Annotated in this window: 107 protein-coding genes, 2 tRNA genes and 4 pseudogenes (2 of these 113 cut by a window edge); 67 read left to right on the top strand and 46 right to left on the bottom strand. The window is 63.8% G+C overall.

Features of this window, described 5'->3' with window-relative positions; genetic code table 11:
• Positions 1-984, top strand: partial view of a F0F1 ATP synthase subunit beta gene (gene atpD / locus K2U94_RS01115; RefSeq protein ID WP_243065452.1) — the 3' portion only. The gene continues 459 nt to the left of window position 1, outside the view; 984 of the gene's 1443 nt are visible here — the last part of the coding sequence; its start codon lies beyond the left edge, outside the window; its stop codon occupies positions 982-984.
• 92 nt (positions 985-1076) lie between these two features.
• Positions 1077-1478, top strand: coding sequence for a F0F1 ATP synthase subunit epsilon (locus K2U94_RS01110; protein ID WP_243065451.1), 402 nt, complete (start codon positions 1077-1079; stop codon positions 1476-1478).
• A gap of 77 nt (positions 1479-1555) precedes the next feature.
• Here the strand turns inward: K2U94_RS01110 and K2U94_RS01105 are convergent, their stop codons facing one another.
• On the bottom strand, positions 1556-1867 hold the full coding sequence (locus K2U94_RS01105; protein WP_243065450.1) for a hypothetical protein: 312 nt from the start codon (positions 1865-1867) through the stop codon (positions 1556-1558).
• Positions 1868-1896: 29 nt separating this feature from the next.
• Complete coding sequence (gene ubiG / locus K2U94_RS01100) at positions 1897-2670, bottom strand: bifunctional 2-polyprenyl-6-hydroxyphenol methylase/3-demethylubiquinol 3-O-methyltransferase UbiG (RefSeq protein ID WP_243065449.1); 774 nt, start codon at positions 2668-2670, stop codon at positions 1897-1899.
• Between the two features lie 158 nt (positions 2671-2828).
• On the opposite strand from ubiG, the gene K2U94_RS01095 reads away from it, so the two are divergent.
• The 8 genes from K2U94_RS01095 to K2U94_RS01060 all read left to right on the top strand — a co-directional run bounded on the left by K2U94_RS01095 (position 2829) and on the right by K2U94_RS01060 (position 13934).
• Complete coding sequence (locus K2U94_RS01095) at positions 2829-4064, top strand: aspartate kinase (protein WP_243065448.1); 1236 nt, start codon at positions 2829-2831, stop codon at positions 4062-4064.
• A 203-nt stretch (positions 4065-4267) separates the two neighbouring features.
• Positions 4268-6532 carry a phosphoenolpyruvate--protein phosphotransferase gene (ptsP, locus tag K2U94_RS01090; protein WP_243065447.1) on the top strand — a complete coding sequence of 755 codons (2265 nt, stop codon included), beginning with the start codon at positions 4268-4270 and terminating at the stop codon, positions 6530-6532.
• A 65-nt stretch (positions 6533-6597) separates the two neighbouring features.
• Entirely contained in the window at positions 6598-7683 is a 1086-nt protein-coding gene (gene prfA, locus K2U94_RS01085) for a peptide chain release factor 1 (RefSeq protein WP_243065446.1), read from the top strand.
• 8 nt (positions 7684-7691) lie between these two features.
• Entirely contained in the window at positions 7692-8123 is a 432-nt protein-coding gene (locus K2U94_RS01080) for an EamA family transporter (protein WP_243065445.1), read from the top strand.
• Positions 8124-8223: 100 nt separating this feature from the next.
• On the top strand, positions 8224-9636 hold the full coding sequence (locus K2U94_RS01075) for a mannose-1-phosphate guanylyltransferase/mannose-6-phosphate isomerase (RefSeq protein WP_243065444.1): 1413 nt from the start codon (positions 8224-8226) through the stop codon (positions 9634-9636).
• 177 nt (positions 9637-9813) lie between these two features.
• Positions 9814-11313 (top strand): phosphomannomutase/phosphoglucomutase, encoded by a 1500-nt coding sequence (locus tag K2U94_RS01070; protein WP_243065443.1) that lies wholly within the window; start codon positions 9814-9816, stop codon positions 11311-11313.
• Between the two features lie 9 nt (positions 11314-11322).
• Positions 11323-12090, top strand: a complete 768-nt coding sequence (locus K2U94_RS01065) for a TIGR00266 family protein (protein ID WP_243065442.1) — start codon at positions 11323-11325, stop codon at positions 12088-12090.
• An 86-nt stretch (positions 12091-12176) separates the two neighbouring features.
• Complete coding sequence (locus K2U94_RS01060) at positions 12177-13934, top strand: glucan ABC transporter ATP-binding protein/ permease (RefSeq protein WP_243065441.1); 1758 nt, start codon at positions 12177-12179, stop codon at positions 13932-13934.
• A 7-nt stretch (positions 13935-13941) separates the two neighbouring features.
• Here K2U94_RS01060 and K2U94_RS01055 read toward each other — a convergent pair whose 3' ends face one another.
• Together K2U94_RS01055 and aroB are read right to left on the bottom strand one after the other, a co-directional pair.
• On the bottom strand, positions 13942-15240 hold the full coding sequence (locus tag K2U94_RS01055) for an HlyC/CorC family transporter (RefSeq protein ID WP_243065440.1): 1299 nt from the start codon (positions 15238-15240) through the stop codon (positions 13942-13944).
• 5 nt (positions 15241-15245) lie between these two features.
• Positions 15246-17018 carry a 3-dehydroquinate synthase gene (aroB, locus tag K2U94_RS01050; protein ID WP_336606140.1) on the bottom strand — a complete coding sequence of 591 codons (1773 nt, stop codon included), beginning with the start codon at positions 17016-17018 and terminating at the stop codon, positions 15246-15248.
• 85 nt (positions 17019-17103) lie between these two features.
• Between aroB and K2U94_RS01045 the strand changes: the two genes are divergently transcribed.
• Together K2U94_RS01045 and K2U94_RS01040 are read left to right on the top strand one after the other, a co-directional pair.
• Complete coding sequence (locus K2U94_RS01045) at positions 17104-17247, top strand: histidine kinase (protein WP_243065439.1); 144 nt, start codon at positions 17104-17106, stop codon at positions 17245-17247.
• On the top strand, positions 17244-18218 hold the full coding sequence (locus K2U94_RS01040) for a site-specific tyrosine recombinase XerD (RefSeq protein WP_243065438.1): 975 nt from the start codon (positions 17244-17246) through the stop codon (positions 18216-18218). The genes K2U94_RS01045 and K2U94_RS01040 overlap by 4 nt, the downstream gene beginning before the upstream one ends.
• A 27-nt stretch (positions 18219-18245) precedes the next feature.
• Here K2U94_RS01040 and metW read toward each other — a convergent pair whose 3' ends face one another.
• Both metW and metX read right to left on the bottom strand, forming a co-directional pair.
• Complete coding sequence (gene metW, locus K2U94_RS01035; protein ID WP_243065437.1) at positions 18246-18899, bottom strand: methionine biosynthesis protein MetW; 654 nt, start codon at positions 18897-18899, stop codon at positions 18246-18248.
• Complete coding sequence (metX, locus tag K2U94_RS01030; RefSeq protein WP_243068772.1) at positions 18896-19993, bottom strand: homoserine O-acetyltransferase MetX; 1098 nt, start codon at positions 19991-19993, stop codon at positions 18896-18898. Before metX ends, metW begins: the two co-directional genes overlap by 4 nt.
• A gap of 258 nt (positions 19994-20251) precedes the next feature.
• Between metX and K2U94_RS01025 the strand changes: the two genes are divergently transcribed.
• Positions 20252-21088: a chorismate mutase gene (locus K2U94_RS01025; RefSeq protein ID WP_243065436.1), complete on the top strand. Its 837-nt coding sequence runs from the start codon at positions 20252-20254 to the stop codon at positions 21086-21088.
• Between the two features lie 6 nt (positions 21089-21094).
• Here K2U94_RS01025 and K2U94_RS01020 read toward each other — a convergent pair whose 3' ends face one another.
• The 5 genes from K2U94_RS01020 to ftsE all read right to left on the bottom strand — a co-directional run bounded on the left by K2U94_RS01020 (position 21095) and on the right by ftsE (position 25204).
• Complete coding sequence (locus K2U94_RS01020; RefSeq protein WP_243065435.1) at positions 21095-22105, bottom strand: DUF2125 domain-containing protein; 1011 nt, start codon at positions 22103-22105, stop codon at positions 21095-21097.
• 128 nt (positions 22106-22233) lie between these two features.
• Entirely contained in the window at positions 22234-22626 is a 393-nt protein-coding gene (locus K2U94_RS01015) for a hypothetical protein (RefSeq protein WP_243065434.1), read from the bottom strand.
• Positions 22627-22698: 72 nt separating this feature from the next.
• Complete coding sequence (locus K2U94_RS01010) at positions 22699-23475, bottom strand: lysophospholipid acyltransferase family protein (protein ID WP_243065433.1); 777 nt, start codon at positions 23473-23475, stop codon at positions 22699-22701.
• A gap of 84 nt (positions 23476-23559) precedes the next feature.
• The gene (locus tag K2U94_RS01005) at positions 23560-24534 is read right to left on the bottom strand and encodes a cell division protein FtsX (RefSeq protein ID WP_243065432.1); all 975 of its coding nucleotides are present in this window, start codon (positions 24532-24534) and stop codon (positions 23560-23562) included.
• Positions 24535-24541: 7 nt separating this feature from the next.
• Positions 24542-25204: a cell division ATP-binding protein FtsE gene (gene ftsE, locus K2U94_RS01000; RefSeq protein ID WP_243065431.1), complete on the bottom strand. Its 663-nt coding sequence runs from the start codon at positions 25202-25204 to the stop codon at positions 24542-24544.
• Between the two features lie 122 nt (positions 25205-25326).
• Between ftsE and K2U94_RS00995 the strand changes: the two genes are divergently transcribed.
• Positions 25327-25995, top strand: coding sequence for a DUF3426 domain-containing protein (locus K2U94_RS00995; protein WP_243065430.1), 669 nt, complete (start codon positions 25327-25329; stop codon positions 25993-25995).
• On the top strand, positions 25992-26540 hold the full coding sequence (hpt, locus tag K2U94_RS00990) for a hypoxanthine phosphoribosyltransferase (protein ID WP_243065429.1): 549 nt from the start codon (positions 25992-25994) through the stop codon (positions 26538-26540). Before K2U94_RS00995 ends, hpt begins: the two co-directional genes overlap by 4 nt.
• On the opposite strand, the gene thpR is transcribed toward hpt, so the two are convergent.
• Complete coding sequence (thpR, locus tag K2U94_RS00985; RefSeq protein ID WP_243065428.1) at positions 26525-27070, bottom strand: RNA 2',3'-cyclic phosphodiesterase; 546 nt, start codon at positions 27068-27070, stop codon at positions 26525-26527. The two genes, hpt and thpR, sit on opposite strands and share 16 nt — an antisense overlap.
• 11 nt (positions 27071-27081) lie before the next feature.
• Positions 27082-27774, bottom strand: a complete 693-nt coding sequence (locus K2U94_RS00980) for an arylesterase (RefSeq protein WP_243065427.1) — start codon at positions 27772-27774, stop codon at positions 27082-27084.
• A 24-nt stretch (positions 27775-27798) separates the two neighbouring features.
• Between K2U94_RS00980 and K2U94_RS00975 the strand changes: the two genes are divergently transcribed.
• The 3 genes from K2U94_RS00975 to K2U94_RS00965 all read left to right on the top strand — a co-directional run bounded on the left by K2U94_RS00975 (position 27799) and on the right by K2U94_RS00965 (position 31996).
• The gene (locus K2U94_RS00975) at positions 27799-28509 is read left to right on the top strand and encodes an ABC transporter ATP-binding protein (RefSeq protein ID WP_243065426.1); all 711 of its coding nucleotides are present in this window, start codon (positions 27799-27801) and stop codon (positions 28507-28509) included.
• A complete protein-coding gene (locus K2U94_RS00970) occupies positions 28496-31081 on the top strand; it encodes an ABC transporter permease (protein ID WP_243065425.1) in 2586 nt (861 codons plus the stop codon). Before K2U94_RS00975 ends, K2U94_RS00970 begins: the two co-directional genes overlap by 14 nt.
• 138 nt (positions 31082-31219) lie before the next feature.
• Positions 31220-31996 carry a Bax inhibitor-1/YccA family protein gene (locus K2U94_RS00965; protein WP_243065424.1) on the top strand — a complete coding sequence of 259 codons (777 nt, stop codon included), beginning with the start codon at positions 31220-31222 and terminating at the stop codon, positions 31994-31996.
• A gap of 322 nt (positions 31997-32318) precedes the next feature.
• Here the strand turns inward: K2U94_RS00965 and K2U94_RS00960 are convergent, their stop codons facing one another.
• A complete protein-coding gene (locus K2U94_RS00960; protein ID WP_243065423.1) occupies positions 32319-33539 on the bottom strand; it encodes an acyltransferase family protein in 1221 nt (406 codons plus the stop codon).
• 427 nt (positions 33540-33966) lie between these two features.
• Between K2U94_RS00960 and K2U94_RS00955 the strand changes: the two genes are divergently transcribed.
• The 5 genes from K2U94_RS00955 (at position 33967) to K2U94_RS00935 (ending at position 40089) form a co-directional block, all read left to right on the top strand.
• The gene (locus K2U94_RS00955; RefSeq protein WP_243068771.1) at positions 33967-36153 is read left to right on the top strand and encodes an RNA degradosome polyphosphate kinase; all 2187 of its coding nucleotides are present in this window, start codon (positions 33967-33969) and stop codon (positions 36151-36153) included.
• 81 nt (positions 36154-36234) lie between these two features.
• Entirely contained in the window at positions 36235-37401 is a 1167-nt protein-coding gene (locus K2U94_RS00950; protein WP_243065422.1) for a PQQ-dependent sugar dehydrogenase, read from the top strand.
• A 473-nt stretch (positions 37402-37874) separates the two neighbouring features.
• Positions 37875-38807 (top strand): ABC transporter ATP-binding protein, encoded by a 933-nt coding sequence (locus tag K2U94_RS00945; protein ID WP_243065421.1) that lies wholly within the window; start codon positions 37875-37877, stop codon positions 38805-38807.
• The gene (locus tag K2U94_RS00940) at positions 38804-39565 is read left to right on the top strand and encodes an ABC transporter permease (protein ID WP_243065420.1); all 762 of its coding nucleotides are present in this window, start codon (positions 38804-38806) and stop codon (positions 39563-39565) included. Before K2U94_RS00945 ends, K2U94_RS00940 begins: the two co-directional genes overlap by 4 nt.
• Positions 39566-39630: 65 nt before the next feature.
• Positions 39631-40089, top strand: coding sequence for a J domain-containing protein (locus K2U94_RS00935; protein ID WP_243065419.1), 459 nt, complete (start codon positions 39631-39633; stop codon positions 40087-40089).
• Between the two features lie 36 nt (positions 40090-40125).
• Here the strand turns inward: K2U94_RS00935 and K2U94_RS00930 are convergent, their stop codons facing one another.
• Positions 40126-40440, bottom strand: a complete 315-nt coding sequence (locus tag K2U94_RS00930) for a hypothetical protein (protein WP_243065418.1) — start codon at positions 40438-40440, stop codon at positions 40126-40128.
• A gap of 59 nt (positions 40441-40499) precedes the next feature.
• A complete protein-coding gene (hemW, locus tag K2U94_RS00925; protein WP_243065417.1) occupies positions 40500-41672 on the bottom strand; it encodes a radical SAM family heme chaperone HemW in 1173 nt (390 codons plus the stop codon).
• Between the two features lie 265 nt (positions 41673-41937).
• On the opposite strand from hemW, the pseudogene K2U94_RS20695 reads away from it, so the two are divergent.
• A pseudogene (locus K2U94_RS20695) lies at positions 41938-42048 on the top strand (glycosyltransferase family A protein); the annotation flags it as partial.
• A 364-nt stretch (positions 42049-42412) separates the two neighbouring features.
• On the opposite strand, the gene rdgB reads toward K2U94_RS20695, so the two are convergent.
• Together rdgB and rph are read right to left on the bottom strand one after the other, a co-directional pair.
• Complete coding sequence (gene rdgB, locus K2U94_RS00920; protein ID WP_243065416.1) at positions 42413-43051, bottom strand: RdgB/HAM1 family non-canonical purine NTP pyrophosphatase; 639 nt, start codon at positions 43049-43051, stop codon at positions 42413-42415.
• Complete coding sequence (gene rph, locus K2U94_RS00915; protein WP_243065415.1) at positions 43048-43758, bottom strand: ribonuclease PH; 711 nt, start codon at positions 43756-43758, stop codon at positions 43048-43050. The genes rdgB and rph overlap by 4 nt, the downstream gene beginning before the upstream one ends.
• A 1067-nt stretch (positions 43759-44825) precedes the next feature.
• On the opposite strand from rph, the gene K2U94_RS00910 reads away from it, so the two are divergent.
• From K2U94_RS00910 to K2U94_RS00870, 9 genes are all read left to right on the top strand, one after another.
• A complete protein-coding gene (locus K2U94_RS00910; protein WP_243065414.1) occupies positions 44826-45512 on the top strand; it encodes a hypothetical protein in 687 nt (228 codons plus the stop codon).
• Positions 45513-45572: 60 nt separating this feature from the next.
• Complete coding sequence (locus tag K2U94_RS00905) at positions 45573-46553, top strand: calcium-binding protein (protein WP_243065413.1); 981 nt, start codon at positions 45573-45575, stop codon at positions 46551-46553.
• Between the two features lie 217 nt (positions 46554-46770).
• Entirely contained in the window at positions 46771-48033 is a 1263-nt protein-coding gene (locus K2U94_RS00900; RefSeq protein ID WP_243065412.1) for a glycosyltransferase, read from the top strand.
• A 64-nt stretch (positions 48034-48097) separates the two neighbouring features.
• The gene (locus tag K2U94_RS00895; RefSeq protein WP_243065411.1) at positions 48098-48784 is read left to right on the top strand and encodes a class I SAM-dependent methyltransferase; all 687 of its coding nucleotides are present in this window, start codon (positions 48098-48100) and stop codon (positions 48782-48784) included.
• Positions 48777-51368 (top strand): glycosyltransferase family 2 protein, encoded by a 2592-nt coding sequence (locus K2U94_RS00890; RefSeq protein WP_243065410.1) that lies wholly within the window; start codon positions 48777-48779, stop codon positions 51366-51368. Before K2U94_RS00895 ends, K2U94_RS00890 begins: the two co-directional genes overlap by 8 nt.
• The gene (locus K2U94_RS00885; protein WP_243065409.1) at positions 51362-53743 is read left to right on the top strand and encodes a glycosyltransferase family 2 protein; all 2382 of its coding nucleotides are present in this window, start codon (positions 51362-51364) and stop codon (positions 53741-53743) included. The genes K2U94_RS00890 and K2U94_RS00885 overlap by 7 nt, the downstream gene beginning before the upstream one ends.
• Before the next feature lie 55 nt (positions 53744-53798).
• Positions 53799-55271, top strand: a complete 1473-nt coding sequence (locus tag K2U94_RS00880) for a pyruvate kinase (protein ID WP_243065408.1) — start codon at positions 53799-53801, stop codon at positions 55269-55271.
• Positions 55272-55446: 175 nt separating this feature from the next.
• Positions 55447-56502, top strand: a complete 1056-nt coding sequence (locus K2U94_RS00875) for an NAD(P)-dependent alcohol dehydrogenase (RefSeq protein WP_243065407.1) — start codon at positions 55447-55449, stop codon at positions 56500-56502.
• A gap of 23 nt (positions 56503-56525) precedes the next feature.
• Entirely contained in the window at positions 56526-57059 is a 534-nt protein-coding gene (locus K2U94_RS00870) for an isochorismatase family protein (RefSeq protein ID WP_243065406.1), read from the top strand.
• A gap of 37 nt (positions 57060-57096) precedes the next feature.
• Here K2U94_RS00870 and K2U94_RS00865 read toward each other — a convergent pair whose 3' ends face one another.
• From K2U94_RS00865 to K2U94_RS00855, 3 genes are all read right to left on the bottom strand, one after another.
• Complete coding sequence (locus tag K2U94_RS00865) at positions 57097-57531, bottom strand: hypothetical protein (protein ID WP_243065405.1); 435 nt, start codon at positions 57529-57531, stop codon at positions 57097-57099.
• Positions 57532-57673: 142 nt separating this feature from the next.
• Positions 57674-58633 (bottom strand): YihY/virulence factor BrkB family protein, encoded by a 960-nt coding sequence (locus K2U94_RS00860; RefSeq protein WP_243065404.1) that lies wholly within the window; start codon positions 58631-58633, stop codon positions 57674-57676.
• A 264-nt stretch (positions 58634-58897) separates the two neighbouring features.
• Complete coding sequence (locus tag K2U94_RS00855) at positions 58898-59602, bottom strand: TetR/AcrR family transcriptional regulator (protein WP_243065403.1); 705 nt, start codon at positions 59600-59602, stop codon at positions 58898-58900.
• Between the two features lie 220 nt (positions 59603-59822).
• Here K2U94_RS00855 and K2U94_RS00850 point away from each other — a divergent pair, with 220 nt between their 5' ends.
• On the top strand, positions 59823-61115 hold the full coding sequence (locus K2U94_RS00850) for an HlyD family secretion protein (protein ID WP_243065402.1): 1293 nt from the start codon (positions 59823-59825) through the stop codon (positions 61113-61115).
• A complete protein-coding gene (locus K2U94_RS00845) occupies positions 61112-62695 on the top strand; it encodes a DHA2 family efflux MFS transporter permease subunit (protein WP_243065401.1) in 1584 nt (527 codons plus the stop codon). Before K2U94_RS00850 ends, K2U94_RS00845 begins: the two co-directional genes overlap by 4 nt.
• A 157-nt stretch (positions 62696-62852) precedes the next feature.
• Here K2U94_RS00845 and K2U94_RS00840 read toward each other — a convergent pair whose 3' ends face one another.
• On the bottom strand, positions 62853-63203 hold the full coding sequence (locus K2U94_RS00840) for a hypothetical protein (protein WP_243065400.1): 351 nt from the start codon (positions 63201-63203) through the stop codon (positions 62853-62855).
• Positions 63204-63576: 373 nt separating this feature from the next.
• Here K2U94_RS00840 and K2U94_RS00835 point away from each other — a divergent pair, with 373 nt between their 5' ends.
• The 3 genes from K2U94_RS00835 to K2U94_RS00825 all read left to right on the top strand — a co-directional run bounded on the left by K2U94_RS00835 (position 63577) and on the right by K2U94_RS00825 (position 67377).
• Entirely contained in the window at positions 63577-65070 is a 1494-nt protein-coding gene (locus K2U94_RS00835) for an exopolysaccharide biosynthesis polyprenyl glycosylphosphotransferase (RefSeq protein ID WP_243065399.1), read from the top strand.
• A 258-nt stretch (positions 65071-65328) separates the two neighbouring features.
• Positions 65329-66587, top strand: a protein-coding gene (locus K2U94_RS00830) for an IS3 family transposase (RefSeq protein WP_243065398.1) whose coding sequence is annotated in 2 segments (ribosomal slippage) — positions 65329-65668 and positions 65668-66587 — 1260 coding nt in all. Because the reading frame shifts where the segments join, the coding sequence is not laid out codon by codon here.
• Positions 66588-66619: 32 nt separating this feature from the next.
• A protein-coding gene (locus tag K2U94_RS00825) for an IS5 family transposase (protein ID WP_243065397.1) occupies positions 66620-67377 on the top strand; the annotation gives its coding sequence in 2 pieces (ribosomal slippage) (positions 66620-66959 and positions 66959-67377; 759 coding nt in all).
• Positions 67378-67661: 284 nt separating this feature from the next.
• Here K2U94_RS00825 and K2U94_RS00820 read toward each other — a convergent pair.
• A pseudogene (locus K2U94_RS00820) lies at positions 67662-68024 on the bottom strand (transposase); the annotation flags it as partial.
• Between the two features lie 75 nt (positions 68025-68099).
• On the opposite strand from K2U94_RS00820, the gene K2U94_RS00815 reads away from it, so the two are divergent.
• Both K2U94_RS00815 and K2U94_RS00810 read left to right on the top strand, forming a co-directional pair.
• Complete coding sequence (locus K2U94_RS00815; protein ID WP_243065396.1) at positions 68100-68717, top strand: hypothetical protein; 618 nt, start codon at positions 68100-68102, stop codon at positions 68715-68717.
• 410 nt (positions 68718-69127) lie between these two features.
• A complete protein-coding gene (locus K2U94_RS00810; protein WP_243065395.1) occupies positions 69128-70207 on the top strand; it encodes a catalase family protein in 1080 nt (359 codons plus the stop codon).
• Positions 70208-70229: 22 nt separating this feature from the next.
• Here K2U94_RS00810 and K2U94_RS00805 read toward each other — a convergent pair whose 3' ends face one another.
• Complete coding sequence (locus K2U94_RS00805) at positions 70230-73277, bottom strand: ATP-binding protein (protein ID WP_243065394.1); 3048 nt, start codon at positions 73275-73277, stop codon at positions 70230-70232.
• Between the two features lie 172 nt (positions 73278-73449).
• Between K2U94_RS00805 and K2U94_RS00800 the strand changes: the two genes are divergently transcribed.
• A complete protein-coding gene (locus K2U94_RS00800; RefSeq protein ID WP_243065393.1) occupies positions 73450-73749 on the top strand; it encodes a hypothetical protein in 300 nt (99 codons plus the stop codon).
• A 255-nt stretch (positions 73750-74004) separates the two neighbouring features.
• Positions 74005-74517: a c-type cytochrome gene (locus K2U94_RS00795; RefSeq protein ID WP_243065392.1), complete on the top strand. Its 513-nt coding sequence runs from the start codon at positions 74005-74007 to the stop codon at positions 74515-74517.
• A 178-nt stretch (positions 74518-74695) separates the two neighbouring features.
• Here K2U94_RS00795 and K2U94_RS20690 read toward each other — a convergent pair whose 3' ends face one another.
• Entirely contained in the window at positions 74696-75028 is a 333-nt protein-coding gene (locus K2U94_RS20690; protein WP_369334847.1) for an alpha/beta hydrolase family protein, read from the bottom strand.
• 14 nt (positions 75029-75042) lie between these two features.
• On the bottom strand, positions 75043-75705 hold the full coding sequence (locus tag K2U94_RS00790; RefSeq protein ID WP_243065391.1) for a lipase family protein: 663 nt from the start codon (positions 75703-75705) through the stop codon (positions 75043-75045).
• A gap of 34 nt (positions 75706-75739) precedes the next feature.
• Here K2U94_RS00790 and K2U94_RS20685 point away from each other — a divergent pair, with 34 nt between their 5' ends.
• The 3 genes from K2U94_RS20685 to K2U94_RS00780 all read left to right on the top strand — a co-directional run bounded on the left by K2U94_RS20685 (position 75740) and on the right by K2U94_RS00780 (position 78052).
• Positions 75740-75826, top strand: coding sequence for a hypothetical protein (locus K2U94_RS20685; protein ID WP_369334848.1), 87 nt, complete (start codon positions 75740-75742; stop codon positions 75824-75826).
• A gap of 500 nt (positions 75827-76326) precedes the next feature.
• Positions 76327-76746, top strand: a complete 420-nt coding sequence (locus K2U94_RS00785; protein ID WP_243065390.1) for a CopG family transcriptional regulator — start codon at positions 76327-76329, stop codon at positions 76744-76746.
• 112 nt (positions 76747-76858) lie between these two features.
• On the top strand, positions 76859-78052 hold the full coding sequence (locus tag K2U94_RS00780; protein ID WP_243065389.1) for an extracellular catalytic domain type 1 short-chain-length polyhydroxyalkanoate depolymerase: 1194 nt from the start codon (positions 76859-76861) through the stop codon (positions 78050-78052).
• A gap of 135 nt (positions 78053-78187) precedes the next feature.
• Here K2U94_RS00780 and K2U94_RS00775 read toward each other — a convergent pair whose 3' ends face one another.
• Both K2U94_RS00775 and K2U94_RS00770 read right to left on the bottom strand, forming a co-directional pair.
• Positions 78188-78754 carry a c-type cytochrome gene (locus K2U94_RS00775; RefSeq protein ID WP_243065388.1) on the bottom strand — a complete coding sequence of 189 codons (567 nt, stop codon included), beginning with the start codon at positions 78752-78754 and terminating at the stop codon, positions 78188-78190.
• 675 nt (positions 78755-79429) lie between these two features.
• A pseudogene (locus K2U94_RS00770) lies at positions 79430-79876 on the bottom strand (transposase); the annotation flags it as partial.
• On the opposite strand from K2U94_RS00770, the pseudogene K2U94_RS00765 reads away from it, so the two are divergent.
• Positions 79869-80160 (top strand): annotated as a pseudogene (locus K2U94_RS00765) (IS30 family transposase); the annotation flags it as partial. The pseudogenes K2U94_RS00770 and K2U94_RS00765 overlap by 8 nt on opposite strands.
• A gap of 52 nt (positions 80161-80212) precedes the next feature.
• On the opposite strand, the gene K2U94_RS00760 reads toward K2U94_RS00765, so the two are convergent.
• A complete protein-coding gene (locus K2U94_RS00760) occupies positions 80213-81406 on the bottom strand; it encodes an IS256 family transposase (protein WP_243065387.1) in 1194 nt (397 codons plus the stop codon).
• Between the two features lie 519 nt (positions 81407-81925).
• Here K2U94_RS00760 and K2U94_RS00755 point away from each other — a divergent pair.
• From K2U94_RS00755 to K2U94_RS00745, 3 genes are read left to right on the top strand one after another with little or no spacing between them, the layout of a single operon-like run.
• Positions 81926-82483 carry a DUF3489 domain-containing protein gene (locus tag K2U94_RS00755; RefSeq protein ID WP_243065386.1) on the top strand — a complete coding sequence of 186 codons (558 nt, stop codon included), beginning with the start codon at positions 81926-81928 and terminating at the stop codon, positions 82481-82483.
• Positions 82484-82485: 2 nt separating this feature from the next.
• Positions 82486-83085 (top strand): DUF2924 domain-containing protein, encoded by a 600-nt coding sequence (locus K2U94_RS00750; RefSeq protein WP_272884830.1) that lies wholly within the window; start codon positions 82486-82488, stop codon positions 83083-83085.
• On the top strand, positions 83082-84653 hold the full coding sequence (locus K2U94_RS00745; RefSeq protein ID WP_243065384.1) for a recombinase family protein: 1572 nt from the start codon (positions 83082-83084) through the stop codon (positions 84651-84653). Before K2U94_RS00750 ends, K2U94_RS00745 begins: the two co-directional genes overlap by 4 nt.
• A 299-nt stretch (positions 84654-84952) precedes the next feature.
• Here K2U94_RS00745 and K2U94_RS00740 read toward each other — a convergent pair.
• Positions 84953-85027, bottom strand: a tRNA-Gln gene (locus tag K2U94_RS00740).
• A gap of 176 nt (positions 85028-85203) precedes the next feature.
• Between K2U94_RS00740 and K2U94_RS00735 the strand changes: the two genes are divergently transcribed.
• Complete coding sequence (locus K2U94_RS00735) at positions 85204-85506, top strand: ComEA family DNA-binding protein (protein ID WP_243065383.1); 303 nt, start codon at positions 85204-85206, stop codon at positions 85504-85506.
• Positions 85507-85654: 148 nt separating this feature from the next.
• Here the strand turns inward: K2U94_RS00735 and serA are convergent, their stop codons facing one another.
• From serA to msrB, 3 genes are all read right to left on the bottom strand, one after another.
• A complete protein-coding gene (gene serA / locus K2U94_RS00730) occupies positions 85655-86914 on the bottom strand; it encodes a phosphoglycerate dehydrogenase (RefSeq protein WP_243065382.1) in 1260 nt (419 codons plus the stop codon).
• 131 nt (positions 86915-87045) lie between these two features.
• Entirely contained in the window at positions 87046-87498 is a 453-nt protein-coding gene (panD, locus tag K2U94_RS00725; protein WP_243065381.1) for an aspartate 1-decarboxylase, read from the bottom strand.
• Between the two features lie 90 nt (positions 87499-87588).
• Positions 87589-87990: a peptide-methionine (R)-S-oxide reductase MsrB gene (gene msrB, locus K2U94_RS00720; RefSeq protein WP_243065380.1), complete on the bottom strand. Its 402-nt coding sequence runs from the start codon at positions 87988-87990 to the stop codon at positions 87589-87591.
• 154 nt (positions 87991-88144) lie between these two features.
• Between msrB and K2U94_RS00715 the strand changes: the two genes are divergently transcribed.
• The 6 genes from K2U94_RS00715 to K2U94_RS00690 all read left to right on the top strand — a co-directional run bounded on the left by K2U94_RS00715 (position 88145) and on the right by K2U94_RS00690 (position 93591).
• Positions 88145-88220 (top strand) — tRNA-Ile (locus K2U94_RS00715).
• A gap of 237 nt (positions 88221-88457) precedes the next feature.
• Positions 88458-88658, top strand: a complete 201-nt coding sequence (rpmI, locus tag K2U94_RS00710) for a 50S ribosomal protein L35 (RefSeq protein WP_243065379.1) — start codon at positions 88458-88460, stop codon at positions 88656-88658.
• A gap of 40 nt (positions 88659-88698) precedes the next feature.
• Entirely contained in the window at positions 88699-89064 is a 366-nt protein-coding gene (gene rplT / locus K2U94_RS00705) for a 50S ribosomal protein L20 (RefSeq protein WP_243065378.1), read from the top strand.
• Between the two features lie 106 nt (positions 89065-89170).
• A complete protein-coding gene (gene pheS, locus K2U94_RS00700; protein WP_243065377.1) occupies positions 89171-90253 on the top strand; it encodes a phenylalanine--tRNA ligase subunit alpha in 1083 nt (360 codons plus the stop codon).
• A 116-nt stretch (positions 90254-90369) separates the two neighbouring features.
• Positions 90370-92799, top strand: a complete 2430-nt coding sequence (gene pheT, locus K2U94_RS00695) for a phenylalanine--tRNA ligase subunit beta (RefSeq protein WP_243065376.1) — start codon at positions 90370-90372, stop codon at positions 92797-92799.
• A gap of 27 nt (positions 92800-92826) precedes the next feature.
• Positions 92827-93591, top strand: a complete 765-nt coding sequence (locus K2U94_RS00690; protein ID WP_243065375.1) for a VOC family protein — start codon at positions 92827-92829, stop codon at positions 93589-93591.
• A gap of 43 nt (positions 93592-93634) precedes the next feature.
• Here the strand turns inward: K2U94_RS00690 and K2U94_RS00685 are convergent, their stop codons facing one another.
• Positions 93635-93928 carry a GYD domain-containing protein gene (locus K2U94_RS00685; protein WP_243065374.1) on the bottom strand — a complete coding sequence of 98 codons (294 nt, stop codon included), beginning with the start codon at positions 93926-93928 and terminating at the stop codon, positions 93635-93637.
• A 141-nt stretch (positions 93929-94069) separates the two neighbouring features.
• Between K2U94_RS00685 and K2U94_RS00680 the strand changes: the two genes are divergently transcribed.
• A complete protein-coding gene (locus K2U94_RS00680; RefSeq protein WP_243065373.1) occupies positions 94070-94414 on the top strand; it encodes a hypothetical protein in 345 nt (114 codons plus the stop codon).
• 102 nt (positions 94415-94516) lie between these two features.
• Here the strand turns inward: K2U94_RS00680 and K2U94_RS00675 are convergent, their stop codons facing one another.
• The 4 genes from K2U94_RS00675 to K2U94_RS00660 form a co-directional block, all read right to left on the bottom strand.
• Positions 94517-96133, bottom strand: a complete 1617-nt coding sequence (locus K2U94_RS00675; protein ID WP_243065372.1) for a fumarate hydratase — start codon at positions 96131-96133, stop codon at positions 94517-94519.
• A 75-nt stretch (positions 96134-96208) separates the two neighbouring features.
• Positions 96209-96604, bottom strand: a complete 396-nt coding sequence (locus K2U94_RS00670) for a very short patch repair endonuclease (protein ID WP_243065371.1) — start codon at positions 96602-96604, stop codon at positions 96209-96211.
• Between the two features lie 132 nt (positions 96605-96736).
• Entirely contained in the window at positions 96737-97372 is a 636-nt protein-coding gene (locus tag K2U94_RS00665) for a peroxiredoxin (protein ID WP_243065370.1), read from the bottom strand.
• Positions 97373-97540: 168 nt separating this feature from the next.
• On the bottom strand, positions 97541-97864 hold the full coding sequence (locus K2U94_RS00660; protein ID WP_243065369.1) for a polyhydroxyalkanoic acid system family protein: 324 nt from the start codon (positions 97862-97864) through the stop codon (positions 97541-97543).
• Between the two features lie 339 nt (positions 97865-98203).
• Between K2U94_RS00660 and scpC the strand changes: the two genes are divergently transcribed.
• The gene (scpC, locus tag K2U94_RS00655; RefSeq protein ID WP_243068770.1) at positions 98204-99763 is read left to right on the top strand and encodes a succinyl-CoA:acetate CoA-transferase ScpC; all 1560 of its coding nucleotides are present in this window, start codon (positions 98204-98206) and stop codon (positions 99761-99763) included.
• 10 nt (positions 99764-99773) lie between these two features.
• Here scpC and K2U94_RS00650 read toward each other — a convergent pair whose 3' ends face one another.
• On the bottom strand, positions 99774-100994 hold the full coding sequence (locus K2U94_RS00650; RefSeq protein ID WP_243065368.1) for a polyhydroxyalkanoate depolymerase: 1221 nt from the start codon (positions 100992-100994) through the stop codon (positions 99774-99776).
• A gap of 254 nt (positions 100995-101248) precedes the next feature.
• Between K2U94_RS00650 and K2U94_RS00645 the strand changes: the two genes are divergently transcribed.
• Positions 101249-101905 carry a glutathione S-transferase family protein gene (locus tag K2U94_RS00645; RefSeq protein ID WP_243065367.1) on the top strand — a complete coding sequence of 219 codons (657 nt, stop codon included), beginning with the start codon at positions 101249-101251 and terminating at the stop codon, positions 101903-101905.
• Here K2U94_RS00645 and K2U94_RS00640 read toward each other — a convergent pair.
• Both K2U94_RS00640 and K2U94_RS00635 read right to left on the bottom strand, forming a co-directional pair.
• Complete coding sequence (locus K2U94_RS00640) at positions 101902-103104, bottom strand: urate hydroxylase PuuD (protein WP_243065366.1); 1203 nt, start codon at positions 103102-103104, stop codon at positions 101902-101904. The genes K2U94_RS00645 and K2U94_RS00640 overlap by 4 nt on opposite strands.
• 6 nt (positions 103105-103110) lie before the next feature.
• Entirely contained in the window at positions 103111-103773 is a 663-nt protein-coding gene (locus K2U94_RS00635) for a phosphatase PAP2 family protein (protein ID WP_243065365.1), read from the bottom strand.
• A gap of 143 nt (positions 103774-103916) precedes the next feature.
• On the opposite strand from K2U94_RS00635, the gene K2U94_RS00630 reads away from it, so the two are divergent.
• Together K2U94_RS00630 and K2U94_RS00625 are read left to right on the top strand one after the other, a co-directional pair.
• The gene (locus K2U94_RS00630) at positions 103917-104456 is read left to right on the top strand and encodes a 2-hydroxychromene-2-carboxylate isomerase (protein ID WP_243068769.1); all 540 of its coding nucleotides are present in this window, start codon (positions 103917-103919) and stop codon (positions 104454-104456) included.
• An 8-nt stretch (positions 104457-104464) separates the two neighbouring features.
• Complete coding sequence (locus K2U94_RS00625) at positions 104465-105262, top strand: HesA/MoeB/ThiF family protein (protein WP_243068768.1); 798 nt, start codon at positions 104465-104467, stop codon at positions 105260-105262.
• Positions 105263-105306: 44 nt separating this feature from the next.
• Here K2U94_RS00625 and K2U94_RS00620 read toward each other — a convergent pair whose 3' ends face one another.
• Genes K2U94_RS00620 through msrA form a run of 3 tightly spaced genes read right to left on the bottom strand, consistent with a single transcriptional unit; the run spans position 105307 to position 106921 of the window.
• Positions 105307-105660 carry a RidA family protein gene (locus tag K2U94_RS00620; protein WP_243065364.1) on the bottom strand — a complete coding sequence of 118 codons (354 nt, stop codon included), beginning with the start codon at positions 105658-105660 and terminating at the stop codon, positions 105307-105309.
• Between the two features lie 46 nt (positions 105661-105706).
• Positions 105707-106243 (bottom strand): TIGR00645 family protein, encoded by a 537-nt coding sequence (locus K2U94_RS00615; RefSeq protein WP_243065363.1) that lies wholly within the window; start codon positions 106241-106243, stop codon positions 105707-105709.
• Positions 106244-106273: 30 nt separating this feature from the next.
• A complete protein-coding gene (gene msrA, locus K2U94_RS00610) occupies positions 106274-106921 on the bottom strand; it encodes a peptide-methionine (S)-S-oxide reductase MsrA (protein ID WP_243065362.1) in 648 nt (215 codons plus the stop codon).
• Between the two features lie 105 nt (positions 106922-107026).
• Between msrA and K2U94_RS00605 the strand changes: the two genes are divergently transcribed.
• From K2U94_RS00605 to K2U94_RS00590, 4 genes are all read left to right on the top strand, one after another.
• Positions 107027-107917 carry a LysR family transcriptional regulator gene (locus K2U94_RS00605; protein WP_243065361.1) on the top strand — a complete coding sequence of 297 codons (891 nt, stop codon included), beginning with the start codon at positions 107027-107029 and terminating at the stop codon, positions 107915-107917.
• Positions 107918-107928: 11 nt separating this feature from the next.
• On the top strand, positions 107929-108186 hold the full coding sequence (locus tag K2U94_RS00600) for a GDCCVxC domain-containing (seleno)protein (protein WP_243068767.1): 258 nt from the start codon (positions 107929-107931) through the stop codon (positions 108184-108186).
• A 20-nt stretch (positions 108187-108206) separates the two neighbouring features.
• Positions 108207-108854 carry a Crp/Fnr family transcriptional regulator gene (locus K2U94_RS00595; protein WP_243065360.1) on the top strand — a complete coding sequence of 216 codons (648 nt, stop codon included), beginning with the start codon at positions 108207-108209 and terminating at the stop codon, positions 108852-108854.
• A gap of 80 nt (positions 108855-108934) precedes the next feature.
• The gene (locus tag K2U94_RS00590) at positions 108935-109123 is read left to right on the top strand and encodes a YgaP family membrane protein (RefSeq protein ID WP_243065359.1); all 189 of its coding nucleotides are present in this window, start codon (positions 108935-108937) and stop codon (positions 109121-109123) included.
• Between the two features lie 2 nt (positions 109124-109125).
• On the opposite strand, the gene K2U94_RS00585 is transcribed toward K2U94_RS00590, so the two are convergent.
• Positions 109126-110133 (bottom strand): cation diffusion facilitator family transporter, encoded by a 1008-nt coding sequence (locus K2U94_RS00585; RefSeq protein WP_243065358.1) that lies wholly within the window; start codon positions 110131-110133, stop codon positions 109126-109128.
• Between the two features lie 38 nt (positions 110134-110171).
• Positions 110172-111269, bottom strand: a complete 1098-nt coding sequence (gene ychF / locus K2U94_RS00580) for a redox-regulated ATPase YchF (protein ID WP_243065357.1) — start codon at positions 111267-111269, stop codon at positions 110172-110174.
• 153 nt (positions 111270-111422) lie between these two features.
• Here ychF and K2U94_RS00575 point away from each other — a divergent pair, with 153 nt between their 5' ends.
• Together K2U94_RS00575 and K2U94_RS00570 are read left to right on the top strand one after the other, a co-directional pair.
• Positions 111423-111848, top strand: coding sequence for a hypothetical protein (locus tag K2U94_RS00575; protein WP_243065356.1), 426 nt, complete (start codon positions 111423-111425; stop codon positions 111846-111848).
• A gap of 53 nt (positions 111849-111901) precedes the next feature.
• Positions 111902-112266: the 5' portion of a YchJ family protein gene (locus K2U94_RS00570; protein ID WP_243065355.1), read on the top strand. The gene runs 160 nt beyond the window's last position; only the first 365 of its 525 coding nucleotides appear in the window; its start codon is at positions 111902-111904; its stop codon lies beyond the right edge, outside the window.

The raw sequence follows: 112266 nt of genomic DNA, 5'->3' as shown, positions 1-112266 counted from the left end.
GGCGCGGGCGTCGGCAAGACCGTTCTGATCATGGAATTGATCAACAATATCGCCAAGGCGCACGGCGGTTATTCGGTGTTCGCCGGCGTCGGCGAGCGCACCCGCGAAGGCAACGACCTTTATCATGAAATGATCGAAGGCGGCGTCAACAAGGACCCGAAGGAACATGGCGGCTCGACCGCCGGCTCCAAATGCGCGCTGGTCTATGGCCAGATGAACGAGCCTCCGGGCGCCCGCGCCCGCGTCGCGCTGACCGGCCTGACGGTGGCCGAACATTTCCGCGACAAGGGCCAGGACGTGCTGTTCTTCGTGGACAACATCTTCCGCTTCACCCAGGCGGGCTCGGAAGTGTCGGCGCTGCTCGGCCGCATTCCTTCCGCGGTGGGCTATCAGCCGACGCTCGCCACCGACATGGGCGCGCTGCAGGAGCGCATCACCACCACCACTAAGGGCTCGATCACCTCGGTGCAGGCGATCTATGTCCCGGCGGACGACTTGACCGACCCGGCGCCGGCGACCTCCTTCGCCCATCTCGACGCCACCACCGTTCTGTCGCGCTCCATCGCCGAAAAGGGGATCTATCCGGCGGTCGACCCGCTCGACTCGACCTCGCGCATGCTGTCGCCGGCGATCGTCGGCGAAGAGCATTACGACATCGCCCGTAAGGTGCAGTCCACGTTGCAGCGCTACAAGTCGCTGCAGGACATCATCGCCATTCTCGGCATGGACGAACTGTCCGAAGAGGACAAGCTCGTCGTCGCCCGCGCCCGCAAGATCGAGCGCTTCCTGTCGCAGCCCTTCCATGTCGCGGAAGTTTTCACCGGCTCGCCGGGCAAGCTCGTCGCGCTCGCCGACACCATCAAGGGTTTCAAGGGTCTGGTCGAGGGTCAGTACGACCACCTGCCGGAAGCCGCCTTTTATATGGTCGGCTCGATCGAGGAAGCGATCGAGAAGGCGCAGAAGCTGGCCGCCCAGGCGGCCTGATCGAGAGGACATCGGCCGGCGGCGTCTCGCCGCCGACGCCCTGACCGCACAGTTTCGGGGCGGGCGGCGCAAGCCCAGGTTTGGAGAAACTCATGGCGACTTTTCACTTCGAGCTGGTCTCGCCCGAAAAACTGTTGTTTTCGGGAGAGGTCGAGGCGGTGCTCGTGCCGGGCCTCGAAGGTCAGTTCACGGTCATGAAGGATCACGCGCCGGTCATGACCGTCCTCAAGGCGGGCGTGGTCGAAGTCCAGGAAGCGGCCAACAAGGTCAACAAGCTTTTCGTGCGCGGCGGTTTTGCTGATGTCGCGGCGGGCGCCCTGACGCTGCTGGCCGAACACGCGACCCCTCTGGAACAATTCGACGCCGCGCAACTGGCGCAGGAAATCAAGGACGCCGAGGAAGACCTCGCCGACGCCAAGACCGAAGAATCCCTGAAACTCGCCGCTGAAAAGCTCGACCAGCTCAATGAGCTGAAATCGGCGATCGCGATGTAAAATTCAGGTCAGCGCTATTTGAAGGCGTCTGCCTGGCGGCAGACGCCTTTTTTGCGCGCCGGACGCCGTGTGCGCGATCAGAGCTTGTAGAAAGGACCGGCCGAAGTTTCCCAGCCGAGCGCGCGCATGCAGGCGACATGGGCCGGGGTTCCGCCACGAATATAAATGTAAAGCTCGGGTTCCGGCATCGTCGAGAGTTTGTCGACATAGGCGCCGCGGAACGGATCGTACATGGCGCAATCCATCAGGGCCATGCGAAGCGAGGGCTGCGGCGTGATCGCGCCCCTGGGCAGGAGGACCGCCGCGGGTTCCGGTTGGGACTGATAAGAGCTGCAGCCGCTCAAGGCGGCGCTTGACAGGAGGAGCGGCGCCAGGAAAGAAATTTTCATTCGCGCGCTTCTCCCGTCGTTGCCCCTGATCAGCCGGGCGGGCGCTCCATCGCGATCATGTAGTTCACGTCGGTGTCGCCCGAGAGGCGCCATTCATCGTCAATTGGATGATAGACGATTCCGGCGCGGTCGATTTCCCTGAGCCCTGCGTCCTGCAAAGGCTTCGACATCTCATATGGCCTGAGAAACTTGCGCCAGTCGTGCGTCCCCGGTTCGACCCAGCGCAGAACATATTCGGCGCCGACAATCGCCAGGGCGTAGCTCTTCAGTGTGCGGTTCAATGTCGCGCCGACAAAAAGCCCGCCCGGCCGCACGAGCGCCGCAGCCGAGGCCAGAAAACCCTTCACATCCGCGACATGCTCCAGAACTTCCATGGCGAGCGCGATGTCATAGGTTTCGCCCGCGCTTGCGAGCGCTTCAACCGTCGCGGGCCGGTAGTCGATCTCGAATCCCTTGAACGCGGCATGGCGGCGGGCGGCGGCGATATTTTCCTCGGAAGGGTCGACGCCCGTCACGGTCGCGCCCAGGGCGGCGAGCGACTCGGACAGCAAGCCGCCGCCGCAGCCGAGGTCCACGATTCGCAGTCCCTTGAGCGGTTTGTCGGCGCCGCGGTGACGCGGATGGGACCCATCCGCGAAATGTCCGCAGCAAAGATTGCGCAAATAGCGGACCCGCGTCGGGTTGAGCTTGTGGAGCGCGCGTTGCGGCCCCTTCGGATCCCACCAGGCGTCGCCGAGCTTGGCGAATCGCGCCAGTTCGTCGCGATCGACGCTGCCGGCCGCCTCGCCATGAAATTCCGTCATGCCGCGCTCCAAACGTTGGTGAACAAGTTGACACAATCCATGCGCGCCGTCATGTATAGCCGCCCCGCGCCGACGGCGCGAGTTTTCAGTCCTTTTCGCGCGAGATCGACGAAAAAGGCCAGATCGAACGATAAATTTCAGAGCAATTTCAGGTTGACATGGCGCGTCTGGTGATGAAATTCGGCGGCACTTCCGTCGCCAATGTCGAACGCATCCGAAATGTGGCGCGTCATGTGAAGCGCGAGATCGACGAGGGTCATGAGGTCGCGGTCGTCGTCTCGGCCATGTCCGGCAAGACCAATGAACTGGTCTCCTGGGTCAATGAGGCCAACAAACATTACGACCCCCGCGAATATGACGCGGTCGTTGCTTCGGGCGAGCAGGTGACCTCGGGCCTTCTGGCCATTATCCTTCAACAAATGGGCGTGCCGGCGCGCTCTTGGCAGGGCTGGCAGATCCCGATCGAAACCGATGGCGCCCATGGCGCGGCGCGAATCGCGCGAATCGACGGCGGCGGGCTGATCGAAGGCTTCGGGCGCAAGGAAGTCGCGGTGATCGCCGGCTTTCAGGGGGTCGAGCCGGCAACCGGCCGGGTGGCGACCCTCGGGCGCGGCGGTTCGGACACCAGCGCCGTGGCGGTCGCGGCGGCGATCCATGCGGATCGCTGCGACATTTATACCGATGTCGACGGCGTCTATACGACCGACCCCCGCATCGTTTCCAAGGCGCGCCGCCTGGACAGAATCGCGTTCGAGGAAATGCTTGAAATGGCCTCTCTGGGGGCCAAGGTGCTACAGGTCCGCTCGGTCGAAATGGCCATGATTCACGGAGTGAAGACCTTCGTTCGGTCATCCTTCGACGATCCCGCCGATCCGCAGCCCGGCACGCTGATTTGCAACGAGGAGGATATTGTGGAAGAGCAGGTCGTCACCGGAATCGCCTTTTCCAAGGACGAGGCGCAAATCACCTTGCGCAAGGTGGCGGACAAGCCGGGCGTCGCGGCGGCGATCTTCCAGCCCCTCGCCCAGGCCAATGTCAATGTCGACATGATCATTCAGGTCGTTTCCGACGACGCCAAGACCACCGACATCACCTTCACCGTTCCCACCGCCGAATTCGAGCGCGCCCGCGCGATTCTCGAAAAAGCGAAGGATGCGATCGGCTTTTCGACGCTTCAGGCTTCCACAGATGTGGTCAAGGTCTCGGCGATTGGCGTCGGAATGCGCAGCCATGCCGGCGTCGCGGCGGACGCATTCCGCGCGCTTGCCGAGAAGGGGGTCAATATTCGCGCGATCACGACCTCCGAAATCAAATTTTCGGTTCTGATCGACGCCGCCTACACCGAGCTTGCGGTTCGCACGCTTCATTCGCTTTACGGTCTCGACAAGGCCTGAAAAAGTGAAAATGACTGCGGCGCTTGACGGAATTTCGTCGCCAACGGCACTATCGCCGCCGACGACTCGTCCGGGAGCCGAATCAGCCATGCTCGCGGTCTGCTCCTTGCATCATCTCCGGGGTGCGAGCGGCGAACGGCGGGCGAATCGTTAAATTCAGCAGGGGCGGGCGCGGCGCGCGCCGGCTCGGTCAGGGAAAAATTATGCGCGGCGCTTTGGGCGGCCCCCGTCTGCTTCTCCGCCGGCTTCGCGAGGTCATGGCGGAGCCGGTGAACGCGCAGGCGCGGCTCGACCGGATCGTCATCCACATCGCCGCCAATATGGTCGCCGAAGTCTGTTCGGTCTATGTGGCGCGCTCCGACGGCAAGCTGGAGCTTTACGCGACTGAGGGTCTCAATCGCGAGGCGGTTCACCTCACCACCATGACCACCGGCGAGGGTCTCGTCGGCCTCATCGCCGAAAAAGCCGAGCCATTGGCGCTCGCGGACGCCCAGGCCCATCCGGCCTTCTCCTACCGGCCGGAAACCGGCGAGGAAATCTATCAATCCTTCCTCGGCGTCCCGATTCTGCGCGGCGGCAACATGCTCGGCGTCCTCGTCGTCCAGAACCGCGCCCGCCGCACCTATTCCGAGGAAGAGGTCGAGGCGCTGCAGACGACGGCCATGTTGCTGGCCGAGATGATCGCCTCCGGCGAATTGCAGTCGCTCGCCCAGCCCGGCCAGGGCTTCACCCTGCAAAAGGCGATGGCGCTTTGCGGCGCGCCTTTGTGTGAAGGGGTCGGCCTCGGCCATGTCGTGCTGCATGAGCCGCGCATCGTCGTCAAACAGCTCGTCGCCGAGGACCCGCAGGCGGAATTGCGTCGGCTGGAACAGGCCATCCAGGCCATGCGCGAGCAGATCGACCAATTGATCGCCCGCGGCGACCGCTATGGCGTCGGCGAACATCGCGATGTTCTGGAGACCGTGCGCATGTTCGCCAATGACCGCGGCTGGCTGCGCCGGTTGCGCGAGGCGCTGGAATCGGGCCTGACCGCCGAGGCGGCGGTCGAGCGGGTGCAGAACGACGCGCGCGCGAAATTGCAGCGCCAGACCGACCCCTATCTGCGCGAGCGCCTCCACGACCTCGACGATATCGCCAACCGCCTGCTCCGACAGCTGACTGGCCAGGGACCGGCCCATGGCGGCGCGCTGCCGCCCAATTCCATACTGGTCGCGCGCAATATGGGGCCGGCGGCCCTGCTCGAATATGACCGCGCCAATCTCCGGGGTCTGGTGCTCGAGGACGGCGGCCCGACCAGCCATGTCGCGATCATCGCCCGCGCCCTTGGCCTGCCGGCGATCGGCGAGGCGCCGAACATCACCGACCTGGTCGAGACGGGCGACGCGATCATCGTCGACGGCGGCTCGGGCGAGGTCCATCTGCGCCCGCCTCCGGACGTCGAGGCGGCCTATGGCGAGAAGGCGCGTCTGCGCGCGCGGCGGCAGGAGCAATATCACAGGCTGCGCGACACGCCGACGGTGACGCGCGACGGTGTCGAGATCAGCCTGCATATGAACGCCGGTCTGCTGATCGACTGCGAGCACGCTTCCGAGGTCGGCGCCAAGTCGATCGGCCTGTTCCGCACAGAACTCCAGTTCATGGTGGCGCCGAGCTTTCCGCGCCTTTCCGAGCAATATGCCCTTTACCGCAAGGTCATCGAGGCCACGGAGGGGCGGCCGGTGACCTTCCGCACCCTGGACATAGGCTCGGACAAGGTTCTGCCCTATATGGCCAAGGTCGAGGAGGAAAATCCGGCTTTGGGCTGGCGGGCCATCCGCATCGGGCTGGATCGTCCCGGCTTGCTTCGCATGCAGCTGCGCGCCATGTTGCGCGCCGGCGCGGGCCGCGAAATGCGCATCATGTTTCCAATGGTCGCGACGACATGCGAATTTGCGCAGGCCAAGGCGCTTGCCGAGCGCGAACTCGAATTTTTGCGCCGCCACAACTATATATTGCCGGTCTCGCTGGATTTGGGCGTGATGGTCGAAGTCCCGTCGTTGCTGTGGCAGCTCGATGAAATTTGCGCCGCCGCCGATTTCCTTTCGGTCGGCTCCAATGACCTCACGCAATATATTTTCGCCGCGGATCGCGACAATAAACGCGTTTCGTCGCGTTTCGACACATTGTCGCCGCCCAGTCTTCGCGCCTTGAAGGCAATCGTCGATGCGGGCGATCGCCACGGCAAGCCGGTGAGCCTCTGCGGCGAGATGGGCGGCAAGCCGCTGGAGGCGATCGCTCTGGCGGCGATCGGCTATCGCCACCTTTCGATGACGCCCTCGGCGATCGGGCCGGTGCGGGCGGCTGTTCTGGCGGTCGATGTCGGCGCGGCGCGCGACTTCCTCATGCCGATGATCGACAGGCCCGACGACTGCCGTTCGATCCGGCAGGAACTTCACGCCTTCGCGGAAAGAAGCGGCGTTCCGCTTTAGCGCGGCGGCGTCTCTCGCATTCCTCGCCGCAAGGCGCGCTGCCCTTTAAGCCGTCCGACAGAGCCATGTTTCCCGCCGAAAAACTCGATCTCATTCTGCGCCGCCATGAAGAAATCGGCCATCGCTTGGCCGAAGGCGTCGATTCATCGGCCTTTTCCGCCCTTTCCCGCGAACTGGCCGAACTCGAGCCGGTCGCCGTCGCGATTCGCGCCTTTCGGGACTTGGAACATGAAATCGCCGATCTCGAACAACTGGCGGCGGACCCCCAGACCGACGCCGAAATGCGCGCGCTGGCCGAGGAAGAACTGCCTGGGCTGAAAGGCCGTCTGGCCGGCGCCGAGCATGACCTGAAACTTGCTCTGCTGCCGCGCGACGCGGCGGACGAAAAAGGCGCGATCCTCGAAATTCGCGCCGGGACCGGGGGCGACGAGGCGGCGCTTTTCGCCGGTGACCTGTTCCGCATGTATCAGCGTTACGCCGAGCACCGCGGCTGGACGATGGAGCTGATCTCGGCGAGTGAGGGAACGGCCGGCGGTTTCAAGGAAATCATCGCCCAGGTGCGAGGCAAGGGCGTATTCGCGCGGCTGAAGTTCGAGCGTGGAGCCCATCGCGTCCAGCGCGTGCCCGTCACCGAGACGCAAGGGCGCATCCACACTTCGGCTGCGACCGTCGCCGTACTGCCCGAGGCGGCGGAAGTCGATCTCGCCATCAACGACGCCGATCTGCGCATCGACACCATGCGCGCCGGCGGCGCCGGCGGCCAGCATGTCAACAAGACGGAATCGGCGATCCGCATCACCCATATTCCATCGGGATTGGTCGTCATGATGCAGGAGGAGCGGTCGCAACACCGCAACAAGGCCAAGGCCATGGACGTGTTGCGCTCGCGCCTGTTCGACATGGAGCGGCAAAAACTGGCCGACGCGCGGGCGGCTGACCGCAAGCAGCAGGTTGGCTCCGGCGACCGCTCCGAGCGCATCCGCACCTATAATTTCCCGCAGGGGCGGGTGAGCGACCATCGTATCAATCTGACTCTCTATAAGATCGACAAGGTGATGGAAGGCGAGGCGCTGGACGAAATTCTCGATCCGCTCATCGCCGACCATCAGGCTCGGCTTCTCGCCGAGACGGAAGAAGGCGCGGCTGCATGAGAGGGCTCATGAATGTTTACGAGGGATCGTGGATCGTCTGGGCGCTCCTTGCGGCCATTTTCGCCGCTTTGACCGCGATTTTCGCCAAAATCGGCGTCGAAGGCGTGGATTCCGATCTGGCGACATTGGCGCGGACTGTCGTGGTCGTCTTAAGCCTCACCCTGCTCCTTGCCGCGACGGGACGCCTGCAACCCGCGACGCTCTCGCCCAAGTCGGTGGTCTTTCTTGTCCTTTCCGGACTTGCGACCGGGGCGTCATGGCTCTGTTATTTCCGCGCTCTAAAGCTCGGCGAAGCGAGCCAGGTCGCGCCGATCGACAAGCTCAGCGTCGTGCTGGTGGCCCTGTTTGGCGCGGCTTTCCTCGGCGAAAGGCTCGCCTTGGTCAATTGGCTCGGAATCGCCTTCATTGCGACCGGCGCATTGCTGGTGGCCTTTCGTTAGACAATTTTGATGAAGGCGCGTTCGCTCGCCGGTATATTCCGTTGACATACTGGCGGGCGTCATCCATCGCCAATCGATTGCGCAAGAGCTTGGGGGTCTGATGAACAAAATTATTCCGGTGATCATGTGCGGCGGGGCAGGCACGCGGGTTTGGCCCGCGTCGCGCGAAACGATGCCGAAACAGTTCATCCCCCTTCTCGGGAAATTATCGACCTTCCAGGAAACCTTGCTTCGCCTCGATCGGGAAATTTTCGCCGAGCCGGCGATCGTGACCAATCACGATTACCGTTTTCTCGTTCAGGAGCAGATGAAGGAAATCGGGGTTTCCGGCGACATCGTGCTGGAGCCGGAGCGCCGCGACTCCGCCGCCGCCGTGGCGGTCGGCTGCGAACTGGCGAGCCAGCGCGCGACCGACGCCATCGTCGCGGTCTTCGCCGCCGATCATGCCGTGCGCAATGTCGAGGCGTTCCGCGATTTGTGCCGCAAGGCTGGCGCGGCGGCGGCCCAGGGCTATGTCGTCACGCTCGGGATCAAGCCCACGCATCCAGCCACGGGCTATGGCTATATCCGCCCGGGCGCGCTGGTGGTTCCCGAGGCGGGCGTGGCCAAGGTCGAGGCCTTTGTCGAAAAGCCCGATCTGGAGACCGCCGAACGTTATATCGCCGAAGGCTATTTATGGAACTCGGGCAATTTTTTCTTCCGCGCCGACGTCATGCGCAGCGAATTGCAGGAATATCAGCCGGAAATCGCGGCCGCGGCGGAAGAGGCCTTTGCCAGGGCCGAGCGGGATCTTGGATTTCTCGCGCTTGACAGGGAGGCGTTCAGCCGCGCGCCAAAAATTTCGATCGATTACGCCGTCATGGAGCGCACGCGCCACGCCGCCGTCATTCCCGCCGATATCGGCTGGTCGGACGTCGGCAACTGGCATGCGGTTTGGGAATTGTCGGAGCGCGACCAGCGCGGCAATTCGGTGCGCGGCCAGGGCGTCGTCATGGACGGTCAAAATGTCCATATCCGCTCGGACGATTGCCTGACCACCGTGCTTGGCGTCGACGACGTGATCGTGGTGACCACCGACGACGCGGTTCTCGTGCTCGGGGCGCAGCACGGCGACAAGGTCAAGCAACTGGTGGACGACCTCAAACGCCGCAAGCTCAAGGAGGCGCAGGAACATCGCCGCGTCTATCGTCCCTGGGGCCATTACCAGTCGATCGACAATGGCGAGCGCCATCAGGTCAAAAGGATCGTCGTCAAGCCCGGCCATAAATTGTCGTTGCAGAAACATTATCATCGGGCCGAGCACTGGATCGTGGTTCGCGGCGCGGCGGAAGTGACGCGAGACAATGAAGTGCTCATGATTCACGAGAACGAATCGATCTATCTGCCGATGGGCTCGGTCCATCGCCTCGTCAATCCCGGCAAGATCGACCTCGAACTGATTGAGGTCCAGACTGGCTCCTATCTCGGCGAGGACGACATCGTCCGGATCGAGGACCTCTATCACCGCGCCTGAACCCACCCTTTCCCCGTCATTGCCAGGAGCAGGACGACGAAGCCAGCCATACTGCGGTCTGGCGCAAACTGGACTGCTTCGGCATGGCTCGGCGCAAGCGCCGAGCGTCGTAAAAGAACGGACGCGCGTCGCGCGCCCTATGGCTCGCAATGACGCCTTCATCCAGCGAGAGGCCTTATGTTCCCGAAACCCGTCGCCGCCCTCACGCCGAACACTTTCGAATATGAACGCCTACCTTTGGTGAAGCCGACCGGCTTCCGCGAATATGACGCGCGCTGGCTGTTCGGCTCGGAGCTCAATCTGATGGGCGTGCAGGCGCTTGGCCTCGGCCTCGCGACCTTGCTCCACGAAATGGGGGTCAAGCCGCGCCTCGCGACCGGGCACGATTTCCGCTCCTATTCGGCCTCGATCAAACAGGCGCTGATCTGCGGCCTGATGGCGGGCGGCGTCGAGGTCGTGGACATCGGCCTCGCCCTGTCGCCCATGGCCTATTTCGCGCAATTCGCGCTCGATTGCCCGGCGGTGGCCATGGTCACCGCCTCGCACAACGATAATGGCTGGACCGGGGTGAAAATGGGCGCCCAGCGCCCGGTGACTTTCGGCCCGGACGAAATGGCGCGGCTGCGCGCCATCGTGCTGGGCGGCAAGTTCCAGTCCCGCGCCGGCGGCGCCTACGAATATGTCCAGGATTTCGACAAGACCTATCTCGACGATCTCGCCAGCCACACCAAGCTGACGCGCAAGCTCAAGGTGGTCGCGGCCTGCGGCAACGGCACCGCCGGCGCCTTCGCCCCCGCGCTGCTGGAGCGGCTGGGCTGCGATGTCGTCCCGCTCGATGTCGCGCCGGACTATAATTTCCCGCGCTACAATCCCAATCCCGAAGATCTGGAAATGCTGCACGCCATGGCCGATAAGGTGCTCGAGACCGGCGCCGACCTTGGCCTCGGCTTCGATGGCGACGGCGACCGCTGTGGCGTGGTGGACAATCACGGCGAGGAAATTTTCGCCGACAAGATCGGCGTCATGCTGGCGCGCGACCTGTCGAAACTCCATCCCGGCGCGACCTTCGTGGTCGATGTCAAATCGACCGGCCTGTTCGCCAGCGATCCCGTCCTGAAAGAACGGGGCGTCAAGGCCGATTATTGGAAGACCGGCCATTCCTACATCAAACGGCGGGTCACAGACCTCAAGGCCCTGGCGGGTTTCGAGAAATCCGGCCATTTCTTCTTCAACGCGCCCGTGGGGCGCGGTTATGACGACGGCTTGCTGACGGCGGTTCATGTGCTGGAAATGCTCGACCGCAACCCGGGCAGGTCCATGGCCGAGCTTTACGCCGACCTGCCGAAGACCTGGGGCTCGCCGACCATGTCGCCGCATTGCGCCGACGAGGTGAAATATGGCGTGGTCGAAAAGGTCGTCGCGCGTTTCAAGGCGATGCAGGACCAGGGCGAGAAGATCATTGGCCAGAACATCCAAAGCCTCGTCACCGTCAATGGCGTGCGGGTAACGGTGGAAGACGGCACCTGGGGGCTGGTGCGCGCCTCGTCCAACAAGCCGGAGCTGGTGGTGGTGGTCGAAAGCCCGGCGTCCAAGGAAAATCTCCACGCCATGTTCAAGGCGGTGGACGCCATCTTGCGCGAGAATCCTGAAGTCGGCGCCTATAACCAGACAATCTGAGGATCGCCCATGCAATATCGCTTGTCCGGCACGCTGTTGCAGACTCTGGAGATTGATCTTGGCGTCGGCGAGACGGTCTATAGCCAGACCAACGCCATGTGCTGGATGAACGACGCGATCGAAATGGACACCAATACCGGCGGCGGTTTCCTCGCCGGGATCAAGCGCACTTTCGGCGGCGGCTCCTTTTTCGTCACCGAATTCCGTTCGCGCGGTCAGGGCCATGTCGCCTTCGCGCCGCGCTTTCCGGGCGCGATTCTACCTGTGCCGCTGCGCGACGGCCAATCGCTCATCTGCCGCAAGGAGACCTTTCTCTGCGCCGAAATCTCGGTGCGGCTGGAGCTCGCCTGGCAGAAAAGATTCGGCGCCGGCCTGTTCGGCGGCGAGGGTTTCATCCTCCAGCGCGTCACCGGGCCGGGCACGGTCTGGCTCGATCTTTCCGGCGAGGTCGTCGAGCGCGATCTCGCGGCGGGCGAGCGCCTTCTGGTCAACGCCGGCCATGTCGGCGTCATCGATCCGTTCGTCAGTTTCGACATCCAGATGGTCAAAGGCTTTCGCAATATCTTGTTCGGAGGCGAGGGACTGTTTCTGGCGACGCTGACCGGGCCGGGCCATATTGCGTTGCAAAGCATGCCGATCATGAATCTCGCGGAAGAAATCGCCCGCTATCTCCCGCAGACCTCTTCCGGCGCAAGCCCGGGCGGCGGTTCGCTGGCGTCCGGCGTCGTCGGCGGCATTCTCGGCGCGATCGGCGGCTCGGCTCTGTCGAAGGAATGACGCCGCCGCTTGCGGCCGCGCCTCGACGGGCGACAGAGCCCCAAAAGCATCTATAGTCGATTTCATTTTCGCGATCGGCGCGGCCCATGTTCATTCTGAAAATCTACGGTCGGGTTCTCGCCCAGCTCGCGCCCGAGCGCCGCCTCGCCATTCTGCTGGTCTTCGCCAATCTGGCGCTCGCCGGCGCCCAATTCGTCGAACCGGTGCTGTTCGGCCGGATCATCGACCGATTGACGACCGCCCAGACCCATGCGCGCGAACCGACTTGGGCCGAACTGACGCCTCTCATGGCCGCCTGGATCGGCTTCGGCCTGTTCTCGATCGCCGCCGCCGTGACCGTCGCCTTGCACGCCGACCGCCTGTCGCACCGCCGGCGCCTCGCGGTCATGGCGAGCTTCTTCGACCATCTGCTCGAATTGCCGTTGAGCTTCCATGGCGGGACCCATTCGGGGCGGCTGCTGAAAATCATGCTCGACGGCGCCGGCGGCATGGCCGGAATCTGGCTGTCCTTCTTCCGCGAAAATTGCGCCTCGATCACCGCGCTTTTCGTCCTGCTTCCGGCGACCGTTTTCGTGAATTGGCGCCTGGGCCTGGTTCTGGTCGTTCTGGTCGCCTTTTTCGGCCTGCTCACTGTTTTCGTCCTGCGCCGGACCCACGGGCTTCAGGCCCGCGTCGAGCTGTTTAACGCGGAACTGGCCGAGCGCGCCTCGGACGCGCTCGGCAATGTGCCGGTCATCCAGTCCTTCACGCGGATCGAAAACGAATCGCGCGGCGTCAGGCGCATCATCGACCAAGTTCTCGCGGCCCAGCTTCCGGTCCTGTCGTGGTGGGCGCTGGCCGCCGTCGCGACCCGCGCTTCCGCCACCTTGAGCCTGCTCGCCATTTTCATCATCGGCGTCTGGCTGCATCTCCATCATCTCGCGACCATCGGCGTGATCGTCACTTTCATGAACTTCGCCACCATTCTGGTCGCGCGGCTGGAGCAGGTCGTCAATTTCTTCAATTTTCTGCTGATGCAGGCGCCCAAGATCGCAAGTTTCTTCGAGGTCATGGACACCGCGCCGAGCGTCGCCGACAGGCCGGGCGCCATCGACCCCGGCCGCCTGGCCGGCCAAGTCGTCTTCGATCACGTCACTTTTGCCTATGACGACAAGCGCAAAGCGGTGGACGACGTGAGCTTTGCCGTGAAGCCCGGTGAAACGGTCGCGCTCGTCGGGGCGACCGGCTCGGGCAAGTCGACCACCTTGAGCCTGCTGCACCGGGCGTTCGACCCGCAGGACGGCGCGATCCGCATTGACGGGATCGACATACGCGACATGAAGCTGTGCGCCTTGCGGCGCAATATCGGGGTCGTCTTCCAGGAGCCGATGCTGTTTGCGCGTTCGATCGAGGAAAATCTGCGAGTCGGCAAGGTTGACGCCACCAATTCGGAAATCGCTCTGGCGCTGGAACGCGCCCAGGCCGCGGATTTTGTCTCGCGCCAGACGGAAGGGATCGACACATTGGTCGGGGAGCGCGGGCGTACGCTTTCCGGCGGCGAGCGCCAGCGGCTCTCCATCGCGCGGGCGCTTTTGAAAGACCCGCCGATCATGATTTTCGACGAGGCGACCGCAGCGCTCGACGCCGCGACGGAAAAACAATTGCAGGCGGCGCTCAACGCGGCGACCCGTGGCCGCACCACTTTCGTCATCGCCCACAGGCTGGCGACGATCCGCGGCGCCGACCGCATTTTCGTCTTCGATCAAGGCAGGATCGTCGAACAGGGCTCTTTCGAGGATCTGGTGGCGCAAGGCGGCCTTTTCGCCGCGCTGGCGCGGGCGCAATTCATGGCGGCGGGGGCGTGAGCCTGTATCAGGCTTTCGTTTTAGGTTCCGGCGTCAGGCGCAGCAGGGTGATCCGGTTGCGCTGCTTGCGCAAAACCTCGAAGTGGAAGCCGTGAAAAGCGAATTTCTGGCCTGCTTCCGGAATGGCGCGCGCCTCGTGGATGACGAGGCCAGCGATGGTCGTCGCTTCCTCGTCCGGAAGGTCCCAGTCCATGACGCGGTTGAGATCGCGGACCGGCGCCGAGCCGTCGACGATCACCGAGCCGTCGGCCTGCCGGCGCACGCCGACAAAGGCGACGTCGTGCTCGTCGCGTATGTCGCCGACGATCTCCTCCAGAATGTCTTCCAGCGTCACCAGGCCCTGCACGTCGCCATATTCGTCGACGACCAAAGCGAAATGGGTCTTGCGTTTGCGGAAGGCCTGCAACTGGGCTTCGAGCGAGGTGGTGTCCGGCACGAACCAGGGCTCGTGGGATATTGGCTCGAGGTCGATCTTCGAGACGTCGCCATTGGCGTCGCTCAAGGCCCGCAACAGGTCCTTGGCGTGCAGCACGCCGATTATATTGTCGGCCGACCCGCGCCACATCGGCACGCGGGTATAGGGCGAGGCGACGACCTCGCGGACGATGTCCGCGATCGGCGTGTCGGCGTCGAGCGCGACCATTTTGGTGCGGTGGACCATGGCGTCGGAGACAGTCAGCTCCTTGAGGTCGAGCAGGCCGCCGAACATGTCGCGGTCGGTGCGGGCGACGCCGCCCTCCCTGTGCATGAGATCGACCGCGCTTTTCAGCTCCTCTTCCGGGGAGAGCAGCGGCGTTTTCTCATCGAGCCGCAATCCGCACAGATAAAGGGCGCCGCGCACCAGCCGCTCCACCGCGAACAGCACGGGGCCGAATATCGTGACGAAAAAGGAGACGACCCGCGCCACGATCAGCGACACCTGATCGGGATAATTGATCGCGACCGTCTTGGGCAGGACTTCCGCGAAGACGAGCAGCAGCACGGTCATCACGGCGGTGGCGTAGATCGCGCCCCTTTCCCCGACCATGGCCACCAGCACGGTCGTGAGCAAGGCGGAAGAGCCGATGTTGAAAAGCGTATTGCCGAGCAGCATGGCGCCGATCAGCCGGTCCCGCCCCGCGAGCAAGCGATTGACGGTGGCCGCGCGCGGGTCGCCCAGCTTTTCCAGCGCGTGCATGCGCGCGCGCGAGGCTGCGGTCATCGCGGTCTCGGAGCCGGAAAACAGCGCCGAAAACAATATGCAGCCGAAGAGGATCGCGCCGGCGACCCAGATATTGGTGATCGAAACGCCACCCCCGCCATGCATTTCGGTCAGACTCCCGCGCGCAACTCGTCATCGAGGAAGGCGCGCACCGCTTCCGCCTCGACATTTTTGGCTATGAAGCTCGCGCCGATATCGCGGGCGAGGATGAAGGTCAGGGCGCCGCGCTGCACCTTCTTGTCCTGGGCCATGGCCGCGACAATGTCGTCGGCGCCTGCGCTCCAGCCCGCGATGTCGCTAATGCGCGTCGGCAGGCCAACGGCGCGCAGATGGGCCTCGACCCGCTCCGCGGCCTCCGCCGGGCATAGGCCGGCGCGGGAAGAATAGCGAAAGGCGCAGGCCATGCCGATCGCCACGCCCTCGCCATGGACGAGGCGGGCGCTGTCATAGGCGACGAGCTTTTCCAGGGCGTGGCCGAAAGTGTGCCCGAGATTGAGCAGGGCGCGATCGCCCTGTTCGGTCTCGTCGCGGGCGACGACGGCGGCCTTTGATTCGCAGCTGACCGCAATGGCGTGGCCCAGCTCCGGCCCGCGCGCGAAAACGGCGGGCCAGTGCTTCTCCAGCCATGCGAAGAAATCGGGCCGGTCGATCAGGCCATATTTGACGACTTCCGCATAGCCCGCGGCGAATTCGCGCGGCGGCAAGGTCGCGAGGCTGTCGGTGTCCGCGAGCACTAGCGCGGGCTGGTGGAAGGCGCCGATCAGATTCTTGCCCTGGCGGGAATTGATGCCGGTCTTGCCGCCGACGCTCGAATCGACCTGGGACAGCAAAGTGGTCGGGATCTGGATGAAGCCCATGCCGCGCCGCAGGCTCGCGGCCGCGAAGCCGGTAAGGTCGCCGATGACGCCGCCGCCAAGCGCGATCAGGAAATCGCCGCGCTCCATTTTCGCCGCCAGCGCCGCCTCGCACAGCTCTTCGAAATGGGCGTAGTCCTTGGTGGTTTCCCCGGCCGGCAGCACGATGCGCCCGTGGCGGACGCGCGCGGCGTCCAGGCTCGCCTCCAGCGGGCCAAGCCAGAGCGGCGCGACATGGGCGTCGGTGACGATGAAGGCGTTCGCCCCGGGCGCGAGCCGGGCGAGCCGCTCGCCGGCGTGCGCGATCAGCGCCGGCCCGATGAGGATGTCATAGGCGCGGGCGCCGAGGGCGACATGGACGCCGGTCGAGGCGGGGGGCAGGACGGGAGCGGTCATTTCGGGCGTGAAATCTCCTTGTTTGGCCAAAAGTCCTTCGAGCGCCGCGAGGATTTCCTCGATGATGGCCTCATGCGGCCCATCGCGCGACTGGATGACGAGATCGGCCTCGGCATAGACCGGATAGCGTTCATCGATCAGCCGCCGCATCACCCCTTCCGGGTTCGGGTCGTGCAGCAGCGGCCGGGTGGGCCTTTTGCGCACCCGGCGCATCAGAACCTCGAATTCAGCCTTGAGCCAGATCGAAACGGCGCGGGCGCGGATCACGCCGCGCGTCTGCGGCTGGATGAAAGCGCCGCCGCCAGTGGCGATAACCCTTTCGCCCTCGCCGATGAGCCGGGCGAGCACCCTCCGTTCGCCGTCGCGAAAATAGGCCTCGCCGTGAAGCGCGAAGATTTCGGCAATCGTCAGGCGGTGGGCGGCTTCGATCTCGTGATCCGAATCGACGAAGGGGAGGCCAAGCCTTTGCGCCAGGCGCTTGCCGATCGCCGTCTTGCCTGAGCCCATCATGCCGACGAGGACGACGGGGCGCCCCGCCAGACGGCTGACGATCGCTTGCGCGCGCGGGTCGCGAGGCTGGGCCGGCGTAGCCTCCGGCGGATGAACGATGGCTTGATCCCACATGACCGGCATGTACTATCACGTCGCGCGCGCAAATTGTATCTGGCTTTCGCCGTGTAGGGCTACGCCGGCGGCGGCCTGCGGCTCGGAGAGTTTCATGCCCAGCCTGTTCCGCTTTCTTCTTGTCATCGGCTTGCTCGCGGGGGTCGCTTTCGTCGGCATGGCGGCGCTGGTCGCCTTCGTCGAGCCGCAGCCGCGGGAAATGAGCCAGCCCATTCCGCCGAGCGTGCTCAATAAATGACAAGCGCCGGCGCCCCGGCCTCGCGCGCCGCGGTCAAGGATTTTCTGGACATGCTCGCCGCCGAGCGCGGCGCCGCGAAAAACACTCTCGACGCTTATGCGCGCGATCTCGGCGATTATCTCCTGGGCCTCGCGGGCCGGGGCCGCGACCCGATCAGCGCGACGACGCAGGACATCCGCGACTATCTCGCCGATCTCGCGCAAGCCGGCCTCAAGCCGTCTTCTTCCGCGCGAAAACTTTCGGCGATCCGGCAGTTTCATCGCTTCCTCTCGGCGGAGGAGCGGCGGCCGGACGATCCGGGCGTTCTGCTGGAGGGTCCACGCCAGGGCCGCCGCCTGCCCAAAATCCTGTCGGTCGAGGAGGTGGACGCGATTTTGCGCGTGTGCCGAGAGGGTTTGGACGATCCCGCCCGGCCCGCCGAGGACAGGCTGCGGGCGCGGCGCGCCGCCTGTCTGGTCGAGGTGCTCTATGCATCCGGCCTGCGCGTCTCCGAGTTGGTCGCCCTGCCGCTCGCGGCGGCGAAACAGGCCGAGAAAGCGCCGGACCAGGGCGGCGGCTTTCTGACGATCAGGGGCAAGGGCGGACGCGAGCGGCTGGCGCCGCTGACAGGCGCCGCGCGCGAGGCGATCGCCTCCTATCGCCGGCAATTGCTCGAACTTCATCCGGAGGCCGCGAAGCAGAAATGGCTGTTTCCCTCGCTCGGCGAAAGCGGCCATCTGACCCGCCAGGTTTTCGCACGTGAGTTGAAATTCTTGGCCGCCGCCGCCGGCGTCGCGCCGCAGCGCGTCAGCCCTCATGTCCTGCGCCACGCCTTCGCCAGCCATCTCCTGCAGAATGGCGCCGACTTGCGGATCGTGCAGGAGCTGCTTGGCCACGCCGACATCGCCACCACGCAAATCTACACCCATGTGCTGGACGAGCGGCTGAAGGCGATGGTGCGGGATCTTCATCCTCTCAATGACGAGCATTGACGACGGCGACGGCCTTCGCGCGGCGGCCTAAGCCTTCCGGCCTTCCTGCCGTTCGAGCAGGAAAACGGCCTGCTCACCGAAAAGATTCCATGCCCACCACGGCGCGTTGACCCTGATCTGCGCGCCGCTGCTGTTCATGGCCGTCGCGCGCAGGATTCGCGCGTCCATCATTTCGACGAGATTGACGAAATCCCGGATCGTGCAGAAGTGGATATTGGGCGTCTCGTACCAGGCGTAGGAGAGATTTTCGGTGATCGGCATGCGCCCGCGCACGCCGAGCTGCCAGCGCACGCGCCAATGGCCGAAATTGGGGAAGGAGACGATGGCGCGCTTGCCGATGCGCAGCATCTGCTCCAGCACCTTGCGCGGATTGCGCGTGGCCTGGAGCGTCTGCGACAGGATCACGTAATCGAAGCCGTCATCGGGATAATCCGCGAGATCGACGTCGGCGTCGCCCTGCACAACCGAAAGGCCCTTGGCGACGCAATCGTTCACGCCCTTTTGTGAGATTTCGACGCCGCGCGCGTCGACCCGCTTGGTTTCCGCGAGCAGGCGAAGCAATTCGCCGTCGCCGCAGCCGACGTCAAGCACCCGCGCGCCAGTTTCGACCATGCCGGCGACAAGCAGGAGGTCGATGCGGGTGACGGCGGTCTGGGGCGCCTCGCCGTTCGTCGGGGTCATGCGCCGTCGCTCCCCTTGTCGCTCAACCCCCGCGCTTTCGCCGCCCCGCGCAGAAAGCCGCGCGTGGTGGCGAGAAAATCGGGCTCTTCCAGCAGAAAGGCGTCATGGCCCTTGTCGGTCTCGATCTCGACGAAGGAGACGGGCGCCGCGCCGGCGTTGAGGGCGTGGACGATGGCGCGCGATTCGGCGGTCGTATAGAGCCAGTCCGAGGTGAAGGAGACGACGCAGAACCGCGTCTTGGCGCCCGCGAAGGCGCGCGCGAGCGAGCCGCCGTAATCCTGGGCCAGGTCGAAATAATCGCAGGCGCGGGTGACATAGAGATAGGAATTGGCGTCGAAACGGTCGACGAAGGTCGAGCCCTGATGGCGCAAATAATTCTCGACCTGAAAGTCGGCGTCGAAGGAAAAGGTCGGCTCGGCGCGGTCCTGCAGATTGCGGCCGAATTTGCGTTGCAGGGCCTCGTCGGAGAGATAGGTGATGTGGGCGGCCATGCGGGCGACGCCGAGGCCTTTGACTGGGCGCACGCCCTGGTCGATATAGCGTCCGCCGCGCCAGTCCGGATCGGCCATGATCGCCTGGCGGCCAACCTCGTGGAAGGCGATGTTCTGAGAGGAATGTTTCGCGGCGGTGGCGATCGGCATGGCGGAAAAGACGCGCTCGGGATAAAGCGCCGCCCATTGCAGCACCTGCATGCCGCCCATGGAGCCGCCCGCCACGCAAAAAAGCGTGTCGATGCCCAGCCGGTCGATCAGCATGGCCTGGGCGCGGACCATGTCGGCGATGGTGACCATCGGCAGATCGAGGCCATAGGCGCGGCCGGTCGCCGGATTGAGCGAGGCGGGGCCCGTCGTCCCCATGCAGCCGCCGAGCACATTGGAGCAGATGACGAAATATTTATCGGTGTCGAAGGGCTTGCCGGGTCCGACCAGCGCCGACCACCAGCCCGGCTTTCCGGTCAACGGATGATGGTTGGCGACATGCTGGTCGCCGGTGAGCGCGTGGCAAAGGAGGATGGCGTTGGACTTGTCGGCGTTCAGTTCGCCATAGGTCTGGTAGGCGATCGTGAACGGGCTGAGCGAGGCGCCGGCGCTCATGGCGAGCGCCCGCGGTCCATCGAACACAGCGATCAGGCTATGGGGCTGCGCGGCTTCCGCCAGACTTGGGTGGGGCTCGGGAATAATGTCGTTCAAGGCGCAGCTGTTCGATTTTCCGAACGGATCGTTTGTTATATAGGAGCCGCGCTTCGCCCAAGTCAAGAAAGGGTCCGGCGCGGCGTTTGCTTGCGCTTGCGCGCCGTCTATAGAGGAAGTCGGCCGAACCCGGCCGGCCCCTTTCAGACCAAGATCGAGCAGATGACCGAACCCTCCGCCCTGGAAACCCTGGCCGATTTGCGCGCGGAAATCGACCGGATCGACGGCGAAATGCACGAACTTCTGATCGAGCGCGGCGAGATCATCGACAGGCTGATCGCGGCCAAGGCGCGCCAGGGCGGCGGATCGGCGTTCCGGCCGGGCCGCGAGGCGGACATGATGCGGGTGATCGCGGCGCGCCATCGCGGACGGCTGCCGCTCGACACGGTCGAAAGCATCTGGCGGGTGATCATTGCGACCTTCACCTTCGTCCAGTCGCCCTATGCGGTCCATGCCGATATGTCGGGCGGCGACGCGACGATGCGCGATTCGGCGCGGTTTCATTTCGGATTCACCGTTCCGTTGCTGGGTCATTCCAGTCCGGACGAGACGATCGCGGCGGTCGCCGGCTCGGCGCGGCCGGATGGCGGCGGCGACCTCGGCATGGTGCGCGCGAACTGGCGGCCGGGCGAGGGACGATGGTGGGAAGCTCTCGCCGCGGAGGACGCCCCCAAGATCATCGCCCGCCTGCCTTTTGTCGAGCGGCCCGATCACCCCGCCGGGATGCCGGTCTTCATCATTTCCAATCCGCTGGCTGAGGCGGCGGCGCGCGATGTCGCCTTGTTCGCCGCGCAATGCTCGGGCGAGGGGCCGGGCGATGCGGCGCTGCGGGCCGCGGGCTGCGAAAGCCTGGCTCGCGCGCCGGCGCCCTGGGGCGTTTCCCTGTTCGTGGCCGCCCCGGGATATTGGGACGCGGCGCGGCTGCGCGGCGCCCTTGGGGAAGGAACGCAAAAAGCGACATGGCTCGGCAGCCATGCCGAACGCTTCGCCTTAGCGTAAGTCCGATCAGTAGAGCGGGCGCAAAGTCGCCGGCAGCCGGAGCGGCCCCATGAGAATCTGGCCGTTGGCGAGGGTCAGCGGCAGTTTGAGCGCGCCGGTTCCGGCATTCGCCGCAGTCGTCTTGCCGAGCAGGGCGCCGAGGAGGTCCGGCGCCTGAGCGGCGGCCGGAACGCCGAGGCGGGTGAGGAGGGGTCCCGCGCCGTGGGCGGCGACATTGAGACGGCCGGCGGGACGATGGTTGTCGTCAAGCGAGAGCGCGCCGTCGAGACGCAGCGACAGATCGCCGGACCGCCATTCCATATGTTGAATGCGAAGCGCGCCGGACTTCTTGCGCCAGTCCTCCAAGGCTGCCCGCCAATCCCTGCCTGGCTTTGGCGGCGGGGTGATTTCGCCGGAGGCCGCGAAATGGCCGGGAGCCTTATCCTTCAGCAAGGCTTGCAAGGCGGGGGCGGTGACGCCGTCGGCGACCAGATCGTAACGCAGGCCGGCAGGCGTGTCCGGACCGCCCTGCGGCACCGCCTCCACAGCAAGGTTCTGGACATTCACCGCGACGCCGGCTTCCGGCGATTCAGGCCGCCAATCGAGCGAGGTCGCGTTGAGCCGCATGGCGGCGACCCCCGACAGGCCCCAGGCGACGTCGAGCGTCATTCCGTCGTGGCGGAGTTTGGCGACGGGCGCGCCGTTGGATCTCTGGATCACCAGCGGGCTGGAAATGGTCAGGACGATGTGGTTGGGCGAAAAGAGGCTCGCGACGCCATGCGCCTCCTCGACGCCAGCGTAAATGACGCCGCCGCCGACGCGCACGGGCGCCGTCAGGCCGGTGCAGCTGAGCTTGAGGCGGAAGGGAAAGCCGCCGATGTCGCTCGACTGGCAAAGATCCGCCAGCGACTGCCCGCCGAGGATGGGTTGATGGACATAAAATCCGAGCCGATTGGCCGCATAGAGCCAGAATTCGCCGACGCCGACGCAGAGCAAAACGATCAGGCCGATGATAATGGGGCGGCGGTAACGGGCCATTCAGCAAATCCGGATTTGGCGGTGACGGCGGGCTCGCACCCCTTGTCTTCGCCTCGCCGGCCTTTCCGGCGAATCGGCGGCCATCCTAAAGCAAATGTCGGCGCAAAAGAGACTGGCGGGGAAAAAAGTCACGCCGCGAGCCGTCGCGCGGGCGTCAGATCGCGCAGGACGACGCCGCGCGCCTGGGGCGTATCCGCGAGCAGATGGACGTGCCATTCGCTGGCCCCGCAGGCGCGCGCCCGCGCGGTCCAGAGATCGAAATCCTCGCTTTCCCCGTTCAGGCCGGGCGCGAAAACAAAGGCGATTTCGGCCTGCGCCGTCCCGGGGCGCACGGCGGCGATCACGGCGCGGCTCTCGTCGAAAGGGGGCGGTTCGCCGACGGAATAGACCGAACAGATGTAACGTCGCCCCGAGGCGCCGAGCCAGCTGTGGAACAATTTCTCCAATCCGGTCCGCCTCAGGCTGGTCAGCGGGCGGTTTTCGGGGCGGTTGGAGGCGGCGGGAAGCGGAAGACGGCCCATGTCGTTCCTCTGTCTGTTCTCTCATCTGCCGAAACGTCACGCAAACAAAGAAAGAACAAAACGGGAGCGATGTCAATGCGCCGCCGGCGCGGCTTCGTCCTTTTTCCCGAGATTGGGCGCGAGGCGGGGGTCGGCGGCCAGGGCGTCCGCGATCAACCGGTCGGAGGCGGCCTCGATGCGATCCTGGAGCAGGCGGGCGAACTCGTTCGTGGGCAAGCCGGCAGGGATCGCGGGCAGAAATTCGATCACCGCAGTTCCGGGACGGCGCAGCAAGGCGCGGCGGGGCCAGAACAGGCCGGAATTGAGCGCGACGGGGACGCAAGGGGCGTTGGCGGCGACATAGAGGCGGCTGACGCCGCTTTTATAGAGCGGGGGCGCGCCGGGCGGACGGCGGGTGCCTTCGGGAAAGATGAAAATGGCGCGTCGTTCCGCGATCGCCTTGCCCGCGAGCGCCATGAGATCGCGCATGGCGGCGGAACGATTGGCGCGGTTAATGGCGATCTGGTCGCTGCGCAGGAGATATTGCCCAAACACGGGGATGAAGGTCAGTTCGCGCTTGAGGATATAAGTGAAATCCTTGACCTGGGTGACGAGCGCGATGGTTTCCAATGCCGACTGGTGCTTGGCGGCGATGATGCAGCCCTCCTGATGGAGGTTTTCAAGGCCGCGGAACGCGACCTTCACGCCGCAGATTGCGTCGAGCAGCCAGAGCGTGGCGCGGGCCCAGACGCGCGCGAGCTCCAGAATCGCCTTGCGGCCGAAGAACATGGTCGGAAGGCCGCCGATCGCGAGGATCGTCGTGCACAGATAAAAGGCGACGTTGAACAGCAGGGAGCGCAGATAAAGCATGGCGCTTCTTGTGCCGGACGTCCGCCGAAAAGAAAAGCCCGGCGGCGCGCTTTCGCGCCCTCCGCAGCGCAAAAGCGCCGCGGCTCAGTTCGCGACGCCGAAAAAGCCGCGTAAAGCCCGAAAGACGATCGCGCGCGACATCAGGCCGGCGAGCAAAGCCGCGGCGAGCGAGATCATGGCGATGGCGACGATCCCGGACCAGCCCAGCGAAAAAGAGCCGAACAGGGCCTCCGCCTGCTCGCCGCCGGCGCTCGTCGCCCAATGGCGCGACAGGAAGCCGAGGAGCAGAAACAGGGCGATCGCCGCGCCGCCGCCCGTGGCGGCGCCGCGCAAGCCCAGCCGCAGGAAATGGAACTGGAATTGCCGGGCGATAAAACTGTCGGCGGCGCCCACATAATGCAAGGCCTCGATGATCTCGCGGTTGCCCGCCATCGCACCGCGCGTGGCGAAGGAGACGGCAAGCGCCATGGCGATCAGCACCAGAAAGAAAATCCCGGTCGCCGCGCCGACCACGACCTGCGCCATGGCGCCGAGCCGTCGCAGCCAGGCGCCGTGATTGTCGAGAACGGCGTTGGGCAAGGCCGCGTCGAGGGCGGCGCGCAGGCCGATTTCGTCGATCTGCTTTTCGGGGTCGCGCCGCACCACGATCAGGCGCGGCACCGGCAATTGGCTGAGGTCGAGCCCGGCGCCGAGCCAGGGCGACAGCAAATCCTCGGATTCCTTGCGGGTGAAGGGGCGCGCCTCGACGACCCCGGGGAAGGAGGCGGCGATTTGCGCCGCTTTGGCGGCGTCGGCCTCGATGTCGCGGCCGGGCCGGGGCAAGACCTGGATCGTCATTTCGAGCCCGACCTCGCCGCGCCATTCGCGCGAAGCGCCGGCGAGCACAATGGCGAAACCGGCGGTCAAAGCGGCGAGAAAGGTCATGATCGCGATGACGATCGTCAGCGACCGCCCGGCGACGGTCTCGGAGGGCACGAGCGGCGTATGGCTCCAGGCGTCGGTCAGATCGAGCGTTTCGATGGGCGGCCGCGCCGCATTGGTGTCGGCGGAGAAGGGCATCCGGCTTTCACTCGTAAATATGCAGGCGGCCGTCGCCGAGCACGAGCCGCCGTGCGCCGTCGAACTGGTCCATCAAAGCGAGGTCGTGGGTGGCGATGACCACCGATGTGCCCGAATTGTGCAGCTCCAGAAAGAGTCGCATCAGGCGCCGGGCGAGCGGCGGATCGACATTGCCGGTCGGCTCGTCGGCGAGCAGCAATTGCGGCCGCATGATCAAGGCGCGGGCGATCGCCGCGCGCTGTTTCTCCCCGCCCGAGAGCACCGGCGGAAAGACATGCATGCGGTCGCCAAGGCCGACCCAGCGCAGAAGCTCCATGACCTCGGCGCGATAGCTCGCCTCCTCGCGCTCCTGCACCCGCAGCGGAAGCGCGACGTTTTGATAGGTGGTGAGATGGTCGAGCAGGCGGAAATCCTGGAAAACCACACCGACCTTGCGGCGCAAGGCGGTGATCTCGGCTTTGTCGAGGTCCTGCGAATCCTTGCCGAACAAAGTGATGAGGCCGCGCGTCGGCGGCATGGCGAGCAGGATCAGCCGCAGCAAAGTGGTCTTGCCGGCGCCGGATGGGCCGGTGAGGAACTGGAACGTGCGCGGCGCGATGTCGAATGTGATGTCGCGCAGGATTTCCGCGCCCATGCCATATCTCAAGCCGACATTTTCGAACCGGACCAAAAGCTGCTCCCTCACGCGCCGCCAATGCGCGAATCGCTTCTTTTTAACCCAGATTTAACCATAACAGCTGAGGGTAGAATTGCGACCAGCCATCGGACTTCGTCTCCAGCACAGGCGCTTTCATGCGTTCCGTCTCCCCTTTTTCGCGGCTCGACGATCGAGCTTTTGCTTTTGCGCCGCATGGCGCGTCCCAAGGCCCGTCCCAAGGCCCGTCCCATGGCTCGTCCTATGCGCGCGGCTCCGGCGAGGTCGGCGCCGCCGCGGCTTCCGGCCGCCGCGCTCAAACCGCGGCGCGCGCTTTCCCTGACGGGGCGGGCGCCGAAAAGCGCACGCGGGCGCCTGGTGCCGTAACGTTGGTCCTGGCCGGTTTCGCCGCCTGGGCGATGCTGATCGGCGGCAGGACCCAGATCGTCCGTCTCGTCCCGGCGGTCGCGCCGCTCTATGCCACGCTTGGCCTCGACGTGAATCTCAGGCGCATGGGCGTCGAACATGTGTCGGCCCGCCTCGTCAATGAGGATGGGCGCCAGGTGCTGATCGTCTCGGGTGAGATCGATAATCTTTCCTCCTCGCCGCGCGCCGCGCCGCGCATGCGCTTCGCGGTGATCGACGCCGACGGCGGCGAGATCTATCATTGGACCGCCGCGCCGCCCAAGGCGCGGCTGGCGGCGGGGGAAACGGCCGAGTTCCGCGCCCGTCTCGCCGCGCCGCCCAAGGAAGGACACGAGATTCGGGTGCGATTCGCCAGGGATTCGGATTCTTCGGGCGCGTCTTCTTCGGGCGCTTCGTGGTGAGCGGGAGCGCCGCGACGGTTCTGTTCGACGAGGCGGCGCTCGCCGCGCGGGTCGAGGAATTGGCGGCCGAGATCGCGGCCAGAAGCCCGCGCGACCTGATCGCGATCCCGATCATGACCGGCGCCTTCGTTTTCGCGGCCGACCTGTTGCGCGCCCTCCATCGCGCCGGTCTCGCGCCGGAAGTGGATTTCATCCAGATCGCCAGCTATGGCGCGGGCGTGACCTCCTCGGGCCGGATCGAACTGATGCGCGACCTTCGGACGCAGGTCGCCGGACGCGACGTCTTGCTGATCGACGACATTCTGGAATCGGGCCGGACCCTCGCTTTCGCCAGGCAATTGCTGCTCGACCGCGGCGCGCGGCGGGTGATGATCGCCACGCTGCTCGAAAAGCCGCACAAAAAGCAGATCGAGGTTGCGGCCGATTTCGTCGGCTTCGCCTGTCCGGATCGTTTCGTCGTCGGCTATGGCATGGATCACGCCGGAAATTACCGGCACTTGCCCTTCGTCGGCGCGCTCGACGATCTGGATCAGCCGAAAGGATAGACTGCTTCGAGCCGATAGGGCCCGCCGCCGACCGAATCGCGCGACGAAAACAGCGCGAAACGCGCGGCCTCGAAAGCGAGCCCGAGCGGAAAAGCCCGTTCCGCCAGCCAGACGCCGGCCGCGCCGGAAGAGACGCCGCGCAGCCGGGCCAGAGTGACATGCGGCGCAAATTTGCGGGTTTCGGGCGGAAGACCGTTGCGCCGGGCGATGGCTTCATGTGCGGCCTGCAACCGCGTCAGTAGCGGATCGGCTTTCACCCGCGCATAGAGCGCGCGCGGCGAACGGCCGCCGAACACCCCAATTTCGTCGAGCTCCAGACGTAGCGGCGCGCCGCCGGAAAATGATTCGGTCTCGGCGAGGTCCGCCGCCAAAGCCTCGGCGACGCGCGCGTCAATGTCGCCGAAGAAACGCAAAGTGACGTGATAATCCTGCGGCTCCATCCAGCGCGCGCCATGGAGCCCGCCGCGGAAAAAGGCGAGCTGCGCGGCGATCTGCGACGGGATTTCGAAAGCGGTGAACAATCTTGGCAAGGTCGATCCGATCATTTCTTCGGCAGGCTGTCGAGCCAGGCGACGACTGGCGGCAGAACGCCCGCGACGATGACGTCTACGCCTTTGGGATTGGGATGCATGCCGTCTGGCAATTGCAGGTCGGGATGGCCGGCGACGCCTTCCAGAAAGAAGGGGTAGAGCGGCGCCTGATATTTTTGCGCGAGCGCCATATAGATCGGTTCGAATTCGGCGGCGTAGCGCCCGCCGAAATTGGGCGCCGCCCGCATCCCCGCGATCAGGAAGGGAATTTTGCGCGCCCGCAATTTCGCAAGGATTTCGTCGATATCTTTTCGCGTCTGTTCGGGATCGAGGCCGCGCAACATGTCATTTGCGCCGATTTCGACGATCGCCGCGTCGGCGCCGTCGCCAAGCGCCCAATCGAGCCGCGCCAGCAGATCGGCCGAAGTGTCGCCCGAAACCCCAGCGTTCACGATCTCGACGTCAACGCCTTTCGCTTTCAGCGCGTTTTGGAGCACGGCCGGGAAGGCCTTGTCGGCTGGCAGCCCATGGCCGGCAGTCAGGCTGTCGCCGAGGGCGACGATCCGCAGCGGCCGCCCGCCGGCCGCCCCACTGGCCGCAAAAACCAGCGCGAGCGCCGCGAAAAAAATTTGGCGAAAGGCGAGGGCGCGCCCATATGGGGCGAAGCGCCTCTTGCCCGCCGGCGCGAAGGAAACGGTCGTCATTGCGGCCTTTCGGAAAGATTCTGCATGGTCGATCCCGCCATAAGACTTGAAAATGTCAATCTTGCATTGGGAAGCGGCGAAGCCCGGACGCAAATTCTCAAGGATATCTGTCTCAATGTCGCGCCAGGCGAAACCCTCGCTTTGCTTGGCCCCTCGGGTTCGGGCAAATCGACCCTGCTTATGACCATGGCGGGACTGGAGGCGCCCGATTCCGGCGCAATATGGATCGCGGGGCGGCGTCTCGACCAGGTGGGCGAGGACGACCTGGCGCGGTTTCGCGGCGCCCATATCGGCGTCGTCTTCCAGGCCTTTCACCTGATCCAGACCCTGACGGCGCTCGAAAATGTCGCCATCCCGCTGGAATTGAACGGCGTGCCCGACGCTTTCCCGCGCGCGCGCAAGGCGTTGACGCAAGTCGGTCTGGAAGGGCGTGTAAAACATTATCCGGCGCAGATGTCGGGCGGCGAGCAGCAGCGCGTCGCCCTCGCGCGGGCGCTGGTCGCCCGTCCCGCCCTTCTTCTCGCCGACGAGCCGACCGGCAACCTCGACCAGAGCGTCGGCGCCGAGATCATCGAACTGATCTTCGCGCTCAACCGCGCCCAGGGCGCGACCTTGGCGCTCGTCACCCATGACGAGGCGCTGGCGCGGCGCTGCGACCGCATCGTCCGCCTGCGCAACGGGCGGATCGAGAGCGATTCCGCTTCCGTCGCGGACCGCGCGCATGCCGACGCCTGATCGCGCGCGCCGCCCCGGCGCCGCGCAATGGGCGCTGGCGCGTTTCGCCTTGCGCGACCTGCGTGGGTCTTTGCGCTTTTATGGCGTGTTCATCGCCTGTCTGGTCCTGGGAGTCATGGCCATCGTCGGGGTGGACGCGACGGCGCGCGCCTTCCGCGACGGCCTCGCGAGCCAGGGCGCGGTCCTGCTCGGCGGCGATCTCGCCTTCAGCCGCGCCTTGGGCGCTTCCGGGGAGAAGGAAAGGGCCTTTCTTGAAAGGCGGGGAAAAGTCAGCCAGATCACGACCCTGCGCGCCATGGCCCGGCGCGCGGACGCCCCCGCTTCCAATCTGATCGAGATGAAGGCGGTCGATTCGGCCTATCCGCTGACCGGCGCCGTCAAGACCGAACCGCCGCTTGGTCCGGGCCGCGGCTTCTTCGCGGCGCTCGCGGAAAGGAACGGCGCTTTCGGCCTTTTCGCCGACCGGTCGCTCGGGGCGCGATTGAATGCGAAGTTGGGCGACCGGCTGGAGATCGGCGCCGCTCATTTCGTCCTCGCCGGCTGGCTGGCGGGCGAGCCGGATTCCATTGGCGCGATCGGCTTTGGCCCGCGCGTGATCGTCAGCGCCGCCGCGCTTCATGCGTCGGGGCTGATCATGCCCGGTTCGCTGGGGCGGCTATCGCTGCGCCTGCGGCTTGCGCCCGACAAGGCGAGCGACGCCGAGGTCGTTGCGACCAGAAAGGCTTTCATGGCGGCCTTTCCCGATTCCGGCTTCGAAATTCGCACCCGGGCCGCTCCTTCGCCGCAGCTTTCGCGCAATGTCGAAAGATTCGCGCAATTCCTGTCGCTGATCGGCCTGACCGCTCTGGTCTGCGGCGGCGTCGGCGTCGGCAATTCGATTCGCGGGCTGATCGACCGCAAGCGCAAGACTCTGGCGATTCTGAAGGCGCTGGGGGCAAGCGGCGGCGAGGCCGCGCAATTCGTCCTGTTCCAGACCTTGCTGGTCGCGGCGGCCAGCGCCCTGATCGGGGCCGCGCTCGGCCTCGCTCTGCCGGGGCTCGTCGGCGCGACTCTGGGCGCAAACCTCCCCTTTCCGCTCGAACCGCATCTCGACGGACGCGACGCTTTCTCGGGCGTGGCGTTCGGTCTGTTGACGGCGCTGGCTTTCGCCGCCGCGCCGCTCGACCGCGCGCGCTCCCTGCCGGCGACGACCCTGTTGCGCGAAACCGCCATGCGCGACAGCGGTTTCCCCGGGCAGCGCGCGGTTGCGGTCGCGATCCTGTCGGCCGCGGCGCTGTTCGGCTTCGCGCTGCTCGTCGGCGCTGATCGCGGGATCACCGCGGAATTTGGCTTCGCCGTGCTCGTCAGTTTCGCTTTGCTCTATGGCGTGGCGCGGGCGATCATGGCTCTAGCCCGCCGCGCGCCCCATTCCCGCCATTTGTCCCTGCGGCTCGCCATGGCCAATCTTCACCGGCCGGGCGCGCTGACGCCTTCGTTCCTGATTTCGCTCGGCCTCGGCGTGACCCTGTTGACCGCGCTCGTCGGCGTCGAGCGCAATCTGCGGGCGGAAATCGGGGAATCCGTCCCGAAAGATTCGCCGAGCTTCTTCTTCTTCGACATCCAGGCTGCGCAGGCCGGCGCGTTCGAGGCTTTTCTGCGCAAGGAGGCGCCCGACGGCGTCGTGGCCGTCGCGCCCATGCTGCGCGGCCGCATCGTCAAGGTGAACGGCGTCCCCGCCGAACAGGTCAAGGCCGGCGACAAGGCGCGCTGGGCCCTTGACGGCGATCGCGGCATCACCTTTTCCGCCCAAATTCCCAAAGGATCGCGCCTCGTCGCGGGAACATGGTGGCCGGCTCAATATGGCGGCCCGCCGCTGGTTTCGCTGGAAAGCGGCGTGGCGCAGGGGCTCGGCGTGAAGATCGGCGATACGATCACGGTCAATGTGCTTGGCCGCGCGGTCACGGCGCGCATCGCCAATCTGCGCAAGGTGAACTGGCGCAGTTTCAACATCAATTTCGTCATGGTCTTTTCGCCTGACGCCTTCGCCGGCGCGCCTTTCACGAGGCTGATGACGCTGAGCCTGCCCGAGCGCCTCGATCCGGCGCGCGAGGCGGTGATCCTCGCCGACGCCGCCAAAACCTTTCCCTCGGTCGCCAGCGTGTCGCTGCGCGAGACCTTGGCGACGGTCGACGGCGTGCTCGGCAAATTGTCGATCGCCATTCAATCCGCCGCCTCGCTCGCCTTCGTGGTGTCGGCGCTCGTCCTGTCGGGGGCGCTTGCGGCGGGGCAGCGGGCCCGCATTTACGAGGCGGTCGTGCTCAAGGTTCTCGGCGCGACGCGCGGCCGTCTGCTCGGGGCGCTGGCGCTGGAATTCGCTTTGCTCGGGGCCGCGACCGCGGGCTTTGGCGTGGCGGCGGGCTCGCTTGCCGCCGCGATCGTCGCGCATCAGCTGCTCGATCTCAGCTTCACCTTCTTCCCGGGGCAGGCTTTGGCGGTCGCGCTTGGCGCCGTGGCCTTCGCCCTGGCCGTTGGACTCGCGGGAACCTGGCGGATTTTGGGCGAAAAGCCCGGCCGGCGGTTAAAGGAAGAATGACGAAAATGTAATGTGGCGCTTAGCCGCGCGTAAGCGCTCCGCCTTGTCTTTTCACCGCTTCGCCGTCATATTCGATAGGCCGTGCCGCCCGTGGATCGTCCACGGCGGGCTTTCCCTGCGGCATTTCGTGAGGAACCAATGACCAACTTTGACCGCAACGCCGCTCCCTGGAGCCGGGGCTACGCCCGGACGGGCGCCGATGTAGATCAAGGTCTGCGGGCGTTCATGCTTGGCGTCTATAATCACATGACGATCGGCTTGGCGCTGACCGGCTTGTTTGCGCTCGGCGTCAACATGCTGGCGGTTTCCGCTCTGCCGACGCAATATCAGATCGGCTCGCATATCTATCTGACCAGTTTCGGCGCCGCGATCTATATGAGCCCGCTGCGTTGGGTGGTGATGTTCGCCCCATTGGCTTTCGTCCTGTTCTTCTCCTTCAAGATCAACAGCATGAGGGCCTCCTCGGCGCGCAACCTGTTCTACGCCTATGCGGCGGTGATGGGCGTGTCGATCTCGTCGATCCTGCTAATCTATACGGGCGCTTCCATCGCGCGCGCCTTTTTCATCACGGCGGCGACCTTCGGCGCGCTGAGCCTGTATGGCTACACGACCAAGCGCAGCCTGTCGGCGATGGGTTCGTTCCTGATCATGGGCCTGTTCGGCCTGATCATCGCGAGCCTGGTCAATCTGTTCATGCAGAGCTCGGCGTTCCAGATGGGCCTGTCGATCCTGACCGTGCTGATCTTCGCCGGCCTGACCGCCTATGACACCCAGGCGATCAAGCAGATGTATCTCGAGTCGGACGGTTACGAGATCGCCACCAAGAAGTCGATCAATGGCGCGCTCATGCTCTATCTTGACTTCATCAACATCTTCATGTCGCTGGTGCAACTCACCGGCCAGCGCAACGACTGATCGAACCGATCCGAGAAAAACCCCGCTTCGGCGGGGTTTTTTGTTGTCTGGCGCGGAGGCGTCCCCTGCGGCGAGCGCGCGCGTCTCGCCCCCGGCGATATGGGGGACGGTCTTCATTGATGCGCCATTTCTCCCCCGATCGAGCCGTCAAGGACTGGCCATCCGGCCGCGCGCATCGGCGCGCAAGCTCGCGCCATCGACATAATGCAAAGGCGCCGACGCGCTCGAAATTGTCGCAAAGAAGATGGCTTGTGAAAGCGGCGCCCCTCGCCATGCCGGGCCGAACAAACCCCATTTCGACGATCCGTCGCGCCCCGGTCAACTATTCCCACTTATGGCTGCGGCCCCATTCGGTGATCGGCTCTTCGAGGATGCGGGTCATCAGCCAGCCGACGGCAAAGGTGATCGGCAGGGCGGCGATGGTCACCGCAATCTGCGCCGGCGTGGAGACGTCCGGCAATCCGCCCAGGATCAGGCCGTGCATCAGCCCCAGCACGGTCAAATGGGTCAGATAGACGCTGTAGGAGATATTGCCGAAAAAGCGCAGGGTTTTCGATTCGAAACGCTTCGCCTCGGGCGCGCCTTTGACCAGCATCAGGATGAAGCAGCCGGCGCCGATCCCGGCCAAGAACGGGCCAAGAATCTCGAACCGGGCGCCGACGACCAGGCCGTCCAGCCCCTGCATGACGAAGGTGAGCAGCAGGCAGACGATCGGAAGGACGCGGATGAGGAGCGAATGTTTGTCCCAATCGATCCGATTGTCCTTGACCAGGACGGCGACGACCATGCCGGCGAAGAGGACGTCGGTCGCCGCCGGCAGGAGCGCGATCGGGGCGATGGAGAGATGGCCCGACAGCACCCCATAGGCGCGCAGGCCGAGCCCGACGAGGCCGACCGCGAGCAGCGAACTGAGCCAGAACCGGCGCGGCGTGAACAGCAGCACGAAAGGCGCGACGAGATAGAATTGCTCTTCGAGCGCCAGCGTCCAGGTCGGGGCGAGCCAATGCGAGCCATAGCTCTGCAGAGGGTTGAACAGGAAATTCTGGAAGAAGATGAAATAGGACCATTGCGGAAAATTCTGGTCCACTCCGACCCAGCTGGCATCCGCGAAATGGCGCTGAAGCAGCAATATGACGATGGTGGCGAAGAAATAGGTCGGGAAGGTCCGGCACACCCGGCGCAGATAAAAGACGCGCAGGAAATTGCGGGCGTTCATCTTTTCGATGATCAGCCGTCCGACCAGATAGCCGCTGAGGACGAAGAAGACCACGACCGCGACCCAGCCGACGCAGAACACGCCGACGCCGCTCGGGACCTCGCCGAAGTAGTGGGAAATGACGACGAACAGGGTCATAAGCCCGCGCAGGCCGTCGAGCGCCGGAATGCGAATGTCCGAAGGCGCTTTGACCGCCGTCTCGCGCGGCGGCGCCAACGCGGTCTCGCCCACGGCGACATCCGTGGCGCAGGTCATGGAAAGCGCGGCGTCGCGTCGCCCGAACGCGCCGAAGCGCGTCATTTGCCCAAGAGAGAATGGAACCGACATCGCCGCCGCTTCTGGTTGAAGACCCTGACGCAGGCTAACCCGGGTAAAATGAACGCGGCGTAAAATAGGGAGGCGTGGCGGTTGCGCGTGGTCCTTTTCTCCCCTTTACTGGGAATATGGCGCTTTTGGAGCCATTTTCCGGGCGGCGCCCGGATCGGAGCGCGAGACTTGCCGACCTTCGCTTGTTTCCATCGCAGTTTACGCCATGTCTTTCCCGGCCTGCGCGCGCTTCTGGCGGAGGCCGCGCCGCCGGAAGCCCCATGGCTCGGCGGCTGAGGCCGTCATCGCGCAGCGGAAAAACATGTCGAACGATCAGCAGGATGGCCGTGTCGCATCGTTGTAATGACGGCGTGGTGGAGTGTCGCGCCGAGAGCCGTGTCGCGGCCCTTTTGATATTTGGCGAGGAAAGACCATGGACGATATCGCGATGAACGCCAACGCGAACGGCGAATTTGCGCCCGGCGGGGCCGGTTCGGATCTGCTGTCGTCGCCCGCGCGTTTCGTCAACCGCGAATTGTCCTGGCTCGCCTTCAATCGCCGCGTGCTCGAAGAGGCGCTCAACGAGAGCCATCCGCTGCTGGAGCGGCTGCGTTTCCTCTCCATCTCCGCCAATAATCTCGACGAATTCTTCATGGTGCGCGTCTCGGGCGTGATCGAACAGCTCGAAGCCGGCTTGAACGCGGTGAGTTTCGACGGCCTCACCCTGTCGCAGCTTCATGATGAGATTCGCCGCCAGGTCGAGACCATGACCGCCGATCAGGCGGCGATCTGGCTCGATCTGCGCGCCAGGCTGGCGCAGGAGGGCGTCGCGGTCGTTTCGCGCAAGGCGTGGAGCGAGGCGGACCACAAGGCGATGGAGGAGCATTTCCACAATCATGTCTTTCTCGCCGTCACGCCCATCGCCATCGATCCGACTCACCCCTTCCCCTTCATTCCCAATCTGGAATTGTCGGTGGCGCTCGATATTTGCCGCCGCGACAACGGCAAGACCTTCTGCGGCCTGATCCGTCTGCCCGGCAAGCTGCGCCGTTTCATTCCGCTGCCGGCCGTCGAGGGAGTGGAAACCCGTTACGCCTGTCTCGACGACGTCGTCACGGTCTTCGCCGACAGGCTTTTCCCGGGATGCGATTTCGCCGCGACCGGCGCGTTCCGCGTGGTGCGCGACCTCGACATCGAATTCGACGAGGACGCCGAAAACGCCGACGACATGGTCGAGAATTTCGAGGCGGCTTTGCGCGAGCGCCGGCGCGGCAATGCGATCCGGGTCGAGTGCAGCCCCGAAACGCCGCCGGCGATGCGCGAATTCATCGCCCGCGCGCTGAAATTGTCGGCGCTCGGCGATCTGGTCGTCGAGGACCAGCTGGCTCTTGCGACTTTGTCCCAGGTCGTCGGCGCCGAGCGCCCCGAGCTGAAATTCACCGCCTTCACCGCGCGTTATCCCGAGCGCGTGCGCGAATTCGAGGGCGACGCCTTCGCCGCGATCCGCCACAAGGATTTTATCGTTCACCACCCCTATGAAACCTTCGACGTCGTGCTGCAGATGCTGCAGCAGGCGGCGTGCGATCCAAAAGTGGTCTCGATCAAGCAGACGCTTTACCGCACCTCGTCCGACAGCCCGATCGTCGCGGCGCTGATCGAGGCTGCGGAAGCGGGCAAGTCGGTGACGGCTCTGGTCGAGCTCAAGGCGCGCTTCGACGAGGAGGCCAATATCCGCTGGGCGCGGAAGATGGAGCGCGCCGGCGTCCAGGTGGTGTTCGGCTTCGCCGAATTGAAAACCCACGCCAAATTGTCAATGGTCGCGCGCGAGGAAGCCGAGGGCATCGTCACTTATTGCCATATCGGCACCGGCAATTATCACCCGGTCACCGCGCGCATCTATACCGATCTCTCGGCCTTCACCGACGAACCGCGCTATGGCCGCGACGTCGCGAAAATCTTCAATTTCATCTCCGGCAATGGCGCGCTTGCGCCGCTGGAGCGCCTGGTGATTTCGCCGGGCAATATCAAGCAGCGCATCCTGCAGCACCTCAAGCAGGAGATGGAATACGCCGCGCGCGGCGAGCCGGCCGCCTTCTGGGGCAAATGCAATTCGCTCGCCGATCCCGAAATCATCGATGCGCTTTATGAGGCGAGCCGCGCCGGCGTCAGGATCGAACTGGTCGTGCGCGGCATCTGCTGCCTGCGTCCCGGCGTCCCGGGCCTGTCCGAAAATATCAAGGTCAAGTCGATCATCGGCCGCTTCCTCGAACATTCGCGGATTTACGCCTTCGGCCGCGGCAAGAAATTGCCGCATGCCGAAGCCGCGCTCTATATTTCCTCGGCCGATCTGATGCCGCGCAATCTCGACCGCCGGGTCGAAACCCTGTTCCCGATCGAGAATCCGACCATGCACGAGCAGGTCCTGAACCAGGTCCTGCTCGCCAATCTGCTCGACAACGAGCAGAGCTGGGACATTCTCGAAGACGGGACCAGCCGCCGCGTGACCCGCGCGGCCAATGAAGAGCCGTTCAACGCCCAGAATTATTTCATGACCAATCCGAGCCTTTCGGGCCGCGGCGACGCCTTGGCGATCTCCGCGCCGCGCGATCTCGCCCGCTACGGCGATTCGCTCTGAAATCAACTCGACAAAGCGCGCGCCGCCCACCACATGAAGCCGGGCGGCGCCTTTTGCGCCGATGACCTTGAGGAGCGCATCATGCGGCGGGCGGCTTTGCTTTTGCTGGCTCTGGCTGCCGCCGTCGCGGTTTTGGCGTTCAGCCGGGCGCGTCCCGATCACGCCGCCGAGCTGCGCGCGGTTCTCGCCAAAATCCGCCTACCGCAGGGCTTCCACATCGCGCTTTACGGCCTCGTGCCCGACGCGCGCGGCCTCGCCGTTTCGCCTGATGGGCGAACGCTCATCGTGGGCTCGTCGTCCCAAAATGTCTATCGCGTCGCGCTCGGCCCGAAAGAGGCGCAGGCTGCGTCTCGTTTCTCGCCGAACCACCAGTTCGTTATGCCGAGCAGCCCCTGTTTCGCGCCCGATGGAACCTTGTTTCTGGCGGCGTTCGACCGCGTCGTGAAATTCGCGCCGCGTCCGGGCGGCTGGGACGAGGATCATCCGCAAGTCATCGTTCCGCCCGGGAAGCTGATCCCGGCCGATGAGAAAAGCCACGGCCACGGCTTGCGCGTCTGCCAGGTCGGCCCGGACGGCAGGCTTTATGTCGCTGTCGGCCAGCCGACCAATGTCCCGACGCCGACGGAGCAGAAAATCTTCGCCAAATGGGGCCTGGGCGGGATATTGCGTTTCGACCGGAACGGGGAAAACCGCGAAATCTTCGCCAGCGGCATCCGCAACAGCGTCGGCATGGATTTCCAGCCCGGATCCGACGTGCTGTGGTTTACCGACAATCAGGTCGACGGCATGGGTGACGATATCCCGCCCGAGGAGCTGAACAAGGCGCCGCGCGCGGGGTTGAATTTCGGCTTCCCGTGGTATGGCGGCGGCCATGTCCGGACGAGACAATGGGCGGGCGACACGCCGCCGGCCGGCGTCGCGTTTCCGGAGCTTGAACTTGACGCCCACGCCGCCGATCTGGGGGTGATCTTCTATCGCGGCAAAATTTTTCCGGAAAATTGGCGCGGGATCTTCATCGCCCAGCACGGCTCGTGGAACCGCAGCGTCCCCATCGGCGCGCGGGTGATTTTCGTTCCCTTCCATGACGGCAAGCCGGGCGCGGAAATTCCCTTCGCGGAGGGCTGGAACCCGGGCGCGACGCCTTTTCTCGGCCGCCCCGTGGCTTTGGCCGAATTGCCGGACGGCTCGCTGATCGTCTCCGACGACCAGGAAGGCGCGCTCTACCGCATCTATTACGACGGCAAATAGCTATTCCGCCCTCCCGCCATGGCCTTGGATTCAGGGCGCGCGCGCAAGGTCAGCATGGCCCAGACGCCGAGGAAGGGGCCAAATGAGGCGGATGCTGGTGAGCGTCAGCAGAAAGGCGAAACAGGCGGCGCTTGATCGCGGCGATCGAGGCGTTGGAGGCGAACCCGCAGCCCGTGGCCGCGACCTCGCACGGCAGCAGAACGACGAGCGATCCCGTCCGCCCAAATTTCGCTTGGGTCGTGTCTCCCCCCGCGCGGTTTCGCCGTCGTCCTTCATGCGGATCCAACCGGAGGCCCCGGGGGCCGCGCAAGGCAAAGGCGGGCTTGCTTCCCGGCAATTGGCGCGGTCCGGTTTTCGTGTCACAAGGGCGCCAACGAACACCCGCTCGGATTTTTTCGGATTTGCAGGATTTTATCCGAAAACCGGCGGCCATTTTTCGGAGATCCTGCTCAGGCGAATGAGGAAAGACACGCTTGGACCCCGTTCTGTCTATCCAAAAACTGACCAAGACCTATGACAACGGCTTCGTCGCCCTGAAAGGCGTCGATCTCACGATCCGGCGCGGCGAAATTTTTGCGCTGCTCGGGCCGAACGGCGCGGGCAAGACGACCTTGATCGGGATCGTCTGCGGGCTGGTGCGCGCCAGTTCGGGCAGGGTGACGGTGGACGGGTTCGACATCGCCGAAAATTACCGCGCCGCGCGGAAAAAGATCGGCCTGGTGCCGCAGGAATTGTCGGCCAATGTCTTCGAGACGGTATGGGACACAGTGGTCTTTTCGCGCGGCCTGTTCGGCAAAAAGGCCGATCCCGCGCATCTCGAAAAAGTGCTGCGCGACCTCTCCTTGTGGGACAAGAAGGATTCGACCATCCGTGCCCTGTCTGGCGGCATGAAACGGCGCGTTCTGATCGCCAAGGCGCTGGCCCATGAGCCGGAGATCCTGTTCCTGGACGAGCCGACGGCCGGCGTGGACGTCGAATTGCGCCGCGACATGTGGGCCATGGTGCGGCATCTGCGCGAAAGCGGCGTCACCATCATCCTCACCACCCATTATATCGAAGAGGCCGAGGACATGGCCGACCGTATCGGAGTGATCAACAAGGGCGAAATCATCCTGGTCGAGGAGAAACACGCCCTGATGCGCCGTCTGGGCCAGACCCGTGTCAGCGTAAACCTCACCGACAGGCTCGAAAAAATCCCGGACGGCCTCTTCGACCGGCCGCTGACGCTCTCGCCCGACGGAACCGTCCTCGCGTTCACCCAGAACGGGGAGAGCGACGCCCGCGACGCCGGCCTTGCGCGCCTGTTGAAGAGCCTGGTCGCGCGAGGGATCGACTTTTCCGCCGTGCAGACCAGCCAATCCTCCCTGGAGGACATATTCATCGATCTCGTGGGCAAAAACAGATGAATTTCCACGCCGTCCGCGCCATTTATTTCTTCGAGCTCGCGCGCTCGCGGCGCACTCTCTTCCAGAGCATCGCCTCGCCCGTTTTGTCCACGGCGCTTTATTTCGTCGTATTCGGCTCAGCGATCGGCTCGCGCATGCATCCGATCAATGGCGTGAGCTATGGCGCCTTCATCGTGCCCGGGCTGATTCTCCTCACGGTGCTGACAGAGAGCGTTTCCAATGCTTCCTTCGGCATCTATCTGCCGCGCTTCACCGGCACGATTTATGAAATCCTTTCGGCGCCGGTTTCGGCCGTCGAGGTTCTGCTCGGCTTCGTCGGCGCGGCGGCGACCAAGTCCATCATCCTCGGGCTGATCATCTTTTTCACCGCCCATATCTTCGTCTCCTTCGATCTCGTTCATCCCTTGTGGGCTCTGGGCTTTCTCGCGCTGATCTCGATTACTTTCGCCCTGTTCGGATTCATTCTCGGCCTGTGGGCGGATGGATTCGAAAAATTACAGATCATTCCGCTGATGGTGATCTCGCCGCTGACTTTTCTGGGGGGCACCTTCTATTCGATCGACATGCTGCCGCCATTCTGGCGAAACGTCGCCTTGTTCAATCCGATCGTCTATCTGGTCGATGGTTTTCGCTGGACTTTTTATGACTTCGCCTCGGTGAGGCCTTCGATCAGCTTGACCATGACCTTCGCTATGCTCGTCGCCTGCGTCGCCGTCGTGGTCTGGATCTTCAAGACCGGCTATCGTCTGCGCAGCTGAAGCCTCGCCTTGGCGTTGATCCTGCATGGCGCTCCCAGGAGCGCGATCGCGGCGGAATTTGAAGCATGAACGACAATCACGAATGGGTGGTCTGGAACGGTTCGCTCGGCGTTCTCGACATGGCGGCGCTGGGACGGGTCGAGCATGATGCGGCGGGACGCAATGCCTGGCTCGCGGCGCCCTATGACGTCGTCGGGCCTTTCAATCTCGACGAACTCGAAGCCATGGGCCGCGTCGCCTTCGGCGCCTGCCTCGTCATGTCGCGGCGCAAATGGCGGGAAGATCAGATCGAGTTGCGGATCGAGGCGCGTGAAAAGCGCCGCGCCTTCGCCCAGCGTTTCGTCGAACGCGACGACGAGGACGCGCATCGCGAGACTCTGGACCTTCCGCTCGAGGGCGTTCTTTCGGCGGCGGAGATCAACGCCGCCTTCCGCCGTCTCGCCAAGACGGCGCATCCCGACGCCGGCGGCGACCACGACGCCTATATCCGCCTGGCCGCGGCCCGCGATGCGCTGCTGAAGTGAAGTTCCGCCGCGAATAAGCCGCAGCGTCGCAGCCGGTCAGTTCCCGGGCGTCGTGGTCGAGCGCTGGGACGGCGTTGCGACGCCCGCCGAGCGTCGCGCCGGCGCCGAAGCCTGACGCCGATAATGATAATGATGCGTGCGCCGCGCGCAGCCGCCGCGCAGGCCGCAATTGATGTGGGGACCAGCCGCATAGCCGATGACGCCGCCGGCCACGAGGCCAACGGGACCAAGCACCAGAGCGCCGGCGCCGGCGCCGAGCACGCCGTCCAGCGCGCGTTCGTCGGCTCGCGCTTCGGCGCTCGCCAGCGATAGCCCGGCCACCAGAGCGACAACGAGTGATTTTCTGATCATGAGTCCCCCTTTTCCGCCCAGTCAGCCGAAGAAAGGGGTCAAATTAAGGCGCGCCCCGCTCACGCCGCCAGATCGGCCACCACCGCGTCGAGCACCGGAAAGCCTTCCGAAGTCACGCGGATGCGGCCCTGGCGGGTATATTCGACCATGTTGTTGGCGATGAGATCGGCGACCCGCGACGCTTCGAAACGCTTGCCCGTGAGCGCCTGGAACCGCGCCGGGTCGATCCCCTCGGTCAGCCGCAGGCCCATCAACAAGAACTCGTCGCCCTGCGCCTCGCGCGACAGCGCTTCATCTTCAATCAGGCCGGAGCCTTCCGTCTCGACCACGGTGAGCCACATTTCGGGATGCGGTTCGGTGGCGTGGGCCCGCCTCCCGCCCTTGGCGGCGACGATCCGGCCATGGGCGCCAGGCCCGACGCCGACATATTCGCCATAGCGCCAATAGATCAGATTGTGCCGGCTCTCGCTGCCCGGCCGGGCGTGATTGGAGATTTCATAGGCCGGCAGGCCGGCCATTTCCGTCAGTTCCTGGGTCACGTCCCAGAGATCGCGAGCGACATCCGCCTTGGGGATCTTGAGCCTGCCGGCGCGGTAAAGCTGTTCGAACATCGTGTCGGGCTCGATCGTGAGCTGGTAGAGCGACAGATGTTCCGGCGCCCGGGCGAGCGCCTCCTTCAGTTCGCCCGCCCAGGCCTTCGGCGTCTGGCCGGGCCGGGCGTAGATGAGGTCGAAAGAGGTCCGATCGAAGGTTCTGGCTGCGATGTCGAGCGCGCGCATCGCCTCGTCGGCGCTGTGCATGCGTCCGAGCGACTTAAGGTCGGCGTCGTTGAGCGCCTGAACGCCGAGCGAAACCCGGTTGACGCCGGCCTGACGATAGCCGAGGAAGCGTCCGGCTTCGACGCTGGTCGGGTTGGCCTCCAGGGTGATTTCCGCCTTGGGATCGAGCTTCCAGAGGGCGCCAATGGTCTCGATGATGGCCGCGACGGTCTCCGGCTGCATCAGCGAGGGCGTGCCGCCGCCGAAGAAGATCGACCGCACCTGCCGGCCCTGCGTCAGGGCCGCCCGGTGTTTCAGCTCGATGCGAATGGCCGCCAGATAGCGGTCTTCCTCGATACCGCCGCGCCGGACATGGCTGTTGAAGTCGCAATAAGGACATTTCGACAGGCAGAATGGCCAATGGACGTAAACGCCAAAGCCGGGATCGGGAATCATGGGGGCAATGCTGGCCATGACTCCTTATGCCATTTCTGGATTTTTCCGTCACGCGGGCCTTAACGAAATCTTCAGCTTTGTGACGAAGGGGTTAATGCGCGGCTTTGGCTTACGCATGGGCCGCCGCGTCCTGCTCCGTCATGGCGCGGATCAGGCGCGCGGCGGCGCTTCGGCCGCCCTGACCGGCCGCCGCGCAAGAGCGGCCGAGAGGCGGGCGAGTTCGGCGAGACTCGTTCCCTTGCCCGAGGCGAAATGGATCGGCGGCAGCTAGTCGGCCCGCAACGAAGGCCTGCGGCTGAGTTCGGCTCCCCTCATCGCCTATTTCGATTCGGACAATGTCTGGTATCCGGATTTCCTCGCCGCGGCGGTCGATCATTTCGCGACCCATTCCGAGGACGATTTGCTCTATGGCGCCCTGGTGAGCCATATCCATAATCTCGATTCGAGTTGCATCCTGTGGCGCGAGTTCGATCGGGCCGAACTCGAAAAAGACAATTACATCGACGCCAATGTCCTCGTGCACCGCGCATCTCTGGTGGCGAAATATGGCGCGTGGGACACGCGGCTCAGCTGCCTGAACGATTGGGACATCGCCTTGCGCTATAGCGCGGACAAGCCCGCGCGCGCTGAACGTGCTCGCGGCCTATTATCGCAAGTGCGACGACATCCGGGCGACCGACGCCGGCGGACAGCCGGCGGAGCGCGAAATCATCCTGGCGAAACTTTCGGAACAAAGGGCGAACGCGGCAGCCGCCGCTTCATGACGGGTCGGCCGGCGCCAGCAGGCTCGCCGCCAGCATCTGGAATGCGCGCGCCCTGTGCGACAGGGCTTGCGCGCCGTCGGCGGGAATGCCGTGCTTTTCCTCGGCGCTCATTTCGCCGAAAGTCCGCGTGTAGCCGTCCGGGGTGAAGCAGGGGTCATAACCGAACCCGCGCGTTCCTCGGGTCGGGAAGGTCAGATCGCCAAAAACCTTGCCTTCAAAGACCTGTTCGGCGCCGTCCGGCCAGGCGACGGCGAGCGCGGAGACGAAATGGGCCCGGCGCGAGGGCGAGCCGGACGCTTTCATTTCTTGCGCGACGCGCGCCATGGCGGCGGCGAAATCCTTGGTCTCGCCCGCCCAGCGCGCCGAAAATACGCCAGGCGCGCCGCCCAAAGCCTCGACGCACAGGCCGGAATCGTCGGCGAGAGCCGGAAGGCCCGCGCCTTTCGCCGCCGCGCGCGCCTTGATCAAGGCGTTGGTGACGAAATCGTCGCCGGTCTCCTCGGGCTCCGACAGGCCGAGTTCGCCCGCGGAAACCGCCTCAATTCCATGGGGCGCGAGCAATTCGCGCATTTCGCGCAATTTGCCGGAATTATGGGTGGCGATGACGATCTTGCCTTCGAGCCTATCGTTCATGCCTCGATCGCCTGCTTTTGCAGTTCGATCAGCATTTTGATTCCGCCGCGCGCAAGATCGAGCAATTTCGTCAGTTCCTCTTCCGAAAAGACGGCGCCTTCCGCGGTCGCCTGGATCTCGACCAGGCCGCCGGAGCCAGTGATGACGAAATTGCCGTCGGTATGCGCGGTCGAGTCCTCGGCGTAATCGAGATCGAGCACCGGGACGCCTTGATAGATTCCGCAGGAGACCGCCGCGACATGGTCGGTCAGCGGCATGTCCTTGATCATGGAGCGTCCGCGCATCCATTTCAGGCAATCGTGCAGCGCCACCCAGGCGCCGGTGATCGAGGCGGTGCGGGTGCCGCCGTCGGCCTGCAGCACGTCGCAATCGATCGTAATCTGCCGCTCGCCGAGCGCCGGCAGATTGGTCACGGCGCGCAGCGAACGACCGATCAGGCGCTGAATCTCCTGGGTGCGCCCGGAAGGTTTGGTGGTCTCGCGCCTGGTGCGGGTATGGGTCGCCCGCGGCAGCATGGAGTATTCGGCGGTGATCCAGCCCTTGCCCTGCCCGCGCAGCCACATTGGCGGCTTATCTTCGAGCGAGGCGGTGCAGAGCACATGGGTTTCGCCAAATTTCACCAGGCAGGAGCCTTCGGCGTAGCGCGCGACATTGCGCTGAAGCGAAACGGGACGCATCGCGTCCGGCGCGCGATGGGATGGGCGCATCATTTCTCCTTGGTTGTTCCCTCCGCTTTTATAGGCTTGACGCCGGGGCGCAAGGGCGAACGCCATCTTCAGGCGGCCGGGGCCTCCAGTCGCCGGGTCGTATAAATGTTTCGTTGTGCGCGGGGACGGGCGAAAAAGCGCAATACACGCATATGGCGAAAGGGGCGGGCGATACGCCCGTTAATTTATATTCGTTAACTCACTGCGGCTCATTTTATACAACTTTCGTCTATGTTTATGTATAAATAAGCTAAGACAGTCACACGCAACGTATAAATTTGTCATAAAAATTATAATGACACGTATTACATGGAGTTATGCTTGTGATTCTCGTGCCGTGACCATCGCCATTGTGCGAGGCCGGCCGATTGCGTCACCTGGCCGCAGCGGAGCATTTTAAAGCGCCGCCAAATGCCTTGCTGCTTTGCGATATTGTTCCGCGGCGATAAACTCTCATAAAAACAATATGGTGCTATGTTGCAGTGCGTTCTTTGCACGTATATTGCTCGCTCATTGCGCCAGACAGGTCGATTATTGGGTGTCATGACCAAATTTTAGGCATTTCTTCGAGCGCCTCACGAAGCGCCAAATGAGCCTTCGGAAAAACGCAATTGGGCATGTTCCAAAGATTTCATCTAATATGATCTGTATACAAAAAAGTCATTTTAAACCGTTGCTTAGCGAGGATCGCGCGTTTCGCAGTTCGAACGTAGCGTCGCCATCACGATTTTTTTGCGCCGCAATCCGCATTTCTACTTGTCTTTGCGTCAAGTTTCAGGTTACCTAACGTTAATCCCTGACCTGAGGTTGAGCCCGAAAGTTCATCCGGGGAGTTGTGTGCGGCTTATTCGCGGGGACTCGACGTGGTCGGAGACGTAACCAGAGAGCGGGAAGCGGCAGTCAACGTTGAGCGCGGGCTTTTCGTCCTTCGATACGCCTCCGGCGCCGCTTCGGGACCGTCCCCCATTGCGTTGGTTCGCCCTGCGAACGGTTTCGAGCCGTTCGTCGAGGTTTTGTCCGCTCCGGGGCTTGTCAGCGGCTTTCTGTCGGCGCCGGGCGACTGCGTTGTGATCCGGGCTGAACGCGCTGCCCGGCTCGGTCTGAAAATCAGGGGACAGGGCGCCGAGGGCTCGCTCGACGCGTCCTTCCGCATCGAGCCTCTCGCCGGGACCGGCGCCGGCGCTGGGGCTGGAATCGTCGGTCCCGACCAGAATGGCGAGGATGTCCCGGGAGGTTCGCCGTTCAAGATTGTCGCTCACGTCGCACGGCGGGGCGATGTCGCGGTCGATCCGGGCGCCTGGGTCGCTGGCCCTGACGCGCCGGCGGCGATCGAGGCGGTCGGCATTCGCGGCGCCCTCCCATCAGGGGGCGGGATCGAAATCCAGCCGCTTGTCGCCACCAATCCGCCGCGCTGGCTTGATTGGGCGCCTTCGGGCGCCTTCGTCGGGACGCGCGGTCGCGCGCTGCCGCTGGCGGGCCTCCGCCTGCGGCTTGCGGGCGAACCTGCGGTCGATTGCCGCCTTTCGGTCGACGCCATGTTCCTCGGCTCGCCAATAATGAGCCGGCGGGGCCGGGAGGTGGAGTTGGTCGGCCCCGCGGGGAGCGACCCTCTCGTTGGTTTGCGCATCGGCCTCCTTGCGGGGGCGGGCGACGAAAGATTTGCCGCTCAGGCGCCGGCTTTGGCGGAAGCCGGTCCCGTCGAGCGTCAGAAGGAGGCCAGGATCAGAGTGTTCCGCGCGTCGGCGGGAGCATGAGGGTTCTGGAATCCATTGAATTGGCACGCGGCATGGTTGCGGGATCATTAGGGGTTGCTCATGACGACGTATAATCTGACGGCTACATCTTTGGGCGGGATGTTGGGCGCACTCAAAACGCCGACCGAAATGGTGAACATTATCTCCCAGCTGGCCAATGTGAATCTTTGGCCGACTGGAAGCGGCACGCTCAAGACGGTCGTCGAGAACACGACCGGCAGCTACACGCTCCACGGCTCCGGCGAATTGTTCCTGTTCACAGGCTCCAACGGCGACACGGCGACGGTGACAGACAGCGGCGGCAATATCCTCGCCGATCCCGGAAATATCAATTACATCGGATCCGGCGGTGACACGCTGATCGGCGGCGACGGCCCGACCGCTTTGACGGCCGCACAGGGCGACAACTTTTTCGTCGCCGGCACCGGCCTCAACACGCTTACGGGCGGCACAGGCAACGACACGATGTATGGCGGCGGCCAGAGCGAAATGTACGGGGGCTCCGGCAACGACATCATCCATGGCGGCGTGAGCGGAGGCGCCATGGACACCCTTTACGGCAGCTCCGGCGCCGACATCCTGGGCGACTTCCAAGGCAATAACACGTACTTCGCCGGATCCGGCTTGAACACGATCTGGGGCGGTGCGGGTAACGACACGATGTGGGGTGGCGGCCAGACCGTAATTCATTTGGGAGACGGCGACAACGTCGTCCATATTGGCCAGACGGCGTCCTCGCATGACATTGTGGCGGCTGGCTCCGGCAACGACCTCATGGGCGCTGCCGCGGGTAACAACACCTTCTACACTGGTACAGGCAACGATACGATCTGGGCCGGCTCCGGCGCCGACACTGTCGCGGCCGGGATGACGGGCAACGCCACCATCCACGGCAGTGGAGCGACGGAAATCTTCTCGGCGCAGAACGAAGGCGACATCAAGAGCCAGACTTCGGCCGGCGGCTTCACCACCATCACCTTCCAGGATGGTCAGCACATCGAATTCGCGAACGCGACGATCCACTTCACTCCCAAGAGCTGATCGCGGCGCGAGCGTGATGGCGCTCATCGTCGCGAAAGTGTCGAACAAAGCGACGAGCGTAGGGTTTCTACGCTCGTTTTTTTTGCCCGGCGCGCGGTTCGCCTGGGCGCAACCATGGTAACGACGCCGTCAAATCCGGCTGGCCTCATTCTTGGCGCTTCCTTATAACGTGTTTATGCTGCCGCGCTGGCGCACAAGCACTCCAACATGGCCGGGCATGAACATCCTTTTCCTGCACAATAATTTTCCCGCGCAATTCCAGAACCTCGCCCAAGAGCTTGCGAGCAACCCGTCTCACCGGGTCGTCGCCATAGGCTCCGAGACCGCTCAGCCCGTGCCCAATGTCGATCTGCTCCGCTATCGCACGCCCGGCTACGACGTTTCGCCGACCCATCCCTTCGCCCGCCGGTTCGACGCCGAGTGCCGCCGCGCCACGGCCGTCCTCTATGCCTTGAGCGAATTGCGGGCTTCCGGATTTGCGCCGGACCTCATTGTCGGCCATTGCGGCTGGGGCGAAACCCTGCCGTTGCGCTCCGTCTTTCCCAGGGCGCGGATCGGCATCTATTGCGAATATTATTACCGGCCGGAGGGCCAGGACGTTCATTTCGACGCCGAGGGACCGCAGCTCGGTGTCGACGGCGTCATCGCCCTTCATTGCAAGAACGCCAGCACGCTCCTTTCGCTCGCGGAGGCGGATTTCGGCCTTTCCCCGACAGAATGGCAGAAACAGACCTATCCGGCGGAATATCAGGCCAAGATTCACGTCGTCCATGAAGGCGTCGACGAGGTTAGGCTGAGTCCCGACGAGGAGGCGCGCTTCCTCCTGCCGAATGGCGAGCTGCTCGATCGCGGCAAGGAAATCGTGACCTTCGTCGCCCGCAATCTCGAACCGATGCGCGGCTATCACATTTTCATGCGCGCCCTGCCCAGGATCCTCGACGCCCGGCCGGAAGCCCAGGTCGTCATTGTGGGCGGCGACGGCGTGTCCTACGGCCCGTCGCCGCCAGAGGGCAAGAGCTGGAAATCGATCTATCTCGATGAGGTGGCGGGCCGTCTCGACCTCTCCCGCGTGCATTTCCTGCCTTATCTGCCTTATGACGAATATGTCAGGCTGCTGCAGGTCTCGCGGACGCATGTCTATCTGACCTTTCCCTTCGTCCTTTCCTGGTCGCTGATCGAAGCCATGGCTCTCGGCTGCGTCATCGTCGCTTCGGACACGGCGCCGGTCCGCGAGGCGATTACGCATGAAATCAACGGATTGCTCACATCCTTCCACGACCCCGACGCGCTGGCCGATCAGGTCGCACGGGTCCTTTCCGATCCTGTCGCCTTTGTTCAGCTCGGCCGCGCCGCGCGCGCCACGGCGCTCGGCCGCTATGCCCGGAGCGCCTGCATCGCCGAGGCGATGGAGCGGCTGGGGCTCGAGCGGCCGGAAAAAGGCGCCGCCGGCGGTCCCGAGGCGCTCCGCAAAGTCGTATGAACGCCAAACGGGCCTTGAGCTTCCCCGCTTGGCTTTTGTTTTTCACACCAGAACGGTGCGCCGCATGACCGGAAATCAGAAGAAACGCGTTCTCAACGCCGGATGCGGCGTTCTCGGCCACGGACGGCTCCCCGCGGTCTTCGCCCCGGCGATATGGCAGGAGGTTCGGCTCGACGTGGATCCGGCGACGCGGCCCGATATCGTCGGCTCATTGGTGGATATGCGCGCCGTGGTGGCGGACGGCAGCTTCGATGCGCTCTATTCGTCCCATGCCATCGAACATCTTTACGCGCATGAGGTCATTCCAGCTTTCCGCGAGTTCCGCCGCATCCTCAAACCCGACGGCTTCGCGCTTCTCACCTGTCCGGACCTCATGGCGATCGCGCGGCTGATTGTCGAGCAAGGCGCGGAGGTCGTCGCCTATCAATCGCCGGCAGGCCCGATTCGCCCGATCGACATGCTTTTCGGACATGGCCGTTCGATCGGCGAAGGACGGGTGGCGATGGCCCATCGCACCGGCTTCACTGCGCCGCGCCTCGCCCGGGTCGCGCTCGAATCGGGCTTCAAGGAGGTCCGGGCGGCCGAGGGCGGTTATTTTGACCTCTGGGCGATTTTGCTCGGTCCGCAAGCTTCCGATGAGGCGATCGCGCCGATATTCGCCGGCTCCGATCTCGCCCGTCTGTTCGGCGAGGGCCAGGCGGCTCCGGCGGCGCCGGCGCACCCGCCCGGGTCGGCTCGCGCCAATGCTTGAGCCTCCGGCGCGGGCCGAATCCAAGGCCGGGCTCCGGCTGGAAAAGCTCCTGGACGCGGACGCGCTTTTTTTCGATTCGAAGCGCCATTTCGAAGCTTTGTTGCTCGAAATCGGGAAAAACATAGAAGCCGAGCGGCCGGACCTCGCCTTTCCTTTTGCCGATCGGCGCTGCCGTCTGCTCAAGCCCAGCGCGCGCGACTTTCTGCTTCGCTCCGAGATCAGCCGCCGCGCCGGATTCCTGGCGGAAGGCGCAGGCGATCTCGAAAAAGCGATCGCACTCGATCCGACCGACCGACGCATTCTCCAATTCGCGCTGACCTGGGGCGAGGCGGCTCAGAAGAGCGTCGCCGCCCGCCTTGTCCTGTCCGAGGACGATCCCGATCCGGCTCTCGTCGGCGCCGCTGCGGACTGGCTGATGAAAGAGGACGAGGCGCCGCTGTTCGTCGTGAGCCGCCGCGACGGCCTCATCAAGGGTTGGGCCGCCTGGATGGGCGCGGCGGAATTTCATCTGCGCTTCGAAGGCCAATCGGAAAGCATTGTCGCCCTGACTCCCGAACCTGACCATTGGCTTGCCGATGAAACCCGTTTCGCCGCGTCGATCCGGCTGGAGGCGGCGGAGGACTGGGAAATTGCGACACTTTTGCGCGATGGCCGCCGCGTGGCGACCCGGCGTTTGAAGGCCGGCGGGCGCGCCTTCGCCGACGCCGCGCCGCCACCCGCCGCTTTGTCGGTGATCGTGCCTGTCTATGAGGATTTCGCGGCGACCCGCGCCTGTTTCGAGGCGCTTTTCGCGCAAGGCGCGCCTCCCGCGGCGCGAATATTTGCTGTCGACGACGCCAGCCCCAACGCCGCCCTGCGCGCCTGGCTCGACGATCAGGCGGCGGCGGGACGCCTTGTCCTGCTGCGCAACGACGACAATCTCGGCTTCGCCGCTTCCGTCAACCGGGCCCTCGCTCTTTGCCCTCAAGGCGACGTCGTCCTGCTCAACGCCGACGCCTCGCCGCCTCCCGAAAGTCTCGCCCGGCTCGCCGAAGTCGCCCGTGCCGCGCCGGACATAGACACGGTCACGCCGCTTTCCAACAATGGCGAATATGTCAGTCTGCCGAAGCCCAACGCCGTCAATGCAATGGAGAGCCCTGCCGAAATCGCGCGGATCGACCGGCTGGCGCGCGAGGCCAACGGGCTCGATTTCGTCGATCTGCCAAATGGAATCGGCTTCTGCCTCTATATCACCCGCGCCTGTCTCGACGCCGTCGGCCCGCTGCCGGAAGTCTATGCCCGCGGCTATTACGAGGATGTCGAATTTTGCCTGAGGGCGCGCGAAAAGGGTTTCAGGAACGTCTGCGCCGCCGGCGTCTATGTCGGCCATGAAGGAACGCGCTCCTTCCGCGCCGAAAAGCGGCGGCTCGTCATGCGCAATCTGGCCGTTCTGGAGCGGCGCTTTCCCTATTACCAGATCGAATCGGCGTCCTTCGTCGAAGCTGATCCGCTCAGGCGCGCGCGCGGCGCGATCGAGGCGCTGCTCCCCAATGGCGCGGGCCGTGTCGCGCTGGTCTGCGCCGGCGGCGCCGCGCGCCTGTTGGCGCGCGAGCGCGCCGAGGCTTTGGCGGCCGAAGCCGCCCCGGCGCCGTTGATTTGCGCCTGCGCCGGCGACCGCGCCGAATTGCGCGGCGCCAGCGGCGCCTGGCCGCAATCGCTCGGCTTCGCGCTCGACGACCGCGCCGGCCTCGACGGTCTGATGAACTTCCTCCGGGCGGAAAAGATCGCGCGGATCGAATTGTTCGATCCTTTGGCGCTGTCGCCCCGATTGCTCGCGGCCTTGTTCCGGCTCGGCGCGCGGGTCGAGATCGCGGCGGGGGATCTCGAATGGGCGCTTCCACTGCGAACGCCCTTCGGCGGCGCGTGCCGCACGCCCGACGCGTCCGGCCCCTGTTCGTCCTGCGCCGAAGGCGCCTATGCGGTCGGGGCCGAGGAGGAGGCGCGGCGGCGGCGCGTCAAACGCAAGCGCGCGATTCTCGCCCGCGCCGAGGCGATCCGGCCGCTCGACCGCATGTCTGACCAGATCGCTCGCCATATTTTCAGCGACGCGGCGGTCGTCCCGATCGCCGAACCGCCGATCGCGACGCGGCCGCTCGACCGTCCGCCGGCAGGCGCGCTGGCGGTGCTCATGCCCCTGCGCGATCCGCTCGCCGACCGGCTGGTCATCGCGCTCGGCCGAGCCTTGCGGCGGCGGGATGAAACGGCGCGAATCGTCGTGTTCGGCGCTTGCGTCGACGATCTCGCGGTCATGAAGCCCGGGAATGTTTTTGTCGCCGGCGCCGTCGAGCGCGGCGAATATGAGCGCCTGCTGCGCCAATATGAAGCATCCGCGCTGATGTCGCCTTATCGCACCCGCCTGTTCGGCCGAACCGACGTTTTATCCCGCGCCTTCGCCTTGCCGAAGGCCTGTTTCGACTTCTCCTTCGGCAAGCTGGCGCGCGAGGATGGCGATCTCGCGCTCGACCCGCGCCTTTGCGACGCCAAGGCGGCGGCGCTCGCCGCGCAATGGTTTTCCGCGCCGTCGCAAAGGGCGGCGTCATGTTGAAAAGGACGGACCGGAACAGCGGCGCGTTGCGCTCGCAGGCTGCGATGATCAGCGACAGCCAGATCGCGGGCTTCGTGTTCGACCCTTCCGACCCCGGCCGCCGTTTCGTCGTCGAAATGCTGATCGACGGCTTTCCCGCGGGCGTCAGCCGCGCCGATCTTTTCGACCGCGAACTGGCCCGCGAGGGCGCGGGCGACGGCTGCCACGGCTTCGTCTTCACCCTCGATCCGTCCGTCCTGCACGCGGCGCGGCGCGTCGAGATTCGCCTCGCCAACAGTGGCGACATCGTCGGGGCGCCCCTGTTCGCTCCCGCGGCGGCGCCGCCAAAGAGCGATCGATCGCCCGGCGAGGTCGGCTGGGATGGCGGCTTGCGCATGACCGGCTGGGTCGACGGCGATCCGTCGCGCGCGCAAACAATTCGAGCCCTGATCGACGGCGAACAGGTTGCTGAGACGAAAGCGACGCGCTGGACCCATATCGGCGAAGGCCACGAGGTCCGCGCCTTCCGCCGTTTCGATCTCGACCTGCCCCTGCGTTTCGCCGACGGCCTCGCCCATGTCGCGACGGTCCTCAATGAAGAGGGGACGGAGCTTGTCGGCAGTCCCTGCGGCTTCGTCGCCTTCCGCGACGGCCTCGCCCGCTTTCTCGAAAGCCGCGCCGAGCTCGATTCCGAGAAGCCGCGCGGCGATTTCTACGACCGCATCGTGCCGCAATCGCTGCCGTTAGACTTTTTCGCGCAATGGCGCGAGATTTTCCCGCCTCCCGCGCCCGAGGCGGACGCGCGGTCGCTGGTCGGCGTCGCTTTGGTCGGCGACGAGGGGATCGAGGACAGCGTCGCCGGCCTCGAAGCGCAGCGGGGCTGCGGCTGGGTCGCGGCGGCGCTCGAAGGCGGCGAGAGCGCGGTCGATTTCGATCCCGCCATGCTGCGCGAGTTTCTCGCCGGCGACGCCAAGGATTGCCCGATCCTGGCCTTCGCGCCCTCCGGAACGGTGCTTCAGCCTCACGCCCTCGCCGTATTGGCGCAGGCTTTGGCGGCCTTTCCCGCGGCGCCGCTCGTCTATGCCGATTTCACCTTCGCCGAGCCCGACGGCGGCGAATGGCCGGTCGCATTGCCCGCCTTCGATTATGAACGGATGCTGGAGCAGGGCTGCGGCGCCTTGTTCTTCGCCGCCCGCGCCGAATTCGTCCATGCGGCGGCGGAGGCTGGGGCGGCCGATCTGTTCCGTCTTTTCTTTTTCGCCCAGGACCGCCGTCGGGTCGTCGGCCCGCGAATCGCCGATCCGGACGCGGGCCAAGCCGCCGCCGCGCCGGTCCACCAGCCGGGCTTTCTCGCCCGCCTGCCGCGCCTCGATCTCGCCAAAACCTCGGCGCGGCTCACGCGCGCCGTCCAGGGCCATCTCGCCGCGCGCGGGGTGCAGGGCAGGATCGGTCCGGGCCGCGGGGCGCTTCTGCCGTCGGCGATCGTGGCGCGCCCGGCGCCGCGCGGCCGGGTCTCGATCCTGATCCCGACTCGCGACCGCGCCGACCTCCTCAAAGCGTGTTTCGATTCGCTTGCGAGGACCGTCGATCTCGCCGCCTGCGAGGTCGTCGTGCTCGACAATGATTCGGTCGAGCCGGAGACGGCGGCTTTGTTCGAGGAGATCGCCGGGCAGGGCGGGCGCGTGCTGCCCGTCCCGGGTCCGTTCAATTTCTCGCGCATCGTCAACCGGGGCGCGGAGGCGGCGGGCGGCGATTTCCTGCTCCTGCTCAACAATGACGTCGAGGCTCTGCGGACGGGCTGGCTGGAGGAAATGCTGAGCCGCATGGCGGAGCCGGACGTCGGCGCGGTCGGCGCGGCCCTGCTGTGGCCGAGCGCCGTGGTCCAGCATGGCGGCGTCGTGCTCGGCCCGAAATTCGCGGCGCTGCACGCCTTCAACGACCGTATCGACAGCGACCCCGGCTATGCCGACCTGCTGCGCGTCGCCCATGAATGCAGCGCCGTGACCGCCGCCTGCCTTCTGACCGAACGGCGGCTCTTTCTCGACTCCGGCGGTTTCGACGAGGCGCGCTTTCCGGTGAATTTCAACGATGTCGATTATTGCCTGCGCCTGCGGGCGCGAGGCCTGCGCGTGGTCCTGACCCCGCACGCGCGCCTGCTGCATCGCGAATCCGCCACCCGCGGTCCGGAGCGCCGGCCGGACCAGGCCTTCCGCAGCTTGCGTGAATTGCGCAATCTGCGCGCGATCTGGGGCGAGGCGCTGACTGCCGACCCCGCCTATCATCCCATGCTCTCCCTCGACCAGACGCCATTTTCCGCTCTCGCCTGGCCGCCACGTCCGGCGCCGCCGCGCCTGCCGGTCTGGCCGCAACCTCGCCCCGTCCCGCCCGGCTTCTGACTGTCACAGCCTTGTCATGTACGGCCGTTACGGCGGAACCGGATGGGGACGGGCGTTGTCGGAAGCTTTGGCGCTTTTTGAGGAAATCGAGCGGATACGCGCGCAATTGCGAGTCGATTCCGCGCGCCAGTTCGACAAATGGCGGCATTGGCGTATCGATCCTGGCTTTGTCGCCTCTGCTGAAAATCTCGCGGCCTATCTCGCCCTGCGCCATTACGACCTGCGCGCCGTCCAGCGCGAATTGATGGCGCTCGGCCTGTCGTCGCTCGGGCGGCTCGAAAGCCGTGCGCTGCCGACCCTCGACGCCGTCGCCGCCGCATTGGCCGCGCTCGCCGGTCGTGACCGGATCACGGGGCCGGACGAGGCTGATTTTTTCGCGGGCGAGCACGAACTTCTCGCGCGCAGCCGCGCTTTGTTCGGCGAATCCTCCGGCGAGCGGCTCACCGCCTTGATGGTCACCTGCCCCTCGTCCGCCGCCGAGGATCGCGGCTTTTTCCTCGGCCTTGCGGAAAAAGGCGTCGAGGCGGTGCGCATCAATTGCGCCCATGACGACGCCGACAAATGGGCGCGGATGGTCGAAAACGTCCGTTTCGCCGGCGAGCGCACCGGCCGTCGAATGCGCATTTTCATGGATCTCGCCGGGCCGAAAGTGCGCACCGGCGCCTTCGCCGCTCTGCGCAAGGACAAACATGCCGAGCGCGACGAACTGGTGGCGGTGACCGCGCCGGGCGAATTGAAGCGCGTGAGCAAGAAGGACGCCGATTTCGCGCTCGAATGCAGCCTGCCGGAAGCGATCGACGCCTCGCGGCCCGGCGACCGGCTTTCGATCGACGACGGCAAGCTCGAAGCCCGGATCGAGCGGGTGGACGAAGGCTTCCTCATCGCCCGCGTCGTCGGATGCGAGCCGGATGGCTACAAGTTCAAATCGGAAAAGGGCCTGAACTTCCCCGACGCCGAGCTCGCCATTCCGGCGCTGACCGCCAAGGACCGCGACGACCTGGGTTTCGTCGCCGCCCATGCCGATGCGATCAATTTCTCCTTCGTGCAGAGCGTGGACGACATCGAGAGCCTGCAGGAGGCTTTGGAGGACATAAGGCCCGGCGACTGGCGGAGCCTGCCTTTGGTGCTGAAGATCGAGACGCCGCGCGCGGTGCGCCATCTTCCGGATTTGATCGTGCGCGCAGGCGCCCGCCAGCCGGCGGCGGTGATGATCGCGCGCGGCGATCTCGCCATCGAAATGGGTTTCACCCGGCTCGCCGAAATGCAGGAGGAGATTTTATGGATCGCCGAAGCGGCGCGCGTTCCAGTGATCTGGGCGACCCAGGTGATGGAGAATCTGGTCAAGACCGGCGCCTTTTCGCGCGGCGAAATGACTGACGCCGCCATGGCCGCGCGCGCCGAATGCGTGATGCTGAACAAGGGGCCACATCTGATGAAGGCGCTCGGCGAGCTGATCCGCCTGCTCGGCCGCATGGACGTCCATTACCACGAGAAAACCCCGCACCTGCGCCGGCTGGCGAGCTGGTGAGGCGAAGCTTTCCCTGCATCCGCGCAAAGGCGCCCTGCCGAAATGGCCAGGGCGGCCGCCTTGTCCGGGCCAGACTCGCGGCCTATCTCGGCGTCATCCCCCATCTGCGCGCATGTCCCTTCCGCAAAGCGGAGCCCCTTTCGGGAACATGCGCTCACCGCCAGGACAGCGCCTCATGTTCAAGGTCAAAGCTTACGCCGCGCAATCCGCCACGAGCCCGCTCGCGCCTTTCAGCGTCGAACGCCGCGACCCCGGCCCGCACGACGTTCAGATCGACATTCTTTATTGCGGCGTCTGCCATTCCGACCTCCATCAGGCGCGCAACGACTGGAGCAATTCGCTTTATCCCATGGCGCCGGGGCATGAGATCGTCGGGCGGGTGGTCAAGGCCGGCGCGCATGTGACGAAATTCAAGGTTGGCGATCTCGCCGCCGTTGGCTGCATGGTCGATTCCTGCCGCCGCTGCGAGCCCTGCGAAGCCGATCTCGAACAATATTGCGCCGAGGGCTGCACGCTGACCTATAACGACCGCGAGCGCGGCTCCGACAAGCTGACCTTTGGCGGCTATTCCGAGCAGATCGTGGTCGAGCAGCGTTTCGTCGCCAAGGTTCCGGAAAATCTCGATCTCAAGGCGGTCGCGCCGCTGCTGTGCGCCGGCATCACCACTTATTCGCCCTTGCGCCACTGGCAGGTGGGACCCGGCCAGCGCGTCGGAATCATCGGTCTCGGCGGCCTCGGCCACATGGGCGTGAAATTCGCGAAAGCTCTCGGAGCGCGCGTGACGATGATCACTACCTCGCCGGAAAAGGGCAAGGACGCCCTGCGCCTTGGCGCCGACGAGGTTCTGGTCTCGCGCGACGAGGCCGCGATGACGAAGCATCGCGGCGCCTTCGATTTCCTGCTCAACACCATTCCGGTGGGCCACGACGTCAATCCCTATCTGAGCCTGCTGAAGCTCGACGGGACAATGGTCCTGGTCGGCGCGCTGACCGCGCTGGAGCCGCCGCCGATGGGCGCCAATCTGATCGGCGGGCGCAAACGAATAGCCGGGTCGCTGATCGGCGGCATGGCAGAGACGCAGGAAATGCTCGATTTCTGCGGCAAGCATAATATTGTGAGCGATGTCGAGATGATCCGCATCGACGAGGTCAACGAGGCCTATGAAAGGCTTCTGAAAAACGACGTGCGCTACCGCTTCGTGATCGACATGGAGTCGCTCAAGGCGGCTTGAGCGCTTCAGATCGGGAGGATGATGTGTTAACGCCCGGACCGGACTCCTCCCTTCTTCTGCTCATCGACTTTCAGGCGCGGCTCGCGCCGGCCATGGACGGCGCGCAAGCCGCGATCGCCAATGCCCGGCGGCTTGCCGAAGGCGCGCGGATTCTGGGCGTCGAGACCCTCGTCACCGAACAAAATCCGGAAAAACTCGGACCGACCGTGCCGGAACTGGCGGAATATGCCGCCGCGCCGGTCGCCAAAATGACCTTCGACGCCACCGCCGCGTCCAATTTTCCGAAGGAAAAACTTGAAAGCCGCGCGATCGTGGTCGCCGGCTTCGAGACCCATGTCTGCGTGTCGCAGTCCGTTCTTGCCCTTCTCGCCGAGGGGCAGCTCGTCCTGGTCGCGGCCGACGCGGTCGGCTCGCGGCGCGCCGAGAACAGGGAGACGGCCCTGCGCCGGATGGAGCGTTTCGGCGCCCAGATCGTGACGACGGAGATGATTTTGTTCGAATGGCTCGGAAGCGCGGATCATCCGCGCTTCCGCGACATTTCGCGTCTGGTGAAATAAAGCCTCGCGCAAGCGAAGCGCGCCGGCCGGGCGGCGGTCACATCCCGAGGCTGAAACCGCTGACGCCGATATTGGCGGCGAAGCCCGCCTGCATGCCATGCAGTTCGAGGACGACGCCGTTGGAATTGCGCATGCGGATGACCTGCGCGCCGCCCGCGATCGCGACGCCGGCGCCGACCGCGGAGAAGGTGCCGACGATATCGGTCGGATTATGCAGGTGAAGGGCGCGGCCGACCAGCGTGCCGCCGGAGGCGCCGAAAGTGCCGAGGCTGACGCCGCCGATGCGCAGCGGGTAGCGCTGGCCGTGGAACGTCAGCGTGCCCTCGCCGCCGCCCAGGCCGATGATGAAGCCGGCGCTGACGAAACGGAGGCGGACCGAGCCCGTTCCCGCGAGGGCCGGCGCGCTCGATGCGATAAAGGCGGCCGCAATGGCCGCGGCGGCGGTCTTGAACATGTGACGGCGATTGAGCATGCGTGCCTCCAATATGGCGCGGCTTGAGATGGAAAAACCCTTGCGGGCAAGGCGGGCGATCAGGCGGAATGACTTAAGTTACTGGCGACTCAGGCCGGGTCCCGTTCGTCGCGCCGGATCATGGCTTTAGCTGACGGCGCGGTCAATGCTCGCATTGGCGCGACTTCGCGCGCCGGCGCTCCAGTTCGGCGTCCACTTCCGCGCCCAGCAGAATGGCGATCGCCGAAATCCACAGCCAGGTCATGAAGCCGACCACCGCCCCAAGCGAGCCGTAGGTCTGGTTATAGGTGACGAAATTGGCCGCGCACCATGAGAAGAGCGCGGAAGCGACAAGCCACAAGATGGCGGCGATCATGCTTCCCCATGTGATCCATCGCCAGCTCCTCTTTTTCCGGTTCGGGCCGAAGCGGTAGATGAAATCCAGCGCCAGAGTCAGGACGACGAAAAGGGTCGGCCAGCGCCCGACGCGGACCGCGAGATTCATCGCGTCGGGAGCGCCGAGATAACGGAAGGCGACCGGCAGCACGACGAGCGCCGCGATGGCGAGGAGCATGAAAAAAATGCCCGCCAGCGTCAACGACAAAGAGATCAAGTTGATCCGGATGAAGCCGCGTTTTTCCTTTTCTTCATAGGTGACGTTCAGCGCGTCGAACAGGCCTTTCATCGCCGAATTGGCGCTCCACAGGGAAATGGCGAGGCTGGTGGCGAAAGTCAGGCCCAAGGTCTGGGCGCCGTTCGCGGCGATCCGGGTCAACTGGCCTTTCATGACCTCGATGGCTCCGTCGGGGAGTACGCCGGACAGCGTGTCCAGATGCGCGGCGATGCTGCGCGGATCGGAGAACAGGCCGTAGATGGCGATCAGTGCCGCGAGCGCCGGGAATATGGCGAGCAGGCTGTAAAAGGTCACGCCGGCGGCGAGGGTGAGGAGATGGTGATCGAAAATATTTTCGTACACGCGCAGCAGGATTTCCTTCCAGCCGCGCAGCCGCGCGCCAAGCCCCGCGCGAAACGTGCGGGCGCCCTCCGGCTCGGGCGCGATCTCTGAACCGCCGGCGGCGGAGGGCGGGCGGCCAAAAAGGCGCGGCGGAACGAGCGCGGCCATCAATCCGGCCGCGGCCGCGATCGCCCATAAAGGCGGGCGCCGAAATACGCGGAAGCGAGGCTTTCGCTCAGCTTTGGACATGATCGCCCAAGCCCTCGCGGGTCGTTCCTGTCCGCATCTGCCGTCAACATTTCCGTTCGCGTTTGACCCGTCCGAATGACGCCTTGCCGATTTCCGTCGTCGGGACAACCTCAAATCCGGGCTGGCGTTCCAAAAAACCAAATTGACCGCTGCGCCGAAGCCCGGCTGCGGGCGTCCGAAGCGTCAGGCGATCCCGCCATGTTTGCAGGCGGCGAGGAAAAAGGCGACTTTCTGCTTCACGCGGACGTCGATTTCGGCGTGCAACTCCTGCACGTTCTCGCCGGACAGAGCGCGCATGAGCGGCGGAAGCAGCACCAGGTCCAGGAAATAGCGGGCGGCGGCGGCGTAGCGGTCGCCATGCTCCTGCTGCATATTGGCGAAGGTCTCGCATTTCGTCACTTCGGCCAGCATCTGCGCGACGATTTCGCCGCTTTGCTCGCGCGCCATCTGGATCAGGCTGCGCACCAGGTCGGGAATGCGGCGCGCCTCGCCCAGTGCGACGCGGACGATGCCGATATAATCTTCGGTCAAGGTTTCGTTGAGCACGGTGACGCCGATGTCGACGAGCCGCTCCTCGATATTCGCGCCGGTAAGCTTATGGCTTCTCATCCGCGCGTAGCGCTCGCGAATGCTTCGGGCGACCGCCGCCTCGAACAAGGCCTCCTTGTTGGGGAAGCGGGAATAGATGGTCGGCTTGCCCGACCTGGCGGTCTCCGCGATCAGGTCGATGCTGGCGCCGTCGAAGCCGCGCTCGAGAAAGACCTTGTGCGCCGCGCCCAGAATGCGCTCCTCGACCTCGCCGGCGCGCTCGGCCGGCGGCCGGCCGCAGCGTATGCGCTTACGCGAGGAAACCGTCTTTGCCGTCGCCGCCTTTTCAATCGTTTCCATTGTCCTGCCGTCGAAACGCCGCCGCTCCCCTTGAGCGTGATCCTTTCGGGCCCACGCTCGAGCGGCTCATGCTGTTTGCAAGATAGCGATTTCACCTTTGCGTGTAAAGAGAACGAAACGGTTTCGTTTCATATTGACCCCTTGCCGCGCCGCAATTATAAAACGGAACAGTTTCGTTTCACGCATCCCCGGCGCCAGCCGAGGGGCAGGGAGAATGGGCATGTTCAAGGATCGCATCGAGGACTGGCGCGAATCGGCCCACAGCGAGGCCGGCGAGCGGGCTCTGGAGCGTCGGGCGGACAAGCCTGGCTCCGCTGATCCCGTTCGCAAGGGCGAGGCGCGGGCTTTGGCCCCGGAAGCCGACAAGGGACAGGCGGGGGAAGCGCCGCCGGAAGCTGCCGCCGCGGCCGGCGAGGATCGCCCGCAAAAGGCCGGCGCGCGCCGCCGTCCGGCGCGCCTCATTCTCGGCGTGGCGGCTCTGGCGGTCGCGGCCGGCGCCGGCTATCTCTGGTGGGATAACGCCAGCCATTTCGAAACCACCGACGACGCCTTCATCGCCTCGCGTCCGATCGGCGTCGCCCCGCAAGTCCCCGGCTATGTCGCGCAGGTTCTCGTCACCGACAACCAGCATGTCGCCAAAGGTCAGGTGATCGCGCGCATCGACGATCGCGATTACCTCGTCGCGCTGGCGCAGGCCAAGGCCAAGGTCGCCGTCGCCGAAGCCGGCGTCGAGAATGTCGAGGCGCAGATCCTGGTGCAGCGGGCGCAGGTTGAGGCCAGCCAGGCGCAGGTCAATCAGGCGCAGGCCGCCCTCGCCTTCGCACAGCAGCAGGCTGCGCGCTATGCCGAATTGGCGCGCAAGGGCGCAGGCTCGGTCCAGAACGCCCAGCAGTACAGCTCGCAGCTGGCGCAGCAGCAGGCGGCGGTCAAGAGCGCGCAGGCGCAGTTCGATGTGGCGCAGCGCCAAGTCGATTCCCTGCAGGCGCGGGAAGCCAGCGCCAAAGCCGATCTCGCCCAGGCCAAGGCCCAGCGCGACCAGGCGCAGCTCAATCTGTCCTATACCAATGTCAAGGCCGCCGAATCCGGTCATATCGCCGATCTCACCGCCGCGCCCGGCCAATATGTCCAGACCGGAACGGCTCTCGCCATGTTCGTCCCCGACAAAGTCTGGGTCACCGCCAATTTCAAGGAAACCGAACTCGACCAGATGCGGCCGGGCGACCCGGCGACCTTGCGGGTCGACGCTTATCCGGGGCGTGAAATCCGCGGCTATGTCGCGAGCATCCAGAGGGGATCGGGCACGGCCTTTTCCCTGCTGCCGCCGGAAAACGCCACCGGCAATTACGTGAAGATCGTGCAGCGCGTGCCGGTCAAGATCGACATGGTCAATCCGCCGAAGGACGTCGCCCTCGGTCCCGGCATGTCGGTGGCGCCGACCGTGCGGGTCGATCCCCATAAATCGCTTTATGAGCGGCTGGTCGCTTATTTCGACAAGGTCGCGAGGACGTCATGAGCGCGGCGGCGGATTCCGGCGCAGACGCGGCGCCGGCTTTGGCGCCGGGAGGCAACCCCTGGGTGGTTGCGGTCGTGGTGGCGCTGGCCTCCTTCATGGAGGTTCTGGACACGACGATCGCCAATGTGGCCCTGCGTTATATCGCAGGGGGTCTTGGCGTCAGCGCCGACCAGGCCTCGTGGGTGGTGACGACCTATCTCGTCGCCAACGCCGTCATCGTCACCGCCACCGCCTTTTTCGCTAAAAAATTCGGGCGCAAGAGCTTTTTCCTGGCCTGTCTCGGCCTGTTCACTACAAGCTCGGTGGCCTGCGGCATGGCCTGGAGCCTGAACTCGCTGCTGTTGTTCCGCGTGCTGCAGGGGATCGCCGGCGGCGGCATGGTTCCGGTGGCGCAGTCGATCCTGGCGGATTCCTTTCCGCCGGCCAAGCGCGGCCAGGCCTTCGCCCTGTTCGGCATAGCCGTGGTCGTCGCGCCGGTCATCGGGCCGACGCTCGGCGGCTGGCTGTCCGACAATTTGTCGTGGCACTGGTGTTTTCTGATCAACGGGCCGGTGGGACTGGTCACGATGGCGCTCATCGCCGCGACCGTCAAAGACAGGCGACTGCCCCAGCGCGACGCGCGCTTCGATCCGATCGGCTTTCTGCTTGTCGCAGGCTTCCTTGGCGCGCTCGAGGTCGTGCTCGATCGCGGCCAGATCGAGGACTGGTTCGGATCGAATCTGATCGTGACCTTCACCGCGATTTCCGCCATTTCCCTCCTGCTGCTGATCCCCTGGGAGGCGCGCCATAGCCATCCGGTCGTCGATTTCAAATTGCTGGTCTCGCGGCAGTTCGGTTCGAGTTTCGTCGTCATGCTGGCGATGGGCGCCATTCTTCTCGCGACGACCCAGTTCATGCCAGAGCTGGTGCAGGACGATTTCGGCTATACCGCGACCTGGGCGGGCCTGGCCCTTTCGCCCGGCGGCGTCGTGGCCATGATGATGATGTTCGCCACCGGCCAATTGTCGCGCCGCGTCCAGCCGAAATATCTCATCGCCACAGGCGCGGCGATCGTCGCCTGTTCCATGTATGGCCTGACCAACATCACCCCCGATCTCGGCTTCTGGTTCTTCGCCGGATGGCGGATGGTCCTCAGCCTCGGCCTGCCGCTGATCTTCGTTCCGATCCTCGCCGCCTCCTACGACGGCTTGCGGCCGGACCAGATCGACATGGCTTCGGCGCTGATGAACGCCGCGCGCAATTCCGGCGGTTCGATCGGCGTGTCGCTGGCCTCCAATGTGCTCGCCAACGCCAGCCAGGCACATACGAGCCGGTTGGTCGAACAGGTGGTCCCGTCGAGCATCGAATATCAGCAGACCCTGGCGAAGATGACCCAATATTTCGTCGCCCATGGCTCGTCGCTCGAGCAAGCGAAACATCAGGCCTTCGCCTGGATCGGCCAGCAGGTCCATGCCCAGGCTTCGCTGCTGGCCTATATCGACGTCTTCCGCATCCTGACGTGGCTCGCGCTCTCCGCCATTCCGCTGGCTTTGCTATTGCGCAAGGTCAAGCTCGGCGGCCCAGCGCCAGTGGGGCACTGAACCTTTCCAACTGAGGGGGTGTTCCCGCCGATCGCCAAGCAAAAGCCGCTGGTGCTGGTCTTCACGCAGGCCTTCGGCGTCGCCGTCACGCTGATGGTCGGCTGGTTGCGCGGTGGACGATCGACGCCTCCTGCGTCCTGCTCGCCATTTTTGCCGTCTATTTCGTCACTGCGCGACTGCGCGCCTGCACTTGCCGCGCCAGCAGTTCGAACCCGCGGACGCCACGTTCATCGGCGCGGAGAAACGGTCGTCGAGGGACCGTGGATTGGGCCGCGTAGTCGCTGACGCCGAGATCGGCGAATTGCGCGAGGGTGACGCCCTGGAACCGGCGCGCGCAAAGCGGCGGCGGCATCATCGCCTCGCGGCTCGATTTGTCGCGCACCAGCACGAAGACCGGCTTCGCCTTCAGGCGCGGCGCCCATTCGCGATAGAAGGGATGAATCCGGGCGCGCGTCTGTAAGGGCGTGGGCAGGCCGTCTTCTTCGGGCCGGTCCCAGTCCTTCGCCACGGCGTCGAGGTCGCGCGCGATTTCGATCGCAAAGCCCCGCCGAGCGGATCGTCGATATTGTTCCCGCTCATTTTAGTCCTCGCCGGCGATTCCCTGTCGGTTCAACAGTCGCCATCGCGCCAAGCTTTTCCTCGTCGGCAACGGCGGTTTCTGTTTCGCCTGTCGCTATGTTGAAGGCCATTGCCGGGCGCGGGAATTATTATGCATTGGCGTCGTCTTATAGCTTAAATTAAGAAATAAGGATGGCTGACTTGATCGGATGCGTAATTTAACCGGCTTTCTTTCTTTGTTGGACTTCCGCTTGCATCTTCTGATGATGCAAGGACCAAAAATGGTCAATCCAGAACACGATCGCGCCAAATTGGAACACCGCATGTCCCAATCACGCGTCAAGCCGCGCGCCGGCGCGCACGATTTGCCCGCGGGCCCGTCGCGCCGCTGGTCGGGCCGGGGTGGCGCGAGCCGTATCGACAGCATGCGTCCCAGAAGCGCCGTGGCCATGCGCGTCGGTTTCACGGCTTTCGTCGCCCTGTTCGACGCCGTTGCGATCGTCGCTGCCGCCGTGCTGGCGACGAAGATCTATCATTGGCTCGCTTACGGCTACGATGCGCCGGCTGGCCGCGCGGTCAACCTCGCCCTGCTGATCGCCGGCCTTTATATCGGGCCGACGCTTTTGCGCGGCGCCTATCGTTTCCACAATGTCCTGATCAAGGACGATTACATTCGGCCGCTGCTCGAACATTGGCTTCTCGCCTTTCTTGCCGCGTCGGTTTACGCTTTCGTCACCAAGAGCGGCGACGAAATGTCCCGCGGCGCGACGGCGCTGTTTTTCGGCGGCGGCGGCTTGACAATCCTCGCCGTGAGGCGCTGGACGGCGGGACTGGCGCGCAAGACCCTGAAGTCCGGCGCGATTTTTTCGCGCCGTGCCTTTCTCGTCGGCTATGAATCCGATCTCGCGCTGTTTTCCGAACGCTATAAGCCCTGGTCACTGGGGATGGACATTGTCGGCGCCGCGGTTTTGCGCGGGCAGGAAACGATCGAGGACGATTTGCGGCTGGCGGTCGCCTCCGCCCGCATCTTCCGGCCCGATGACGTGTTCATTCTCCTGCCCTGGCGCGATCAGAGCGCGATCGACGCCTGCGTTGACGCCTTCATGCGCATACCGGCTTCGATTCATCTTGGGCCGGAGCGCGTCCTTGACAAATTCGCCGACGCCGCGATCGACAAGATCGGCCCGATTTCCAGCATCCGCCTGGTGCGGCGGCCGCTCAGTCCATTCGAAGTTTTGATGAAGCGCGCCTTTGATATTGTCGGCGCAACTTTCGCCCTCGTCCTGCTGTCGCCGCTTGTCCTGATCGTCGCCAGCGCCATCAAGATCGACAGTCGCGGACCGGTGTTCTTTCGGCAAAGACGCTACGGTTTCAATCAGGAGCCGTTCCACATCTTCAAGTTCCGCTCGATGAATCTGATGGAAGACCATGCCGGCGTGCGTCAGGCGACGCGGGGAGACGCGCGCGTCACCCGCGTGGGGCGCTTCATCCGGCGCACCAATATCGACGAATTGCCGCAATTGATCAATGTCTTGCTCGGCCAGATGTCTCTGGTCGGGCCGCGGCCGCATATCATGGCGCACGACCATCTGTTTGGCCGCGCCATAGCGCTCGCCGCCCGCCGGCACAATGTCAGGCCCGGCATTACCGGCTGGGCCCAGGTGCATGGGTTTCGCGGCGAACTTGACAGCGATGAAAAGCTGCGCGGCCGCATCGAGCACGATCTCTATTATATCGACAATTGGTCGCCCTGGCTCGACGTGCGCATCCTCGCTCTGACCCTGTTTTCGTCCAAAGCCTATCGCAACGCATATTGAGCGACGACGCCCGGGATCGCGGAAAAGCACGATTGGCCGCAAGGCCGCCGATGCGCTCGATGGATTTGGCTGACGACACAGTGCGACGGCAACCGGTCTCTGCGTGTCGAAATCCCTGCTAGGGTTCAGACCCATAAAATGGTTGGCATGATCGCGGCGTTGTGATTCACGGATTCCGAGAGGAATCGCTGAAATAGCCCCGTAAGTCGCCGGACAGGCACTCCCACTTCGCTAAGAGGTAGGAGTAATGTGGTGTTTATGACTGGTGACAATCCGAAGAGTGAGGTCCTGCCGGGCCGAGAACGACGGCGTCGGCGCACGTCGGCGGAGAAATTGGCGATCATTGCCGAGACGATGGAGCCGGGCATGACGGTTAGCCTTGTCGCGCGCCGTCACGGCATCGCCCCCAATCAGCTGTTCACCTGGCGGCGGCTGGCGAACCAAGGCGCCCTGACCGCGACGCAGGCCGAGGAGGACGTCGTTCCGGCGTCCGCCTACAGGGCTTTGGTCGACCAGGTGCGCGAACTGCAGCGCCTGCTCGGCAAGAAGTCGATGGAGGCCGAAATCCTCAAAGAGGCGCTTGAAGTCGCCGTAGGCTCAAAAAAACGGATGTTGCGGTCGTTGTCGCTGCCGACGCTCAATCCACGGGACGGTTCGCGATGAAGGCCGTCTGCGAAACCCTCGGCGTCGCCCGCTCGAATGTCGCCGCGCGCATTGCCGGCGGCGCGGCCAAACGCATGGGCCGACCGCCCCTGCCGGAAGACGATCTGCTCTGCGAGATCAAGGGGATCATCGCCGAACAGCCGTCCTGGGGCTACGCCCGCGTGTGGGCCGACCTGCGCCGCAAAAGACGCGCCGAGGGCGCGGCGCCGGTCAACCGCAAGCGGGTTTATCGGGTGATGAGGGCGCACGGCCTGTTGCTTCAACGTCATGCCGGCGGCGGCGAAAACCGCCGGCATGACGGCAAGATCGCCGTTCTGCGCTCCAACCTGCGTTGGTGTTCCGACGGCTTCGAGATCGCTTGCGACAATGCCGAAAAAGTCCGCGTCGCCTTCGCGCTTGATTGCTGCGACCGGGAAGCCCTCGGCCATGTCGCCACGACGGCGGGCGTCAAGGGCGAGGACATCCGCGACCTGATGGTCAGCGCCGTCGAATATCGCTTTGGCCCGGTCAATCGCCTGCCCAGCCCGATCGAATGGCTGACCGACAACGGGTCTTGCTACATCGCTGGCGACACGAAACATTTTGCCCGCGAAATCGGCCTTGAGCCGCTGACCACGCCGGTCGAAAGCCCCCAATCGAATGGAATGGCCGAAGCCTTCGTCCGCACGATCAAACGCGATTACGCGCGCGTGTCGCCACTGCCGGACGCCGAAACCGTGATCCGCTTGCTGCCGTCGTGGTTCGAGCATTACAACACACGCCATCCGCATCGCGCGCTTGGCTATCGTTCACCCCGCGAGTTCATCGCGGATCGCTTGGCCGCCGAAGCCGGAGAGTGTCTGTCCGAAACTTAAGGGGCTACAACAGATTCCGAGAGGAATCGCTGATGAATCGGGATCAATTTTGGCTGACGGACACTCAATTTCTGAAGATTGCGCCGCATCTTCCCACGGATACGCGCGGCAAGCCGCGAGTTGATGATCTGCGCGTCATAAGTGGGATCGTCCATGTGTTGAAATCAGGCGGCCGTTGGATCGACGCGCCGCCCGAATATGGGCCGAAGAAAACGCTCTACAACCGCTATGTGCGCTGGGCCGCCAAGGGCGTCTGGTCCGATCTGTTCCAGGCGCTTGCCCAAGCCGGCGATCCGCCCACCGAGGTTCTTATCGACTCCTCCGCCGTGAAGGCGCATCGCTCGGCCTCGGGCGGAAAAGGGGGGAGAAAAATCAGGCCATCGGTCGCTCGCGCGGCGGACGCACGACGAAAATCCACGCGCTGACCGATGCGCACTGCCGGCCGCTCGCCTTCATCCTCACGGGCGGCCAGGTCGCCGACTGCACAGCGGGCGCGGCGCTGCTTGCGAGGCTTCCGGACTGCGAAATCCTGCATGGCGACAAGGGTTATGACACGAATGCGATCCGAAGGCAGGTCGAAGAGCGCGGCGCAATGCCGAACATTCCGCCGAAGGCCAATCGCAAATGGAAAAATTGCTTCTCGCCCTTCCTCTATCGAAACCGGAACGCCATTGAGCGAATGTTCTGCCGACTGAAGGACTTCCGGCGCGTGGCGACGCGCTACGACCGAAACGCCACGAATTTTCTCGCCGCCGTTTGCATCGCCGCCGCCGTCAGCTACTGGTTATGAGTCTGGACCCTAACAGGGAAAGTATCAGGGAACTTGTCCCAAAAGAGGGGCGCGCCGGCGCTTTACGCTTAAGATTATTGTTTAATAACAATGTGATGCATAATAATTCCTGCGAAGCAGAACAGGGAATTAAATCGCGTAAACAGAGATTATGCGAGCGCCGAACAGAGATTGCCCCTAAATTTCAGGACAGCCGCTTCGCGGCCGACTTGCGAACACAGTCGGCGCGTTCGCGCCTGCGTTCTGCTTGTGTTCTTGTGGCGGTAAGAGTCTGTCCGACGATTTCATGAAGCTTTCGAGAGCCTTGCGATTCTGCGGGCCATGAGACGGATCATGGCCATTTGCACAAAAGCGAGTTGTGTGCGGCTCAGGTTCTCGAAATCTTTGACCAGGCGACGGCATCGTCCCAACCATCCGAAAGTCCGCTCGACGATCCAGCGATTGGGCAACGGGACAAAGCCCTTCGCCGCATCCGATCGCTTGACGATTTGAAGGTCGACCTTGCCGACGCGCTGTGCCGCAGCCCGAGTGGCGTCGCCGCTGTAGCAGCCGTCGGCGAACAGCCGCTGCACAAAGGCGAAAAACCGGCGCACCTCCTTGAGCAGCGGCAGAAAACCGTCACGATCCTGAACGTTGGCGGGCGTGATCGACACGGGACGACGACGCCGGCGCTTCTCAATCGGTTCAAGGCATTCAATCAAGGCCGGGAATACAGCGCCCAGGTGAAGCCATTCAATTTCCTGATATCACTTCATGCCCGGCTGCAGCTGGAATTGCCCGACGAACAGCAACGGCATTGCCCAAGCGCGGGCGGCCACGGAAGCAATCGACCCCAAAGCCGATCGCCCCATTCTTCCGCGAGCCCGGAGCGGCCGCCGCAACTGCATTCGATCGGGATACCGGCTCACCGATCGGCCGCCGACCAGCTCAAGACCTATGCCAACACTCTCGCCCAATACCATCTCCGGCCTGAAGCCAAGTTCCTGATTGGCGACTTCTGCGACCGCGGGCGAACGGACCGGCGGCATGTGATCGCCAAGCAAATCCTCCACATCGGTAAAGAAGCCAACAAATGGGAGGAGCAGCATTTCCTCGGCGAGGATGAAGACGCGGCGATCGAGCGCGGCGCGGTCCCCAAGGAAGCCGATCTCGATGAACCCTTGCGGCTCCTGGTTCGCGATCTCGGCGAACGCGGCGCGGCAACACAGTTGCAGATCTCAAGGACGGCGCTGCGGAACGCCGCCAAATCAGGTGTCCGCAATTCTTCCCGAGCCGTGGAAACCCGCATTGCCAGCGAGCTGCGCGCCCCCAAAAGAGCATCTCACAACGACACCGGATAGGAAGACCAAAAATGAACGACAACATTGATCAGGAAAACGACAAGATCCCAACGTCACGGCTGCCCTCCTCCGCGACCTGAAGACTTCCGCCATCGGCGGGAAGCGGGAATAGCGGGAAGGGACCGGTCCCGAGAAAACACCGGTCGATGGCTGAACGGGAAGGATGCGGCGCTTGCCGAAATTCGTGGTTGCGCGCGGAAGAATCTGCTTTCGGACCCGTTGCGGACAGACGACGACTTGTTCGAAGGGCCAAAAGACCGTGCGAAACGGTCATTCCGTCGAGTTGCATTGTGCAGCAAGGAGCGTGGCCTCACACATTGATTGCGCCACGTTCCATGTCCGTTTATTCTTCCGTCGTCTGGCGTGGACAGGACTTCGGGTACGCAGTGACGCGGTCGGAGAAAGACGCGATGCGAGATGGCTATCTTCGCTTTGAGCCTTCCATCGAACAGTCTCGGCCAGACGAACCTGAAATCATCAAGACCATTGTGGAATCGATTGGACGCACGAACGTATCCAGTTTCGCCAAGTGGCATCGCGCCATCCGGCAGCAACATGCCAAAGGCCATGGATTTCTGAGGGGCGAACTTAAAATTTACGATGACTTGCCGGATCACCTCCGCCAGGGAATGTTCGCGACACCCCGCAGCTATCCGATTATCGTTCGTCTTTCCACTGCGTTTGGCGATATCCGCAGTGATCGGATCCGCGTCCCACGTGGTATGGCCATCAAGGTCTTGGGCGTGAAAGGACCCAAAGCGCTGCCGGACGACTATTCGTCGAATCAGGATTTTCTCCTAGTCAACCATAAGAGCTACTTTTCGGACGCAGCTGATTATCTGAGCGCGCAGCGCATTTTCGAATGGCAGCCGACATTGCCGGATTTTGTCCTCAGAGCCCTAGGGCTCGTTTCGCGCGGATGGGTCAAGCTGGGCGTACGTTCCCGCTGGCCGATCCTCCAGTTAGCGAACGCGCTTGGGGACGGCGGCAACAACATTCTTGGCGAGGCTTTTTATTCCGAGGGGGCCCTCCGCTACGGCGACTATGTCGCGAGGCTCTCCGCTTCGCCGGTCTCGGAGTCGGTGCTCACGCTTACCGGGCGCCCCTGTAACAAGGACGACAACGCCCTCCTTAGTTCGGTCGTCGAGTTTTTCAGCAAAAACGAGGCGGAATATGAGCTCCGCGCCCAGCTCTGCACCGATTTGCAGCGCACGCCGATCGAGGACGCTTCGATCGATTGGCCCGAAGAAGTTTCGCCATATCAGCCCGTGGCGAAGATCGTGCTTCCCCCTCAAGCAGCCGATAACCCGGCGCGCCGCGCTTACGCGGACGACAGCCTGTCATTCAGTCCATGGCGATGCCTCGCCGATCATCAGCCGCTGGGCTCGATCATGCGCCTTCGCAAGGAGGCCTACAGCGCGTCCGCCGCGTTCCGTCAAAGCAAAACGCCGATCACCGAGCCGCAATCGATCTCCGAATTTCCGGACTGAGCCCTGCAGGCTGCGCCATCCGTCAGTCCCCGGCGGCCCTGCCTCTGGTGAACAACGCCGCCGACCGCAGAGGATCGTCCGGTTCGAGCGAGTTCGCCAGCGAATTAACGATCTCTTCCGAGCGCTTTCGGAATCTCGCTGCTCTCCCGGCGTCTCCATGACTTTCAAAAAATCTTGCGGCCGTGGCGTATATTCTCCATGCGGCGAGCGGCAGCCTAGCGTTGCGCACAATTGAGATTGCTTGGCGCAAATGCGACGCTGCCGCTCGCGAATCGCCTCTCACCATCGCGATCCTGGCCATCGCCTCATGCGCATACGAGAGAAACTGACGGTCCGGCGCGGTCGCCGTGATCTCTTGAAGTCGCGCGGCCTCTTTTTGCGCCTGCTCCATGTTCCCCGACTCGAACCAATAGTCGCAACGGCTTAGGAAATAGTGCTGTATGACGGTCGACTCCATCGCGACGCCGTCGAACTCTATTTTCCGCTCCAGCACTTCGAGCTGTTGGCGCGCCAAAGGCAGATTGCCTTGCCCAAGATAGATCTTGGCCAACAAAACCCTGCCGATGAAAAAATTGAACGGATTCGCCTCGACGGCCGGATTGAGCGTTTCCTCCACTTGTTTCGCGGCGCACTCGAATTCCTGCGCCTCGCAATGCAGCCACGCGATCGTCAACCGACACAGCACGCTGGCTTGCACATTCACATTCCGCTTCGAAATCGCGAGCGCCGAGCCCGCCATCTGTCGCACTTTGCCCCATTCTCCAAGATAGAGCCGAGCGAACGCCTCGACCGTATTGAAGATGACAAAGAGATAGACGTCGCCGACCATGCGAGTCAGTTCCCGGCCCTTAATGGTCGCATCGCAACACGCCGTGTAGTCCGAGCTCAGGAAATGGAGCACCATATCCATCGAGCAGCGGCGCATCCGCGCGCTGAAATCTTGCGATTCATCGATCAGCATGGCCGCCTGATGGCAGGAATGGGCATCTTCCGTCCGCCAACCCCGCAGCATAAGATTAAGGTTGGCGAGATTTCCCCGTGCAAAGGCCCTGATTGCGGCGTCATCCATTGCGCGGCTTCTCTCCACGGCCTGCTCGGCGAACGGCAAGCATTGCCGTCGATCGACGTAAAGGTGAAACCGGCTGAGATTGACCAGCCCATTGATTTCATCCCGAAGATGTCCGGTTTCGCGCCCGTGTGCGACCATTGCGGCAAGGTCACCGAGCGCACGGACGAAATCTCCTGCGGCGCGCCACACCCAGGCCCGCTGAAGAAGGATTTTCAGGCGCGTCGACGCCTCCGCTTCGGCAGGCAGCTGCGGCACAAGATTAATGGCCCGCGTCAGGTAGCTTGCCGCTTCCCGGGCGCCAAACCGGCGCGCGGAGCTTTCGGCGGCCAAGCCCAGGTAGCGAACGGCCTTTGGGAAGTCGCGCCCAAGCTCGAAATGAAGCGCAAGGGCTGAAGCGACCTCAGACGCGCGCGGCCCATATCCCCGTTCTAAACTTTCTCCGACGCGTCGGTGGGTGTTCACCCGTCGGGCGGGCGCAAGCCGCTCATAAAGGACCTCCCGGTAAAGCGCATGCACGAAGACATATGAGCCGGAGACCGCCTCGTTCGGCCATTCGCTGACGCCGGCCGATGCCACCAGGCGGCCCGACCGCGCCAATTCCTCGCAAATTTGCTCCACTTCCAGGACGTCGCGATCCAATGCGCCGGCCAAAAGCAGCGCCGAAAACGTCACACCCGCCGCGCTCGCAACTTCGAGCAGGCCACGCTCGTCGGCGGTGAGGCGATCAATCTGTCGCGTGATCATCTCGCGCAGATCGCGTGGAATATTGTCTTGCGATTCCGCTTCGTCGGGTGCCAACCGCCACTCACCGTCAATGTTGACGATCACGCCTTGCGCGATGAGATGATCGACAAGGGAGACCACGAATAGCGGTTGTCCGCCGGTTCGCGTAAAGACCCGTTCGGTCAGTCGCTCGGCCAAGTCGGACGAAGTAAAGCGCAATGCCAGATGTTGTTCGACTTCAGCCCGGCTGAGCGGATCGAGGGCAAGCTCCGTGCAATGCCCATGAATCTGCAAATCCTGATGGACATTGCGAATTGGATGCCCTCCGGCTGAAGCATCAGTCGGCCGATACGTTGCGAGAACGATTATGGCCGCATTTCGGTCACGCCGCGCAAGGCGCGACAGCGCGTCCACCGTGGCGGCGTCGCTGCAATGTAGATCTTCAAGGATAATCAACCACGGTTGCCTGGCGGCCATGCTCTCCATGAGATCACAGAACTCACGAAGCATGCGCTCCCGCGTGGCGCCGAAGACCTCATGCTGGAAAGCCGCGCGATCGTCTTCGACGAGCACCCAAGACATCTGCGCCAGCCATGTCGGCGCATAATTTCGAAGCGAGCCGGGCACGGGTGCTCCGGCGGGTCCACGACAAAGTTGATGCAGCGCCTCGATCAGCGGCAGAAAGGCTTCATGCGCCCCGAACAACTCATTACAAACACAGTGCAGCACGCCGACGCCGCGCTGCTTCATCCGCTGCGTCGCCATTTGGACGAACGTCGTTTTGCCGATCCCAGCCTCACCGGTGACGAAAACGACTTGACGGCGACCAGCGAAGGCTTTCTGCAGCACGCCTTCCAATAGCGTCAGCGGCGCGGATCGTCCGACCGGCCAATGTCGCCGCTGATCGCCCGCTCCGTCCGCAACGGAAGCTTCCTCCTCTGGCGGCTGCTCGCCGGAGCAAACCTCCGCAACTGATGCGATGAACCGATAACCGCGCCGCGTAACGGTCTCGATGAAGCGCGGCGCCCATCTGTCATCCCCTAACGCCGCGCGGACCGTATTCATCGCCACGGTTAAACTCGATTCGCTTACATGGAGATCTGTCCAGACGGCGTCCAACAGCTCCTCTTTCGTCACCAATTCTCCGGGGCGTTCAACGAGGCAGCATAAGACTTCGAAAGGTTTCGGCGCGAGGAAAACACGCTCCTGGCCTCGCCACAGCAAAGCATTTGCCCGGTCAAGCCGAAACTGACCAAAGACGAGTTCGCCGGTCTTCATAGCCACGGCCCTCATCATGCTGACGGCGCCAATCTTAGGAGAAAGCTAATCGAAAAGTAAGGGCGTCTTCAGGACCCGAACGTCACGCGAGCCTAGTGTCCACTCGTCGTCGATTTCGTCAGTGTTCCGGCGTCAGACACCGAGCCCAACAAGCGATCTCCGGCGCTGCCGAATGGAAATAGCGACACACATCTGCTCACGCGAAAGGAACTTCGACATGACGCGTACAGCACTGATTGCCGCCGCAGCCCTGATGATGGGCGGCGGTGCCGGTTTGGCGACCGAGTTGCCAATCTTTGAAGCCGACGGCTTCCCCATGACGAACCATCAGGCGACGCTACTGAAGCCGGCCAATACAGTCGAGCGCCTGCCCGATTCCGTGTTCGTTTACGGCTCGCCTCATCAGATCGCGGTCCTGACGGCGCGACCGTCGACGACCGCGCGAATGACCGAAGCCGTGAGGAGGCATTGATGCCGCAAGTGCTTCCCGTTCGTCATCGTTTCGTCCCCGGCGTCGCGCCCCGGCGGACGATCCTCGTCTTCAGTTGCGCCCTGGTTCTGGCGCTGCTGCTCGCTGTCGCTGCGCCGGTTAAGGGAGGCGCGGGTTTAGCGGGTCCAGACTCGCTCGAATTTGAGCCCATCGGTCCATGACCAGGCGGTCCGCGGAATGTCGCCGCCGTGTCACGACCAAGCCGGGGGCCGACGCTAACGACAGAGGAGACCAGAGATGCTCGTCATCCGCTGTATCTTGCTGTTCCTCAGACACAATGGCCCGGCGCTGCCGTTCCTATCGCTGGTCCTCGGCGCCGGCCCTCCTGTCGCGGCGCGCGCCGCTCACGATTTCCTGACGAGCGCCGCCAGTAGGGCGTTGCTAGGCGGCGCGATCCGAACGGCCATAGCGGCATTATTGCTGCTGTGCGTCAGGGATTGCTTTGCCGCCGATAACCAAATTCCAGACTCGGCTTCGACCATATCCAGGGGTTACCAGCGGTACCAAGGCGTTTGCGGCCATTGCCACGGACCTGACGGCCTAGGTTCGGCTTTCGCTCCATCTCTGATCGACCGGCCCATCGCCTACAAGGAATTTCGCGACATCGCCCTCAACGGCCGCGCGCGAGGAACCTCTGCTATGCCGGGCTACGCCACCGATCCCAATGTTGCCCCATATCTGGACGCGATCTTTAGCTATCTAAAGGCGCGTCACGAAGGACTCGGGCGCGGGAGACCGCCGGCGCCTTGAAACCGGCGTGCTTCGTCGTTTGAGAGAACTGCACCGGGAAGTTCAGGGTGTCTGCGTTAGTTTCCGGGACCTGCGGTAGAAAGGTCCCGCGACGGCTTCAAGCGAGAGCCAAAAGGTAGCTTTCTTGAAGGTGGGTCTTTATCTTGTTCGGGAGCAATTCAATTAATACTCGTACGGCTTACGGACGCCCATGCCAATCTGGCCACACGCGTTGGTCGACGAGCGGCCGCGCAGCTGGCGCTGAATTGAGCGCCTGCCGAAAGTGGTCATGGATGCTGCCCGCCATGCCGCCGCGAAACGGCGGGGCGTCGGACCCCGGCTTGGGATCAAGGCGATGAACGTCAAAACGGTCGCCCTCGGCGCAAGACAATTGACGACCGACATGTCTGAAACCGAGAAATGACGGCGCCATCGTCGGCACAATATCGTCGCCGTGGACGAGACGGAAGGTCGCCCGGCCAAGGGCGCGATTGTAATCCGTCACGAAGTCAACGTCGCCAGCGCGAGGCATGCCGTATGTATAGACTAGACTGCGGCGATCTCTGCACCAGCCGCCGCGAGTCGTCGAGCCGCTACGACCGCCAGCGCGCCGCCAAGGCTGTGCCCGGCGATAAACAAAGGGCCGTGGGCGCCAGCGAGAGCCGCCACGATTGCTGGCAACGCGGCGGAAGCAGCGCTCACAAAGCCTTGAGTGGTTCCAGCGTCGGGACGCAGATCGAAATCCGCAATCCAGTCGGCGATCACCAGCGGGTCGGTGCCGGCGAAGGCGAGAAAGGCGGCATCGTCTCGCTTGGCGACAAGAGCGACAGCCTTTGAAATCGGCAGAGACGAGATTGTCGGCGCCGAGATAGCGCCCATTGGCGAAACTTTAAGACCCCACGCTGCGGCGAGCATCATCACCTTGTCGAGTTCATCGGTCTCGTAAGCGAGCTGCGACAGCCACATCAAGGCTTTCGCGTTGCCAAGCATGAATTCTGGTCGATTTTCAAAAGCTGCGAAGGCTGATCGGTCGTAGGCCTCCGCCGAGAGTTTCGTGAGGAACGATATCCGACTCTCCCGGTGAAGGACGCCTCTCGGATCAATTGAGGATAGATCATACTTCCAAATCCCGCATACCTTAACATTCGGCGCGCGGTTACTGGCGTAATCGACAAAAGGCCTTTCCCCGGCGGCGTGCGTCTTTCCCATACATGGCCCGCAGTTCGTCACGCTTCTGCTGGCCGTGATAGCGATTGTCACCCTGCTGCTATTCGTTTTCGCCGTTGCCCGCGGACCCTTGGTCGAGCAGCTTCTGATCGCTTGGGGATGATGTTCTGACGTGGGAAAAAGATTCAAATCGGGAACCGACTGAGTCGCAGATCCGGGGATGGGCTGTTCGCGCGCAATACGGCTGACCGCCCGGTTCCCAAAAAAAAGCTGCCGTTCGGCCTACTTCAGCTTTCCGCTCATTTGAGCCAATGAGGATTCCAGGCGCGAAATTCCGTCTAGGGTCACGAGCACGTATTCCCACCGCTCAAGGAGCGACCGCTGAAGGCAGAATTGCGGTCAGTTAGGGCAAGGCCTGCTCGGCGCCACCAGCGGGTGTTTGGCATCTGCTTCAGGAAATGTCCTTTCGTCGGCAAGCAGACCTTCGCCTTGATCCGATCATTGGCGCAGGCGAGGTGTTTCGAGCCTTGAACACGGCGTTACAACAAACGGGATGCATCCGTTGGCGCGACGACCGGGGTCGGCGCGATTTGCAGCTCACAGCTTGAATTTCAAAAATTCCATCCCATATCCATCCATATGGACGGTAGAAGGATGGTCTCGATGGGCGCCAATATCCAGGAACTGCGGCCAAAGCCGCCTGAAAGCGAGAAGATCACGATCAATCTCGGCTATGTCGATCTTGGCCATATCGACCTGTTGGTGCAGGAAGGTTTTTTCTCCAACCGCACTGATTTTATCCGCACGGCCATCCGCAATCAGCTCGATCGCCATAATGAGGCCGTCAAGCAATCGGTCACCAGGCACAAACTCGACATCGGCTTGCGTCGTTACGGCCGCGAGGACCTGGAGGCCGCGCAAAAAAAGGGCGAAACACTCCACATCCAGGTCCTGGGACTGGCGATCATCGCCAATGACGTCTCGCCCGAGTTGGCCGCCGAAACGATCGGCTCCATCCACGTTCTTGGCGCATTCCAGGCAAGCCCGGCGGTGAAGGCGGCCCTGTCCGATCGCATCGGCTGACGGCCCTTCTGCGTCGACGGAAGCGCGGACCCGCGCCTCCGCAAATCCATTCCATGCCGGAAACCGTCGCGCTTTCGGCGCCGGAATTCCAGCGGACCGAGGACTTTTCGCCATGAACGCCCCATCAAAGATCGACATGCTTGCGGCCGCTCGCTTCACGCGCGAGGGCCGGCTCGCAGAAGCCATGGACGTTTTGCGCAAATCGCTTTCAATCGGCCCGTCGTCCGACGGCCCATTGGAGTACGAGGCCGGTTCCCAGCCGCCGATGCGGGGGGGCGCGAACCTGCCGCGGCTTTCGATCGCCAGGGCGCTCGGCGGCCTTGCCCAACGCATTGGCAATTTTCGCCCCGGACAGGGTTTTGACCAAAAGCTCGACGAACGCCTCAACGAACTTTTGCCGCCCGCCACAGGCCGCGCTCGGGTTCGCCTGCCGGACGGTTCGCGTTTCGAACGACGCAGTTTCGCCAACCCGGCCGGCGTTCGGGCTTACAAACTCTACGTCCCGAGCGGCTACAGCGGGCAAACCCTGCCGCTCGTGGTAATGCTGCACGGCTGCACTCAATCGCCCGACGATTTCGCCGCCGGCACACGGATGAATGAGCTTGCCGAGGAACAGACTTTTCTCGTCGCCTATCCAGCGCAATGCCGTTCGGCCAATGTCGGAAAGTGCTGGAACTGGTTCAACTCCGACAATCAACAGCGTGATCGGGGCGAGCCCTCGCTGATCGCGGGAATCACGCGTCAGATCATGGAGGATTTTTCCGTCGATCCTGGACGCGTCTATATCGCCGGTCTGTCGGCCGGGGGCGCCGCGGCGGCGATCATGGGCGCGGTCTACCCGGATATCTATGGGGCGATCGGCGTTCATTCCGGATTGCCCCATGGCGCGGCGAGCGACATGCCGTCGGCCTTCGCCGCAATGAAACAGGGCGGGTCGTCGGCTGCAAGGTCACGGCGCCACGACAGCGCCTCGATATCTGTGCCGGCCATTGTCTTCCATGGCGATCGCGACACGACGGTACATCCCGCCAATGGCGACGAGGTCATTGTTCAGGCCAAAGCCGGGGCGGAGCTCGTTGTGACGGTCAGCAGCGGACTCACCGCCGGCGGGGGCGCTTACACGCGCACCGTTCACGCTGACGATAACGGGCGGCCGATGGCGGAGCACTGGGTTGTCCATGGATCCGGCCATGCCTGGTCGGGCGGGAGCGCCGCCGGGTCGTTTACCGACCCGCGTGGACCCGACGCCAGTCGAGAAATGATGCGTTTTTTCGCCGAGCATCAAACCACATGCAAGAGCAGATGAAGGCCATGCGTTCGATGATGGGCGCCGCGATGAGGGGTGGCTGCGGCATGTTCCAGACCGGCCGGAAAACGAGAGCCGTTCATGACGTCGCCATCCGACCCTATTAACGAAATGTCTCTCCGGCAACATGACCCCCTATCGAGGCGGCGCAGAGTTGGCGGGAGATGCGGGGCCCGGAGAAGGCGCCGGCAGCGCCTTCCATTCCGCGTCGGCGGCTGCGGGAAGTTTATCCATGTTCTTCAGGAACAGGGCCAGGGTCCATATCTGTTTGTCGTTCAGGGCGTCCTTCCACGACGGCATTCCGGTCAGGCGAACGCCATGTTTGATTTTCCAGAACGTCCAACCTTCCGGATCATCCTCGACCCCGTCGCTCGCCAGTTGCGGTGGCGCTGGATATTCGCCCTTGGCAATCCAGGATGCCGCGTTTTTTCCCTTGGCCGAGCCGTGGCAGATAGCGCAATTTTGGCCGTACAGTCGTATGCCCTCAATCAGGTTTGCGTCCGTTTGGGCGACCGGGTTCGCTCCCTTCGGGGCCTGCGACTCCAGTGTCGCTCGCAACGATGTGCTAGCAAGCCAATGCTCAAATGGGCCCGGTTCGGCGTCGGCGTTGGCCGGAATGGCTCCACTTACGACAGCAATGTAACCAACGCCCGCCCCAACGATTAGGGCGATGATGAGTCCCAGGACGACCCCTTTAAACATCAGCGTTGCATGCTCCGCGGATGCGAGTCCAAACGCCAGTAAGCCGGACAGAACCGCATAAGTCAAATGCTAGAGAAGCCCTGGCGTCTGGCGCCGTGAAGTGGCCCCCGGACTAGGCTGCGCTGCGGAACGCCGCCAATCAGGTGTCCGCAATTCTTCCCGAGCCGTGGAAACCCGCATTGCCAGCGAGCTGCGCGCCCCCAAAAGAGCATCTCACAACGACACCGGATAGGAAGACCAAAAATGAACGACAACATTGATCAGGAAAACGACAAGATCCCAACGTCACGGCCTCCCTCCTCCGCGACCTGAAGACTTCCGCCAGTGTGAAGGGTTTCGGTCGCCGGCCCTGACACGCGTGATCGGGTCGCCGCGGGTCCGGCGCCCGAAAGCCTCGGTGGGAGGAAACCGCGGGACGGAAGGGGTCCGTTTGCCGCAGGGCTGGCTATGGGGATTTGAAGGCGGCGGTCAGGGCGACACGATCTCGGTTTCGAATGCGGGCGCCGGCATTTGACGATTTGAGATGCGGCTTTGAGGCTTTTCGATTGAGCGGCGCGCGGATTTTGCTGGACTTCGAGCGAGTGAGAGGGGTTCGGGACGGTTTTTTGGACGCGATCCGCCAGCGCCAGGACGAAGGCGGCGGCGGCGGGCGGAATTGCGAAGCAGGCAGAGGCGTCATGAGGTGTCGATCCTGATGCGACAAGGCGAGGCCGGTCGCGCGGGGCGTACGCCTTCAAATGTTTCGATGACGATCATCCGGCCGCCGCAACAGGGGCATTTATGCGCGCCGTCAACAGGATCGGCGCGGCCATCCGCCTCGGGCTGTTGTTGCGGCGAGGTCTCGGCGACCTCCAGCAGCGCGCGGGCGCGCTCGATGTTGCGGGCTCGCACCGCGTTGGCGAACAGGCCGCAATGGCGGATGCGGTGAAAGCCGCTCGGCAGCACGTGCATGAGAAACCGGCGAATGAACTCGGCGGGGTCGAGCGTCATGGTTTTGAGCCGGTCGGGTCCCTCGATCCGATAATCCTTCCATTTGAAGGTGACGCCCTTGTCGTCGAGCGCGACGAGCCGGGCGTTCGAGATGGCGACCCGGTGGGTGTAGCGCGACAGATAGGCAATCACGCGCACGATCGTCGGGCTACCGGAGCAGCTTCGCCGTTCTCTGACCTGGGATCAGGGAGCGGAGATGTCGCAGCATGGGGTAACTTCGGGTGGATGCTGGCATCCAGGTCTACTTCTGTGATCCTCAAAGCCCGTGGCAACGCTGCTCGAACGAGAACACCAACGGGCTGTTGCGCCAATACTTCCCCAAAGGCACCGACCTGAGTGTCCACGGTCCGGAAGAACTCGCGGCAGTGGCAGCCGCTCTCAACACCAGGCCGAGAAAGACTCTGGGCTGGCGCACTGGTCACGTCCGTCAAGGTGGTGGAAATTGTGGGGCGGTCGTTGCGCCTTTTCTCAGGCTGCGATTTTTGGCGGCGCGGCGGCTTCGTCGGCGAGGCCGGCCATCGTCTCCAGGCTCATGTAGCGATGCTGTAATTGCCACTCATCATTTTGTTCGAGCAGGATGGCGCCGAGGAGCCGCCTGATCGAAGTTTCGTTGGGGAAAATGCCGACCACGTCGGCGCGCCGTTTCACCTCCTTGTTGAGGCGCTCGATCGGGTTGGTGGAATGCAGCTTCGGCCAATGCGCGCGGGGAAACGCCATGAAGGCGAGCACGTCGGCCTCGGCGGCGTCCAGCATATCGGCCAGCCGCGAAAATCGCGCCCGCAATTGGTCGGCGACCTGGCGCCAGGTCCGTGACGCAGCGGCCTGATCCTCCTGGGCAAAGACGGAGCGGATCGCCGCCGACACCATGCCATGATGCGCTTTGGAAACATGAGCGAGCGCATTGCGCATGAAGTGCACCCGGCAACGCTGCCAACTCGCCTTGAAGACTTGGGCGATAGCCGCTTTCAGGCCTTCATGCGCATCGGAGATGACCAGCTTGACGCCCTTGAGGCCGCGGCTTTCCAGCGAGCGCAGGAAGCCGAGCCAAAACACCGCCGCCTCCGACGGCCCCAGCCCGAGCCCAATGATCTCACGCCGCCCTTCGCCGTTCACCGCTGTGGCTATTATTGCGGCGACCGAGACGATCCGGCCGTTCTCGCGCACTTTCAGATAGGTCGCGTCGAGCCAAAGATAGGGCCACTCGCCTTCGAGCTTGCGATCGAGGAACGAGTTCACCCGCTCGTCGATGTCCTCGCAGAGCTTCGACACCTGGCTTTTCGAGATGCCCGACATGCCCATCGCCTGAACGAGATCGTCGACCTTGCGTGTCGAAACGCCCTGGATCCAGGCCTCCTGAATGACGGCGACAAGCGCGCGCTCGGCGGTCTTGCGCGGTTCGAGGAAGCCAGGAAAATAGCTGCCCTTGCGCAGCTTCGGGATTTTGAGTTCCAGCGTGCCGAGCCGGGTGTCGAGTTCGCGCGGGCGATAGCCGTTGCGCTGCGTCGTGCGCACATCTGAACGCTCGTAGCGTCCGGCGCCGATCAGGTTGTCGACGTCAAAATCCATCAGCTTCTGCAACACCGCTTCGGCGAGGTCCTTCAGGAGGTCCTCCCCGCCGCGCTCGCGCAGTTGATGAAGAAATGCCATTGTGTCGTCGGTCATCATGTCCTCGTTTCGGTGGGGTCAAGCTTCAGCAACTCGACCATAACCGAAGAGGGCGCGGTGACCGCCCCGGCCCGCCGGCGGGCTCCGCTAAGCGGAGCTCCGCCCGCCGGCTTCACTCAGAAATCTCCACCACCTTCGTGGACGCTACCAATACACTCAGCCGCAACATACAAGCTAACATATTGATATTAAAGGCGTACCAGAAGGGATTGGAACCCCTGGCCTCTGATTTCGGAGGGCAGCCGTTGCTTTTTCCCACTACCGGCGTCATTCGCCGCCGTGAAATAACGACTCCATCATGACGGCGCCTTCCCGCGAAGCGGACTTGAAACGCCCTGCCAGAACCGACTGGACTTCTCCTGCAAACAGAGCGGTAGTGTGGCTGCGCGCCGGCCATGAGGTGCGCCGCCCTGCTGGTCAATGAGGCCATTGCGGGGTTGTGCTGGTGACAGCGGGAGCTGTCGCAGAACGCGGAGTAAAATCATGGCGAAGCTTACCGATACGCAACTGATCGTCTTGTCGGGCGCGGCGGCGCGCGACGATGGGCTGGCGGAAATTCCCGCGAAGCTGAATAGGGCCGCCGCCTCCAAGGTTGGATCGAGCCTGGTCGCCCGCAAGCTGATGCGGGAAGTGAAGGCGAAACCTGGAATGCCTGTCTGGCGCGAGGATGAGAACGGACGCCCGATCAGCCTGGTGATCACGAAGGCCGGTCGCAATGCGATCGGCGTCGAGGAGAACGGCGATCAGGGCGCCTCCATCGCCGCCGTTCGCGGGAACGCGGGCAAACGCCCGACGTCGGCAAAAGGTTACGGAGCCGCAAAGGCTATGGCATCGTCGTCCACCGCCGCAGCGCCACGCGCCGGCTCGAAGCAGGCGCTGGTCATCGGGATGTTGAGCGGAAAGCACGGCGCGTCGCTTGACGCCCTGAACTTGGCGACCGGCTGGCTGCCGCATACCACGCGCGCGGCGCTCACGGGCCTGCGCAAGCGCGGATATACGATCGAGCGCTCAAAGGCTGAGGGCGGCGAATCCGCCTATCGGATTATTGGCGCATCGTCTTCCGCTGCGTCCTGACCATGCCGGACCACGAACAGATCGTCCGGCCGGTCGCAGAGCCGGCCGATGACGTCGAGAAAGCGATCGCCCGTGTTGCGGCGATGAACATCGCCGAACTTCGCTCGGAATGGCTCAAGACGTTCGGTTCCGAGCCGCCGCGCCCATTCTCCAAAGACCTTCTGGCGCGCGCCATCGCCTATCGCATGCAGGAAGATGCGTACGGCGGCCTCAACCCGTTTACAGCTCGCCTGTTGCGCTCGTTGCTGAAGCGCGGCGCCGAGCCGCCTCGGCGGGTCAAGATCGGTTCGGTCATCGTACGCGAGCATAAAGGCGTGCTGCACGAGGTGCTGGTCACGCCCGAAGGCTTCTGCTGGCGAGGCAAGACTTTCGGCAGCCTGTCGATCATCGCCAAGAAGATCACGGGCACAAGCTGGAACGGCCCGAGGTTTTTCGGCCTCCGCGCAAAGGAGAGCGCCGGTTCCAATGCCTCAGGCGTCGCCGCGGGCTTGGACGGCGGAGCCGATAACGCTTTGCCGCTGAATGACCCAAGAGTCGGCAAGCGGTCTGGCCGTCAGTCCAGCGTGCGCATGGCGTTGCCAAAGTCCGGAGGCGCGCCATGAAGACCGTCCCGCCGAAACGCCAGCTTTGCGCGATCTATACTCGCAAGTCGACCGAGCATAACCTCGATCTCGCCTTCAACTCGCTCGACGCCCAGAGGGAAGCCTGCGAAGCCTATATAAAAAGCCAGGCGCATGAGGGCTGGTCGTTGGTCAGGGACCGGTTTGATGACGGCGGCTTGTCCGGCGCCTCGCTTGAGCGCCCAGCCCTGCAGGACCTGTTGAACCGGGTCCGGGCGCGGCAGGTCGACGTCATCGTCGTCTACAAGGTCGACCGGCTAACCCGAGCGCTAGCCGATTTCGCCAAGCTCGTCGAACTCTTTGACGAACATGACGTTTCGTTCGTGTCCGTCACCCAGAGCTTCAACACCAAGTCCAGCATGGGCCGATTGACGCTCAACGTCCTGCTCTCCTTCGCCCAATTCGAGCGGGAGGTGATCGGCGAGCGGGTTCGGGACAAGATCGCCGCCTCAAAGCGAAAGGGCCTTTGGGTCGGGGGCCCCGTCCCCCTCGGCTATCGCAGCATCCACAAGAAGCTGGAGGTTGTGGAAGAAGAGGCGGGCCTCGTCCGCAAAATCTTCGCCGATTATCTGGAACTCGGCTCCATCGCGAAACTGGCCGCCCATCTCAATGCGGAAGGCCAAAGACCAAAGCCGCGGCAGCTGGCGAACGGCCGGACGGTTCAAGCCGACTGCTATCGCGTCGGCCCGCTCGCTCATCTTCTAAAGAATCGCTTCTACATTGGAGAGGTCGTGTACCAGGGCGAAGTGAACCCTGGCGAGCACGAGCCGATCCTCGATCGCGACCTGTTCGAAGCGGTGCAGCAGCGTCTCAAAGATCAGGGCGTCGAGCAAAGGACGCGAAGGTCTCGGTCCCCGCATCTCCTGACGGGGAAGCTTTTCGACGACCGGGGTAACCTGATGTCCCCGACCCACGCCAACAAAAAGGGCGTGCGGTATCGCTATTATGTCTCCAACGTGGTGCTGCAAGGCCGCAAGGCGGACGCGGGCTGCGTATCCCGCGTATCGGCGCCGGAAGTCGAGAAGCTGGTCGTCGAGGCGCTAAGGACGGCGATCGAAAATGGCGCGCAGTCTGAGGACCGGCAGATCATCGACGCCCACCTCGCCGCGGCGACCATCCGCCGCGACAGCATCGAAGTCACAATCCGCGTCGAAGACGGCCGCGATCAGGAACCCGCCGCCGAGGCGAACAACATCTTCGTGCCGTTCAGCCCGACGCAGCAGCCTGTAAAAGGAATCGTCCAAGCGCCGACGGAACCACAGCCGATGGACGAGGCGACGCGCGCCGCTCTGCTGACCGCGATAGCTAGGTCAAAAAGCTGGATCGACGCCATCCTTCGGGATCCAACGATCGACTTCACGACGATCTCGAGCCGAGAAGGCTTGGCCGAGCGTCATGTCCGCTTCCTGGCTCCGCTCGCCTACCTGTCGCCCCGCATCGTGAAAGCCATCGCTGACAGCCGCGCGCCAGCCAACCTTACGGTCTCGAGCCTGGCCCGGGCGCTGTCATTGAATTGGCCCGAACAAGAAGCTGCGATCGGACTGGCCTGACCCCACCCCATTGCCGTAGCAAGCTGCTGAGCCGTCGCGGCGCGGCGCGTCGCCCTCAATGGTGTTTGATCCCCCCTTACTCCAGGAGATGCGAACCGGTCTCCGGGAATCGCGAACCGGTCTCGACCTCCTCATTTACAGAATTCCGGAGATTGGAAAATCGGCATTGGAGACCGGACCCCGAGATGGCCGCTCAGAGACCCGTTCTTGGTCGGTCTCCGATCTCCGACCTCGCAAACCCCCGCGGAATGCGGGCCTCTGCGGGAGGTCCGGCAAAGTCTGCGGATTCGTGGAATGGGTGGCTGGGGCGGCAGGATTCGAACCTACGTATGGCGGAATCAAAATCCGCTGCCTTACCGCTTGGCGACGCCCCAATGACATGGCCGATGTCGGGGGCGGACCATACTGACGACATCGCCTTCGGGCAAGCGCGCGGCGAAAATTTTTGCGTCGATCCGTCCAAGTTGACGCGGAATTGCGGATGGTGAAGCCTTTGCCGGGCAACGTCGCCAGACCGCTCCGATTCGCCCTCGCAGGAAGGGAAATTTCCATGAAAAAAACTTTGCGCCTTCTCGTCGCCACCGCCCTTGTGGCGCTGGCCGCGCCCGTTTTTGCCGAAGCGCCGGCCAAACCGGCGCCCGCGGCAGCCGTGATGGCCAAACCGGCGCTGCTCGACATCAATTCCGCCAGCCTCCAGCAATTGCAGGCGCTCAAGGGCGTCGGCGAAGTCCGCGCCAAGGCGATCGTCGCCGGACGCCCCTACAAGGGCAAGGACGATCTGGTGCAGAAGAAGATTCTGTCGAAATCGGTCTATGACGGGATCAAGGACCAGATCATCGCCAAGCAGAAATAGGCGACAGGGAATATCGGCGTCGTCAGGTCGACGGCGCCTCTGGGAGAATTCCTTGGCAAGCCAAAGAATTCTCCCAGAGTTTCGTTTGGTTTGGCAGGATGTGTGTCCGAAAACCGGCGGCCGCTTTTCGGAAAACCTGCTTGGACTTTTACCGCACCGCGGCGCTGCGCTCGTAGATGATGCGGGCGCGGATCGTGCCGTCGAGGGCGCGGATTTCCTCAAGCGCCTGTTCGCAATCCTCGTGCGCGCCGTCGGCCTCGATCACCACATAACCGACCTCACCGTCGGTTTGCAGATATTGCGAAGCGATGTTCATGCCGCGCGCGGCGAAAATGTCGTTGAGCTTGCCCATCATGCCCGGCACATTGCGGTGGACATGCATGTAGCGCGTGCCCTGCGGGCGCTCGGGCAATTGAACCTGCGGGAAATTCACCGCGCCGAGCGTCGAGCCGATATCGGAATAATCGATCAGCTTGCGCGCGACCTCGCCGCCGATGCGCTCCTGCGCCTCTTCGGTCGAGCCGCCGATATGGGGGGTGAGGATGACATTGTCGAGGCCCTGGAGGGGCGAGACGAATTTATCGCCATTGCCCGCCGGCTCCTTGGGGAATGTGTCCACGACGGCGCCGCGAAGATGCTTGTCCTTCAGCGCCTGCGCCAGCGCGTCCACATCCACGACCGTGCCGCGGGCGTTGTTGATGAAATAGGCGCCTTTTTTCATTGCGCGGAACTGGGCCTGGCCCATCATGTTCTTGGTCTGGGGGGTCTCGGGCACATGGAGGCTCACCACGTCCGCCTGGGCCAGGAGCTCGTTCAATGTGGCGCGGGGCTCGGCGTTGCCGTGGCGCAACTTGTCGATGATGTCGAAATAGATCACGCGCATGCCCATGGCTTCCGCGAGCGTGGACAATTGGGCGCCGATATTGCCGTAGCCGACGATGCCGAGCGTCTTGCCGCGCACTTCGGTGCTGTCGGTCGCGCTTTTGTCCCAGCCGCCTTCATGGGCCGAAACCGAGCGCGGAAAAATCCGACGCATCAGCATGACGATCTCGCCGATCGTCAGTTCGGCGACCGAGCGGGTGTTGGAGAAGGGCGCATTGAACACCGGAATGCCGCGGATGCGCGCGGAGGGCAGCGAAACCTGATTGGTGCCGATGCAGAAGCAGCCGACTGCGATGAGCCGGTCGGCGGCCTCGAAAACCTCTTCCTTGAGCTTGGTGCGCGAGCGGATGCCGACCATATGCACGCCCTGCAGCGCCTCGCGCAATTCGGCGCCGTCGAGCGCCTTGGTCAGGCGGGTGACATTTTCATAGCCGGCGGAGCGGAACAGCTCGACCGCGGACGGGTGGACGCCTTCGAGCAGCAGGATTTTGATCTTGTCCTTGGGCAACGACAATTTTGCGGTCATCTTTCACTCCTGCGGCTTCCTCCGCGACGGCGCGGCCTGCGGCGGAATCTGGCGGGTTAAATAGCGGCGCCGTCAGGCGAAAACGGATTTTTCGCCATTTCGCCTTGCGGGCCGCCGGCCTCGCGAAAAGGTCAGACTGTCTTGGCCTTCAGCGGGATGGGCTGCGCGGCGCCGTTCTCGTCGCGGATGGAGAAGCGGTAGCGCCCGGTTTCATCGACATCGACGTGATAGGACAGCCGGTCGATGACCCTGTTGTCGCGGTCGAAGGCGAGGACCTTCGGCCGCAGCGAGGGAATTTCATCCGCATCGATATAGATCGAGCTGCAGATGATGATCTGGTCGCCCGGCTGGCAGGTGCGCGCCGCCGCGCCGTTCAGGATGCAGCAGCGGGAGCCGCGCTCGCCCAGAATGACGTAAGTCGAGATGCGCGCGCCGGAATTCTTGTTCCAGATCTCGACGAATTCCAGCGGCAGAATCCCCGCTTCCTCGCAATGATCCGGATCGAGCGTGATCGAGCCGTGATAGTCGATATTGGCGTCCGTCACGTGGATTCCGTGCAGTTTGGCGCCGACAACCTTGCGCATTGAATGTCCCTGAAGCTGATGGGAGCCCTTCCTTGCCGCGCTCATAACCGCTTTTGCGAAAAATCGCCAGAGCGGCCTTGGTTTAGCGTCTCAGTCCGGATGAAAATCCAGCGCCACGCCATTGATGCAATAGCGCAGATGGGTGGGCGGCGGGCCGTCGTCGAAGACATGGCCCAGATGGCCGCCGCATTGGCTGCAATGGACCTCGGTGCGGATCATGAAATGGCTGGCGTCCCGGCTGGTCTCGATCGCGTCCGGCAGCGGCTCGAAAAAGCTCGGCCAGCCAGTGCCGCTGTCGAATTTTTCGCCTGAGCGGAACAGGTCCTGCCCGCAGCCGACGCAGCGGAAGACGCCACGGCGCTTCTCATGATTGAGGGCGCAGGAGCCCGGGCGCTCGGTGCCGTGACCGCGCAGCACGTCATATTGCTCCGGCGTGAGGCGGGCGCGCCATTCCGCGTCGGTGTGCGAGACCTTGAAAGCCTTTGACGTCATGAGAGCCTCTTCTCGCGCCGAATTCAGGCGTTCTTTGGCGCGACGGCCAATAGATAGGTTTTTTCCGCGCCGCAGCAAGGCGCTCGCGCGACAGGCGCGTTGCAACCCGCGCGAAAATCGGTCTAAACAGGCGGGGGCCGATCCGGGCCCGGTGGGGCCGGTAGCTCAATGGTTAGAGCCGGCCGCTCATAACGGTCTGGTTGCAGGTTCGAGTCCTGCCCGGCCCACCAGCGCGACGATGTCCGGAAGCGGCCTCCGTCAGGGCGCGCGCCCGAGACGCCGGGCCCGAAGCATGGGCGTCGGCAAAGGCTTCCCCCTTGCCAAATCCGGCTCTTTGCACTTATAAGCGCCGGTTCAATCCGACCGGCGAGTAAAAGGGCTGCCGTGGCGGATTGTTTCGCTCGCAAGAGGGAAGGCCTTCGGGCCATGCCGCGCGCTTTGCGCGCACCAACAATCGAGAGAGCCAAATGCCCAAGTTGAAGACCAAATCCGGCGCGAAAAAGCGCTTCAAGATCACCGGCACAGGCAAGGTGGTCTACGCCCAGCGCGGCAAGCGCCACGGCATGATCAAGCGGACCAACAAGCAGATTCGCAACCTTCGCGGCACCAATGTCCTCTTCAAGACCGACGGGGATAACGTGAAGAAGTTCTTCCTGCCCAACGGCTGATCTCAGCCAAACCGCAACCTGATTTATCTGGAGATCATCCATGGCTCGCGTCAAACGCGGCGTCACCTCGCACGCCAAGCACAAGAAAGTTTTCAAGGCCGCCAAGGGTTTCTATGGCCGCCGCAAGAACACCATCCGCGCCGCCAAGGCGGCCGTCGATCGCTCGATGCAATATGCGACGCGCGACCGTCGCGCCAAGAAGCGCACCATGCGCGCTCTGTGGATCCAGCGCCTCAACGCCGCCGTGCGGGAATTCGGCCTGACCTACAGCCGCTTCATCGACGGCCTCGCCAGGGCCGGCGTCGAAGTGGACCGCAAGGTCCTGTCGGAACTGGCCATCAAGGAGCCGGCGGCCTTCCAGGCGATCGTCGAGAAGGTGAAAGCCGCCCTTCCGGCCGCGGCGTAAGCTTTCGAGCTCGATTTCAAAGCCCGCCAGCGATGGCGGGCTTTTTTGCTTTGCCTCGCTGCTCTCGCGTGGCATTACCCCGGGCAATCAATTCTCGGGACTTTCCATGTCTGATCTCAGCCAACTCGAAAGCGAGACCCTCGCGCAAATAGAAGCCTCGGCCGACGAAGCCGCGCTGGAATCCGTCCGCGTCGCGGCGCTCGGCAAGAAGGGCTCGATTTCCGCCTTGCTCGCGACGCTCGGCAAAATGTCGCCGGAGGAGCGCAAAAGCGAGGGCGCGAAGATCAACGCCCTGAAAGACAAGGTCGGCGAGGCGCTGAGCCTGCGCAGGAATGTCCTGAAAGAGGCGGCGCTCGCCGCGCGGCTCGGAGCCGAAACGCTCGACGTGACTTTGCCGACGCGACCTTCCGCGCTGGAGACCGGCCGGATCCATCCCATCAGCCAGGTGATGGACGAGCTGACCGCGATCTTCGCCGATATGGGTTTCTCGATCGCCGAGGGACCGGATATCGAAAGCGACGATTTCAATTTCACCAAGCTGAATTTTCCGCCCGGCCATCCGGCGCGCGAAATGCACGACACCTTCTTTTTCAACAGCAAGGAGGATGGCTCGCGCAAATTGCTGCGCACCCATACCTCGCCGGTGCAGGTGCGCACCATGCTGAAAAACCCGCCGCCGATCCGGGTGGTCTGCCCTGGCCGCACCTATCGCTGCGATTCCGACCAGACCCACACGCCGATGTTCCATCAGGTCGAGGGGTTGGTGATCGACCGCAAGGCCCATATGGGCCATCTCAAATGGATCCTCGAAGAATTCTGCAAGGCTTTCTTCGAGGTGCCGAATGTCAAGATGCGCTTCCGCCCGAGCTTTTTCCCCTTCACCGAACCCTCCGCCGAAGTGGACATTCAGTGCTCGCGGAAAGGCGGCGAGATGCGTTTCGGCGAGGGCGACGACTGGCTGGAAATATTGGGCTGCGGCATGGTTCACCCCAATGTGCTGCGCAATTGCGGCCTCGATCCCGACGAGTTCCAGGGCTTCGCCTGGGGCATGGGCATCGACCGCATCGCCATGCTGAAATATGGCATGAACGACCTCCGCGCCTTCTTCGAGGCCGACGTGCGCTGGCTGTCGCATTACGGATTCCGCCCGCTCGACCTGCCGACCCTGGCCGGCGGGCTTTCGAGCTGATCGTCCTGTTTCGTCATTGCGAGAGAAGCGAAGCAGTCCACTTCCGTTCCTGCCCATGGATAGCTTCGTCACCTCGCTCCTCGCAATGACGGACAGGTTAATTTCGAGACAAGATTATGAAATTCACCCTCTCCTGGCTGAAAGAGCATCTCGACACCGAAGCTTCGCTCGCAACGATCGTCGAAACCCTGACCCGCATCGGGCTTGAGGTCGAGCGCGTCGAAAATCCGGCCGAGACGCTTGGCGTGTTCAGGATCGCCGAAATCCTCAGCGCCGCGCCCCATCCCAACGCCGACCGGCTTCAGGTCTGCCAGGTCAGCACAGGCGACGGCCCGGCCCTGCAGGTGGTCTGCGGCGCGCCCAACGCCCGCGCCGGGCTGAAAACGGTGTTCGCGCCGCCGGGGGCCTATATTCCGGCCAAGAATTTCACCCTGTCCAAAGGCGTGATCCGCGGCGTCGAATCGGCCGGCATGATGTGCTCGCCGGAAGAACTCGGGCTTGACGGCGATTCCTCGGGCATTTTCGAGCTTGCGCCCGACGCCGCGGTCGGCGTGGCTTTCGCGGCATTCGCCGGGCTCGACGATCCGCTGATCGAGATCAATCTCACGCCCAATCGCGCCGACGCCGCCAGCGTTTATGGCGTCGCCCGCGACCTCGCCGCCGCCGGTCTCGGCCGGTTGAAGGGCGAGCCCGGCGCGCCGATTCCCGGCAAATTTCCCTGTCCCGTCGGGGCGAAGCTGGATTTTGCCCGCGAGGACGCCCATCTCGCGCCGCTCTTCGCCTTGCGCCTCGTGCGCGGCGTGAAGAACGGCCCGAGCCCCGACTGGCTGCAGAAGCGGCTGAAAAGCGTCGGCTTGCGCCCGATCAACGCTTTGGTGGACATCACCAATTTCCTCACCTTTGATCGCGGCCGGCCGCTCCATGTTTTCGACGCCGGCAAGGTCGCGGGCGACCTCGTCGTGCGCCGCGCCAAAACAGGCGAAAGCCTGCTGGCGCTCGACGGCCGCGTCTATGCGCTGGATGAGAACGTCGTGGTCATCGCCGACGACATGCAAGTCGAATCGCTCGCCGGCGTGATGGGCGGCGAGGCCTCGGGCTGCGACGAGAACACGGCCGACGTGCTGATCGAATCGGCCTTGTGGGATCCCAACAATATCGCCCGGACGGGCAGAAAGCTCGGCATCGTCTCGGATGCGCGCTATCGCTTCGAGCGCGGCGTCGATCCGGATTTCGCCTTGCCCGGGCTGGAGTTTGCGACGGAACTCGTGCTGAAGATGTGCGGCGGCGAGCCGTCGGAGATCGCCGTCGCCGGCAGGGTCCCGGCGCATCCTGCCGGCATCGACTTCCCCCTAAGCGAGGTCGAGCGCCTGACCGGCCTGCAGCTCGACGCAAGCGAAATGGTCGGGGCGCTCGAAAAGCTCGGCTTTTCGGTCGCGGGGCAGATCTCCAATTCCGATCATGTCCATGTCCGCGCGCCGAGCTGGCGGCCGGATATCGAGGGCAAGGCCGATCTGGTCGAGGAAATCGTGCGTCTTGCTGGGCTCGACCGCATCGCTTCGGTCCCGCTCGACCGCGCATCCGCCGTCGCCGGGCCGGTCCTGACGTTGTTGCAGAAGCGCATGCGCACGGCGCGGCGCGCGCTCGCCGCGCGCGGCATGGTCGAGGCGGTGACCTGGTCCTTCGTCGGCAAGGCCGAGGCCGAAATTTTCGGCGGCGGCGCGCCGGAACTGGCGCTCGCCAATCCGATCGCCGCCAACCTCTCCGACATGCGGCCTAGCCTGCTGCCGGGCCTCATCGCCGGCGCCAAGGCCAATTTTTCACGCGGGCTTGGCGACGTGGCTTTGTTCGAGGTCGGCCAGATCTTCAAAAGCGACGAAGAAGACGGCCAATATCTCGCCGCGGCCGGCCTGCGCCGCGGAACCGCCAAGCCCTCGGGCGCCGGGCGTCACTGGGGCGAGAAGGCTACGCCGGTCGATGTCTTCGACGCCAAGGCCGATCTTCTCGCGCTGCTGGCGGCTTTGGGCGTTTCCGCCGGCGCCGTGCAAATCGTGCCCGGCGGGCCGGATTTTTTGCATCCCGGCCGCTCGGCGACCCTGCAATTCGGCCCGCGCAACATCGCCGGCTGGTTTGGCGAGCTGCATCCCAAGACGCTGGAGGCCTTCGATGTCACGGGCCCGCTGGTCGCCTTCGAATTGCTGCTCGACGTCCTGCCCCCGCCCAAACTCAAGCCGACCAAGGCGCGGCCGAAACTCGAGCTGTCGGACTTCCAGCCGGTGGAGCGCGATTTCGCTTTCATCGTGGACAAGAATGTGAAAGCGGCGGATCTTATCAAGGCGGCGCAGAGCGCGGACCGTAGTCTGATCGTCAATGTCGGGGTGTTCGATCTTTATGAGGGGCCGGGCGTTCCCGAGGGCAAGAAGTCCGTCGCGCTGAACGTCACCCTGCAGCCGCGCGAAAAGACGCTGACCGACGCCGAGATCGAAGCGGTCGCGGCGAAAGTGATCGCTGAGACCGGCAAGAAGACGGGCGCCATCCTGCGCGGCTGACCGCCCGAATGGAGGAGGGAGGGCGCTATGGCGGAAAAATTCTGCTGGGTTGAGCTTCTGACGAGCGACATCGATGCGGCGGAGGCCTTTTACGACGCCGTCTTCGGTTGGACCTGCGCGGCGCCCGGCCATGCGACGCGCGATTATCGCATGTTCTTCCACGAGGGCGCCGCGGTCGCTGGTCTGATGCTGTTGCCGGAAGAGGCCAAGGCGCAGGGCGCGCGCCCCTCCTGGTTCGGCTATGTTACTTCGCCCGACGTGGATGCGGATGTCGCCGCCATTGTCGCTACCGGCGGTCAACTGTTCCGCGCGCCGGAAACCCTGGAAAAGATCGGCCGTTTCGCGGTGGTCGGCGATCCGCAAGGCGCGCCTTTCGCTCTGTGGCGCGATCTCACCGGAATCGAGGCGCCGGAGGCGCCGCCGATGACCGTCGGCCACGTCGGCTGGCATGAGCTCTTCACCGACGATGTCGAGAAGGCTTTCGCCTTCTATTCGGCCCGTTTCGGCTGGACCAAGGGCGACGCGCTCGATATGGGCCCGATGGGCGTCTATCAGCTCTTCGCGACCGGCGGGGCGCCCGTCGGCGGCATGATGAAGCGTACGCCCGAAATGCCGCATCCGTTCTGGAACTATTATTTCACCGTCGCCGCGCTCGACGCGACGCTCGAAAAGGTGACGACGGCTGGCGGCAGGATCGCCCGCGAGCCGACCGAGGTTCCCGGCGGCGCCTGGATCGCGCAATGTTTCGACCCCCAGGGCGCGTTTTTCTCAATTGTCGCCGCCAAAAGGTGAGCCGAGCGGGCGCGCGCGGCTTGCCGCCGCGCGTTCGCCCTGGTCATACGACCTTCTCCAGGATTTCCGCCATTTCTGTCGCGGTAAAGGCGCGCAAGGTCTGCCCGCGCAGATTGCCGGCCTTGAGCATGGAGATCGAAAAGGCGTTTGCGGCCGCGTCGTCCGGCGTTTCCGCCACAACGACGAGGTCATATTGCCCTTGCAGCCAAAGAATGTCCTTGATCTTGACCCCGCTTTGGGCGGCGGCGATCTTCGCAGCTTCGGCGCGCTTGACGGAATCCTTGATCGCATGCAGTCCCTGATCGGTGAAATTGTAAAGCGTTACAAAGGTTTTCATGGGCTGGCCCCCCTCGTCTTGTCGATGCGTGGAGCGGGGAAGATTTTCGCTCGCCACGCGCTTCTTTTGGACCAATGGATAACGTCTTCAACGGCAGGAAAGTTCAAACCCGCGCGCGTTCAACATGCCGTCGCGGCGTGCTTGCTCGTTCTTCTTCTTGTCGGCGCGCCCGCCGCCGCGAGCGCCGATTCATGCGCGAAGTTCAAGGACGCCGACGCCTATAATAATTGCCTCGCCGCTTCCGGTCCCCTGTTCCACCAGGGCCATTTCACCAAGGCGCCGCCAGCCGTCGGCGCCAAGGCTTCGCCGCCGGATGGCGCCGGAGCGCCGTCAGCGGATAATGCGTCCAACGCCAAGGTCTGGCGCGGGAGGCGGCGTCCTGCCGCCAGTCCAGGCAAGCACAGGCGCCGCCACGCCGCCCCGAGGAAACATGGGCGGCAAGCGACACATGGCCGGGTTCGAATCGAGATCTATCCCGGCCGATGAATGGCTTTCATGGCTCCTGCAACCGGTCCAGACGCCCCAGCGCCGCGGAATCCGGGTATTCGGCAAATTCGAGCGCCGTCCTCGGCAGGAAATGCCATATCCTCAGGACAGATTGAGCTCCTTGAAAAAATCATTGCCCTTGTCGTCCACGACGATGAAGGCGGGAAAATCCTCGACCTCGATCTTCCAGATCGCCTCCATGCCGAGCTCGGGATATTCAACGATTTCGACCTTTTTGATGCAATCCTGGGCGAGGCGGGCCGCCGGGCCGCCGATCGAGCCGAGATAGAAGCCGCCGTGCTTCTTGCAGGCTTCCGTCACTTGCGCCGAGCGATTGCCCTTGGCCAGCATGACCATCGAACCGCCATGCGCCTGGAACAGGTCGACGAAAGCGTCCATGCGCCCGGCGGTGGTCGGGCCGAACGAGCCCGAGGCGTAACCTTGCGGCGTCTTGGCCGGGCCGGCGTAATAGACCGGATGGTTCTTGAGATAATCGGGCATCGGCTCGCCCGCTTCGAGCCGTTCGCGAATTTTGGCGTGGGCGAGATCGCGGGCGACGATGATCGTGCCGGTCAGCGAGAGCCTTGTCTTGACCGGATGTTCGGTCAGGGTCGCCAGAATGTCCTTCATTGGCTGGTTGAGGTCGATCTTGACCACCGCGCCGCCCAGCGCCGCCTCATCGACCTGAGGAATATATCTCGCCGGATCGTGCTCCAGCTCCTCGATGAACACGCCGTCCTTGGTGATCTTGCCCAAAGCCTGACGGTCCGCCGAGCAGGACACGCCAATCCCGATCGGCAAGGACGCGCCGTGGCGCGGCAGACGAATGACGCGCACGTCATGGCAGAAATATTTGCCGCCGAATTGCGCGCCGACGCCGAGGTCCTGGGTCAGCTTGTGGACTTCGGCCTCCATTTCGAGGTCGCGGAAGGCGTGAGCGTCCTCGCCGCCCTCGGTCGGCAGGTTGTCGAGATAGCGCGCCGAGGCGAGTTTTACCGTTTTCAGGTTCAGTTCGGCGGAGAGCCCGCCGATGACGATGGCGAGATGATAGGGCGGGCAGGCGGCGGTGCCGAGCGCCAGAATCTGCTTCTTCAGCACTTCCATCAGGCGGTCGTGGGTCAGCATGGAAGGCGTGCCCTGGACCAGATAGGTCTTGTTGGCAGAGCCGCCGCCCTTGGCCATGAACAGGAATTTGTAGGCGTCCTCGCCGTCCTCGAAAATGTCGATCTGCGCGGGGAGATTGGTGCGGGTGTTCTTCTCCTCGAACATGGAGAGCGGGGCGAGCTGCGAATAGCGCAGGTTCTTCCTCTCATAGGCGTCCTTGACGCCCTGCGACAGGGCCGCCTCGTCGCCGCCCTTGGTGAAGACGCGCCGGCCTTTTTTTCCCAGAATGATCGCGGTGCCGGTGTCCTGGCACATGGGCAGCACGCCGCCGGCGGCGATATTGGCGTTTTTCAACAGGTCGAAGGCGACGAATTTGTCGTTGCCGGTCGCCTCCGGATCGTCGAGGATTTTGCGCAACTGGGCGAGATGGCCGGGGCGCAAAAGGTGGTTGATGTCGCTCATCGCCGCTTCCGCGAGCAGCCGCAGGGCCTCCGGCTCGACCACGAGAATGTCCTCGCCGTCGAATTTTTCGACGCGCACGCCTTTGTCGGAGAGTTTGCGATAGGGGGTCTCGTCCTTGGCGAGAGGGAAGAGCGGAGCGTAAGGAGCGTTCATCGCGGCGGTCCCGGTTTCTTCGAAGATGCGCCCCTTTACGCCTTTGCGCGCGGCCTTCCAAGAGCGGCGAAAGGCTTAAATCGGCGAGGCGAGGAAGCCTTGCAGCCTTTCCCGGAGCGCCGCCTCGTCGCGTATTTCGCACTCCCAGATCGTCAGGAGGTCCCAGCCCATGTCGGCATAAGCGGCGCGGTGTTTTTCGTCGCGCGCGCGGTTGCGGGCGATCTTTTGCGCCCAATATTCCGCATTGGCTTTGGGCATGCGCGCGCCGCGCTTGCAGTCGTGGCCGTGCCAGAAACAGCCGTGAACGAAAATCGCCTTTTTCCGGCCGATAAAAGCGATGTCCGGCGCGCCGGGCAGGTCGCGGCGGTGAAGACGATAGTGAGGCGCAATGTCGCGTAGAATTTTCCGCACCGCGCGCTCCGGCGTCGTGTCGCGTCCCTTGACCGCGCGCATGACCTCGGAGCGATCCATCCTCCTGTCGTCTCCCGTCTGTTCCAAAAGGTTCTCCGGGCGGCGCTCGACCGGCCGGAAATAAAGCTTTCCCGCAAAAGCATCATCCCAGGCCGGATGATCCGGTCTGGGAGCAGCCGGGAAACTCTGGCGTTACTTGGCCAGATCCTTTTTGGAAAAATACCAGTCGGTATAATCATAGCCAGCCGCCTTGCGGCTTTCCGCGTCGGCCTGCGTTTTTGGCGGCGGAACGATCACTTTCTCGCCCGGCTGCCAGGCTTCGGGGGTCGCGACGGTGTGCTTGTCGCTCGTTTGCAACGCCTCCAGCAAGCGCAGGAATTCCGCAATGCTGCGGCCATTGGTCATGGGGTAATAGACCATGGCGCGGAGCTTGCTCTCCGGATCGATGAAAAAGGTCGCGCGCACCGCCGAAGTGTCGCTCGCGCCGGGCTGAATCATCCCATATTCATTGGCCACGCTCATCGACAGATCGGCGATGATCGGGAACGGAACCTTGACGCCGAAATTTTCCTCGATGTTCCGCGCCCAGGCGATATGGGCGAAATTGCTGTCTATGCTAAGGCCAAGCAGGTCGCAGCCCAGAGCCTGGAACTTTTCGTAATTTCTGGAGAAGGCGATGAATTCGGTCGTGCATACCGGCGTGAAATCCGCCGGATGCGAGAACAGGATGAGCCATTTTCCTCTGTAATCGCCGAGCGATCTGGGACCATGGGTCGTTTCGGCGGAAAAATCGGGCGCCGTTTCGTTCAGCCGCGGCATAGTCGACATTTTCGTCTCCTCGCTGTTCATGAGCTCGTCTCCCGCTTATCGCGCGCGGATGGCGATCGAACCAGGAGCGGCCGGAGAGCCGCCGGTCCGGACGCGAGAATGTCGTGCTTTGATGTTCGCCACAAGGCGGAACAGGGACCGCAGGGCGCGTGAAAATGGTCGGCGCGCTCAAGCCTTGGGCGGCGGCAGCTGAAGCATTTCGCCGGTATGGCGGGTCATCAGCCCCTTGGCCTTATCCGCTATCAGCGCCAGGACCCAGGGCAATTCCACCGAAACCCGGACGACGTCGGGGAAGAACTCCATCGCGCCTTTCAGCGAATGGCCCAAAATGGCGAAGGTGACGTCGCCGCGCGTCTCGCTCCAGTCGATCCGCAGGGCGGAGAGATGGCCGGCATATTTCTGGCGCAAAGCTTCGACGCCGGCCTGGACCCGCCTTTTGGCCTCCTCCGCTCCCAAATTGTGCTTCACGTCGACGCTTACGATTTGGCTCATCCCGCCGCTCCCGTTTCGCCAGGATCATCACGGAGGTAATGGCCTTTGTGCGAAAAGGCCAGCGGGAGCCGCGATCCAGCCACAGAAGCCATGCAGAAATAGAATATCTGGCCAGCGTCGTGAGGCAGGCCTATTTGGCCGAAGCGATCAATTAAATCGTAATAAAACAATATATTACGCAATATCATTTCATTCCCGAACGAGCGCCGTCGTCGCTTCCATTCAAAATGTCAGCCATTTTCCACCAGATATCATTCCATTGTCGCATAGCCCGAAAACCTCGGGCGGCCTAGGCATGGCGCACGCTTTTTGAACAACTCCAATTTCCGCGAGATCGCCATGTCCGCCGACCGCATTCGTAATGCCGCGCTCCGCGCCAAAATCATGACCGCCCGCGAGGCGGCCGCCCTGATCCCCAAAGGCTCGAACGTCGGCATGTCCGGCTTCACCGGCGCCGGCTATCCCAAGGAGGTTCCGCTCGCTCTGGCTGAATTGATGAATGAGGCCCATGCGCGCGGCGAAATTTTTCGGATCAGCGTCGGGACCGGCGCCTCGACCGCGCCCGAGCTCGACGGCGCGCTCGCCAAGGTGGACGGCATGGAGATGCGCCTGCCCTACCAGTCCGATCCGACCTGCCGCAAGCGCATCAACGCCGGCGAGATGGACTATTTGGACATCCATCTCTCCCATGTCGCGCAATTCGTCTGGGGCGGCTTTCTCGGCAAGCTCGACGTCGCCATTGTCGAGGTCGCCGGCATCCGCGAGGACGGCATGCTGATCCCGTCCTCCTCGGTCGGCAACAACAAGACCTGGCTCGACCGCGCCGACATGGTGATCATCGAGGTCAATTCCTGGCAGAACAGCGCGCTCGAAGGCATGCACGACGTCTATTACGGCACGCAATTGCCGCCGTTCCGCAAGCCGATCGCGATTCTGAAACCCTCGGACCGCATCGGGGAAACCTTTCTGAATTGCGATCCGGAAAAGATCATCGCGGTGGTGGAGACCGACAAGCCGGATCGCAATTCGGCCTTTTCGCCGCCGGATGAAAATTCGCGGGCGATCGCTCATCACATCATCGAATTCTTTGCGCATGAAGTGAAAATGGGCCGCCTGCCCAAGGACCTGCTGCCGCTGCAATCGGGCGTCGGCAATGTCGCCAATGCGGTGATGGACGAATTGCAGGCCTCGCCATACAACAATCTCACCGCCTATACCGAAGTGCTGCAGGATGGGATGTTCAATCTCATCCGCTCGGGCAAAATGATCTTCGCTTCGGGCACGGCCCTGTCGCTGAGCCCGGACGCGGCGCATGAGTTCAATCGCGACGCCGCGCTCTATCGCGACAAGATCGTGCTGCGGCCGCAGGAAATCTCCAATCATCCCGAAGTGATCCGCCGGCTGGGGGTCATCGCGATGAACGGCCTGATCGAGGCCGACATTTATGGCAATGTGAATTCGACCCATATCGTCGGGTCGAGCATCATGAACGGCATCGGCGGCTCGGGCGATTTTGCCCGCAACGCCTGGCTGTCGATCTTCATGACGCCGTCCTCCGCCAAGAACGGCGCGATCTCCTGCATTGTGCCGATGGTGACCCATGTCGATCACACCGAGCACGATGTGCAGGTGGTCGTAACCGAACAAGGCCTCGCGGATCTCCGTGGCCTGTCGCCGAAAAAGCGCGCCCGAACGATCATCGACAATTGCGCCCATCCGGAATTCAAGCCGGCGTTGAACGAATATTTCGAGCGGGCGCTCAAATATTCGCCCGGCCAGCACACGCCGCATATTCTCGACGAGGCCTTCACTTTCCTGCCGAATTGGCAGGCGAATCGCAAAGCGCGCGACGCCTGGAGCGAGGACGGCTTGGTTCAGGCGGACGCCTGGAAGACGTAAGGCGGGCCGCTCAGCCGTCGTTCTGGAGGATCATGTTGCGGACGATCGGATAGACTTGGCCCTCCCATTTCCTGCCGCTGAACACGCCATAATGTCCGACGCCGGCCTGAAGATGGTGCCGCTTGCGGAACGGTTTGAGATTGGCCGCCAGATCATGGGCCGCCATGGTCTGGCCGACCGAACAAATGTCGTCGCGCTCGCCTTCGACGGTGAGAAGCGCGGTGTGACGAATCGCCTTGGGGTCCACCTTGCGGTTGCGATAGGTCATCTTGCCGAGCGGCAGCAAATGGTCCTGGAAGACCCATTGCACGGTTTCGAGATAAAATTCCGCCGGCAGGTCGAGCACCGCGAAATATTCGTCGTAAAAGGCCTTGGTCTGGTTGGCCTTGTCGCGGTCGCCTCCGGCGAGATTGTGGAACATCTCGACATGGGCCCTGACATGGCGGTCCATATTCATGGCCATGAAGGCGGAAAGCTGAACGAAGCCGGGATAGACGCGGCGGCGCGCGCCCTTGAAGCGCAAAGGCACGCGGGCGATCAGGTTGCGCTCGAACCAGGAGATCGGCTTTTCCTTGGCGAGGTCATTGACTTTGGTCGGGTTGATCCTGGTGTCGATCGGTCCCGCCATCAGCGTCATCGAGGCCGGCGCCGCCGGATTGTTGTCCTCGCCCATGATCGCGGCCGCCGTGAACACCTGGACGCAGGGCTGGCAGACCGCGACCACATGAGCGCCGGGGCCAAGGAATTCCAGGAAGTGGATGATATGGGCGACGTAATCGTCGAAGCCGAAGGGCCCGTCGGCGAGGCTCACGTCGCGGGCGTTGTGCCAGTCGGTAATATAAACGTCGTGGTCGCGCAGCATGGTCTGCACCGTGGAGCGCAGAAGAGTCGCGAAATGGCCCGACAGGGGCGCGACCACGAGGACGCGCGGTTGCGGGACCGAAATATCCTTCTTGAAATGGACCAGAGTGGCGAAAGGCGTGGAGGTCGCCGCCTCCTCGGTGACATCGACCAGTTCGTTGCCGACCGGAACGCCCTTGATTCCGTAAGGCGGGCGCGCATGGGTGAGACCCGCGCGGTCGATCATTTCATAGGCGGCTGAAAGATTGCGGACCAGGATGTTTTCATTGAAGGCGGGAAAGGGGCCGTTCAGGGCCTCCAAAGCCAGGCGCGCGAATGCCTTGACCGGCGCCATCAGATCCGAATGGGCTTGATAGGCTTGATAAAGCATTCCCAACGCACCGATCCCGTTCCGGCCGCCCGGCGAAGGCGGACACCCAACTCAACCCGAAGAAGCTACGACGAAACCATGCTCGCATACAATTTGCTAAAGGTCTAAGCGCAAAAGCAGAAAAAGCGAATTTGCCAAGATTCGGTTGTGTTTTGGCAACTTCCGCCTAAATACACGGCGCCCATGTCTATAAAATGCGCGTTGCGGAAATCCCTTCACATGGGGTAACTTGCCTCGGACTGGGAGCGAACGAAATGGCCAAGGCGGTACTGACCATAAGCAGTAAAAATTACTCGTCCTGGTGCTTACGCGGTTGGCTGCTATGCAAGATGGCGGGGCTTGATTTCGAAGAAAAGCGCCTGCCGATCGACGATCCCGACGCCCGCGCCGAATTGCTGCTGCTTTCGCCGTCCTTCCTCACTCCGGCGCTCGATTATAACGGCCTGCACGTCTGGGACACCCTGGCTTTGGGCGAATATCTGGCCGAGACCTTCCCCAAGGCGCAGATTTTCCCCAAGGATATCGCCGCGCGCACCCACAACCGCTCGGTTTCGGGCGAAATGCATTCGGGCTTCAACAATCTGCGCTCGGCTCTGCCGATGAACATCAAGGCGCATTTTCCGAATTTCAGGGTCTGGTCGGGCGCCAAGCCGGACATCGACCGCGTCTGCGCGATCTGGCGCGACTGCCTCAGCCGTTACGGCGGCCCGTTCCTGTTCGGCAAGCGGCCGACGTTGGCCGACGCCATGTTCGCCCCGGTCTGTTCGCGCTTCGCCACCTATGATCTGACGCTCGATTCCGAATGCGCCGGTTTCCGCGATCAAATTCTGGGCTGGGAGCCGATGGCGGAATGGGCCGAAGCCGCCAAGGTCGAACCCGACGAAATGGAAGAACTCGACGTCGAATTTTAATCGACGCCTTCCGCCCAGCGAACGAGCAGCATTTTTTCCTCGGCGTCGAGCCCGGATGCCGCGCCCGGCGGCGGCATGGCGCGGGAATAGACCGCCGCGCGCAAAATCTCGTCGCGATATTTCGCGACATTGGCGCCGCGCGAAAAATCCAGCCCGCCCGCGGCACGGGCAAGTCCGTCCATTTGCGGGCGCGCCGCGTGGCAGATGACGCAATGGGCGTCGATCACGGCTTGCGCCTGGGCCGCGCTCGGGCGCAGGGCGAACTTGATCGCTTCGCTGGCGTCGCCCGCCTGCCGGCCCACTGCCGGAAGGCCCGGCCAGGACAAGGCGAAAGCGAGCGTGAGGCAGGCGGCCGCCGCCACGCTCAGCTTTCCGTCCACGCCGAGCCCGCGCGAAATTTTCAGCCAGACCCGGCGGATCAGGAAGAAGCCGGCGATCAGCAGCACCGCCGCGACGCCATTGTCCGGGCCCGTGAACAGCAGGGGCGCATGGCCCGACAGCATGAAGAACACGGTCGGCAGCGCCAGATATTGGTTGTGGAGGGCGCGGGCGCCAGCCGCTTTGGCGTCGGCCTCGTCTGCGGGCAGGCCGGCGCGCAGATTCTGCAATCGCCGTTTCTGCGCGGGGGCGAGAACATGGGCGATATTGGCGGTCATTATGGTGGCGAAATGGGCGCCGATCAGCGGATAGGCGCCGCGCCCGGCGAAAATATGAGTGAGGATCAAGGCGAGAAAGGCGCAGAAGCCGAATAGAGCCCAGAGCAGAGCGTCGCCGCTCAAGCGGCTTTTCTTGCACAAAGCGTCATAGGCGAACCAGCTCAGGGCCAGCGGGACGAGGGCGGCGGCGACCGCAGCCCAGGGCGCGGCGTCCCACAGCGCCGGGTCGATCAGATAAATTTTTGGCGCGGCGCAGAACATCATGCATAGCAAGGCGAAGCCGCTCGCCCAGGTCGCATAGGCCTCCCATTTGAAATTCAGCGCCTTTTCACTGGCGTCGGCGTCAACGGCCCGGGTCAGCCGGGAGCCGGCGCCGGCGTTGAGGAACAGGGTTTGCGGCGTCGGATCTTGCGCGCGCGGCTTCATCGCCAGATCGAGTTTCAGCAGCGCGAAGGCGGAGCCGACCCAGAGAATCGCCGCGACCACATGGGCCCAGCGCATGAGAAGGGCGGCGTCGTCGAGCGCTCCGGCGAAAAAACCCATGGCGTCTCAATCCCTTGCTTGTTCTCCGCGACGATACCATCGGTAAAGCGCGAGGACGATGACAAAGGTGAAAAGCGCGGCGAATAAGACGTCCGAGAAATAATGGCCGCCGAAGGCCATCCGCAGGCCTCCGGTCGCCAGGGTGAAGAGCAACGCGGCGGCGATTGCCAAAATCCGCGCCGGCGGCGGAGCCAGGAGGGCGGGGGCAAGCGTCCAGGCGGCGGTCGCGGCCTCGCCGGAAACGAAGGAGCAATTATGTCCGCACTGGCCGGCGAAGCTGTCATAGGGCTCAAAGGACCAGCGACCGCCGAAATCGAGCGTCTGTTCGGGACGCGGCCGGTGCGAAACCTCCTTGAGCACGCCATTGACCAGGAGACCGGGACCGAGCGCGAGACTTGCGACCAGAAAGACGATGGCGCGCCAGCCGGGGCCGCGCTCCACGCGGCCGAAAGATTTGGCGATCGCCGTCATGATGAAGGCGGCGAGCAGGAAATAGGGCGCGTCATAGAAGAAGCGCCGGAAATGCTCGCCGGCCGGGGTGCGCCCGATGAAATGGCCGGCATGATAGAACAGCGAAGCGACGTCGAGGTCGATCCGCGGCCACAGCGCGAAAATCGCGCAGAGATAGATGACGCCGATGAGGAGAACGATCAGGGCTTTGGTCGTCACGGCGGTCCTTGCGGCTTTAAGACAATCCTGCTTTAGACGAATTTGTCGCCGCGGCTCAAGCGCGGAGCGCAAAGGGAGGCTCAAGGACGCCTGTGCTCGATTTCTGGATCGAATTCGCCAGCACTTATTCCTATCTCGCCGCAATGCGCGCCGAGGCCGTTGCGGAAAGGGCTGGCGTGCGCCTGCGCTGGCGGCCTTTCCTGCTCGGACCGATCTTCGTGGCGCAGGGCTGGACCACTTCGCCTTTCAACCTCTATCCCGCCAAGGGGCGCTATATGTGGCGCGACATGGAGCGGCTCTGCGCAAGGCGGGGCCTTGCCCTGCGCCGGCCCGATCCTTTCCCGCAGAACAGCTTGCTCGCGGCGCGGCTGGCCTGGGCTGTTCCCGAGGCGCGCCGCGCCGTCTTCTGCCGCGCCGTCTTCCACGCCGAATTCGCGGAAGGACGAGACATTTCGAACGCCGAGGTTCTGGCGGGCGTTCTCGCCGGAACGGCTTTGCCGCCCGCGGACCTGCTGGCGCAGGCCAGAACGGATGAAGTCAAGGCGAAGCTGCGCCAGGAGACCGAGGCCGCGCGGGCCGCGGGCGTTTTCGGCGCGCCGGCCTTCACGGCCTCGGATGGCGAGTTGTTCTGGGGCGACGACCGTTTCGAACAGGCGCTCGACTGGGCGCGCGACAGGGGTTGACGATGGGCATGCTGCCGGAACTCACCGCCGAGGAGATCGAGCGCTACGCCCGGCATATCGTGCTGCGCGACGTCGGCGGAGTCGGCCAGCGCAAGCTGAAGGCGGCCAGGGTCTGCGTGGTCGGCGCCGGCGGGCTCGGCGCGCCGCTGCTGCTCTATCTCGCGGCGGCGGGCGTGGGCGAAATTCACGTCATCGACGACGACGTCGTTTCCGCCTCCAATCTCCAGCGTCAGGTCCTGTTCGGCGAAAACCACATCGGCCGGCCCAAGGTCGAGGCCGCGGAGGAGGTTTTGCGAAACCTCAATCCGCATGCGCGTGTGGTCGGCCACAGGTTGCGCCTCGACGCCGGCAATGTTCGGGAACTGATCGGGGCTTGCGACGTTGTCGCCGACGGTTCGGACAATTTCGATACCCGCTATATCGTTTCCGACGCCTGCTTTTATGCGAAAAAAACTTTGGTGACGGCGGCGGTCGGGCAGTTCGACGGCTCGCTGACCACGTTAAAACCCTTTGAAACCGGGCCGGAAGGCCTGCCCAACCCGACCTATCGCTGTCTTTTTCCGCAAAAGCCGCCGCCCGGCTCTCTTCCGACCTGCGCCGAAGCCGGCGTGCTCGGGGCTCTCACCGGCATGGTCGGTTCGCTGATGGCGCTGGAGATCGTCCGCGAGATCGTTGGCTTCGGTCAGTCGATGGTCGGCCGGCTGGCGCTGTTCGATCTCATGACAATGCGTTTCGAGACCATCGCCTACGCCTGGGACGAGGACAATCCGCTCAACGGCCGCAAGGCGAGCGCGGAACGCGCATAGGGCCCGACCCACAGGTCTGTCGCGCTCGCAACGACCATTTCCGTTCAAATCGTGGCGACGACCGCGATCTCGACCTTATATTCTGGCGCGACCAATTTGGCTTCGACGGTGGCGCGCGCGGGCGTTTCGCCCTCGACCACCCATTTGTCCCAGACTTCGTTCATCTCGGCGAAGGTCGAAATATCGGCGAGATAGATCGTCGCCATCATGATCTTGGTTTTGTTCGTGCCGGCTTCCGCGAGCAGGGCGTCGATGGCCCCGAGGACTTCCGCGGTCTGTTCGCGCACCGATTTGCCGGCGCTCGTTTCCGCGACCTGGCCGGCGAGATAGACGGCGTTGCCGCGAATCACCGCCTGGCTCATGCGCTTGCCGGGTTTCAGTCTCGTCAAACTGGGCATTTCCATTCCTTTTCAAAAATTCCGCGCGCTTTCCATACCTTCCTGCTTAATGCCCGTCATCCTCCTCTTTCGCCGAGCTGTGGCCGGCGATGCGGTCGCTCAAGGCCAGCAGGACCGCGGACAGCACGAAGGAAAGGTGGATACCGACGTACCAGGCCAGATTGCGGTCGCTGACGTTGTTCACGTCCATGAAGACGCGCAGGGTCTGGATCGCCGAAATCGCGACGATGGACGACATCAATTTGAGTTTAAGCCCGCCGAAATCGATCTTGGTCAGCCAGGCCGGCCGGTTGGCGTCGCTGTCGTCGGCGACCTGCGCCACGAAATTCTCGAAGCCAGAGAAAATCACCAGCACCACCAGCGATGAGGTCAGGGTCAGGTCGATCAGGCCGAGGGTATCGAGCACCACGGATGATTCGCTTGAGGAAATGGCGCCGTGGATGAGGTGGAGCACATGCTGCCCCGCCTTGAGCATGAGAATGAACAGGCAAAAGGCGAGGGCGACATAAAAGGGCGCGAGCAGCCAGCGGCTGGTGAAAAGCACGCGTTGAGTCACGAGTTCGATTTTTTGCCCCAGCGCCATGCCCGACCTCTCGCGCCCCGCGTCACGTCGTCAAAGCGCGCCGACGGGGCATGCGACGCCGCTTCCGCCGAGGCCGCAATAGCCTGCCGGATTTTTGGCAAGATATTGCTGATGATAGGATTCGGCAAAGTAAAATTCCTCTTCGGGACGTATTTCCGTCGTGATCTCGCCGAAGCCATGGGCGGAGAGCGCCTGCTGATACAAAATTTTCGAACTTTCCGCCGCCTTCTGCTGGGCCTCGTCGCTCGTATAGATCGCCGAACGATATTGCGTGCCGACGTCATTGCCTTGCCGCATGCCCTGGGTCGGGTTGTGCGATTCCCAGAACAAGGCGAGCAGACGCGCCAATTCGACTTTCTTCGGATCATAGACGACAAGGACGACTTCAGCATGGCCGGTCATGCCGGAACAGACTTCCTCATAGGTCGGATTGGGCGTCGAGCCGCCGGAATAGCCGACCGCGGTGACATAGACGCCCTCGCTGGCCTGCCAGTACTTGCGCTCCGCGCCCCAGAAACAGCCCATGCCGAACAGGATTCGCTCCATGCCTTCGGGGTAGGGCGGGGCGAGGGCGCGGCCGTTGACGAAATGGGTCGCGGCGGTTCGGATCGGATCGGGACGGCCCGGCAGGGCCTCGGTTTTGGCGGGGATTTCCAGCTTCTTGCGAGAGAACAGCATGACACGCCTCCGGGATGTGCTGCGGACTTGGTGACGAAACGCGGAATTGACGAGGTTTTTTCCCAAAATTTCACGTATATATGCGCGCAATAAAAAGGGGATGGCATGGACTGGGACAAGCTGCGCGTCTTTCACGCCGTCGCCGCGGCCGGCTCTTTCACCCACGCCGGCGAAGCGCTGCATCTGAGCCAGTCGGCGGTCAGCCGCCAGATCGCCGCTCTCGAATACGATCTGAAAACGCCTTTGTTTCATCGCCATGCGCGCGGCCTGCTGCTCACCGAACAGGGCGAAATCCTGTTCCGCACCGTGCAGGAGGTTCTGGTCAAGCTCGAAAGCGCGCGCGTGCGCCTGTCGGATGCGCGCGAAAAGCCGCATGGCCTGCTCAGGGTCACCGCCAATACCGGCTTCGGCGCGGTCTGGCTGACGCCGCGACTCGCCGAATTCCGCGACCTTTATCCGGACATCGAGCTCGACGTCATCCTGACCGACGACGAGCTAGACCTGTCGATGCGCGAGGCCGACGTCGCGCTGAGATTATGGGAGCCGAAACAAAGCGATCTCATCCGCCGCCGCCTGTTCACTCTCCATTATTCGCCCTATGCCTCGCGCTCCTATATCCAGCAATTCGGCGCGCCGCGCCGCGTCGAAGATCTCGACGCCCATCGCCTCGTCGCCTTCAACGTGATCGGCGCGGGCTATTTGCGCAATCTCAACCTGCTGCTGACAGTCGGGCGCGACGCCAGGAGCCCGCGCACGCCAGTGTTTTCGATCAACAATCTTTTCGCCCTGATGCGCGCGGTGGAAAGCGGCGCCGGCGTCGCCGTGCTGCCGGATTATGTCGTCGGCGAGAATTCGCTGCTGACGCGGCTCGATCTCGATATGAAGATGCCCGTGTTCGATTGCTGGCTGACCTATCCTGAAGAGATGAAGACGGTCGCGCGCGTCCAGGCCCTGCGCGATTTCCTCGTCGCCAACGCCTCGACCTGGCGTCATTAGGAGGAGCGATGATGATCCTTACTTCCACGATCACTTGCCCGCATTGCGGCCATAAGGCGCGCGAAGACATGCCGACCGACGCCTGCGCGCATTTCTACCAATGCACGTCCTGTGGCGCGCTTCTGAAGCCCAAGGATGGCGATTGCTGCGTGTTCTGCTCCTATGGCGACACGCCCTGCCCGCCGGTTCAGGCGGCGCGATCCGAGATCAGCTGCTGCGGCTCGGCGATGCGGGCGCGCTTCCGCAACGACGAGGAGGGCGACGCCTGAAAGCGGAACTTGCGCCTGGCGTGCTTCAATCCTTCGCGCCGCTCGCCCGCCTCGATCGCGCGGCGCGCGACGCCTTGGCGCGCCTTCCCGAAGTCCATGTCGGGAGGGGAAAGCAGCTTTTTGCGCCGGGTTCGTCCTGCCAGGGCTTCGTTCTGCTGCTCGAAGGAATCATCCGCGTCAGCGTGACGGCGGAAAACGGCCGCCGCCTGCTGCTCTATCGGGTGGCGCCGGGCCAGACCTGCGTCCAGACCACGCTCTGTCTGATGGGCGGCCTGGACTATACCGCCGAGGGCGTCGCCGAAACCGAGCTGCGGCTGGTCATCGCGCCGCCGCCTTTGTTCGAGAGACTGCTGCGCGAGGCGCCGGATTTTTCCCGTTTCGTGTTCGAGCGCTTCGGCGCGCGGCTCGCGGAAATGACCCGGCTGATCGAGACCATCGCCTTTCTGCGGGTGGACGCGCGGCTCGCCGCCGCCTTGCTCGCCCGCGCCGACAGACGGGGAGAAATGGCGGCGACCCATCAGGATCTTGCGGAAGATATCGGCGCGGCGCGCGAGGTGGTGAGCCGCCAGCTCGCCGAGTTCCAGCGCGCGGGCCTCTTGCGGCTGGGGCGGGGACGGATTTGCCTGACCGATCGCGCCGGCCTCGCCGATTTTGCCTGCGTGACCTAAATCACCGACTTTTCCCGCGGAATGTCCCATCGTGTGAATATGGCGTCGCCAACGCCGCCTTTTCGAACCAGGAGACCTCCATGACCGCCAATGTCGGAACGCTCGACCGAATCTTGCGCATTCTCGTCGGCCTCGTCCTCATCGCCCTGGTTTTCGTCGGCCCGAAAACGCCCTGGGGCTGGATCGGCGTGATCCCGCTGCTGACGGGCCTCGTGCGCTTCTGCCCGGCCTATACTTTGCTGGGCCTGAGCACCTGCGCGAAGAAATAGGCTCAAACGACATTTTCCGGCGCGAGGACGCAGACGCGATCCGGGTCGATCTCGATCTGGACCGTGGCGTGGTTGATGCGGAATTTTCGTGAAAGCTCGGCGGAGAGGTCATGCAAAAAGCAGTCGCCGGGATGGCCGCCGGGCATGACGAGATGGCAGGTCATGGCGATTTCGGTCGTGCTCATCGGCCAGACATGAAGGTCGTGCACCGTCATGACGCCAGCGCGCCCGCACAGGAAAGCGCGCACCTGATCGGGGTCGATATGGTCGGGCGCCGCCGACATCGACATGGCGAAGGATTCGCGCAGCAGGCCCCAGGTCCCCCAGACGATCACCGCATTGATGACCAGGCTGACCACGGGATCGATCCTGAGCCATCCCGTCAGCAGGATCAGCAGGCCGGCGACCACGACGCCGGCCGAAACCAGCGCGTCCGAGACCATGTGCAGGAAGGCGGCGCGAAGATTGATGTCGTCCCTGCCTGAGGCGAACAGCCAGGCGGTGACGCCGTTGACGACGATGCCCAGCGCCGCCACGATCATGATGGTTCGGCCGGCCACCGGCTCGGGATTGCTCAGGCGCTGGATCGCCTCGAGCGAAATCGCGCCGACCGCGACCAGAAGGAAAATGGCGTTGAACAAGGCGGCGAGGATCGAGGAGCCGAGCAGGCCATAGGAAAAGCGCGGCGTCGGCGCGCGCTTGACCAGTTCGCTCGCGAGCCAGGCGAGGCCGAGCCCGAGCACGTCGCTCACATTGTGGCCGGCGTCCGCGAGCAGGGACATGGAATTGCCGAGCAAGCCATAGACGACCTCGGCGACGATGAAGGCGACGTTGAGGCCGATGCCGAGGGCGAAGGCCCTGCCGAAATCGGCCGGCGCATGGACGTGCCCGGCGCCATGGGAATGCCCTGCGCCATGGAAATGGCCGGCGTGATCGTGATGATCATGCCGGTGGTGGTCGTGATCGTGGTGGTCGTGATCGTGGTGGTCGTGATCGTGGCCGCCGCCCATGCGCTCCGCCTTTCTCGGGTCAGGATAAGGCCCGCCGCTCAATTGGCGAAGCGGAAATGCAGCACGTCGCCGTCCGCGACCAGGTATTCCTTGCCTTCGAGCCGGAATTTTCCCGCCTCGCGCGCGCCGGATTCGCCGTTGCTGGCGACATAATCGTCGTAGCCGATCGTTTCGGCGCGAATGAAGCCTTTCTCGAAATCGCTGTGGATGACGCCCGCCGCCGCCGGCGCCCGCGTGCCCTTCTCGATCGTCCAGGCGCGCGCCTCCTTGGGGCCGACCGTGAAATAAGTGATGAGATGGAGCAGGCCATAGCCGGCGCGGATGACGCGATTGAGGCCCGGTTCTTCGAGCCCCACGGCTTCGAGAAAATCCTTCTGGTCGTCGGCGGCCATCACCGCGATCTCGCTTTCTATCTTGGCGGAAACCACCACCGCCACCGCGCCCTCCTCCTTGGCGCGCGCGAAAACTTTTTGCGAGAATTCATTGCCCTGGTCGGCGGAGGATTCCTCGACATTGCAGACGTAAAGCACGGGTTTCGAGGACAATAGGCCGAGCTGGGCGAAAATCTTGCGCTCGTCGGCGGCGACTTCCGCCATGCGCGCCGGCCGGCCCTCGCGCAGCAGGACGAGGCAGCGGTTGACGAGGTCGAGCTGCTCTTTCGATTCCTTGTCGCCGCCGCGCGCCTTCTTTTCCAGATTGACCACGCGCTTTTCGAGTGAATCGAGATCGGCCAGCATCAGCTCGGTCTCGATGGTTTCGACGTCGCGAATCGGATCGACCTCGCCTTCGACATGGGTGATGTCGCCGTCTTCGAAACAGCGCACGACATGGGCGATGGCGTCGCATTCGCGGATATTGGCGAGAAACTGGTTGCCGAGGCCCTCGCCCTTGGAGGCGCCGCGCACCAGCCCGGCGATGTCGACGAAAGTGAGCCGGGTCGGGATGATCTCCTTCGAACCGGCGATGCGCGCGAGCTGTTCGAGCCTATGGTCGGGCACGGCGACGTCGCCGACATTGGGCTCGATGGTGCAGAAGGGGTAATTGGCGGCTTGCGCCGCGGCGGTCTGCGTCAGCGCATTGAACAAGGTCGATTTGCCGACATTGGGCAGGCCGACGATGCCGCATTTGAAACCCATGGGAAAAAGCTCGCGTCTGGTGAGGGGACCGCCGCGCCCTATGCGGCGCGCGCGGCGAAAAGGCAAGCCCGGCGTCGCAAGGCTTTGGCGTGGCGGCCATATTTCGGTCACGCGAAACTGCGACAAGGCGCTGTTTTTATCGTCCCGGATCGAATGAGCAAACTGTTTCCCTTCCCTCCCGCGCGCCGCGCCCGGCCATGGACCCGTATCGCGGTCCTCGGCCTCGCCGTTCTGTCGTCGGCGCCGGCGCTCGCGTCGGACTGTCCGCGCGGCCAGATTTTCTGGAAGTCGAAAAAAACCTGCGTCGACAAGGCGGAAGCCGCCAAGCTCGGCTTTTATCACGGGCATGTTCCCAAGCGGAACGAGGCGAAAGACAAGCCGGCCGACGCGGCCCAAGATAAGCCGGCGGAGGCCGCCAAGGACAAGCCGACTCCCGGCGCTGACGCCCCCGCCGCCGAAATTCCCCCGCCGGCGGCCCCCGAGACGCCGCTCGTCCAGCCTGCCGCAGAGGCGCTGGCGCCGGCCACACCCTCTCCCTATGGCGAACTGCCGATCGACGAATTCGCCAAGGCGAAATGATTCCCGCTTTGCCGGCCATTGCATGACGCGCGAAATCAGCTAAAAGCCGCGCCATGAATTCAGAAACCAGCCCGGAAACCTGCCCCTGCCGCGCCATGGCGCAGGACAAACTTCCCATCGCTGCGTGCTGCGGTCCCTTCCTCGCCCATGCGAAGAACCCGCCGACGGCGGAAGCCCTGATGCGCTCGCGCTACAGCGCCTTCGCCACCGGCAATGTCGATTATCTTTACGAAACCCTCGCGGACGACCAGCGCAAGGATTTCGACCGCGCCGCGACCGGCGATTGGGCGAACAAGTCGGAATGGCTCGGTCTCGACATCGTCGCGACCGAAGAGGGCGGTGAAACGGATTCGACCGGCACGGTGACTTTCGCCGCCCATTTCAGGCGCGACGGCAAGCAACTCGCCCATCGCGAACG

The sequence above is a fragment of the Candidatus Rhodoblastus alkanivorans genome (assembly GCF_022760755.1).
In the GTDB taxonomy this organism is placed as follows: Bacteria; Pseudomonadota; Alphaproteobacteria; order Rhizobiales; family Beijerinckiaceae; genus Rhodoblastus; species Rhodoblastus alkanivorans.
The sequence above is the reverse complement of the archived record's forward strand: the minus strand, read 5'-3'. Positions and strand labels throughout refer to the sequence as shown.

Coding starts and splice junctions, on each gene's coding strand:
- metW (WP_243065437.1), bottom strand. CDS start 18,899: ATGACCCCGACGAACGGCGAGGCGCCCCAGACCGCCGTCACCCGCATC.
- K2U94_RS00785 (WP_243065390.1), top strand. CDS start 76,327: ATGGGCGCCAATATCCAGGAACTGCGGCCAAAGCCGCCTGAAAGCGAG.
- K2U94_RS00960 (WP_243065423.1), bottom strand. CDS start 33,539: ATGTCGGTTCCATTCTCTCTTGGGCAAATGACGCGCTTCGGCGCGTTC.
- K2U94_RS00795 (WP_243065392.1), top strand. CDS start 74,005: ATGCTCGTCATCCGCTGTATCTTGCTGTTCCTCAGACACAATGGCCCG.
- serA (WP_243065382.1), bottom strand. CDS start 86,914: ATGACCGCAAAATTGTCGTTGCCCAAGGACAAGATCAAAATCCTGCTG.
- K2U94_RS00885 (WP_243065409.1), top strand. CDS start 51,362: ATGTTGAAAAGGACGGACCGGAACAGCGGCGCGTTGCGCTCGCAGGCT.
- K2U94_RS00590 (WP_243065359.1), top strand. CDS start 108,935: ATGACCGCCAATGTCGGAACGCTCGACCGAATCTTGCGCATTCTCGTC.
- K2U94_RS00760 (WP_243065387.1), bottom strand. CDS start 81,406: ATGACCGACGACACAATGGCATTTCTTCATCAACTGCGCGAGCGCGGC.
- K2U94_RS00850 (WP_243065402.1), top strand. CDS start 59,823: ATGTTCAAGGATCGCATCGAGGACTGGCGCGAATCGGCCCACAGCGAG.
- K2U94_RS01070 (WP_243065443.1), top strand. CDS start 9,814: ATGTTCCCGAAACCCGTCGCCGCCCTCACGCCGAACACTTTCGAATAT.
- hemW (WP_243065417.1), bottom strand. CDS start 41,672: ATGGCCAGCATTGCCCCCATGATTCCCGATCCCGGCTTTGGCGTTTAC.
- K2U94_RS00665 (WP_243065370.1), bottom strand. CDS start 97,372: ATGTCGACTATGCCGCGGCTGAACGAAACGGCGCCCGATTTTTCCGCC.
- K2U94_RS00835 (WP_243065399.1), top strand. CDS start 63,577: ATGTCCCAATCACGCGTCAAGCCGCGCGCCGGCGCGCACGATTTGCCC.
- K2U94_RS01095 (WP_243065448.1), top strand. CDS start 2,829: ATGGCGCGTCTGGTGATGAAATTCGGCGGCACTTCCGTCGCCAATGTC.
- K2U94_RS00605 (WP_243065361.1), top strand. CDS start 107,027: ATGGACTGGGACAAGCTGCGCGTCTTTCACGCCGTCGCCGCGGCCGGC.
- K2U94_RS00810 (WP_243065395.1), top strand. CDS start 69,128: ATGCGAGATGGCTATCTTCGCTTTGAGCCTTCCATCGAACAGTCTCGG.
- K2U94_RS00905 (WP_243065413.1), top strand. CDS start 45,573: ATGACGACGTATAATCTGACGGCTACATCTTTGGGCGGGATGTTGGGC.
- K2U94_RS00800 (WP_243065393.1), top strand. CDS start 73,450: ATGGAAATAGCGACACACATCTGCTCACGCGAAAGGAACTTCGACATG.
- K2U94_RS00860 (WP_243065404.1), bottom strand. CDS start 58,633: ATGGCCGCGCTCGTTCCGCCGCGCCTTTTTGGCCGCCCGCCCTCCGCC.
- K2U94_RS00745 (WP_243065384.1), top strand. CDS start 83,082: ATGAAGACCGTCCCGCCGAAACGCCAGCTTTGCGCGATCTATACTCGC.
- K2U94_RS01105 (WP_243065450.1), bottom strand. CDS start 1,867: ATGAAAATTTCTTTCCTGGCGCCGCTCCTCCTGTCAAGCGCCGCCTTG.
- K2U94_RS00950 (WP_243065422.1), top strand. CDS start 36,235: ATGCGGCGGGCGGCTTTGCTTTTGCTGGCTCTGGCTGCCGCCGTCGCG.
- K2U94_RS00970 (WP_243065425.1), top strand. CDS start 28,496: ATGCCGACGCCTGATCGCGCGCGCCGCCCCGGCGCCGCGCAATGGGCG.
- K2U94_RS00940 (WP_243065420.1), top strand. CDS start 38,804: ATGAATTTCCACGCCGTCCGCGCCATTTATTTCTTCGAGCTCGCGCGC.
- K2U94_RS00980 (WP_243065427.1), bottom strand. CDS start 27,774: ATGACGACCGTTTCCTTCGCGCCGGCGGGCAAGAGGCGCTTCGCCCCA.
- K2U94_RS01075 (WP_243065444.1), top strand. CDS start 8,224: ATGAACAAAATTATTCCGGTGATCATGTGCGGCGGGGCAGGCACGCGG.
- aroB (WP_336606140.1), bottom strand. CDS start 17,018: ATGCCGGTCATGTGGGATCAAGCCATCGTTCATCCGCCGGAGGCTACG.
- K2U94_RS01015 (WP_243065434.1), bottom strand. CDS start 22,626: ATGGGCCGTCTTCCGCTTCCCGCCGCCTCCAACCGCCCCGAAAACCGC.
- K2U94_RS00775 (WP_243065388.1), bottom strand. CDS start 78,754: ATGTTTAAAGGGGTCGTCCTGGGACTCATCATCGCCCTAATCGTTGGG.
- metX (WP_243068772.1), bottom strand. CDS start 19,993: ATGAGCGCCGGCGCCTCGCTCAGCCCGTTCACGATCGCCTACCAGACC.
- K2U94_RS00620 (WP_243065364.1), bottom strand. CDS start 105,660: ATGCCCAGTTTGACGAGACTGAAACCCGGCAAGCGCATGAGCCAGGCG.
- K2U94_RS00930 (WP_243065418.1), bottom strand. CDS start 40,440: ATGATCAGAAAATCACTCGTTGTCGCTCTGGTGGCCGGGCTATCGCTG.
- K2U94_RS00575 (WP_243065356.1), top strand. CDS start 111,423: ATGAGCAAACTGTTTCCCTTCCCTCCCGCGCGCCGCGCCCGGCCATGG.
- msrB (WP_243065380.1), bottom strand. CDS start 87,990: ATGACGTCAAAGGCTTTCAAGGTCTCGCACACCGACGCGGAATGGCGC.
- K2U94_RS00955 (WP_243068771.1), top strand. CDS start 33,967: ATGAACGCCAACGCGAACGGCGAATTTGCGCCCGGCGGGGCCGGTTCG.
- K2U94_RS00975 (WP_243065426.1), top strand. CDS start 27,799: ATGGTCGATCCCGCCATAAGACTTGAAAATGTCAATCTTGCATTGGGA.
- pheS (WP_243065377.1), top strand. CDS start 89,171: ATGTCTGATCTCAGCCAACTCGAAAGCGAGACCCTCGCGCAAATAGAA.
- K2U94_RS01020 (WP_243065435.1), bottom strand. CDS start 22,105: ATGGCCCGTTACCGCCGCCCCATTATCATCGGCCTGATCGTTTTGCTC.
- pheT (WP_243065376.1), top strand. CDS start 90,370: ATGAAATTCACCCTCTCCTGGCTGAAAGAGCATCTCGACACCGAAGCT.
- K2U94_RS00900 (WP_243065412.1), top strand. CDS start 46,771: ATGAACATCCTTTTCCTGCACAATAATTTTCCCGCGCAATTCCAGAAC.
- K2U94_RS01060 (WP_243065441.1), top strand. CDS start 12,177: ATGTTCATTCTGAAAATCTACGGTCGGGTTCTCGCCCAGCTCGCGCCC.
- msrA (WP_243065362.1), bottom strand. CDS start 106,921: ATGCTGTTCTCTCGCAAGAAGCTGGAAATCCCCGCCAAAACCGAGGCC.
- K2U94_RS00630 (WP_243068769.1), top strand. CDS start 103,917: ATGCGCGCCGAGGCCGTTGCGGAAAGGGCTGGCGTGCGCCTGCGCTGG.
- ubiG (WP_243065449.1), bottom strand. CDS start 2,670: ATGACGGAATTTCATGGCGAGGCGGCCGGCAGCGTCGATCGCGACGAA.
- K2U94_RS01005 (WP_243065432.1), bottom strand. CDS start 24,534: ATGCCCTTCTCCGCCGACACCAATGCGGCGCGGCCGCCCATCGAAACG.
- ptsP (WP_243065447.1), top strand. CDS start 4,268: ATGCGCGGCGCTTTGGGCGGCCCCCGTCTGCTTCTCCGCCGGCTTCGC.
- K2U94_RS00735 (WP_243065383.1), top strand. CDS start 85,204: ATGAAAAAAACTTTGCGCCTTCTCGTCGCCACCGCCCTTGTGGCGCTG.
- K2U94_RS01045 (WP_243065439.1), top strand. CDS start 17,104: ATGCCCAGCCTGTTCCGCTTTCTTCTTGTCATCGGCTTGCTCGCGGGG.
- K2U94_RS00645 (WP_243065367.1), top strand. CDS start 101,249: ATGGCCAAGGCGGTACTGACCATAAGCAGTAAAAATTACTCGTCCTGG.
- K2U94_RS01055 (WP_243065440.1), bottom strand. CDS start 15,240: ATGCATGGCGGGGGTGGCGTTTCGATCACCAATATCTGGGTCGCCGGC.
- K2U94_RS01110 (WP_243065451.1), top strand. CDS start 1,077: ATGGCGACTTTTCACTTCGAGCTGGTCTCGCCCGAAAAACTGTTGTTT.
- panD (WP_243065381.1), bottom strand. CDS start 87,498: ATGCGCAAGGTTGTCGGCGCCAAACTGCACGGAATCCACGTGACGGAC.
- K2U94_RS00965 (WP_243065424.1), top strand. CDS start 31,220: ATGACCAACTTTGACCGCAACGCCGCTCCCTGGAGCCGGGGCTACGCC.
- K2U94_RS00855 (WP_243065403.1), bottom strand. CDS start 59,602: ATGGAAACGATTGAAAAGGCGGCGACGGCAAAGACGGTTTCCTCGCGT.
- K2U94_RS00845 (WP_243065401.1), top strand. CDS start 61,112: ATGAGCGCGGCGGCGGATTCCGGCGCAGACGCGGCGCCGGCTTTGGCG.
- scpC (WP_243068770.1), top strand. CDS start 98,204: ATGTCCGCCGACCGCATTCGTAATGCCGCGCTCCGCGCCAAAATCATG.
- K2U94_RS00865 (WP_243065405.1), bottom strand. CDS start 57,531: ATGCTCAATCGCCGTCACATGTTCAAGACCGCCGCCGCGGCCATTGCG.
- K2U94_RS00995 (WP_243065430.1), top strand. CDS start 25,327: ATGCGTTCCGTCTCCCCTTTTTCGCGGCTCGACGATCGAGCTTTTGCT.
- K2U94_RS00750 (WP_272884830.1), top strand. CDS start 82,486: ATGCCGGACCACGAACAGATCGTCCGGCCGGTCGCAGAGCCGGCCGAT.
- K2U94_RS00790 (WP_243065391.1), bottom strand. CDS start 75,705: ATGGGAAAGACGCACGCCGCCGGGGAAAGGCCTTTTGTCGATTACGCC.
- K2U94_RS01025 (WP_243065436.1), top strand. CDS start 20,252: ATGACCGAACCCTCCGCCCTGGAAACCCTGGCCGATTTGCGCGCGGAA.
- K2U94_RS00675 (WP_243065372.1), bottom strand. CDS start 96,133: ATGAACGCTCCTTACGCTCCGCTCTTCCCTCTCGCCAAGGACGAGACC.
- K2U94_RS01040 (WP_243065438.1), top strand. CDS start 17,244: ATGACAAGCGCCGGCGCCCCGGCCTCGCGCGCCGCGGTCAAGGATTTT.
- K2U94_RS00670 (WP_243065371.1), bottom strand. CDS start 96,604: ATGGATCGCTCCGAGGTCATGCGCGCGGTCAAGGGACGCGACACGACG.
- K2U94_RS20690 (WP_369334847.1), bottom strand. CDS start 75,028: ATGCCTCGCGCTGGCGACGTTGACTTCGTGACGGATTACAATCGCGCC.
- K2U94_RS01080 (WP_243065445.1), top strand. CDS start 7,692: ATGAATGTTTACGAGGGATCGTGGATCGTCTGGGCGCTCCTTGCGGCC.
- K2U94_RS00875 (WP_243065407.1), top strand. CDS start 55,447: ATGTTCAAGGTCAAAGCTTACGCCGCGCAATCCGCCACGAGCCCGCTC.
- prfA (WP_243065446.1), top strand. CDS start 6,598: ATGTTTCCCGCCGAAAAACTCGATCTCATTCTGCGCCGCCATGAAGAA.
- K2U94_RS01065 (WP_243065442.1), top strand. CDS start 11,323: ATGCAATATCGCTTGTCCGGCACGCTGTTGCAGACTCTGGAGATTGAT.
- rdgB (WP_243065416.1), bottom strand. CDS start 43,051: ATGAACGATAGGCTCGAAGGCAAGATCGTCATCGCCACCCATAATTCC.
- K2U94_RS00615 (WP_243065363.1), bottom strand. CDS start 106,243: ATGGCGCTGGGGCAAAAAATCGAACTCGTGACTCAACGCGTGCTTTTC.
- K2U94_RS00890 (WP_243065410.1), top strand. CDS start 48,777: ATGCTTGAGCCTCCGGCGCGGGCCGAATCCAAGGCCGGGCTCCGGCTG.
- K2U94_RS00600 (WP_243068767.1), top strand. CDS start 107,929: ATGATCCTTACTTCCACGATCACTTGCCCGCATTGCGGCCATAAGGCG.
- rph (WP_243065415.1), bottom strand. CDS start 43,758: ATGCGCCCATCCCATCGCGCGCCGGACGCGATGCGTCCCGTTTCGCTT.
- K2U94_RS00895 (WP_243065411.1), top strand. CDS start 48,098: ATGACCGGAAATCAGAAGAAACGCGTTCTCAACGCCGGATGCGGCGTT.
- K2U94_RS00625 (WP_243068768.1), top strand. CDS start 104,465: ATGCTGCCGGAACTCACCGCCGAGGAGATCGAGCGCTACGCCCGGCAT.
- rpmI (WP_243065379.1), top strand. CDS start 88,458: ATGCCCAAGTTGAAGACCAAATCCGGCGCGAAAAAGCGCTTCAAGATC.
- K2U94_RS00805 (WP_243065394.1), bottom strand. CDS start 73,277: ATGAAGACCGGCGAACTCGTCTTTGGTCAGTTTCGGCTTGACCGGGCA.
- K2U94_RS00690 (WP_243065375.1), top strand. CDS start 92,827: ATGGCGGAAAAATTCTGCTGGGTTGAGCTTCTGACGAGCGACATCGAT.
- K2U94_RS00650 (WP_243065368.1), bottom strand. CDS start 100,994: ATGCTTTATCAAGCCTATCAAGCCCATTCGGATCTGATGGCGCCGGTC.
- rplT (WP_243065378.1), top strand. CDS start 88,699: ATGGCTCGCGTCAAACGCGGCGTCACCTCGCACGCCAAGCACAAGAAA.
- K2U94_RS00935 (WP_243065419.1), top strand. CDS start 39,631: ATGAACGACAATCACGAATGGGTGGTCTGGAACGGTTCGCTCGGCGTT.
- K2U94_RS00780 (WP_243065389.1), top strand. CDS start 76,859: ATGAACGCCCCATCAAAGATCGACATGCTTGCGGCCGCTCGCTTCACG.
- K2U94_RS01010 (WP_243065433.1), bottom strand. CDS start 23,475: ATGCTTTATCTGCGCTCCCTGCTGTTCAACGTCGCCTTTTATCTGTGC.
- ychF (WP_243065357.1), bottom strand. CDS start 111,269: ATGGGTTTCAAATGCGGCATCGTCGGCCTGCCCAATGTCGGCAAATCG.
- K2U94_RS00660 (WP_243065369.1), bottom strand. CDS start 97,864: ATGAGCCAAATCGTAAGCGTCGACGTGAAGCACAATTTGGGAGCGGAG.
- K2U94_RS00640 (WP_243065366.1), bottom strand. CDS start 103,104: ATGGGTTTTTTCGCCGGAGCGCTCGACGACGCCGCCCTTCTCATGCGC.
- K2U94_RS00685 (WP_243065374.1), bottom strand. CDS start 93,928: ATGAAAACCTTTGTAACGCTTTACAATTTCACCGATCAGGGACTGCAT.
- K2U94_RS00585 (WP_243065358.1), bottom strand. CDS start 110,133: ATGGGCGGCGGCCACGATCACGACCACCACGATCACGACCACCACGAT.